The organism is Listeria immobilis (assembly GCF_014322845.1).
GTDB classification, from domain to species: Bacteria; Bacillota; Bacilli; order Lactobacillales; family Listeriaceae; genus Listeria; species Listeria immobilis.
Window position 1 is genome coordinate 288,358 of record NZ_JAASUA010000002.1, and the last position, 94,326, is coordinate 382,683.

At 35.3% G+C, this 94,326-nt stretch carries 102 protein-coding genes, 1 tRNA gene and 1 pseudogene (1 of these 104 only partly in view); 84 read left to right on the forward strand and 20 right to left on the reverse strand.

What is annotated here, in order from left to right; translation table 11 throughout:
• Positions 1–1,471 carry the 5' portion of a LapB repeat-containing protein gene (locus HCJ45_RS04280; protein ID WP_187124154.1) on the reverse strand. Its footprint begins 350 nt before the window's first position, so 1,471 of the gene's 1,821 nt are visible here — the first part of the coding sequence; the start codon lies at positions 1,469–1,471; its stop codon lies off the left edge, out of view.
• A gap of 191 nt (positions 1,472–1,662) precedes the next feature.
• Positions 1,663–2,289 (reverse strand): FMN-dependent NADH-azoreductase, encoded by a 627-nt coding sequence (locus HCJ45_RS04285; RefSeq protein ID WP_187124155.1) that lies wholly within the window; start codon positions 2,287–2,289, stop codon positions 1,663–1,665.
• A 224-nt stretch (positions 2,290–2,513) separates the two neighbouring features.
• Here HCJ45_RS04285 and HCJ45_RS04290 point away from each other — a divergent pair, with 224 nt between their 5' ends.
• Both HCJ45_RS04290 and HCJ45_RS04295 read left to right on the forward strand, forming a co-directional pair.
• Entirely contained in the window at positions 2,514–2,909 is a 396-nt protein-coding gene (locus HCJ45_RS04290; protein WP_187124156.1) for a MarR family winged helix-turn-helix transcriptional regulator, read from the forward strand.
• Position 2,910: 1 nt separating this feature from the next.
• Positions 2,911–3,852: an NADP-dependent oxidoreductase gene (locus HCJ45_RS04295; RefSeq protein WP_185344724.1), complete on the forward strand. Its 942-nt coding sequence runs from the start codon at positions 2,911–2,913 to the stop codon at positions 3,850–3,852.
• 144 nt (positions 3,853–3,996) lie between these two features.
• Here the strand turns inward: HCJ45_RS04295 and HCJ45_RS04300 are convergent, their stop codons facing one another.
• Positions 3,997–4,503: a DUF5067 domain-containing protein gene (locus tag HCJ45_RS04300; RefSeq protein WP_187124157.1), complete on the reverse strand. Its 507-nt coding sequence runs from the start codon at positions 4,501–4,503 to the stop codon at positions 3,997–3,999.
• Between the two features lie 79 nt (positions 4,504–4,582).
• Positions 4,583–5,698 carry a serine/threonine-protein kinase gene (locus HCJ45_RS04305; protein WP_187124158.1) on the reverse strand — a complete coding sequence of 372 codons (1,116 nt, stop codon included), beginning with the start codon at positions 5,696–5,698 and terminating at the stop codon, positions 4,583–4,585.
• A 108-nt stretch (positions 5,699–5,806) separates the two neighbouring features.
• Between HCJ45_RS04305 and HCJ45_RS04310 the strand changes: the two genes are divergently transcribed.
• From HCJ45_RS04310 to HCJ45_RS04320, 3 genes are all read left to right on the forward strand, one after another.
• Complete coding sequence (locus HCJ45_RS04310) at positions 5,807–6,262, forward strand: hypothetical protein (protein ID WP_185344730.1); 456 nt, start codon at positions 5,807–5,809, stop codon at positions 6,260–6,262.
• Positions 6,263–6,495: 233 nt separating this feature from the next.
• Positions 6,496–7,236 (forward strand): sulfite exporter TauE/SafE family protein, encoded by a 741-nt coding sequence (locus tag HCJ45_RS04315; protein WP_187124159.1) that lies wholly within the window; start codon positions 6,496–6,498, stop codon positions 7,234–7,236.
• A 61-nt stretch (positions 7,237–7,297) separates the two neighbouring features.
• Positions 7,298–7,561 carry a DUF3116 family protein gene (locus tag HCJ45_RS04320; protein ID WP_187124160.1) on the forward strand — a complete coding sequence of 88 codons (264 nt, stop codon included), beginning with the start codon at positions 7,298–7,300 and terminating at the stop codon, positions 7,559–7,561.
• A gap of 43 nt (positions 7,562–7,604) precedes the next feature.
• On the opposite strand, the gene HCJ45_RS04325 is transcribed toward HCJ45_RS04320, so the two are convergent.
• The 3 genes from HCJ45_RS04325 to HCJ45_RS04335 form a co-directional block, all read right to left on the reverse strand.
• Positions 7,605–8,048, reverse strand: coding sequence for a GNAT family N-acetyltransferase (locus HCJ45_RS04325; RefSeq protein ID WP_187124208.1), 444 nt, complete (start codon positions 8,046–8,048; stop codon positions 7,605–7,607).
• 138 nt (positions 8,049–8,186) lie between these two features.
• Positions 8,187–8,888 carry an SGNH/GDSL hydrolase family protein gene (locus HCJ45_RS04330; protein WP_187124161.1) on the reverse strand — a complete coding sequence of 234 codons (702 nt, stop codon included), beginning with the start codon at positions 8,886–8,888 and terminating at the stop codon, positions 8,187–8,189.
• 89 nt (positions 8,889–8,977) lie between these two features.
• Positions 8,978–10,651, reverse strand: coding sequence for a DUF6044 family protein (locus HCJ45_RS04335; protein WP_187124162.1), 1,674 nt, complete (start codon positions 10,649–10,651; stop codon positions 8,978–8,980).
• Positions 10,652–11,309: 658 nt separating this feature from the next.
• On the opposite strand from HCJ45_RS04335, the gene HCJ45_RS04340 reads away from it, so the two are divergent.
• The 18 genes from HCJ45_RS04340 (at position 11,310) to HCJ45_RS04425 (ending at position 33,797) form a co-directional block, all read left to right on the forward strand.
• Positions 11,310–11,957, forward strand: a complete 648-nt coding sequence (locus HCJ45_RS04340) for a Crp/Fnr family transcriptional regulator (RefSeq protein ID WP_187124163.1) — start codon at positions 11,310–11,312, stop codon at positions 11,955–11,957.
• A gap of 117 nt (positions 11,958–12,074) precedes the next feature.
• Positions 12,075–17,945, forward strand: a complete 5,871-nt coding sequence (locus tag HCJ45_RS04345; RefSeq protein WP_187124164.1) for an ATP phosphoribosyltransferase regulatory subunit — start codon at positions 12,075–12,077, stop codon at positions 17,943–17,945.
• Positions 17,942–20,350 carry a hypothetical protein gene (locus HCJ45_RS04350; protein WP_187124165.1) on the forward strand — a complete coding sequence of 803 codons (2,409 nt, stop codon included), beginning with the start codon at positions 17,942–17,944 and terminating at the stop codon, positions 20,348–20,350. The genes HCJ45_RS04345 and HCJ45_RS04350 overlap by 4 nt, the downstream gene beginning before the upstream one ends.
• Positions 20,351–20,407: 57 nt before the next feature.
• On the forward strand, positions 20,408–20,650 hold the full coding sequence (locus HCJ45_RS04355) for an ATP synthase subunit c family protein (protein ID WP_003721714.1): 243 nt from the start codon (positions 20,408–20,410) through the stop codon (positions 20,648–20,650).
• Between the two features lie 11 nt (positions 20,651–20,661).
• On the forward strand, positions 20,662–21,693 hold the full coding sequence (locus HCJ45_RS04360) for a F0F1 ATP synthase subunit delta (RefSeq protein WP_187124166.1): 1,032 nt from the start codon (positions 20,662–20,664) through the stop codon (positions 21,691–21,693).
• Positions 21,690–23,186 (forward strand): F0F1 ATP synthase subunit alpha, encoded by a 1,497-nt coding sequence (locus HCJ45_RS04365; protein ID WP_187124167.1) that lies wholly within the window; start codon positions 21,690–21,692, stop codon positions 23,184–23,186. Before HCJ45_RS04360 ends, HCJ45_RS04365 begins: the two co-directional genes overlap by 4 nt.
• Positions 23,183–24,052, forward strand: a complete 870-nt coding sequence (locus tag HCJ45_RS04370; protein ID WP_187124168.1) for a F0F1 ATP synthase subunit gamma — start codon at positions 23,183–23,185, stop codon at positions 24,050–24,052. The genes HCJ45_RS04365 and HCJ45_RS04370 overlap by 4 nt, the downstream gene beginning before the upstream one ends.
• Positions 24,053–25,423 (forward strand): F0F1 ATP synthase subunit beta, encoded by a 1,371-nt coding sequence (atpD, locus tag HCJ45_RS04375; protein WP_187124169.1) that lies wholly within the window; start codon positions 24,053–24,055, stop codon positions 25,421–25,423.
• Between the two features lie 12 nt (positions 25,424–25,435).
• Positions 25,436–25,768, forward strand: coding sequence for a F0F1 ATP synthase subunit epsilon (locus HCJ45_RS04380; protein ID WP_185344755.1), 333 nt, complete (start codon positions 25,436–25,438; stop codon positions 25,766–25,768).
• Positions 25,749–26,309, forward strand: coding sequence for a hypothetical protein (locus HCJ45_RS04385; RefSeq protein ID WP_187124170.1), 561 nt, complete (start codon positions 25,749–25,751; stop codon positions 26,307–26,309). The genes HCJ45_RS04380 and HCJ45_RS04385 overlap by 20 nt, the downstream gene beginning before the upstream one ends.
• 373 nt (positions 26,310–26,682) lie before the next feature.
• Complete coding sequence (locus HCJ45_RS04390; RefSeq protein ID WP_187124171.1) at positions 26,683–28,713, forward strand: BglG family transcription antiterminator; 2,031 nt, start codon at positions 26,683–26,685, stop codon at positions 28,711–28,713.
• Between the two features lies 1 nt (position 28,714).
• Positions 28,715–29,167 carry a PTS sugar transporter subunit IIA gene (locus HCJ45_RS04395; RefSeq protein ID WP_187124172.1) on the forward strand — a complete coding sequence of 151 codons (453 nt, stop codon included), beginning with the start codon at positions 28,715–28,717 and terminating at the stop codon, positions 29,165–29,167.
• Positions 29,168–30,229 carry a PTS fructose transporter subunit EIIC gene (locus tag HCJ45_RS04400; protein ID WP_187124173.1) on the forward strand — a complete coding sequence of 354 codons (1,062 nt, stop codon included), beginning with the start codon at positions 29,168–29,170 and terminating at the stop codon, positions 30,227–30,229.
• 15 nt (positions 30,230–30,244) lie between these two features.
• Complete coding sequence (locus HCJ45_RS04405; RefSeq protein ID WP_003718767.1) at positions 30,245–30,553, forward strand: PTS fructose-like transporter subunit IIB; 309 nt, start codon at positions 30,245–30,247, stop codon at positions 30,551–30,553.
• 26 nt (positions 30,554–30,579) lie between these two features.
• Positions 30,580–31,848, forward strand: coding sequence for a class II D-tagatose-bisphosphate aldolase non-catalytic subunit (locus tag HCJ45_RS04410; RefSeq protein ID WP_185380535.1), 1,269 nt, complete (start codon positions 30,580–30,582; stop codon positions 31,846–31,848).
• A 93-nt stretch (positions 31,849–31,941) separates the two neighbouring features.
• The gene (locus tag HCJ45_RS04415; RefSeq protein WP_187124174.1) at positions 31,942–32,646 is read left to right on the forward strand and encodes an HAD family hydrolase; all 705 of its coding nucleotides are present in this window, start codon (positions 31,942–31,944) and stop codon (positions 32,644–32,646) included.
• 113 nt (positions 32,647–32,759) lie between these two features.
• Positions 32,760–33,176 (forward strand): Rrf2 family transcriptional regulator, encoded by a 417-nt coding sequence (locus HCJ45_RS04420; RefSeq protein ID WP_111143625.1) that lies wholly within the window; start codon positions 32,760–32,762, stop codon positions 33,174–33,176.
• A 12-nt stretch (positions 33,177–33,188) separates the two neighbouring features.
• A complete protein-coding gene (locus tag HCJ45_RS04425) occupies positions 33,189–33,797 on the forward strand; it encodes a class I SAM-dependent methyltransferase (RefSeq protein ID WP_187124175.1) in 609 nt (202 codons plus the stop codon).
• 68 nt (positions 33,798–33,865) lie between these two features.
• Here the strand turns inward: HCJ45_RS04425 and HCJ45_RS04430 are convergent, their stop codons facing one another.
• The 3 genes from HCJ45_RS04430 to HCJ45_RS04440 form a co-directional block, all read right to left on the reverse strand.
• Positions 33,866–34,378, reverse strand: a complete 513-nt coding sequence (locus HCJ45_RS04430; protein ID WP_187124176.1) for a GNAT family N-acetyltransferase — start codon at positions 34,376–34,378, stop codon at positions 33,866–33,868.
• A gap of 17 nt (positions 34,379–34,395) precedes the next feature.
• The gene (locus HCJ45_RS04435; RefSeq protein WP_187124177.1) at positions 34,396–34,848 is read right to left on the reverse strand and encodes a MarR family winged helix-turn-helix transcriptional regulator; all 453 of its coding nucleotides are present in this window, start codon (positions 34,846–34,848) and stop codon (positions 34,396–34,398) included.
• Positions 34,849–35,152: 304 nt separating this feature from the next.
• On the reverse strand, positions 35,153–37,285 hold the full coding sequence (locus HCJ45_RS04440; RefSeq protein ID WP_187124178.1) for an MMPL family transporter: 2,133 nt from the start codon (positions 37,283–37,285) through the stop codon (positions 35,153–35,155).
• A gap of 133 nt (positions 37,286–37,418) precedes the next feature.
• Between HCJ45_RS04440 and HCJ45_RS04445 the strand changes: the two genes are divergently transcribed.
• Positions 37,419–37,964 carry a TetR/AcrR family transcriptional regulator gene (locus HCJ45_RS04445; protein WP_003718775.1) on the forward strand — a complete coding sequence of 182 codons (546 nt, stop codon included), beginning with the start codon at positions 37,419–37,421 and terminating at the stop codon, positions 37,962–37,964.
• Between the two features lie 324 nt (positions 37,965–38,288).
• A complete protein-coding gene (locus HCJ45_RS04450) occupies positions 38,289–38,648 on the forward strand; it encodes a DUF3592 domain-containing protein (RefSeq protein ID WP_187124179.1) in 360 nt (119 codons plus the stop codon).
• A gap of 454 nt (positions 38,649–39,102) precedes the next feature.
• Here HCJ45_RS04450 and HCJ45_RS04455 read toward each other — a convergent pair whose 3' ends face one another.
• From HCJ45_RS04455 to HCJ45_RS04470, 4 genes are read right to left on the reverse strand one after another with little or no spacing between them, the layout of a single operon-like run.
• On the reverse strand, positions 39,103–40,254 hold the full coding sequence (locus HCJ45_RS04455; protein WP_012951296.1) for a tyrosine-type recombinase/integrase: 1,152 nt from the start codon (positions 40,252–40,254) through the stop codon (positions 39,103–39,105).
• 21 nt (positions 40,255–40,275) lie between these two features.
• Complete coding sequence (locus HCJ45_RS04460) at positions 40,276–40,989, reverse strand: PX domain-containing protein (RefSeq protein ID WP_031668898.1); 714 nt, start codon at positions 40,987–40,989, stop codon at positions 40,276–40,278.
• Positions 40,990–41,043: 54 nt separating this feature from the next.
• A complete protein-coding gene (locus HCJ45_RS04465; RefSeq protein WP_031668899.1) occupies positions 41,044–41,544 on the reverse strand; it encodes an ImmA/IrrE family metallo-endopeptidase in 501 nt (166 codons plus the stop codon).
• Positions 41,545–41,556: 12 nt separating this feature from the next.
• Positions 41,557–41,883, reverse strand: coding sequence for a helix-turn-helix domain-containing protein (locus tag HCJ45_RS04470; protein ID WP_012951299.1), 327 nt, complete (start codon positions 41,881–41,883; stop codon positions 41,557–41,559).
• A 174-nt stretch (positions 41,884–42,057) separates the two neighbouring features.
• On the opposite strand from HCJ45_RS04470, the gene HCJ45_RS04475 reads away from it, so the two are divergent.
• The 42 genes from HCJ45_RS04475 to HCJ45_RS15075 all read left to right on the forward strand — a co-directional run bounded on the left by HCJ45_RS04475 (position 42,058) and on the right by HCJ45_RS15075 (position 73,271).
• Positions 42,058–42,249: a helix-turn-helix transcriptional regulator gene (locus HCJ45_RS04475; RefSeq protein ID WP_068996407.1), complete on the forward strand. Its 192-nt coding sequence runs from the start codon at positions 42,058–42,060 to the stop codon at positions 42,247–42,249.
• Positions 42,250–42,346: 97 nt separating this feature from the next.
• Complete coding sequence (locus tag HCJ45_RS04480; protein ID WP_012951301.1) at positions 42,347–42,673, forward strand: DUF771 domain-containing protein; 327 nt, start codon at positions 42,347–42,349, stop codon at positions 42,671–42,673.
• Between the two features lie 172 nt (positions 42,674–42,845).
• Positions 42,846–43,760, forward strand: a complete 915-nt coding sequence (locus tag HCJ45_RS04485; RefSeq protein ID WP_068996408.1) for a conserved phage C-terminal domain-containing protein — start codon at positions 42,846–42,848, stop codon at positions 43,758–43,760.
• A gap of 1 nt (position 43,761) precedes the next feature.
• Positions 43,762–44,118, forward strand: a complete 357-nt coding sequence (locus tag HCJ45_RS04490; protein WP_031668902.1) for a MerR family transcriptional regulator — start codon at positions 43,762–43,764, stop codon at positions 44,116–44,118.
• On the forward strand, positions 44,115–44,531 hold the full coding sequence (locus HCJ45_RS04495; RefSeq protein WP_070773510.1) for a hypothetical protein: 417 nt from the start codon (positions 44,115–44,117) through the stop codon (positions 44,529–44,531). Before HCJ45_RS04490 ends, HCJ45_RS04495 begins: the two co-directional genes overlap by 4 nt.
• Positions 44,528–44,704 carry a hypothetical protein gene (locus HCJ45_RS04500; RefSeq protein WP_023552249.1) on the forward strand — a complete coding sequence of 59 codons (177 nt, stop codon included), beginning with the start codon at positions 44,528–44,530 and terminating at the stop codon, positions 44,702–44,704. Before HCJ45_RS04495 ends, HCJ45_RS04500 begins: the two co-directional genes overlap by 4 nt.
• Positions 44,705–44,791: 87 nt before the next feature.
• Positions 44,792–45,010: a hypothetical protein gene (locus tag HCJ45_RS04505; RefSeq protein WP_068996410.1), complete on the forward strand. Its 219-nt coding sequence runs from the start codon at positions 44,792–44,794 to the stop codon at positions 45,008–45,010.
• Complete coding sequence (locus HCJ45_RS04510; RefSeq protein ID WP_068996411.1) at positions 45,007–45,216, forward strand: DUF7167 family protein; 210 nt, start codon at positions 45,007–45,009, stop codon at positions 45,214–45,216. The genes HCJ45_RS04505 and HCJ45_RS04510 overlap by 4 nt, the downstream gene beginning before the upstream one ends.
• Positions 45,213–45,596 carry a hypothetical protein gene (locus HCJ45_RS04515; protein ID WP_068996412.1) on the forward strand — a complete coding sequence of 128 codons (384 nt, stop codon included), beginning with the start codon at positions 45,213–45,215 and terminating at the stop codon, positions 45,594–45,596. Before HCJ45_RS04510 ends, HCJ45_RS04515 begins: the two co-directional genes overlap by 4 nt.
• Before the next feature lie 21 nt (positions 45,597–45,617).
• Positions 45,618–46,019 carry a hypothetical protein gene (locus HCJ45_RS04520; RefSeq protein WP_031659959.1) on the forward strand — a complete coding sequence of 134 codons (402 nt, stop codon included), beginning with the start codon at positions 45,618–45,620 and terminating at the stop codon, positions 46,017–46,019.
• A 70-nt stretch (positions 46,020–46,089) separates the two neighbouring features.
• Positions 46,090–46,338: a hypothetical protein gene (locus tag HCJ45_RS04525; RefSeq protein WP_003731822.1), complete on the forward strand. Its 249-nt coding sequence runs from the start codon at positions 46,090–46,092 to the stop codon at positions 46,336–46,338.
• Positions 46,331–46,558: an ASCH/PUA domain-containing protein gene (locus HCJ45_RS04530; RefSeq protein WP_003731823.1), complete on the forward strand. Its 228-nt coding sequence runs from the start codon at positions 46,331–46,333 to the stop codon at positions 46,556–46,558. The genes HCJ45_RS04525 and HCJ45_RS04530 overlap by 8 nt, the downstream gene beginning before the upstream one ends.
• A gap of 11 nt (positions 46,559–46,569) precedes the next feature.
• On the forward strand, positions 46,570–46,926 hold the full coding sequence (locus HCJ45_RS04535) for a DUF7352 domain-containing protein (RefSeq protein WP_003731824.1): 357 nt from the start codon (positions 46,570–46,572) through the stop codon (positions 46,924–46,926).
• Positions 46,926–47,405, forward strand: a complete 480-nt coding sequence (gene ssb, locus HCJ45_RS04540; RefSeq protein WP_031668909.1) for a single-stranded DNA-binding protein — start codon at positions 46,926–46,928, stop codon at positions 47,403–47,405. Before HCJ45_RS04535 ends, ssb begins: the two co-directional genes overlap by 1 nt.
• A gap of 81 nt (positions 47,406–47,486) precedes the next feature.
• Positions 47,487–47,663 carry a hypothetical protein gene (locus HCJ45_RS04545; RefSeq protein ID WP_223196704.1) on the forward strand — a complete coding sequence of 59 codons (177 nt, stop codon included), beginning with the start codon at positions 47,487–47,489 and terminating at the stop codon, positions 47,661–47,663.
• A 60-nt stretch (positions 47,664–47,723) separates the two neighbouring features.
• A complete protein-coding gene (locus HCJ45_RS04550) occupies positions 47,724–48,242 on the forward strand; it encodes a sigma factor-like helix-turn-helix DNA-binding protein (RefSeq protein WP_014930677.1) in 519 nt (172 codons plus the stop codon).
• A complete protein-coding gene (locus HCJ45_RS04555; protein ID WP_012951317.1) occupies positions 48,239–48,781 on the forward strand; it encodes a tyrosine-type recombinase/integrase in 543 nt (180 codons plus the stop codon). The genes HCJ45_RS04550 and HCJ45_RS04555 overlap by 4 nt, the downstream gene beginning before the upstream one ends.
• A gap of 17 nt (positions 48,782–48,798) precedes the next feature.
• A complete protein-coding gene (locus tag HCJ45_RS04560) occupies positions 48,799–49,137 on the forward strand; it encodes a hypothetical protein (RefSeq protein ID WP_039390020.1) in 339 nt (112 codons plus the stop codon).
• Positions 49,138–49,400: 263 nt separating this feature from the next.
• Entirely contained in the window at positions 49,401–49,727 is a 327-nt protein-coding gene (locus tag HCJ45_RS04565; protein WP_068996414.1) for a hypothetical protein, read from the forward strand.
• Entirely contained in the window at positions 49,724–50,086 is a 363-nt protein-coding gene (locus tag HCJ45_RS15115; protein ID WP_052199047.1) for an HNH endonuclease signature motif containing protein, read from the forward strand. The genes HCJ45_RS04565 and HCJ45_RS15115 overlap by 4 nt, the downstream gene beginning before the upstream one ends.
• A gap of 94 nt (positions 50,087–50,180) precedes the next feature.
• Positions 50,181–50,708 (forward strand): phage terminase small subunit P27 family, encoded by a 528-nt coding sequence (locus HCJ45_RS04575; protein WP_012951321.1) that lies wholly within the window; start codon positions 50,181–50,183, stop codon positions 50,706–50,708.
• Positions 50,701–52,428 carry a terminase large subunit gene (locus tag HCJ45_RS04580; protein ID WP_228504399.1) on the forward strand — a complete coding sequence of 576 codons (1,728 nt, stop codon included), beginning with the start codon at positions 50,701–50,703 and terminating at the stop codon, positions 52,426–52,428. The genes HCJ45_RS04575 and HCJ45_RS04580 overlap by 8 nt, the downstream gene beginning before the upstream one ends.
• Positions 52,429–52,434: 6 nt before the next feature.
• Complete coding sequence (locus HCJ45_RS04585) at positions 52,435–52,635, forward strand: DUF1056 family protein (RefSeq protein ID WP_023552290.1); 201 nt, start codon at positions 52,435–52,437, stop codon at positions 52,633–52,635.
• Positions 52,636–52,637: 2 nt separating this feature from the next.
• Positions 52,638–53,873: a phage portal protein gene (locus HCJ45_RS04590; protein WP_068996416.1), complete on the forward strand. Its 1,236-nt coding sequence runs from the start codon at positions 52,638–52,640 to the stop codon at positions 53,871–53,873.
• Positions 53,870–54,436 (forward strand): HK97 family phage prohead protease, encoded by a 567-nt coding sequence (locus HCJ45_RS04595; RefSeq protein ID WP_049955709.1) that lies wholly within the window; start codon positions 53,870–53,872, stop codon positions 54,434–54,436. Before HCJ45_RS04590 ends, HCJ45_RS04595 begins: the two co-directional genes overlap by 4 nt.
• 64 nt (positions 54,437–54,500) lie before the next feature.
• The gene (locus HCJ45_RS04600) at positions 54,501–55,670 is read left to right on the forward strand and encodes a phage major capsid protein (protein ID WP_068996417.1); all 1,170 of its coding nucleotides are present in this window, start codon (positions 54,501–54,503) and stop codon (positions 55,668–55,670) included.
• A gap of 48 nt (positions 55,671–55,718) precedes the next feature.
• Positions 55,719–56,057, forward strand: a complete 339-nt coding sequence (locus HCJ45_RS04605; RefSeq protein WP_012951326.1) for a head-tail connector protein — start codon at positions 55,719–55,721, stop codon at positions 56,055–56,057.
• The gene (locus HCJ45_RS04610) at positions 56,027–56,347 is read left to right on the forward strand and encodes a phage head closure protein (protein ID WP_031669990.1); all 321 of its coding nucleotides are present in this window, start codon (positions 56,027–56,029) and stop codon (positions 56,345–56,347) included. The genes HCJ45_RS04605 and HCJ45_RS04610 overlap by 31 nt, the downstream gene beginning before the upstream one ends.
• Positions 56,341–56,706, forward strand: coding sequence for an HK97-gp10 family putative phage morphogenesis protein (locus HCJ45_RS04615; protein WP_068996418.1), 366 nt, complete (start codon positions 56,341–56,343; stop codon positions 56,704–56,706). Before HCJ45_RS04610 ends, HCJ45_RS04615 begins: the two co-directional genes overlap by 7 nt.
• Before the next feature lie 2 nt (positions 56,707–56,708).
• A complete protein-coding gene (locus HCJ45_RS04620; RefSeq protein ID WP_068996419.1) occupies positions 56,709–57,107 on the forward strand; it encodes a hypothetical protein in 399 nt (132 codons plus the stop codon).
• Positions 57,108–57,127: 20 nt separating this feature from the next.
• Positions 57,128–57,703 (forward strand): major tail protein, encoded by a 576-nt coding sequence (locus tag HCJ45_RS04625; RefSeq protein WP_068996420.1) that lies wholly within the window; start codon positions 57,128–57,130, stop codon positions 57,701–57,703.
• An 89-nt stretch (positions 57,704–57,792) separates the two neighbouring features.
• Positions 57,793–58,140: a phage tail assembly chaperone G gene (gene gpG / locus HCJ45_RS04630; RefSeq protein WP_068996421.1), complete on the forward strand. Its 348-nt coding sequence runs from the start codon at positions 57,793–57,795 to the stop codon at positions 58,138–58,140.
• Between the two features lie 196 nt (positions 58,141–58,336).
• Positions 58,337–62,536 (forward strand): phage tail tape measure protein, encoded by a 4,200-nt coding sequence (locus HCJ45_RS04635; protein WP_068996422.1) that lies wholly within the window; start codon positions 58,337–58,339, stop codon positions 62,534–62,536.
• Positions 62,529–64,772 carry a distal tail protein Dit gene (locus HCJ45_RS04640; protein ID WP_068996423.1) on the forward strand — a complete coding sequence of 748 codons (2,244 nt, stop codon included), beginning with the start codon at positions 62,529–62,531 and terminating at the stop codon, positions 64,770–64,772. Before HCJ45_RS04635 ends, HCJ45_RS04640 begins: the two co-directional genes overlap by 8 nt.
• Positions 64,769–67,069 carry a phage tail spike protein gene (locus HCJ45_RS04645; RefSeq protein ID WP_233492646.1) on the forward strand — a complete coding sequence of 767 codons (2,301 nt, stop codon included), beginning with the start codon at positions 64,769–64,771 and terminating at the stop codon, positions 67,067–67,069. The genes HCJ45_RS04640 and HCJ45_RS04645 overlap by 4 nt, the downstream gene beginning before the upstream one ends.
• Complete coding sequence (locus tag HCJ45_RS04650; RefSeq protein ID WP_077951459.1) at positions 67,062–68,123, forward strand: hypothetical protein; 1,062 nt, start codon at positions 67,062–67,064, stop codon at positions 68,121–68,123. The genes HCJ45_RS04645 and HCJ45_RS04650 overlap by 8 nt, the downstream gene beginning before the upstream one ends.
• 38 nt (positions 68,124–68,161) lie before the next feature.
• On the forward strand, positions 68,162–68,527 hold the full coding sequence (locus HCJ45_RS04655; RefSeq protein ID WP_003722523.1) for a Gp23 family protein: 366 nt from the start codon (positions 68,162–68,164) through the stop codon (positions 68,525–68,527).
• Positions 68,528–68,539: 12 nt separating this feature from the next.
• Positions 68,540–68,818, forward strand: coding sequence for a holin (locus HCJ45_RS04660; protein WP_068996425.1), 279 nt, complete (start codon positions 68,540–68,542; stop codon positions 68,816–68,818).
• 3 nt (positions 68,819–68,821) lie between these two features.
• Positions 68,822–69,667: a DUF5776 domain-containing protein gene (locus HCJ45_RS04665; protein WP_068996426.1), complete on the forward strand. Its 846-nt coding sequence runs from the start codon at positions 68,822–68,824 to the stop codon at positions 69,665–69,667.
• Between the two features lie 271 nt (positions 69,668–69,938).
• Entirely contained in the window at positions 69,939–70,169 is a 231-nt protein-coding gene (locus HCJ45_RS04670; protein WP_039390104.1) for an SH3 domain-containing protein, read from the forward strand.
• 127 nt (positions 70,170–70,296) lie between these two features.
• Positions 70,297–72,237: an HsdM family class I SAM-dependent methyltransferase gene (locus HCJ45_RS04675; protein ID WP_061106462.1), complete on the forward strand. Its 1,941-nt coding sequence runs from the start codon at positions 70,297–70,299 to the stop codon at positions 72,235–72,237.
• Positions 72,234–73,271 carry a restriction endonuclease subunit S gene (locus tag HCJ45_RS15075; protein WP_223196504.1) on the forward strand — a complete coding sequence of 346 codons (1,038 nt, stop codon included), beginning with the start codon at positions 72,234–72,236 and terminating at the stop codon, positions 73,269–73,271. Before HCJ45_RS04675 ends, HCJ45_RS15075 begins: the two co-directional genes overlap by 4 nt.
• A 211-nt stretch (positions 73,272–73,482) precedes the next feature.
• Here HCJ45_RS15075 and HCJ45_RS04685 read toward each other — a convergent pair.
• Positions 73,483–73,572: transfer RNA gene (locus tag HCJ45_RS04685), tRNA-Ser, on the reverse strand.
• An 84-nt stretch (positions 73,573–73,656) separates the two neighbouring features.
• Here HCJ45_RS04685 and HCJ45_RS04690 point away from each other — a divergent pair.
• From HCJ45_RS04690 to HCJ45_RS04710, 5 genes are all read left to right on the forward strand, one after another.
• The gene (locus HCJ45_RS04690) at positions 73,657–74,190 is read left to right on the forward strand and encodes a DUF3267 domain-containing protein (RefSeq protein ID WP_187124180.1); all 534 of its coding nucleotides are present in this window, start codon (positions 73,657–73,659) and stop codon (positions 74,188–74,190) included.
• A 63-nt stretch (positions 74,191–74,253) separates the two neighbouring features.
• The gene (locus tag HCJ45_RS04695) at positions 74,254–75,171 is read left to right on the forward strand and encodes an aldo/keto reductase (RefSeq protein ID WP_185380547.1); all 918 of its coding nucleotides are present in this window, start codon (positions 74,254–74,256) and stop codon (positions 75,169–75,171) included.
• Between the two features lie 263 nt (positions 75,172–75,434).
• Positions 75,435–77,303, forward strand: coding sequence for a heavy metal translocating P-type ATPase (locus tag HCJ45_RS04700; RefSeq protein ID WP_187124181.1), 1,869 nt, complete (start codon positions 75,435–75,437; stop codon positions 77,301–77,303).
• A 108-nt stretch (positions 77,304–77,411) separates the two neighbouring features.
• Positions 77,412–78,140 (forward strand): DUF2238 domain-containing protein, encoded by a 729-nt coding sequence (locus tag HCJ45_RS04705; RefSeq protein WP_187124182.1) that lies wholly within the window; start codon positions 77,412–77,414, stop codon positions 78,138–78,140.
• A 147-nt stretch (positions 78,141–78,287) separates the two neighbouring features.
• Complete coding sequence (locus tag HCJ45_RS04710; protein WP_187124183.1) at positions 78,288–78,938, forward strand: transaldolase family protein; 651 nt, start codon at positions 78,288–78,290, stop codon at positions 78,936–78,938.
• A gap of 44 nt (positions 78,939–78,982) precedes the next feature.
• Here HCJ45_RS04710 and HCJ45_RS04715 read toward each other — a convergent pair whose 3' ends face one another.
• Positions 78,983–80,803: a sulfatase-like hydrolase/transferase gene (locus HCJ45_RS04715; RefSeq protein ID WP_187124184.1), complete on the reverse strand. Its 1,821-nt coding sequence runs from the start codon at positions 80,801–80,803 to the stop codon at positions 78,983–78,985.
• A gap of 234 nt (positions 80,804–81,037) precedes the next feature.
• Here HCJ45_RS04715 and bcaP point away from each other — a divergent pair, with 234 nt between their 5' ends.
• Both bcaP and HCJ45_RS04725 read left to right on the forward strand, forming a co-directional pair.
• Entirely contained in the window at positions 81,038–82,429 is a 1,392-nt protein-coding gene (gene bcaP / locus HCJ45_RS04720; RefSeq protein WP_187124185.1) for a branched-chain amino acid transporter BcaP, read from the forward strand.
• A gap of 87 nt (positions 82,430–82,516) precedes the next feature.
• Positions 82,517–83,356 carry a VOC family protein gene (locus HCJ45_RS04725; protein WP_187124186.1) on the forward strand — a complete coding sequence of 280 codons (840 nt, stop codon included), beginning with the start codon at positions 82,517–82,519 and terminating at the stop codon, positions 83,354–83,356.
• An 81-nt stretch (positions 83,357–83,437) separates the two neighbouring features.
• Here the strand turns inward: HCJ45_RS04725 and HCJ45_RS04730 are convergent, their stop codons facing one another.
• Entirely contained in the window at positions 83,438–83,722 is a 285-nt protein-coding gene (locus HCJ45_RS04730; RefSeq protein WP_187124187.1) for a hypothetical protein, read from the reverse strand.
• An 86-nt stretch (positions 83,723–83,808) separates the two neighbouring features.
• On the opposite strand from HCJ45_RS04730, the gene HCJ45_RS04735 reads away from it, so the two are divergent.
• Genes HCJ45_RS04735 through HCJ45_RS04750 form a run of 4 tightly spaced genes read left to right on the forward strand, consistent with a single transcriptional unit; the run spans position 83,809 to position 88,834 of the window.
• Positions 83,809–84,759, forward strand: a complete 951-nt coding sequence (locus HCJ45_RS04735; protein WP_185397510.1) for a magnesium transporter CorA family protein — start codon at positions 83,809–83,811, stop codon at positions 84,757–84,759.
• A 23-nt stretch (positions 84,760–84,782) separates the two neighbouring features.
• Entirely contained in the window at positions 84,783–85,424 is a 642-nt protein-coding gene (locus HCJ45_RS04740) for a GntR family transcriptional regulator (RefSeq protein WP_187124188.1), read from the forward strand.
• A gap of 24 nt (positions 85,425–85,448) precedes the next feature.
• On the forward strand, positions 85,449–88,139 hold the full coding sequence (locus tag HCJ45_RS04745) for a YhgE/Pip domain-containing protein (protein WP_187124189.1): 2,691 nt from the start codon (positions 85,449–85,451) through the stop codon (positions 88,137–88,139).
• 44 nt (positions 88,140–88,183) lie between these two features.
• Positions 88,184–88,834, forward strand: a complete 651-nt coding sequence (locus tag HCJ45_RS04750) for a GntR family transcriptional regulator (protein ID WP_187124190.1) — start codon at positions 88,184–88,186, stop codon at positions 88,832–88,834.
• 19 nt (positions 88,835–88,853) lie between these two features.
• Here HCJ45_RS04750 and HCJ45_RS04755 read toward each other — a convergent pair whose 3' ends face one another.
• Entirely contained in the window at positions 88,854–89,393 is a 540-nt protein-coding gene (locus HCJ45_RS04755; RefSeq protein ID WP_187124210.1) for a GNAT family N-acetyltransferase, read from the reverse strand.
• Entirely contained in the window at positions 89,380–90,270 is an 891-nt protein-coding gene (locus HCJ45_RS04760) for a DUF975 family protein (protein WP_187124209.1), read from the reverse strand. Before HCJ45_RS04760 ends, HCJ45_RS04755 begins: the two co-directional genes overlap by 14 nt.
• A gap of 185 nt (positions 90,271–90,455) precedes the next feature.
• On the opposite strand from HCJ45_RS04760, the gene HCJ45_RS04765 reads away from it, so the two are divergent.
• Together HCJ45_RS04765 and HCJ45_RS04770 are read left to right on the forward strand one after the other, a co-directional pair.
• On the forward strand, positions 90,456–90,665 hold the full coding sequence (locus HCJ45_RS04765; protein WP_187124191.1) for an Lmo0654 family protein: 210 nt from the start codon (positions 90,456–90,458) through the stop codon (positions 90,663–90,665).
• A 73-nt stretch (positions 90,666–90,738) separates the two neighbouring features.
• Entirely contained in the window at positions 90,739–91,446 is a 708-nt protein-coding gene (locus tag HCJ45_RS04770; protein WP_187124192.1) for a metallophosphoesterase, read from the forward strand.
• Between the two features lie 49 nt (positions 91,447–91,495).
• On the opposite strand, the gene HCJ45_RS04775 is transcribed toward HCJ45_RS04770, so the two are convergent.
• Complete coding sequence (locus HCJ45_RS04775; RefSeq protein WP_185344892.1) at positions 91,496–92,059, reverse strand: DUF420 domain-containing protein; 564 nt, start codon at positions 92,057–92,059, stop codon at positions 91,496–91,498.
• Positions 92,060–92,176: 117 nt separating this feature from the next.
• On the opposite strand from HCJ45_RS04775, the gene HCJ45_RS04780 reads away from it, so the two are divergent.
• The 4 genes and pseudogenes from HCJ45_RS04780 to HCJ45_RS04795 all read left to right on the forward strand — a co-directional run.
• Positions 92,177–92,593, forward strand: a complete 417-nt coding sequence (locus tag HCJ45_RS04780) for a hypothetical protein (RefSeq protein WP_187124193.1) — start codon at positions 92,177–92,179, stop codon at positions 92,591–92,593.
• A gap of 434 nt (positions 92,594–93,027) precedes the next feature.
• Positions 93,028–93,351 carry a hypothetical protein gene (locus tag HCJ45_RS04785; RefSeq protein WP_187124194.1) on the forward strand — a complete coding sequence of 108 codons (324 nt, stop codon included), beginning with the start codon at positions 93,028–93,030 and terminating at the stop codon, positions 93,349–93,351.
• A 28-nt stretch (positions 93,352–93,379) separates the two neighbouring features.
• On the forward strand, positions 93,380–93,784 hold the full coding sequence (locus HCJ45_RS04790) for a hypothetical protein (protein WP_187124195.1): 405 nt from the start codon (positions 93,380–93,382) through the stop codon (positions 93,782–93,784).
• A 220-nt stretch (positions 93,785–94,004) separates the two neighbouring features.
• Positions 94,005–94,106: pseudogene (locus tag HCJ45_RS04795) on the forward strand (helix-turn-helix domain-containing protein); the annotation flags it as partial.
• Between the last annotated feature and the right edge of the window lie 220 nt (positions 94,107–94,326).

The window sequence follows — 94,326 nt, forward strand, 5'->3', positions numbered from 1 at the left end:
CGCCATCAGCGCTAAATGCATGTAAAGTTACTTCATACGTACCAACTTTTGTTAAATCCACAACAGTGTCAAAATCACTAGTTATCACACTTCCATCACTCGTTTTAGCAGAAATATCATTTAAAAATTGTTCTGCTGTTTTGGTTGTATCAACAGTGTAAGTGATGGACTCATCTGCTGTGATGACGGGTTTAGCAAGAATTGTAACAGCTACAGTCGTTGGTGTTGCCTGTAAACCTGCACCATTCTCAGCATTAAGTGTAACCGTATATACACCAGGGCTATTAAAATCAACAACGCTATCAAAATCACTAGTAACAGGGGTGCCATCATCAGTCTCTGCATGAACATCTGTTAAAAATTGTTCCTCGGTAACACTAGTGCCTTCCGTATAGCTTATTGTTGGATCATTTGTAATCGTTAAAGAATGATCAATGTCAAAATAATGATCATATGTTCCAGCAGAAATATAGTAAGTATCAAAATTTGGAGGAGTAGCATAACTTCCACCTGGATTATTATAAGTAGCGTTATACTCCATCTTAGTAATAGAATCAAAATATTCTTTTGTAATGCCATTAACAGTTACACCAGTATTATCAATGCTTAAGCGAGTTCCTGGGATTTGCACTTCATTTAAAGTGAAATAAGTATTAGAACTACTTGTAGATGTCGAAAATGGAATTATATCACCATTGAAATTTATGGAACGTTCGGTCATCAATGTAAATGGAACAAAAAGAGTTTGATTTGCTTCATTATAATTTAATGCGGAACTTTTGATAGAACTATTGATTAAAACAGTTCGACCAACATTTTGTCCATAAGCATAAAGGTTTTTCAATTTTGGAAAAGTATCAATACCTCTAAAGTCATTTATACCACAAAATTGAACGTGTAAGGAATTTAAGTTTGGTAATGATTTAAGCGAAGAGATGTCCGTAATTGAGTAATTTTGATCTAAATTTAATGTAGTTAAATTAGGTAGGTTATTTATTTTAGTTAAGGCATCATTATCTAGGTTTGCTGGGCTAATATTTAAGCCTGCTAATTTTTGTAAGTTAGAAAGGTCTGGTATAGAGTCAGAAGTAACATTACTCCCAGCCAGATAGATATTCTCTACATTGGATAAATTAGCGATTAAAGAGAAATCGGTAACCAGCGTATTACTTAGGCGCAGCGTTCTTAAATTGTGCGCATAATCAATTCCTGTTATATCCGCCACATTTCCCCCGGTTATAGAAATATCTGTGATGGTATCCATTTGTGCTTCTGTAATGTCATTAGAACTAGGTTGACCTAAAAGTCCATTTAAATAACTTTTAAATGCAGGGTCGGGGATATTGACTACATCCTGGGCTGCTTGTACGTTAGCATTTTCTTCTGCAGAAACATTAATAGCTAATGGAGCAAAGAGAAGTAAGCCAACTAAAAGAGTGCATAAACCAATTTTCATTCTAAGCTTTATCATTAAATTGTTTTCCTCCTTTAAAAATGAATGCACTAATAGATATTAGCATATATTATCTCTTAACCATTCCTTTTTATGAGAATTATAAACAAATAAACGAGTAAATTGTGTCTAAAATGTTAACGATTAGGATTTTTTGTATAAAAAAATAAGAACCGCCAACGAATGTGTTCATTGACGGTTCTTATTTTCTAGAATTTTTGAGCTAATTCTGCGGCTTCTTTAGCTCCGGCAGAAATAATATCTTTTGCTTGATCAGGTTTTGCATTATGACCTTCCACGATAACCATTTCTGGTTCAGAGATGCCAAAGTGGGAAAGTACATTTTTTACATAATTGACAGACATTTCAAAGCTTTGCAATGGACCATCTGAATAAATACCACCACGTGCATTTAGCAAAGCGATTTTTTTGTCACCAACAAGGCCAATAGGACCATTTGCAGTATATTTAAATGTTTTTCCTGCTTGGTTTAAATAAAATAAGTAAGTTAAAAATTGAGCGGGAATACTGAAATTCCAAAGTGGGAAAGCCATAACGATTTTGTCAGCAGCTAAAAATTGGTCTAAGTATCCATTTGCAATATCAGCTAAGCGTTTTTCTTCAGCAGTAAGTGCTTCACCAGCAACTTCTTTATGTAACCCATTCATCATTGTTACATCATAATAAGGTAGATCAGCTTCAAATAAATCTAATTCAGTTACTTGATCGTCTGGGTGTGATTTTTTGTATTCCTTTAAGAAAATTTCATAAAGTGCCACGCTGACTGAGCGTTCGGCAGGTAAACCATTTGCTTTGATGAAAAGAACATTTGTCATTACAATCTTGCCTCCATTTAGTTAAGTATTCATTAAGTGTAGCGTAAATAGAAGGATAACAGCAAATAATATGCTTACAAAAAATTAGTTACTAGTATAAGCGAGCAAATTCTTTGTGGTTTAGATAATGAAGTGTATAATAGTTGATATATCATTTGACGTATCAACTATGGAGGTGAAAGATACTGAAACCATGTACAGAAAGATCTGAATTACTTTATCGAATGCACCTGTTATCCAAAGAAATTAGCCATGTCTTTGAAACGCAAACAAATAAAAGCTTCACCAAAGTAGAGATTTTATTTCACATTAAACAAACACCCGGACAGAGTCAAAATAAGTTAAAAGAAAGTTTATACATTGATTCGGCAAGTATTACAAGGCATTTAAAGCGTATGGAAGATGAAGGGCTAATTACCCGTGAAAAGAAAAAAGATAACAAACGCTATACGTATTTATTTTTAACCGCAAATGGAGAACTAGAATTGGCTTCTTTATTAGCAGAAAAAGAAAAATTTCAAAATGAGGCATTGGCAGGTTTTTCAGAAGAAGAAGTCGCTTTATGGTTAAAGTCGGTCACAAAAATGATGAATAATATAGAGAAAATGGAGGAGAAGTAAAATGAAAGCAGTAGTAATCGAAAATTATGGTGGTAAGGAAGTATTAAAAGAAAAAGAAGTAGCTATGCCTAAACCTGGTGAGAAACAAGTTATCATTAAAGAAAGCGCCACTTCGATTAATCCGATTGATTGGAAACTCCGGGAGGGTTACTTAAAACAGATGATGGACTGGGAATTCCCAATTATTTTAGGATGGGATGTAGCTGGTGTCATTTCAGAGGTAGGTGAAGGTGTGACAGATTGGCAAGTTGGTGATAAGGTGTTTGCTCGCCCAGAAACCACACGATTTGGAACATATGCAGAATATACTGCGGTAGATGATCATTTGCTAGCAAAACTTCCTAATGGTATTAGTTTTGAAGAAGCTGCATCAGTACCACTTGCTGGCTTAACTGCGTGGCAAGCACTATTTGACCATGCAAAACTTCAAAAAGGAGAAAAAGTGTTGATTCATGCTGGAGCTGGCGGTGTTGGAACATTTGCTATTCAACTGGCGAAACATGCTGGAGCAGAAGTAATAACAACTGCGAGTGCTAAAAATCATGAATTATTAAAATCACTTGGGGCAGATCAAGTGATTGATTATAAAGAAGTTAACTTTAAAGATATTCTTTCTGATATTGATGTTGTTTTTGACACTATGGGCGGACAAATCGAAACAGATAGTTATGATGTTCTAAAAGCAGACACTGGACGTTTAGTAAGTATAGTCGGCATTTCTAACGAGGAACGAGCGAAAGAGAAAAATATTACTGCTAGTGGTATTTGGCTTCAACCAAATGGTGAACAATTGAAAGAGTTAGCTAAGTTACTAGAAAATAAAACGATAAAAGCAATTATTGGAAAAACATTTCCATTCTCTGAAAAAGGTGTGTTTGACGCACACGCATTAAGCGAAACGCATCATGCAGTTGGAAAAATAGTTATTTCATTTGATAAATAAAATTTGCTAATAACGATTAGCTTATAAAACTATATAAACAAAAGTTGATCTGCTTCATTAAACTTAATAACGAAAAGGCAAATCATAATGGAGACAAGCTTAAAAAAATGGCCTATTAACAAAATTTGTTAGTAGGCCATTTTTTTAGTTTAGTTCAAATGATTTTTTCACAGTGTTTTTGCTGAAACTAATGAGTTCTTTAGCTTCAACATCTACTTTATTTTGCGTATCTTGTAAACTATATATGGAAGTTACTTCTAATGTTGCACCAGGTTGAACATCTTTATCAATGCCACCCATATCACCACTTGCTGATACGGTTGTTTCAAGCTGTGTTCCGTTTTGGAAAGCTTGTTGGTCAATTGCAATCATAAATGAAATATTTTCTTTGCTATTATTGGTAAATTTACTTTTTATTTCAATAGCATCTTTTCCTTCATAATCTTTGACAACAGTTGAACTAAGAATTTCAACTTTGTAATCGCCTAGAGTATTTGGGTCTGTTTTTTGTTTTGCTTTTTCTTTCGTTTCTGCTTTCGCTGTTTCTGTTTTTGCCTCATTGGAAGTATCCTCAGTTCCTCCACATGCTGTTAGTGTTAGAGCAAAAGTAAGAACCCCCATTAATAGTAAAGCGTGTTTCCATTTTTTCATTGTATTCTCTCCTTCTTGTTTTATCTGTTTCCATTAGACCATGTAATAAGAAGAAAAGTCCTATGCTATGGGCATAAGACTAGTAGAATAAATCGGTAAATACGCTAGAAATCATCATACAGATAAATAGGTAAACAATCAGGCCAAGTATTCTTTTTATGATAGAGGGCGATTTTAGCAATGGTAACTTTGTCCAAATTCCACATAAATTCGTTAAAAGAACAAATGCAGGAATAATTAAAAGGAAATTACCAAAAAAATTAACTGTGTGACTTATTTTAACACCTTCTGCTGGGGCGCTAAATAAACCAAATAATATAAATATATAACCAAATACGGCGATAACCGTTTTCCAAGTTCGTCCGGTTCTGAAACCAGGAATATGTCGATACCAAGGAAGAGAAGGTGGTTTAATTTCTTTTTTTGTAGTTTCAAAACTTGCAAAATCAGATAATTCGGAGGCAAAGGTAGGCCCAAGAGAATCATTTTTTATGGCTGTGCGAAATTCCTCCATCGTTTGGTACCGTTTATCTGGATCAAACGATGCTGCTTGGACGGAAATTTTTTCAAGTGAGGTAATATTTTCTTGATCAGGATGGGTATTTTTCCCGAGTAGTAGTTCTAACATCAAAACCCCAATACTATAAATATCTGACCGGGCATCAGTCTGCGAATAACCATATTGTTCAGGAGCCGCATAGCCAATGGTGCCAAGATTAACAGTATCCTGATTTTTACCAACTTCATAAACACGAGAAGCATCAAAATCAATTAATTTTAAAATACCATCATTTGAAATCATTATATTGGAAGGTTTAATATCGCGATGAATAATGTCGTTTGCATGCAGTTCGGACAGCGCGTTAGCTAGCATTAACATCAACCGAGTTACTTCATCGGGTGCAAATGTAGAATGTACTTTTATTAAATCGGCTAAATTATTCCCATTAATGTATTCTTCATAAACAATTAAGTTTTTGCCATTTGGAATCATTACTTCAATTTTAGGTAAAAAATTGCTAGATAAGTTTTTAAGTTGTTCAATAACAGAAGTGTAGCCAATTGGAAGTACTTTGCGAACAAACAATGCTCCAGATGAAATATTTCGTGTAAGTATCGCAGGATTTTCTTTATCATTTAGTTTATCTAATTCTTTATATTGTTCTTCTATAAAAGCAAGTGTCATTTCTCCCATTTAAGTTAAACCCCTTCTACACATTTATAGTAAAATTATAGCATGAAGCATAGTAGTCTGGTACTTATTCCGTGATATAATGAAAAAAAACAGTCGGAGGCATGCCTAATGGATGGGGAAAAAGAGACAAGTAAATTACTTCATGAATTAAAAAAAGCGACCAATTTACGCCAAGTACTAGATGAAAATGAGGGCGAATTTAAGTCAAATGAAATGGTTAGTTATTTGAAGGAATTACTAGCAGAAAAAAATTTAACAAAAGCAAGCGTTATTCGCGCAGCAAGACTACATGAAACATATGGCTATCAAATTTTTAGTGGAGTTAGAAGGCCATCACGGGATAGGACAATTGCTCTTTCTTTTGGATTTAAACTTTCAGGACTAGAAGCGAGTCGCTTACTAAAATATACCGAATATCCACCGCTATATGCAAAAAACCGCCGGGATGCGATTATTATTTTTGCTTTAGACCATGGATACTCCCTTGATCAAACAAATGATTCGCTATATGATTTAGAAGAAGCATTAATTGAAACCTATAAAGAAGAAAAACCCCTTCTTTAATGTTTGCCAGTCAAGTATACTGGAATTAAGCAGAGGGGTCTGCTGAATAAATAGCAATTTTTAGTAATTGGAAACAGAAGGCAGTACATATAAGGATGAGGAATTAAACTAATACTTCTAGAACCTACTCCAACTATAAAAAGTTAAAGGCAATAATTTATTGTCTTTTTTTAGTACTTTTTAATTAGTGGAAATATGATAAGCTAATATATAGAGAAAAGAGGTAATAGTAAATGGAGATAATAACATATTTTCTAATAGCTCTTAGTACTAGTGTTATTGGAAGTTTTTTAGGTATTGGTGGGGGCGTTATCCTTTTGCCAATCTTATTACTAATGGGAGTTTCTCAAGGTACAGCTGCTTTTAGTTCTGCTTTAACAGTATTTACAATGGCGATATTTACTTGTAGTATCTATTACAAACGTAAACAAGGAAATGTAGGCTTAGCGCTGAAAATCGCAATTACAAGTATTCCGACGACTTTTGTTGGCGCGATGGTAAATCAAATGCTTCCAGAAGTGGTTTATCGTTTTTTATATGGCGCTTTAATTGTTGCACTTTTGCTATTAATGGTGTGGAAAAAGAAGCGGCAAAGTGAACAACCACATTTCTTAAGTAAATATCGAATTATGCCGTATTTATTTGGGATAATTATTGGATTTTTAGCAGGTTTATTTGGAATTGGGGGCGGACCAATTGTTATTCCAATTTTACTTCTGATTTTTATGTTAAATCAAAAGACTGCTTCTGCTACCTCAAGTTATGTTACGCTACTTACTTCATTTGCGAGTATTGCTTCCTACGCAATAATTGGTGGAAGTGACTTTTCTATTGGAATTTATATGATACCAGGGGCAATTCTTGGGGCGATAATTGGGACACATTTAAATAAATTATTAGATGAAAAATGGATTGCTGTATTATTTAATCTATTATTAGTTGTGTTGTTTGCCTTGAACTTAATTAAGATTTAATCAATTTTAAGCGACAATGATTTTCGGGGAAATAAGAATGTTTTAAGCGGGAGTTGATACAATGGAACGACCAACTGAAGAGGTAATGTATCAAATTTTATCAAGAACCGAAGATGTAAATGCGACGATGGATCACTTAATGTATGATTTAATGGCGTTTTCAGGAACCAGACCCTTTACTAAAAATCAATTGCTTTTTGCCGTTTATTGGTTGGAAGAAAATGATTTTGTTTTTCGAAGTACAGAGGGTCAGACTACAAGATATTTTAGAACAACCAAAGGAAACGAGAAGTTAGCTGAAATAGAACAATCGAGTCTAAAATAAAACAGTTTGAAATCCAATTTCTATAGATTTCAAACTGCTTTTTTTAAAGGTATTTTGCCATTGTAATATCAGTGTTTTTAAAACCAACTTTGTTATATAAATGGATGGCGGTTTGATTATGTGCAAAGACATGTAGTTCTATTTTATCTATTTGCATTTCTTTAGCCAAAATGTCTAGAGCGGCTAAACTTTGTGTGCCGAAGCCTTGACCACGAAATTCTTTAAAAATAATGAAATCATAAATAAATGCCGTTTTTTGAGTAGCTGTTTCGTTTAAATGAAACCACAGATAACCAATTTTTTGCGAGGTGAAAATGCTGTAAAGATATTCATTAGGCGTTGTTATTCCATCAAAAAGTAATTTTTTAAAGGACTCTTCTGATTTTGTTAGCGCCTCTTTTTCAGACCAAGTACCAGCTTCAATTTTATCTTTGGCATAGTCTGAAATAGCGGATGCTAGAAAGTCTTGTAAATCTTCAGAAGTCATTTTTTGTAATTGTAAAATAAGCATACACTCCTTTTTTCTAAAGTATAACATGAAAGCTTTGTTATCTTTAATTTTAGACCATTTCATTAAAAACAGATACTACTTGCCTGTTATTCTAGGGTTAAGTAGTGTCTTTTACTATTTTTTATAGGAGCTCGCATATTGAATGAATTTGTGTGACATCTTGATATGACCTGCTTCGTTTGGATGGATACCGTCTGCACAGAGGAGGTCTTCATAATGAAATTCAGCAAGAAAAATATCACGAATATCAATAATATGGCTACCACTAGTTTTTGCAATTCTTGAGATGGCATTACTATAACGTTCTTGCCAACGATAAATCATTTGGACATCACCGCCTAAAAAGGAAAGAATATTTTCCTTATTTAGCCCATTTCGCGTAATAAACTGAAAATAACGTTTGGCATGAAGTGGTGGAAGTGTCATCAAAATTGGTTGGATTTCTAATTTTTTAAGCCTAGCAATCATTTCGTACAACTTTGCTTCAAATAAATCAAGGGGTGTACTCGGAATGTGCGCTAGATGTGGGTTTTCAGACACTTCTGCCCAGTTGAAATCACAATCATTCCCACCAAATTCAATGATAGCAATATCGTTACTAGCATCTTTAGCTAAATCTTTCTTTAAAATTTCGTTTCCTTTTATAATAGTTCGTCCCATGGTGGAATGATTTTGAAAAGTGACGCCTAATTTTTCAGATGCGCGTTTAATACAGTTGTTTTTAAGTAGCGTATAGCGATTTTTTTCAGGATTGAAAAGTACGCCTTTCAAAATACTGTCGCCCCAAATACCAACTGATTGGATTGCCTGTTTCATTTAAAATCACTCCTTTTACTCATCATACCACAAAAAACATGAGAGGTAGCTAGTTACACCTAGCGTCTTCCCATGTTTTTAGTAATTCCTTATATTGCTTTGTATAAATAAATTTTCCAATAAGACTGCTTATCACTAAAAGCTTTTTCGAATTTTAAGCCTTGTTGGCTCGCGTTATCAATAGGGACAGCGGATAAGACATACTCGCCACCAACTGCCTTAAAAGCGCTAGCGTTAAAAGTTAGGTTTTTAATGTGTTTTTTAGTGTGCTTTCCATAATCATAATTTTTTCCTAATTCTGCAGAAAATAGATAACAGCGATTTCCCCAATTATCATAATAATCTTTTAAAGTAAGACTCTTGTCTAACTCACCAGCAATTATTTTACGAAATGCACGTTTATAACTAAGTGGGTAAGAATTCACGTAGCCATCAACCGTGTAAAAACCATTTTCTTGTGAGATAGAAGGATGTAGTCCAATGCTTCCAACTCGGTAACTGGAGGATGGTTTGCCAATATATTCTTTAATTTCCTCCAATTGCTCTGTTGCATAAAATTGATTAATACTAGGATTGTCCCCAAAACGATAATATATTTCTGAATTATGAGCAAAAACAACGATGAGCTGTAAAATAATCGCCACATAAGCCAATTTCTTCCAACCAGACCCTTTTTTTATTAAGTAAACAATCGCAAGGGAAAAAAGACCATAAAATAAGAATGGTTGCAAAAAATGGAATCTAGAAAAGTTAAAAGTCCGCAGTATTTCAATATGCTCTTTTAAAATGTTCCAGCCATCAAACCACCAAAATCCATACCAAAACGATAAAAATAATGTAAAGATAAATATTAATAGAAAGTTTTTTTCTTTTGCCCATTCTTTTCGAATAAGAATAGAAGCTAATACTAGCAGAAGTATTGGTAAAATAACATATCCAACAAGCGCTTGATCATGTGTATGACCAACGACAAAATTTTTAAAACTTAGTCTGATGGAACTAAGTACATTTAAATGATATAACCCAAATTCACTTCTTGAGTCAGGTTCGGGGTGCAAGAACATGGTGTAAATAAAACGATAATTCACTATCAAATACACTAGTCCCATATAAATGATACTTAATAGAAAGCGGATATGAAGCTGTTTTTTCGTACAGAGATCATACAACCAAATGCAGCTCACCATCACTAAAAAGAAACAAAAACCTAAAATCAAACTGGAATAGAAAGGAAGTAGCGTCAAAATGAGGATATTCCAAATTCGCCTTTTATGATTTCTAATATTTAAAAAAGCCCATAAAGCAAGTGGCATACCAAGCGTACTTAGCATTCCTGATGGCCAATAGGGTGTTAGTGCAAATGCTAGTGATATAAAGTAAAGCGGCACGAGAAATTTTTCGTCTTTTATAAGATAATCTCTTGCCCATAAAAATAATCCTAAAAAAGCAAATACACGAGTAATTAATTGGCTTAGTGCAAATGCAGTAGGCGTACTAAAAAATAGGTAAAGCCAGTCAATACCAACAAATTCAGAATCAAAAGTATCTCTTGAAACACTACCACCCATTAGTTGGTCCATATTTGCCGTACCAACTTTTGCTGTATAGTCCCCACTATTTAGAAGCATTTTGTACCAGGTTACATTGGAATCCAAATTATCATGAATCCGAATATGACTATCACCTTTAAGTAAGAACAATGGCGCTACATAAATTACTAATAGTAGAATCGCTATAAAAAGCCATTTATGCCGTTTCCACATAGTTTTCCTCCTTGTATTTCATTATCTTCATTTAATTAAGAAAACCATTTGTTCATTATAACAAACAATTCTATCTTTTTTCATAATAAAAGTGTCTTATTATTAGAATAGCTTTTGGAGCAGGGAAATTTGTGTCTAAATGGTCACAATTATAAATAACTGAATTTTATAGATTTTCACTTAAAAACCCTGCTATGATGCTATATTATCAAAAAAACAATGTTAACTTAGCTTTATATACTACGATTTTTCGTATGAAAATAAGGAAATTTCGCGTGGTAATTTGCACTTGAAACTTTCATAAATCAGGTAATAAAAAGCATAATTTGAGTTAAATTTTACATATAAAAAGAACCTATTAACGTTTTTGAGTGGGATCAAATACCTATGAAAACGTTGCCATTATGCGAAAAAAGCCTTATAAAAGTCTATTTATCGAGGAGGCAGGTGGCAACGAGATTTTTTGTTATGTACTTAATCAATAAATACGTCAAAAAAACAATGATGTCAAAATTGTCACAAATTGCACCTTAAAATCGGAAGTTTTGCTTTTTATGGCGCTTATCATAGTTCTTCTAAGGTAGTAAGATACTAAAGTGTAGTCCAATAGCACAACGCAAAGAGATAAAACAGAAATTTAGAAGGGCTGATATTAATAATGAAGTATATTGAATTCTATGATTATGTGAAGAGGGATGCCATTATTTACACATATCTACTGAGTAATTTTTCTCACGTATTTAAAAAAATAAATGCATGGGAGAGCATTACAGTTGATCGTGATCATATTCTATTAATGAAGAAAGGCACTTTAATAGAAGAAAGTGCTGGTAAGAAAAAAGGAATCGCTCGCTGTTTCTTTCAAAAAAGCTTTATTTTTCCAACTCGGAATTCACTGGAGTTGAAGGCTTTAGAAACAACGGAAATTTGCCTTATACCTGCTGAAACAGTTTTCGGTAAATTAGAGAAAGAACAAATATTATCAGTATTTTTCTTGCAAATAGCAGAAAAAAACGAACAAGATTTAAAACGCCAAGAATTGCTAGGAACAGAAGCTTCCAGGAACAAAATTATTTCTACACTTAATTTCTTACTAGAAAATAGTTTAACCAATAAGAAAATGCCAGTTTTTTCTGACTGGCTTCATATAAATATTTTAGCAAAATTAGCAAACTGTTCAGTTCCTACAACATCATCAGTTGTAAACGAATTACACAATAAAGGAATACTAGACATTAAGTCATCACCCTGGAGACTGACAAGCAGGGAGAACAAGATTGATTATTTGGAAAAAGAAGCCTTATAATTTCAGATTAATTAATAGAAACAGTTTGCAAAGAAACGCAATACCGATAAGACACTTGAACGAAATGAGCCAAGCGTTTTGTTGGAAAAATAATCACGAAGAAGGTGGAGGAAGAACTTGAAAAAGAATATTTTAGTCATAAGCATTGTTACTTTACTTGCTATTAGCGCAATTGGTTCAGCCTTTTTTCTGATGAGAGACGATGCTTATGCCATTGAGATGGCAGGCTACACGTATAGTCCAGATGGAAAAACTGTTACCTTTTCAAATGAAGCTAAGTATAACGACACTTGGATTAATAATGAAAAAACAATTAGTGATGGCAAAGAAATGAAGCCAATCAATCTTTCACGGACATTGTTTTTAAAAGATGGAAAGATTCAATTCTTAGGAAAAAGTGTTGCAATAAAGAGTTCAACAGATTTAATAGAATTACCATCTAAAACATCAGTAATAGAAAATAAAAGTGTATATAATGCGAAAAATGATGATGATAAAGCCATTGCACAACTACCAAAAGGTACTGTTGTTAAACTTGCTGAAGGCCGATACATTATTTTAGATAATGCATACTTGAAAAATAGTAAAGGGCTTAATAAAAAATTACCCAAAAACGTCATTGTTTCCATTGACAAAAATAAAAAAGTCCAATTAATGGGAGATAAAACGCTGGAAGAAATAGCAAGTGATGATGCCTATATCGAAATGGAAAACAATCATTACCATTTTGAATTAGAAAAAGAATTACTCACTAGCCAAACTGATAATGAAAAAGATATTGATATCCGTTCCATCAAAGTTGAAATTGATGATGATGCAGATGCACGGAAATTAACGCCAGCAAAAACAGAAACAGAGAAAGCAACGACAGATAAAGAAGAAAAAGATGATACCGCATCAAAAACACAAGCAAATGAAAATAATAAGGAAACAAATAAAAATCAAGAACAAGGAACAAGTGACACAGAAGGCTCAAACACCACAGACGGTAATGGTGGAGCAAGTGGAGGAGAGTCTGGCAGTTCAGGCGCTGACGGAGACAAATCCGATACAAATGATAATAGAACTGATGGAGATAACTCAGGTGGAAACCAAGGCGATGTAGATCAGGCAAATGAAATTATCAAGAAATTAAACGAAACAGATGGCATGAATAGTTTCCAAGTGCCAATTGTAGATGTTAATTTGGCGGTTAAAGGCCAAACTGCTTCTGCCGAGTTAAAACTAACGGATACTTCGAATAGACTTAAATCATTGGAAGCAATCCTTTATGACAGCAATAATAATGTTGTGAAAAAAGTCCCGTTAGATTCGAAAAAAATAAATCAAAACTTCACTTTCAATAATTTGAAGTATGGTGAAAGTTATCAAGTAGTAGTTCAAGGAAGTTATTTATCAGCTAGCGATAAAACGCAAGAAACAATCTTCTTCCGTCAAACTGTAGAAGCAAAACCAGTTGTATTGAAACCAGAAGTAACAGAACGCGGTGAGGATTATTTAAAAGCTAAAATTACTGCGACAGAGCTTTATGGTAAAATTGATCAACTTGTTTTAAAAATCAAAGAAAATACTAGTAAAGTAACAACTTCTAAAACTATCACAGTAGATGCAGCTGCATTAACGAAGAATGGTCAAGTAGAAGTGACGTTTGATTCATTAAGTAGTAGTAAAGAATATATTATTGAAATGGACAAGCTGATTGTTGATGGTAAAGATGTAACAGACGAGAGCTGGTACTTCATTTCCTCCACATTAAAAGCAAAACCAACCATTGATGGCTTAAATCTTTCATATAGTACAGATAAAGGCGAATTTTTAGTTGAGCCAGTCAAATTAGTTGATACTGATAATGCAATAACAAGCATTCGCTATGTAGCTTATTTGGAAGACGATTACAAAGCCAATGGGGACAAAGCAAAAGAATATGCTTACTCAGTTGTAGATGCTAGTCAGAAAAACACTGCTGTAAAAGTTGGTCGAACAGTGGATATGAGCGATAATAATTATGTTTTTGTAGCTTATATTTCTGGAAACAACGGTCAGTATGATTACACATTTGCATCACCAGTTTCAAATAGTGTTATCGTTGGTAAAAAGACAAAACCAACTGTTCAATTCTCATTAAAAGAAGCGGAACAAGATAAATTATCCATCAACTATGAAGTCTTTGATGCAGATAACACGATTCTTTATGATAATTTAACTCACCCGACACTTAAGCTATACAAATCAGATGCACAAGGAATGTATAGTGGAAATCCTGTAGCGACAGTGGATCTTTTAAGTAAGGCCGATATTACAAATTTACTAGAATTTGAAGGGCTGGAAAGTGAAACCTATTACGTCGCTGTAATGACTGCTTCCTATAATTTAGATGATGGAGCAGGAATTATGGTTGATCAAATTATCGGACAATCAGGTGTTTTCCGAACTACAGAAGTTTCCAAAGTAAATGCGACCTTCACATTAGACTCGGTTGAAACTGATAAGGCACAAATTAATGTTAAATTATCTGATGCCGCTGTTAAATTAAATGAAGCTAAGTTAAATATTTATGAAAATAATACAAGTACACTTATTAAAACAATTGACCTACAAGGCGATTTTGAAGATTTAATGAGTAGTATTGGTAAGAGTTATTCCTTTGAAGACTTAAATATTAATAAAGAATATTTAGTGAAAATAGAAGATGGCTATGATAGTGGAATGAATAAAGTACCAGTAATTGGCCAGTTTGTATTTAAAACGAAAAAAGAAGCACCAGTAACGGATAAAGTTCTATTCGATTACCAGTCCGACCAAATGAAAGTAGGCGGATTAGCTGGAATTGAAGAATCAAGTTTGCCTATGTTGGATAAATATAATGCGACAAGCTCTATTGTGTATAGCATTTATAAAACAAGCGACTTAGATACTCCGCTAGTTGAGCAAGAAGTTTCTACAGCTGCTGATTTTGGCAAATATGTGTACTTTGATTTAACAAACAAACTACTTGGACGCGGTTATGACTATGTTATTAAAGCGGATGTAGTATGGAACGATAATTACGAAGAGCATCATATTGAAATCAGTTCTGAAACGATTCAAATCAAAAAAGAAAAACCAACAGTTGAATATGAAATTTTAAGTCGTTCTGCAAGCGAAGTTAAAATGAATGTCTACGTGAATGATGAAGAAGAGGCAATTGTTCCTGGCACATTAGAAATTGCTAGTACAACTGGAAGCAATAAGCCACTTCAAAGTGGGAAAAACACTGTAACATTACCACTTTCAAGCACTGGCACGACAACACTTGCAACAAAAGGTGATTACATTATTTCAAGTGGTAGTTCAGCAGTAACAGACACTTTCATGACAAAACAACTGAAAGCTATTAATACAACTGCTCCACAAGTAGGCGCTGGAATTGGAATGGATGCAACAGGACGAGAATTAGTTCTTACTCCTCAACCTGATGCAACAGCAAAAAGTACTGTAATGAGAACAAAATATAATTTACAAGATGCTTCCAGTACTGATCCGGATTATACAGTAACGAAATCTGGAGCTAACCAATTTAATGAACAAACACTTGCATTACCTTTTGGAAACATTTGGTTTGGTAATACGTATCAATTATCACTAGAAATGAAAATGAATTATATGGAAAACCAAATGGATAACGAAAACCTGGGCGATAATTATTATATGTCAATTGGAAATGGTGGATCTTTTGTTAGTTCCGCTAATGGAGTTATTTCAACAACAAATAGTATCAATGGCGCAGACGTTTTCTCCGTAACAAAAGGTAGCACTAATTCGCAAGGAGATATTTCTAATGTAACATTTAAAAATATCTGGACAGATAAGTATATGGCTTATCGTAATGGGATTTTAATTAGTAATAGTGAAACTGCTGATTCCTTTACTCTAGTCCGTCAAAGTGATGGAAGCTATGTTCCGGCTCTTAACGGGCGTTATGTAGACTTTTCTCTAGGACTAGTCAATGATGAAGCTTCTGGATCAAGAATAGATTTATACTCTACTCAAGAAAAAACAGAACAAGTTTCATCACCTCTTGCTACAAAAGACCTTGTAGAGCCAGATATTTCTGCTGAGAACATCGGTATCTTTGACAAACGAGTTAAGATTGATGTAATCGGTGAAGATAAAGACAACACAACAGTGAAAAAAGATAACAAAAATGAATTATATGTCAATGTTTATGAAACAGATGGCACAACAATTGCTGGTTCTGTCAGAATAGACGGATTGCCAACACGTGATATTTCTGTTGTAGGTCTTTCACCAAATACCAACTATATCGTTAAAGTAGAAGGTAAATACAATCTACTCGATGGAACTGGTGAAAAAGATAAAGTGTACTATACAGAAACAATTACGACAGAGAAGAGTGTTCCAAGTATGACTTCAACTTCATATCAATGGAGTCCTGCATATGGTAACCGAACAATCAAAGGTACGGTTAATTTCTTGGATGAAAGTAATGTATTAACGAACATTGAATATCGCATGTATGATGCTGCAACTATTTCGTCTAATTTATCTGATTTAGTGGCATTGGAACAAGAGTTGGCAACTAAAACTCCTGTAGCAACATTTGATGATTTAACTAAAACTCCAGAATTTGGCTTGTATAATACTTCTGGTGGACAAAATTATGTATCTGGTAAGTCTTATGTCATCGCTGCTTATATGAAAACTAGTTTAGCGAAGGCACCAAGCTTCTTGAGTGATGCAAAAACTATTTATATTTCTCCACCAAGTAATGTTTCTGCTCCAATTACACTAGAAAATGTTTCCGCAAGAGAAGCGACATTAAAATTCTCTTATAACGATCCGCAAAGCTATTTGGTAGGCGGCCCGAATAAGAGCTTCCAATATGTCTTGAGGAATACAAAAACTGGAACAGAAGTGAAGAAAGGCAACTTTACAGGGGGAAATACAGCTAGTTGGATAAATACATTTAGCGAATTAGACCCTGGAACTGGATATACGCTAACAATTAGCACGAAATACGATAATCTAGATGGCGGCGGAAGTAGAGCGTGGAACAATAGTTTCAATTTCACAACTGATGACGAATATGTTACTTCCAACTCACTTACAATCCAACTGGATGCAGCAACTAAAAGTATCAAGCTACAAGCAAAAGAAGTAAAACCAGGTTCTGCAACCATTCAAAATATCAAAATGGAATTCTATGAGTTGATTGATTATGGTGGTAATAATGAGAGAACACAACTAGTTGAAACAAAAAATATGACTTTACCAAGTGCTTATCCAGCAACAATTTCTCAAAACTTTAGTATAGCTGGTAAAAAGAAAGATCAAAGTTTCCTAGGAAAAATGGTTATCACTTATAAAACACCAACAAATGAAATCAAAACTTATGAAAAAACTTCCAACTTTATTACGTTACAACAAGATGTTTCGTTGTTATTAACATCCTTCAAGAGCGTTCGTGCGACAAGTGATACGCTAGACGTTGCGTTAGCAAATACAGACGAAAACAAAAATGAAACGTACACTTATGAATTGAAAGATGAAGATAACAAAGTGATTGATACAGAAAAAGTAGCTGCAAAAGATGCTTCCGAAGTGGTTTCGTTATCAATGGAGCCAACTAGCAACTATACTTTAACTGTTTTCGATCAAGATAAGAAACCAGTAGCCTTGTATCAAGGTACTAATGAAGAAAATAACGTAAAAGCAGATATTTCAAAAGACAGTTTTACACTGATGAGTAACAATACATCAGATGCTAAAACGGAAGTGACTATTTCTGTTGAGCCAAAAGAATTAACAGCTTGGGAAACCGTTCAGTCTTGGTTTGGTAAAGACTTTACAGAAACACAAACTGTTCAAAAAGAAGATTTAGATTCTGGCGTTAAGATTAAAGCAGATTATCACGACTCTGAAGTAACTGTAAAAGAAGCAGAATCAGGGAAAACATTTGGAGTGATTGAACTGGAGGAAAGTAAATGAAACCTACATGGAAAATAGGCATAATCGTTGCAGCTGTTCCGCTAATAATTATTGCTGTTGTCTTATGGGGTTCCTTTAAGGAGGCAAGATACAATCTTGTCTCCCTCCCTGATAATGGTGTGGTTTTAAATAACGAACAGGAAACATTGCAATTTCAAAAAGGAAACACATTGTATCGCAGTTGGAATGATGATCAGCTAATTGCTAAAAACAATGAAGAAGATACCCGAAATGAAATAATGGAAAGTACTATTCTCTATCTCGATAAAGATTCACTTATGTTTACAAAAAGTGTTCCAGTAATTGATACAGATGGTATAAGTAGTAAGCTCAAAGGAAGAGAAGTATATGAGCCGACTAATTCTTCATTTCAATACAAAAATTCAACAATTGCAGAAAACAGCGTAGTTAAATTAGCAAATCGACAATACTTTTTAAATGCAGATGCAACACTTTATCTGGGTGGGGAAAAAATTAAAGAAGTTTCCAAACCGTTACTGCTAATTGATAAAACAGGTAGTGTTACCATTTATGAAAATAAAAAGAAAAGTCGTTATTTAGGACATATGACCTTAAAAGTCAATGATGAAACAGTTCTAGATGCTAGTAATGAAACATATACCGTTGATAAACGTAAAATCGATCTTGCTAGTTTCGGTGGAACGGATAATGAAAAAACGGTTGTAAAAGAAGAGGAAGAAAAGAAAACTGTTGCTAAGAAAGAAGAAGAAAAAGAAGAAAAAGAATCAGAAAGTGGCAGTAATAAGTCATCTGAGCAGGCAAGCGGTGAACTAAATGCTACTAAAAAATACAGTAGTACACTAAAAGCTGGAAATGGCTCAAATGGAACTAAAGAAGGCGACGGAACAACTGATACTGATAGCAACTCAGGTAGTGGTTCTAACAATGATTCAAACAGCGGCTCTAATAATGATTCGAATGGTGCTTCAACTGGTGGTGCTACTGGTAATACAGACGGCAACGCAAATGGTAGTGCTAGCGGAAGTGGTTCAGGCGGAAACTTAGATGAAATTGATAACTATGATGAAGTGCTGAAAAAAATTGAAGAGCTAAATAAGAAACTAGAACGAAATATCCCTTCTCTACGAATTGGATATATTGCTCCAGGTGTTACAAGCGCCAAAGTTAGTTACACTTATGCCGATCCAAATAACACACTAATTGGTGTTACAAAAATCAGTGCTGTAGATGAAACTAGTGGCAAAACAGTAAACACACAATATGTATCAGCTGTAGATACAGAAGCTAATTTAACAGGACTTTCACCAAATGGAAAATATCATCTTGAGTTTACTTATCAATATGATTTAGGTACAGATAAAGGCATTCAAGAAGTGAAAATGCAAAGTGAGTCTTTCACAACGCAAACAGTCTCTGCCGTGTACCAAATGCAAAGTGTAACAAGTACAACAATGAAAATTAATGTTGCGCTAGATGCACAGATTGATGGAGTTAAACGCACACGAATTAAAGTAACAAAAGTAGACGGCGATAGCTTTTACATGGATGCAAGTACAAACCTTGTAAATGGCAGTGGGGAGCTTCTTAATATTACAGATTTAACCCCAAGTACTGCTTATCAGTTCCAAACAGTAATTGAAATGAAAAATGGTGAAACAATAAAACTGAACAGCTCAGAAAAATATTACACCATGCAGGCAACTGTTTTGAAAAGTTTACGAGCAACACAAACTCCGGAAAAAACATTACAAGTTAACTATAACTGGAGTTCAGCAGATTATACACTTAACAAAGCAACTGTAGAGTTAATTAATGAAGAAGACAATACAGAAGTGGATTATCAAATTGTTAATCAAGAGAAGGGCGATATTCGTTTGGTACCAGTTATTACAGATGAATCAGTCAACTTAGAGGCCAAACTAATTCTTGAAACAACAAATAATGAAACAAAAGAAAGTAAGATTTTTGAGTATCCTGTCAAAAAAGATGTTTCTTATAACAAAGGCGCTAATTTTACAATTTCTTTAACACCATTTCAAACAGAAGAAAGCAATCCGTCTGAAATAGAAACAACAGAAGAGTCAGAAGAAATTGAGCAAGATGTAGTGGACGACAATGCTGTCAAAAGTACTGATATGACAGCCAAAGTAGAGGATGTACTTGCACCTCAAAATGCAACTTATGATATGACATTCGCTATGCAGCGCGATGCAGGTGAAACTTATCAGTTAGCTTTTGAAAGAAGCACTGATGGAACAGATGATAGCTGGACAACTTGGAATCAGCAAGAAGTTACTGCCGATGAAACTGGACTGGTAAACTTCAAACAAACTATTTCCAAACTGGCTAAAGAAAGCTTTAAATATCGCATAGCTGTTTATGATAAAAATGGCGAGTTACAACTTTATGTATATCAAGATTAACAGATGAGGTACGCATCTATCGTATCGTAATTCTCATAAGAAGGTAGGAATTTAATAATGGATTTAGTAGTTGCATGTAGTGTAATAGGCGCAGCACTGGCAATTGGACTCGCCACTTTAGGAGCTGCGATTGGACAAGGAATTGCAGTTAGTAGAGCAACAGAAATTATCGGAAAAAACCCAAATGCTAAAAAAGAAGTTATGGGAGGTCTCTTCTTGGGACTCCTTATGATTGTCGCATTAATGCTTTTTGCATTAGCGATTGCGGTCATTTTGCTTTGGGTTAATCCGTTTATATGATGGGTGTAAACATGGAAAAAATAATAGAAGCAATTATCCTTTATGGTATTTTTGCGGTTGGTTTTTTATACCTGCTGCATTTTACCTTAAGAAAACTTGAAAATATCCTAACCAGTTTCTTTTACGAACTTAGTCAAGATAAGTCACTCGAAAAAGAAAGCCTTTTACGACGACTAAAACGTCAAAAGGTTGCCACGACACGAGAAGAACAGAAGAATCAGCAACTAGCAAGTGAAGCAGAGCAAAAAGAAATCATCTTTTTAGAAGAGATTGACCAATTAGTAGCAGAAAATAGGCAATATGAACAACAACTTCACATGTGGCAAAACGAACAGCCAAAACAAATTGTGGAGGTTCCAAGTGTTCCAACTACACCGAATGCCCCTAAAAAGGCGCTTAGCAGTTATATAGATGAAATTCTACAACAGGTTTTCATTGAATCAGAGGAAGATGAAGCAGCATTATTTACAGAAGCTATTCGTGAATTTGATGCCTTAATACGTGCAGAAAAAATCCGCTGTGCATTACCATACAAAGTAATATTACAGCTGTTTGAAATGTACTCTTCTGATCAATTGCATATGTTTACTGCTTCATTTAAGAAATTCAATGAGCGAGCAGGAAAACTTGCTGTTAAACAAATCTATCAAAGTAGTTATTTATCACCAGAACAAAAACTTAAAGTAATGCGTGAAGATGGAACTTTAGATGAATTAGATGCGGAATTTGTACAGTTTCTATTTTATATGTTAACGCACTTTTCATATCGTCAATCACGTACACTCTTTAAGAATTTCTTAGGTGTATATAACCTGCACTTTTACACTGGTCTAATTAGTATAACAATTGCCAGCAAGGAATCGGCTAACCACTTTGAAAAAATTTGGTATCCGACGCATGAAAATTATAAAATTGAGTACCGTGTGAAAAAAGAATTAATTGGTGGGGTTATTATCGATTATGGAACAAAATCTATTGATATGAGCTATCAGGAATTAATTAAACGCTCAACAGAAAAAATAGAAGCGGAAGTGAAATTTTGAAAACTATTCATTTTGATATGAAAAAATATGAAACGCCAGTGGACTTAGAATATTTAAAAGAACATGGCCGAGTAGAAAAACTTTCCGATGGAGTAATTTTCTCATCAGGTTTAGAAAATGCAGCGCTTCACCAAGCTGTATTAATTGACGGAAAGCATCGTGGCATTATTCTTGAATTAAATGAAGAATTTGTTGGAATTGGTTTGATTGACGAAACCAACGATATTTTAGAAGGCATGAATGTGTCTGTAACTGAAAACTTTATGGAAGTAGCTCTTTTTGAAGACATGGCTGGTCGTATTATCGATACAACCGGAAAAATGTTATACGAGGATAAAGGAGAACAACCAACAGGCAGTTACCCACTTTTTTGTGTAACACCGGCAATTATGACTATTGATAGCGTGACTCGTCCGCTTAATACTGGACTTGCAGCTATTGATTCCATTACTCCAATTGGTCGAGGTCAACGCCAACTAATCCTTGGTAATAGACAAACCGGAAAAACACAAATTGCTGTAGATACGATTATTAATCAGCATGATCAAAATGTACATTGTATTTATGTCGCAATTGGTCTAAAAGCAGCTTATATTGCTGAAGTTATTGAAACACTAAAACGTCATGGAGCAATGGAATATTCGACTGTTGTTGCTACTGCAGCTAGCGACTCGCTTACGTCCCAGTATTTAACACCATATGCTGGAATGGCTGTTGCAGAATCTTTACGTGATCAAGGTAAAGATGTATTGATTATTTTTGATGATTTAACAAAACATGCAGATGCATACCGAGCAATTAGTTTACTATTTAATCGGCCGCCGGGTAGAGAAGCTTATCCAGGGGACAGTTTCTATATTCACTCTAGTCTTCTTGAGAGAGCTGTTCAAATGAATGAAGAACATGGCGGGGGCTCGATTACAGCACTTCCTATGATTGAAACATTATCTGATGATGTAACAGCATACATTCCAACCAATGTTATCTCCATTACTGATGGTCAATTATTCTTAAAATCTGATTTATTTAACCGCGGTCAAAAGCCAGCTGTAGATGTCGGTGTTTCAGTTTCAAGGATTGGTGGAGATGCGCAACACCCAATTATCCGCAAACTTAGTAAAAACTTAACTTTAATTCTTTCGCAATATGAAGAATTAAAAGAATTACTTGATTTTGGGAATGCACTCGATGATGGTAGTATGAAAATGGTTACGGATGGTCGGATTTTAACAGAATTATTTAAACAAAATATCTTAAATCCGTTATCTGTAGCAGAGTTGGCAATGGTTTTATATGCTTTCCAAAATGGTTTCCTAACAAAAATCCAACCAGCAAAAATCCAAACTTATAAAGGACTATTGTTAGAAAAAGCGAATTCGAATGAAGCATTTAAACTATTTGCAAGTCAAATTGGTGATATTCATGAACTAGATGAGTCACATACTAAAATGCTCGAAAAAATTATTTCGGAAGCGGGGAGGGCTTTTAGTTGAGTAGCACAAACCAGGCTCAAAAAACCATTAAAGCACTGAACTCAACGCATAAAATCGTCCATGTCACGGAACTGGCAACGCTTGGAAAACTTCCTCAATTACGAGAAAAATCTGAAGCGGCTGTTAGTTATTATGAAACTATCTTGAAAAGTCTACGCTGGGTGCGAAAAACCATGCATAATGGTAATAATCAAGCTGTAGAAGAAAAAAACGTCACCGCTATTGCAGTCACTTCGGAACGTGGCCTTTGCGGTGCATACAATAGTGATGTGTTTTCAAAAATCGACCAACTCATTGAATCTCTTGGGGATCAAGTAACAATCAACTGGGTAGTTATTGGTGAACAAGGTCATCGTTACTTGACTAAACTTGGGCAAAATATTACTGCTTTTTTACAAGTTTCGCTCGAAAACATCGACTTAGAAACAACAACATCGATTACGGCTGATTTTATTGATCAAATTAACTCCAAGCAGATGGATGCATTATATGTTGTTTTCACAAAATATTTTAATGCGGTTCATTCAGAGGCGATGTGTGAAAAGATTTATCCTGACATTCCTGAAGAAGAAGGTATGCAACCAATTGAGGTTGATTATGTTCTTGATTATGAGGAAGAGGATGAACAAGTCGAGCAGCTTTTACTCGAAAACTATCTATGCGGCTTGCTTTATAGTATGTTTCGCTACTCGGTTGCCAGCGAATATTGTATGCGTCGAATCGCAATGAAGCAAGCAAAGGATAATATCCAAAAACAGCTTGAAGAAGCGATTTTCGATTCTAGAAAAAAAGCGTTGCAACAGAAAACCAGTGAACTACTAGATATCATTAGCGGTGCACAGACAATCAGGAAGGAAGAAGAATAAATGAAAAAAAACACAGGGACCATTATTAGTATTAGTGGTTTTGTTTTAAAAATAGAATTTAATGAAAGTGATTTACCTGAAATTGGTTATGCACTTGAATATCAGACACATCAAGGAAGTTATTTAGCAGAAGTAGTACAGCATACAGGTATCAATACAGTATCAGCCATTGCAATTGGTGAAGTAAGTGGACTAGCTAGAGGAACTGTTGTTGTTAACTTAGGTCGTCCGATTGAGGTGCCTGTTGGAGAGCAAGTTCTTGGTAGAATGCTGAATGTGTATGGAAAAGCTATTGATGGGAAACCTGAACCAGATACAGAAGTTAAATGGCCGATTTTCCGTAAACAGCCAAAACTTTCTGAGTTAGACACAAATAAAGAAATCTTATATACCGGAATTAAAGTCATTGATTTAATTTGTCCGATTTTAAAAGGCGGTAAAACAGGGCTATTTGGTGGAGCTGGTGTAGGTAAATCTGTCCTTATGCAAGAATTGATTAACAATATTGCTATGTTAGGTGGAAATGCCGTATTTACTGGTGTTGGTGAACGTGTTCGTGAAGGAATTGGCTTATATAAAGAACTAGAAGAAAGTGGCGTATTACCTCAAACAACCGTTGTACTTGGTCAAATGAACGAGTCACCTGGTGTTCGGATGCGTGTTGCTTTGACTGGTCTAACTATTGCTGAATATTTACGTGATGAAGAGAAAAAAGATGTCCTTCTATTCATTGATAACGTCTTTCGTTTTATTCAAGCTGGTTCTGAGGTATCTTCCTTGCAAGGTAAAATTCCGATAACTGGTGGATATCAATCTACACTTTCAAAAGAAGTAGGAGATTTTCAAGATCGCATCGCATCTACTAAAGACGGCTCCATTACTTCCATTCAATGTGTATTTTTACCTGCGGATGATATTGATGACCCTTCAGCGGTTGCTACATTTAGTCATTTGGATTCCACTATCGTATTAGAGCGTTCGATTGCAGCATTAGGAATTTTCCCAGCTGTTAACCCGCTTCAATCATCTTCACGTGCGCTTAATCCGAACTTTGTAGGCGAACGTCATTATCAATTAGCAGTACAAGTGAAATTCATTCTGCAACGCTATATGGAACTTCAAGAGATTATTAATGTCTTAGGTATCGCTGAGTTGAGTGATGAAGATAAAAAACTTGTAAATAGAGCAAGAAAAATTCGTAACTTCCTTTCACAACCATTCTACGTTTCTGAAAAATTCACAGGAACTGAAGGAACATTTGTTGAAATTGAAGATTTACTTGGTAGTATTGAACGTATTTTAAATGGCGATTATGATGAACGTTCAGAGCGGGACTTCTTGTTTATCGGATCCTACAAAGACTTGAAATAGGAGGAGAAGAAAATGAAACTTAAAATCGTCTCGCCTATGGGGCAATTTTTTGAAGGTGAAGTAGAAGGCTTTGTCATCAATACAAAAGAAGGACAACAAACAGTATTAGAAGAACATATCGATTTCCTAAGTTTCTTTGACTATAGCGAAATTGTTATTTTAGATGATGCTGCATCTGAACCAATTTTTGTTGCACTAGGTTATTTACATCTTGTTCAAAATGAAGCGAATATTATGGCTCAGTTTGCATCAAAAGATTCTAAACAAGCAGAACGAATTTTTAAGAGAATAAACAAGCGAAAACAAACAGAGAGCAGGGGATCGAATGGCGAGCGGATTTTTTGATACAATACTGCTGATTTGCGGCTTAATGCTTACTTTCTTTCTAATTCTACTCTTGATTCTTACTGTTATTCGTCATTATTTATCAAAAGAAGGTGTTGGACTAGAGCGAATTAAGCGCTATCAGTTATGGCACGATCGTTACAAGTTAGATGCAGAAGTGACAGCTTTTCTTATTATCATTAGTGCAACGTTTTTAGTTTGTTTACTAACGGTACAAATACCTGCAATTCCTTTTCAATATACTGCACTAATATTTTGGAGCAGTTGGTTATTCCTTCCAATTTCACTTTGGAAAAAAATGCGAGCACCGCAAAAAGTATCTAAAGAAATAGTACAAATTATTGGTGTTCTTTTAATTACAGGTATTTACTTTGCTGGTTTTTACGGAATGAGAGCTCTCTATATTTTATCTATAAATGTTACAGAGTATTCATGGGGTATCCAGTTTGGTGTAAGAATTTATCTAGTTGCCTTTAGTCTTTTAGTTGCTGGTTTTGCTTTATTCTTATGGCAACGTCTATACGTGAAGTTACTGAAATAAAAAAAGTGCCCGCCCAAAAAATGGGTGCTTTTTTTTAGCTTTAGATATACATTCATTAAAAATGATATACCAGTAACAAATTAAGTTACGTTTTTTGAGCAAAAAGGATTGCACAATATAATATAAAGGAACCAACCTTCATTGAGCGGGTTGGTTTTTTAGTATGTCAAAACGGCTAGTTGCTTTATTTAACAAAATGTATAATTAATATCGCGAACTATCAATTCAAAAGGAGTTTTATTAGACTTGTAGTTTTTGTAAAAATTTATTTCGAATTATGTAAATTGTGGAAGTGCTTACATGGCGGTAACATGATGTTAGGGGCAGGCCTTCTAAATCATTTTATCGCAACTAGTATAAAGGGGTGACCGAAATGTTAAGTGGCAGAATGATACTAATCATAAAGTATTTAGAAGGCAAAAGTGAGTCAAGTATTCGTGATATCAGTAAAAAGCTAGAAATATCTGAGCGAAAAATCCGATATGATATCGATAATATTAATGACGCACTAACGCTAAACCAATTAAAACCAATTTTAAAGGAGGGAAAAGGAAGATTAATTTTACCAGTTGATTTGGTCAAATTAGTACGGGAGGAAAACGAAGCGTATATATTTACCCCGCAAGAAAGAATTCATATTTTGCAGTACTTACTATTTTTCAATATTAAAAAAGTGAATTTAGAACATTTAAGCAAATGGATGGGTGTTTCGCGGACAACCATAAAAAAAGATTTATTGCTTTTGGAAGAAACTCTTCAAAAAATAAACCTTCAATTGGAGTATAAGCAAGGATACATTTTGAAAGGGAATGAAAGCGTTATTTTAAATGAGCGCGTTCGGATTTTACGTGAGTATATTGATTTGATTCAAAATGAAAATAACGAAACTAATCTTTATAGTAAGCGGATGTTGAGTGAGATAAAAATTTCATTAAAAGAAATTGATCTAAATGGAGTGAATAAATGGTCCAAGCAACTGCTAAAACAAATGGGTTGGGTCCTTAATGATGAATCATATTATTGGTACTTAGCAAATATTTTAGTTTTTTGCTGGTATATAAAAAATAATGTCGAAAATCCATTAAAAGACACTAAGTTAGTGCTTCCGATATTTAAGCCACAACTCATTCAAAGTATGGAAATGATTTTGGATTATAAGTTCACACAGGAACAGTTAAATATTTTAGTGGGTTTTGTGTTCTTCACGAATAAGTATGCAAGCTTAAATGAAGAGATGGACTTGATTACAACTGAAACATTAGTAAATTCACTTATAAATGCAATGAGCGAAGAACTAAATTTACCATTTCTAGAAGATGCTATTTTATACAAAGGTCTTTTAAATCATGTAGCGCCATTGATTGAGCGAGTGAGGAAGAATGTGCAAATTTATGAAGATACTTTTGATGTTATTCCAGCAGAATTTTTATATGTTTTTCATGCAACGAGTAAAGCGATTAAAACGATACCAATACTAGAAAAGGTTGAAAATGAAAATGAGATTTCCTTACTTTCAATTCACTTTTTAGCAAGTATTCAACGGAATCAACGAGAAGAAAAGCAGCAGGTATTACTAGTTTGTGGTCTAGGATACGGAGCAATCGCTATGATGAAAGATACGCTTAACAGTGAATATCAAATTGCGTTTGTTGCGACTATTCCAGAATATATGTTAAAAGATTTTACGTCTTGGGAAGCAGTAGATTTAGTTATTACAACTGCCAAAATGGATACGCCTTTGCCAAAACCAACTATCAAAGTAAATCCAGTTTTAAAAGAATGTGATTTTGTGGAATTGGAAAAGCAAGGTTTAAAAAAGAAAAACATTTTAACTAGTTATTTTGCTATTAATAAGCGACTTAGTTTTCTAGAAAGTTCTGTTAAGCAACAAGTAATCAGCGTAATCAAAGAAGAACTAGGTTACGGGCATGTGAGTATCCCAAATCGAAAACTAGGATTAAGTGACCTCATCGGAACAGATGCCATTCGGATTATCTCGGAAAAAGCAACTTGGCAAGAAATAATTCAGTCTGCTACGAAGTTACTCTCAGATAATCAGTTCGTTCATCCTGAATATGCAAATAATATCATTGAAATACAAGAGGAATTAGGCTTTTATTCAGTGAAAGATGAGGAATTTGCTTTATTTCATGGAAATGATAGTAGTTTAGTTCAAATGAACAGTATGGCACTGCTGATAAGTAAACAACCCATTATTTTTGGTACTAAACAAGCGAAAGTGGTTTTTATTCTTGCAAGTAAAGATAAAAAAGAGCAGATTCCAGCGATTATCACATTAACAAAAATGACCTATCAAACAGACTTTATTTCACAGTTAGAACAAGCGAAAACGCCTATCGAAGCAGACCAGATTATTAAAAAATATGAGGAGGAGGTTAGATAGTATGAGCATGAAAATCGATTTCTTGTCCATTTCTAATTTAGAAGTGAAAACGAAAGAAGAAGCCATTCTAGCATTAGTAGATGTGTTAGATCAAGCCAACTATTTGGGAAATAAAGAACTTTTTGAAAAAGATATCTTAGAAAGAGAAGCAACACTTTCGACATATATTGGGCATGAAATTGGCTTACCCCATGCCCAGAGTAGTGGTGTAGAGCGTCCTTGTGTAGTGATTGGAAAACTAAGTCAGCCAGTAAGATGGACGACAGAAGATGAATTCGTCCAGTTGGTTTTTTTAATTGCAGTTCCAGAAGAAAATGAAGGCAATTTACATTTAAAAGTGCTTTCCAAGTTAGCAAGATTATTAATGCATGATGATTTCCGAACGCAATTAAGTGAGCTTGACGATGCAGCAACAATGGCTTTACTAAATAAAAGTGTGAAGGAGAATAACTAAATGAGAACACTTAAATTTTTGCAGAAACATTTGATGACCGCCACTTCTTACATGATTCCATTTGTCGTAGCAGGGGGGATACTTTTCGCACTATCCGTTATGTTAAGCGGACAAGCAGCAGTACCAGATGCAGGTTGGCTTGCAAAATTAAATCAGATTGGTGCAGCTGGACTGGCACTTTTTGTTCCAATTTTAGGTGGTTACATAGCATTTAGTATGGCTGATAAACCAGGGCTTGCACCGGGGATGATTGGTGCATATTTAGCAAATGAAATTGGTGCAGGATTTATTGGCGGGATTGTTGCTGGTTTCCTGGCAGGTTTTGTAGTTAATCAGTTGAAAAGAATCAAATTATCGACTTCGATGAAAACATTAGGATCCATTTTTATTTATCCGCTTGTCGGCACATTGATTACCGGGGGAATAATAGTTTTCCTCATTGGCGAACCAATTTCTGGCTTTATGGATTGGATGACAAGTGCCTTAAATAGCTTATCAGGTGCGGCGAAGGTTCCACTTGGAGCACTGCTTGGAGCAATGATTTCCTTTGATATGGGTGGTCCAGTCAATAAAGTAGCAGCAACATTTGCGCAGACACAAGTAGATACGCTTCCCTACTTAATGGGTGGTGTTGGTGTAGCAATTTGTGTACCGCCACTAGGACTTGGAGTGGCAACATTACTTTTCCCTAAAAAATTTACTCGTGTAGAAAGAGACTCTGGTATTGCGGCTCTAATTATGGGAAGTGTGGGAATAACGGAAGGTGCCATCCCATTTGCAACAGCTGATCCGTTACGAGTTATTCCTTCCATAATGACCGGAGCGATTGTTGGGAATATATCGGCGTTCTTATTTGGTTGTTTGAATCATGCACCATGGGGAGGGCTCATTGTACTTCCGGTAGTAGAAAATCGGATTGGCTATGTCATTTCGATTGCCTTAGGTGCCGTTGTAACAGCTATTATGTTACGGATATTGAAAAAAGATGCAACGGAACTGGATGAGGCACTGGAAGAAGGTCAAGAAATTGATGATTTAGATATTAATTTTGAAGATATTTAGAAAGGATGATAATTAATGAAAATTGTAGCAGTAACATCTTGTCCAAGTGGAGTGGCGCATACGTATATGTCAGCAGAATCACTCGAACTTTCTGCAAAAAAAATGGGCGTTACTATCAAAGTAGAAACACAAGGCTCTTCAGGAATTGAAAATAAATTAACTGCTAAAGAAATCGAGGAAGCAGATTGCGTCATTATTACAAATGATGTGGAAATTAGAGAAAGTCAACGTTTTAAAGGTAAAAAAGTAGTGAAAATGAGCGTTTCCGATATTATTAAAAAATCTGACGCACTTATTAAAAAACTACAAACAATGTTTTCATAAAATTAAATTCTAGGAGGAACAAATAATTGAAATTACCTATTAAAAAAGCAGTCGAATCCCTTTTAAAATTACAAACAACCGGAGATAGCGCAACACTTATTGGCGTTGGTCCAATGTCACGAAATTTACTACAAGCTAGTTTTGAATTAGCGAAAGAAGATGACTATCCATTAATGTTTATTGCAAGTCGAAATCAAGTGGATGCAGATGAACTTGGTGGAGGTTATGTGAATGGTTGGAATCAATTTAGTTTTATTGAAGCCATTAAAGAAGTTGCGGATGAAGTAGACTTTGATGGATTGTACTATGTCTGTCGCGACCACGGAGGCCCTTGGCAACGTGATCAAGAACGAAATGAGCATTTACCTACAGAAAAGGCAATGGAGCTTGGTAAGCAGTCGTATGTAGCTGATATTGAGGCGGGATTCGATTTACTGATGATTGATCCAACGAAAGACCCGTTTGAAGTTGGTAAAGTAATCCCACTGGAAACGGTGTTAGAGCGCACAGTGGACTTAATTGCCTTTTGTGAAGCGGAACGGAAAAAGCGTAATCTCCCGGAAATTGGCTATGAAGTAGGAACAGAAGAGACAAACGGCGGGCTAACCTCTACGGAAACATATGAAAAATTTATTATTCAACTGAAAGAAGAACTTGAAAAACGTGATTTGCCATTACCAACTTTTATTGTTGGTCAAACGGGAACTTTAACACGGAAAACAGAGCAAGTTGGACATTTTAACTTTAAAAATGCGTATGATTTAGCACAAATGGCGAAGAAATATGGCGTTGGATTAAAAGAGCATAACGGTGACTATTTGGATGATGTGACGCTTCTCGAGCATATCCCATCTGAAATTACTGCAACGAATGTAGCGCCACAATATGGTACAGAAGAAACGAGAGCATACTTAAAACTAGTGGAATTGGAGCGGAGATTAGCAGAAAATGGCTTAATTAAAAACCCTTCAAATACACGTGAAGTCTTACTCGTACAATCTATTAAGAGTGAACGCTGGCGCAAGTGGATGCTAGATGGACAAAAAGATATTACCGTTAATGAAATTATGCAAGATGACGAACTATCACTGGAAATACTAGACATCGCAGGTCATTATACATTTAATGATGCCGCTGTTAAAAAAGAAATAAATACTTTATATGCTAATTTAGCAGCCAATAATATTGATGGTAAGCGTTTTGTAATTGACCATATCAAGCGCCCAATTCGCAGTTACTCTGAATGTTACAATCTAAAAGGCGCGACAACAAGAATTAAACAATTAGCTAAATAATACGAGAAGAGTCTGGGCTTTTTGCCTAGGCTCTTCCTCATATTGCGTTTTAATGGTAGAGTAAGAGAAGCGGCTATTTTGTAGGAGGGAAACATGATTAATCTGATTTTTGATATTGATGATACAGTATATGATCAATTAAAACCATTTGAAGATGCTTTTAAAACCGTTTTTGGTGATGAAAGCAAACTAGAAATCGAAAATTTATATATTAAAAGTCGTTTTTATAGCGATGAAGTGTACCACCGGGTTGTAGATGGGGAAATGCCAAAAGCAGAAATGCACATTTACCGAATTACGCAAGCATTAAATGATTTTGATTACCAAATTACCAAAAAACAAGCAGAAATGTTCCAACAGGTTTATGAAAATAATCAACGGAAAATCACGCTTTTACCAGGAATAAAAGAAGTTCTTACGTGGGGGAAAAGCAGGAATGCGATGATGGGGATTATTACGAATGGACCAAGCTTGCATCAACAGCATAAAATAAATGATTTATGTATAAATGACTGGATTCCAGCTGAAAACACTTTTATTTCTGGGAAAATTGGCTATGAAAAACCAGATAAACGTTTATTTGCGTTAGTAGAAGAGCAATTAGGAATGATTGGTTCAAAAACGTATTATATAGGAGATTCTTTTGAAAATGATGTAATTGGGGCAAAACAAGCAGGATGGAATGCAATTTGGCTTAATCGACGTAAGCATCTAACACCGAAAGACGCACTCTATCAACCCGAATATTCTGTTACAAACGAAGAACAATTACTTGCTTTATTACAAAAATTAACTTGATTTTTTATGAAAACTTCTTTCATTATTTGAAAGAGGTTTTTTCTTTTGATTGACAAATAAAACAAAAGGAGATATTATAGATACATTAAGTCTTTAATTAAGAAGGTGAGATAATGAAATACTCAAAAGCAACTAATTATGCGTTACATACGATGGTATACTTAGCTAATTTATCTGCTGAAAAGACGGTAGGTGTGAAAGAACTTGCTATCAAACAAAATGTATCACCAACCTACCTTTCAAAAGTGCTGACGATGCTCGTAAAAGCTAGTTTTATCGAGTCAATAACTGGAGTAAATGGCGGATATAAATTAGCAAAACCAGCAAATGACATCAGTTTTTTAGACGTTATTCAAGCGATTGAAGGGAAAACAGCTTTCTTTCATTGCGACCCTAAAAATCATGCCGAAAGTAAGCCACATTGTTTAATTGGAGAAGTCATGGACAATGCCGAGCAACAAATGGAAGCTTATTTAAGTGAACAAACTATTGGAAGTATTGTCGTAGAAATCGAAAAACATCATCATTAAAGGAGTGGGAAAATGAATCATCACCATAATCATCATCACAATCACCACGGAGAAGCTGGTTTTAAGCGAAAAGTCGATTATTTAGACCGTCCGGAACGCAAGGAAGTTTTGTCTCCGGAAGCATTTATCCAAGCAATGCCAGTGGATAAAGCAGACACTATACTGGATTTAGGTGCAGGAACAGGTTTTTTAACAATTCCAGCTGCAAAATTAGTGGATAATACTGTTTTTGCTTTAGACTTGGATCCACAAATGTTAGCACTTATTCAGCAAAAAGCAGCAATCGAAAATTTAACAAATGTGGATGTTTTAGAAGCGAGTATGGAGGAAATTCCGTTAGAAACCGGGACAATAAATATTGCACTCGCATCACTCGTACTCCATGAGGTAAGTTCGTTAAGCAAAGTTTTAAATGAAGTGAGTCGAGTGGTAAAAGCGGGCGGTTACTTCGCTTGTTTAGAATTCGATACAATAGGAACTGAATTAAAAGGTCCTCCAATGGAAATCCAGATTACAGCTAATAAGTTGGAACAGGCACTAGCTGATGCTGGCTTTGAAGTCGTAAAAAATTGGAACCTTCCAGAAGGCATGTATGTAACTATCGCCAAGAAAAAGAGATAATTGCTGGCGAGGTAAACAGGGAAAGATTGATTTAAGACAATTGTTTTAAATCAATCTTCTTTATTAGTTTATTTTTCTAAACCTTTACTCATAATAATGTCTATTTGACGATCATCCCCCATGTAAAAAGCATGTTTCCCCTCTGCGCTAAAACCCAATTTTTCATAAAATTGAATAGCGTTTTTATTTTGTTCCCAGACACCTAACCATATTTTTTCTACATGTGTTTCTTTTGCGATTTTTAAAGCTTGGGTAAATAATTCCTTTCCTAATCCCTTTTTTTGATATGCTTTTAATAGATAGATGCGTTCTATTTCAATAGTTTTGCCTAGTATTTCTTCTGTTTGAGCTTCTTTTAGATTTAATTTTAAATATCCGGCGATTGCTTCTTGGTCATAAATAAAGTAAAAATAGGAATGCGGATTATCTAATTCTTTGCGCAATTTTTCTAAGGTAAAAGTTGATTTTAAGTAGGTATCAATATTTTCTGGTTTATTTTGTGCTCTAAATGTTTCATCAAATGTTTTATAGCTTATTTCTAATAATGGTTCTAAATCCGTTATTGTGCATAAACGTATCATTATTTTTCCTCCAACAATTAATAATTTCTTTTATTTCCTTTTTTTACATATAGCCAGTCATCAGCAATGTTATCTTTTACTTTTTTAAGTGCTAGTGAGAGCGCATTTATTTCTGACTCATTAAACCCTTTTAAGGCAATTGAATTGGAATGTTCATTTTCGCGAATAATTAGGGGATATAACTCCTGTCCATATTCGGTTGGAAATAGTAATTTATTTTTTTTATTGTTTTTATCAGCTTTTTTTATAATAAGTCCGTTTTTTTCTAAATTTTTAATGGCTCTAGAAGCAGTTGCCCGATCGATTTTTAGAATATCAACTAATTTTTCTTGAATAATACCAGGATTTTCACAAATTCTAACTAAATAAACAAATTGCCCTTTAGATAGATTTAATTCTTTAAATTCTATATTGCTAATCGAGTCCAGCGCGCGAGCAATAACCCCTATATCTCTTAAAATATCTTTCATTGCGAGCCTCCTTTTTATTGCGTTTGCAACAAAAAGAGTATAACACATTAGGGAAGTGAAAGGAAGTAGCTATAATAAAATGACGCTTTAGAGGTAAATAAAGTTAATTTGCCAAAAGGATAATCCTACTTAAAATACGCCCCTAAAGTCCAAGTGGAAGATACTGACTTTAGGGGCGTAGATATAATGAAAATATATTTAGTTAATTAAATCGAGTGCTTTTTTTAAACTTCTCACTGTTTATTGTTTAGTAATCTATAACTATAGTTACTGTAAGCGGGATGTTTATAGGCTTTTTAGTACTCTATTCTTTATCTTTTAAATGATGTCCTTCAATATCGAGTGAAGGGAGAATTTTATCTAGCCATTTTGGCATATACCATGTAGCTTTTCCAAAGAGTTTGGAGATGGCTGGAATGATTGTTAGACGGACGATAAATGCATCAAACAATACACCAAAGCCAAGTGCGATACCAATAGATTTAATCATAGGATCTGGCGCAAAAACGAAACTGATGAAAACAGAGAACATGATTAACGCTGCGGCAATAATAACTGGACCACTTTCTCGTAAACCAGTTTTGATGGAGTGGGTATTGTCTTTCGTTAGGGTGTATTCTTCATGAACACGTGACATTAGGAATACCTCATAATCCATCGCTAGTCCAAATAAAATTCCAGTTGCGATAACAGGCAGGAAGGCGAGAACTGGTCCGGTTGTGCTGATACCGAATAAATTACTAAATACTCCTTCTTGCATGATTAAAGTTGTGAAGCCAAGTGTTGCCGTTAGAGAAAGTACAAAGCCAAGAACGGCAGTCAAAGGAATCAGTAGTGAACGGAACACAACTGTCAATAAAATAAATGCCAACACAACGATAACACTTGCGAAAACTGGAATTGCATCGTTTAGTTTTTGTGACATATCTATATTAATTACGCTTTGACCGGTTACTTCTAAATTAATATTATATTTACTGTCTGTAGTTTTTGCGTAGCTTCTGAGATCGTGAACGAGTTGCGTTGTTTTATTATTTGTAGGCCCAGTCTTTGGAATAACGCTAATTAGTGCGTAGTTACCAGATTCACTAGGCATTGGCGGTGTGACGATTGCTACATCTTTTATATCAGATATATGATTAGCAACTTCCGTTAAATGAGCCGCACTATCATCCGCTCTAATATCTGCTAAAATAACTAATGGTCCATTAAAGCCTTCACCAAATTTATCAGATAAAATATCATATGCTTTTTTCTCTGTGGAATCTTTTGGTTTAGACCCATTATCAGGAATTCCAAGTTCCATTGAACCAAATGGTATGCTTAGTCCACCAAGTAAAACAACTGCAAGTAAAAATGCGATAAGTGGCTTTCCAACAACGAATTTCGTCCAACTATTTTCATCTTTTTTATTCTTTTTATCTTTTTGTGGCTTGATTTTATTATGAAAGATGCCGATGAATGCTGGTATTAGAACTAATGCAGAAAGAACAGCAAATAATACGCTGAGTGCTGAGGCAAGTCCCATAACAGTTAAGAAGTCAATACCAACAAGTGATAAACCACAAACAGCAATAATAACGGTAATTCCTGCAAATATTACTGCACTTCCAGCTGTTCCGGTTGCAAGACCGACAGCTTTTATGTGATTTTTTTCTGTACGGATGATTTGACGATACTTAAATAGAATAAATAACGCGTAATCAATAGCAACTGCGAGACCAATCATAACAGCTAGTGTGAGTGTAACATTTGGCATTTCAAAATAGTTGGAAATAATGGCGATAATACCAATACTCGTACCTAGACTGAGAATAGCAGTGATAATCGGCAATCCAGCGGCGATAACTGATCCAAAAGCAATAATTAGAATGACAAGGGCTACGACGATACCAATTGCTTCTGATGAACCGCCAATATCCATTGGTGTAATCATAACGTTTCCAGTCAATTCTGTTTGCAAGTTTTTATTATCCATATCTTGAAGCGAATCTTTGACTTTGTTTATGGATTCTTCATTGACAGCTAAAGCATTGACGCTGTAGCTAATATCAGCAAAAGCAGTTGTCATATCTGGGCTGATTGTTTTTGCTTCATAAGGATTTGCAATAGCATCTATCTTAGGATCATTTTTCTCGATTTCAGTTAATACCTCTGTGATTGCTGCTTGGGATTCCGGCGTTAAGATGCCTTGCTTCTGTTTGCTTTTGAAAACAACACGAATGCTCCCTTTTTGACTATCTTGTTTAAACTCTTCCTCGATTTTATTTGATGTATCAAGTGATTTTAGGCCATTCATTTTGATATCGTCCGTAAAATTAACACCTTTGATTGCTAATACCGTGACGATAATTCCTAAAATAATAAACCAAGAGAAAATGGTTTTCCATTTATGTTTAGCGAATGTTTGTCCTAGTTTGTAAAGTAAATTTGCCAATTAGTTGTTTCCTCCTCCAATTCAAGCTATTATATTTATAAGCATACAGTGTATATTACATGAGTATAAGCGGAAAAGTAAGCACCAGATTGTATATAGTGTATAGTTAAGCGACATTTTAGGGGATGTGTAGATGAATCAAACAGATTTGCGTGTACAAAAAACAAAAAAAGCGCTTTACACAACGCTTTTAGAATTACTTAAAACAGAAAAATTTTCAAGTGTTACTGTAAATAGTATTTGTAAACAAGCCTTAATTCATCGAACCACTTTTTATAAACATTTTTTGGATAAATATGATTTATTATTATATGTTTTGCATGAGCAGTTTCAAGACTATTTTGCATTAGATATTAAAGCACGTATTAAACATCCATTTCAGTCAGGTTTTGACACAATTTATCAAAATGTAGAGCTTATTTTAGAAAAACAAAAGGATGATGAATTTTTCTTAAAAACAATGGCCACTTTTTTCTTTACGGAGTTTCAGAAAGATATAGAGGCAAACATGGATAAGTTAAAATTGTCCGATGAAATCCCAGCTGAGTTATTTACTTATATTTATGCTGCTAATTTGGGCGCAATTATGTATTGGTCTCAACAAATGCCAACACCAGCAGATTGGGCGCATATGGATAAACTTTTTAACGCTATTTTAGCAGTGGAGATTGATTGGTAGAGGTATATATATAAAGTATTATGATCTCTCTTGCACATATTTTGACTGTTTTAAGTTTTTATAGGTGCCCAATTTATAAGAATAAAATGTTACTATAAAAGGTATATAAGTGAGTTTCCTAGCAGAATTCAACCATGTTAGAAGCGTGTAGAGAATTGGAGTAATGAAAATGAGACAAATTCCATATTTATCGAGTAACTAATTATTTTGTATATGGGCAATCTATTTACGCTTCCAAAAGGTTTCATTTAGTACTTTTAATAATCTTTTTTATCTTCAAAAAATAAGAACAGGTGAAAATGAACAATAGAAGGAGTGGCTTACTTGATTATTACCTTATCGATTATTGTTGGGATAGTTATTGTCATTTTTATCGCGTTATACCTTATTATTGCGACTGCAGTGAAAAAAGCGAGCAATACAAACTGGGAGGAGACTAACGCTCTCGTCGTTGCTAGCAGATTCACTAGCCGAACATTAGGAAATGAAATATCACGTGCACAAGGCGAGACCGACCGTAGAGTAGAGCTAACAGTAAGGTTCAAATTACGAGATGGAAGTGAGTTTGAAGAGAAAAGATGGGTAACTATAAAGACTAAACATAGCTCATGGTTATATGAAAACAAAGTAGTTACAATCATGTACGATACAAGCAATCCAAAACGGTTTAAAATTAAAGAATAAGCAAAATACAGCTATTAACAGAAAATCATACAACTATTGCTAAAATAAATCGTATATTGATAAACTCGTTTGCTCTTTTTTATGAAAAATATATCAAGCCAAAATCGCTGGCACTGTCATGTTTACTAGAGATAAAACGTGATAAAGATAATAGTACTAAGCGAAAAGTTGAATGAAATCGAAAAAATTATTCTTAGTATTGCACTTGACATAGAATCATTCAATATCATACTGTCGTCACAAATTCGTAGTGAAAATTCTCTAAAATATGTTGAATTAAATAGAAAAAATCATCTTTTATAAGCCGGATTTGTAGAACCGTTTTATAAAAGATGATTTTTTTTTAACGAATTGATAAAACGGAGAAACGGTTATACAAACACTATACTTGAAACGTTTGATATCAAAGCGTTTAAAGCTGTTCACTCTTTGGCTGTGGCAAAACCGTGGCAAATTATTTAACTTCTTTTATTCCGTAAACGCTTGATATTATATTATCTACATGTCTAGATTCTTGTTGTTCCATTTCGTCAATTATATGACTGTATGTTTGTAATGTAGTTGTAATTGAATTATGCCCCAAGCGCTTCGAGAGGTATTTAATATTAACGTTCTTAAACAATAATAAAGATGCGTGCGTGTGTCTTAAAGCGTGACTTGTAATCGAAGGAGTAATGCCGCTTTTTTCGCAGAATTTTTTTAAAGTCTTATTAACGGCATTGTTACTAACTACTTGAAAAGAATCGAAACTGCAAAAAACTAGATTGTGTTTGTTTCGAATGTTTTTCTTCAACTCGAATTTAGTTTGCTCTAATTTTATTTCTCGTAGTAGTTCAATTGTCTTTTCATCAATTGTAATAGATCTCTTGCTAGAAAAGTTTTTCGTGTCACTAAAGAACTTAGTATATTTATAATCCCACGTTTTATTTATGATGACACTTTTCTTTTCGAAGTCAACACAATCCCAAGTTAATCCTAACGCTTCGGAAAATCGACACCCGGTAGCTATTTGAAAGAAGATGATATTCCTTGATGTATATTCAACTTTGTGTGTATTCATCAAATTTTTAGTCAGGATAATTAATTGTTTTTCAGTTAAGAATTTCTCGCTTTCTTTTTGAGTTGGGGCGTTTCCTATCGCCCGAACGCGATACGTGGGATCTTTATATATTACCCCTTCTTGAACAGCGTCTTTTATACAAGCGCGCATATAAGTATGTTTCTTTTTAACCGTTGCAGTTGCTCTCTCTTCGCCGTATTTATTTAAAACTTCTTGATACTTTTTTCTTGTTAAATTTTTTAACTTTATTCCATCGAAATTTGCTTTAACAAAGTTTAGCGTGCTATTTATGTCAACGTCGTTTTCGATGCTCAATTTACCTTTTTTATAGATTTTAAACCATTCCTCGAAATAATCAGTGAATAAAGTTTCTCCTTCATCTAAATGAAATCCTTTGCTTAATTTGTTCTTTATTGCGCTTTCGGCAAGTTGAGCTTCCTTTTTAGTTCTATATTTTTTGTCGCTATTTATACGCCCGTATTTTCCGTTTTCTTTTTTAAAACTTATGCGGTATGACCAGTAATTTTCGCGTTTATAAACAGCCATTGAGGCACCTACTTTCAATCTTTATTTAGGATAAATCATTACGCTAGTGATAGTATCACCCATATAGTCCAAGTTTGATACATTGTAGATAATGTTATCCACTGTTTTTTTTGCATCCTCTTTTTCATCTACTGCGTTCTTGATGAAATCTATAGTATCAGTTCCATCAATTGCTTTATTTAATATAACGTTTGTTGCAGCAACTGATAAAATGAAATTTTGATAATCTGTAAAAGATGAAATTGAAGCGTCGGAATTATTTTCTGAATAAGAAAGGCGTATGCTCATAATATTTTTTCCATCTAAAGAAACCGAAAAACCGTCCTGCTGATTTTTTGCTGAATCAATGCTTGGAATTTTGGTGTTTAATCCAGGATATTGTTCGCTTAGTTCATTGAATTGTTTTTCAAAATCATAGTATGCGATTAATTTATTTTTTTTAGGAACTTTTACTTTTGTAGTTGTCTTTTTATCATCTTTTTCAGATGTTACTTGATAAGTGGTGTCCGACAACATGCGAGGAACAACTAGAACAAAGTCACCTTCGCTATTTACGATATCGCTTTTTTCTCCAGATTCGTCTATCAGCGTTACTTTTGCTCCTGGATCAGTCTTACCGTTTACATTAATTACAAATTCGTCTTTTTGTTTTTCTTTGATTGAAAGTTCAGGTTCTCCGCATCCGAAGAGAAATACATTTAAAATAAGCACAAAGCCCAGAATCATCTTTTTCATTTAAGTTCCACCTTTTCCAAGAACGCTAGTTCTGTTTGTTGTTAAAAATAAAAATCATCCATACTGCAACTTCGGCAAAGAAGAACTTTGTAATAAATAATTGCGTATAGATAACATTCGATTGCTAATAATATCGCTTGTTGTCGTAGGGAATAGTTCGAGCAAATCTTGCTCGATGTAATTAGAAGTGAAATCTATAAAATTTAACATGTGATAAGGAATTGATATGTACATTAAACTACGATTTGCATTTTTTTCTTGATTTTCAATAGCTTTTAAATTCATTAATTGTTGATTGCCGCAATGTGTAATAATGTGTACTAGCTCGTGATGCAATTTTTCAATAAATTGTTCCCTTGACAACTGTTGCGCTAAAACAATACCGCCATAATCAGCCAAAGACATAGAGAAATCGCCTTTTACTATAAACAAATTGAGTTTAATTAATAAGCTTTCAATTTCTAGATCGCTAGGCAATAAAACGTTTTGTGCTATTAAATAATCTGATAAATACTTTTCTGCCACGCTAGGTTGGTAAAAATCTAGAATATTCAAATACTCATCCCCTTAAAGTTCTTTTTCAATTTCTTCGAGCTCTTGTCTTTGTTTTTTTATGAGAGCAATGTAATTATTGACCTTCTTTAAATCATCTTCCGTTAATCCTCGTAGATCATCAAAAGCTAAATTTTGAGGGATAGCCTCTTCTCTGCCAAGTAAAAAGTCCGTAGAAACATTAAAAATATCAGCGATGCGTTTTAATGTATCGGTGTCCGGAAACTGATTTCCATTTTCGTATTTTGAGATAGACACTTTACTTATGTTTAGTTTGGAACCTAAGTCAGCTTGTGTCATACCTCTATTTATTCTTAATGTTTTTAAAATTTTTCCAAACAAAATTGCCACTCCTTTGCGTTTCAATAATAAGTTATATTTTAATGATAAGTTAACGGTTAGTTAATTTCAAGGAATTAAAATAAAGTTAACCAAAAAGGGATTTTATATCTTGACAGTTAACTAATGGTTATCTATAATAAGGATAACCAATAGTTAACTAGAGGTGGTGAATGAATGATAACAAAATTAAAAGAATTAAGAATTGAGAACAACTTAACTTACGTAGATGTGGCTACGAAAGTAGGTATATCAAAAGAGTACTACTGGATGATAGAGAACGGAGAACGAGATGGTTATACTTATAACACCGCTAAAAAAATCGCATCGGTTTTTGATAAAAATCCTGATGATATTTTTTTACGCTGATGTTAATTAAAAAGAAACATTTTTACTGCTTATTTTAGAAATAAATAAGTGTAATCAGATCCTCGAAATACGAATAGAATCGAAAGGAGGTTAAGAAATGGTGACACAAGAGTTAAGTGTAACGATACCAATTCCAGAATCGCATGTAATTATTACTAAAACAGAATACGAAGAGTTGCTAAAACAAGAAATTGTTGGAAAGTATTGGGATTTAAAAGCATTGGAAAATAAAATTGGAAGAAAACGGGACTGGATAGAAGAAAAAATCCTCTACAAACCTAGTTTTAGAAGTATGTTAGACGTTGACGAAAATCCAGACGGTTTCGTGAAATATCCGTCGGCTGAAAATCGCAAATGGTCATTTCTTGCTAGCAAGATGAACGATTTTCTTGAAAATAATTTCCCGGAAATTATGAGGGGGTGATGGAATTGATCTTTGAAATAACGCTATTAGTTTTTGCGTTAGGCTCTGCAATAGCAACGTTTGCCGGAGCGCAAAAAAATAGCCCTACGCGTCAACGTAGGACCGATAAATAATAAATTGTAAGTCAATTATAACTTAAAAAAGCACGACGAGCAAGGAGGGCTTATTACGCATGTCTGGAATCAACAACAACAATCTATTGATAAATGATTATCCTCTTCAAGTGTTGCCAACGTTAGCAAGAGAAATCGGCTTAAACGAAGCAATTGTTTTGCAACAAATTCACTATTGGTTAAACAAGAAACAAAATTTGCACGATGGTAGGTATTGGACGTATAGAAGTATTCAAAAGTGGCAAGAAGAAAATTTTTCTTTTTGGAGCTTAAACACAGTAAAGCGCACATTTACTTCTTTGAGAGAAAAAAAGTTGCTTTTAACTGCTAATTATAACAAAAAGAAGTTTGACAAAACCGTCTGGTATTCCATTGATTACGACGCGTTGGAAGCAATGAGCCAACGATTAGCCCAAAATGAGCCAACGATTAGCCCAAAAAGAGCTAATGCATTAGCTCAAAATGAGCCAGACAATACCTTAGACTTACCAGAGACTCCTAAAGAGAATAAAAAGAATACTGTCGAGGAACTCGACGATACATCCATTTTTAAAAATGTTATTGATTTCTTAAATGAAAACGCAGAAACGAATTACAGGCACACTACGCAAGTTACTCAAACATTGATAAGAGCTAGGCTGAAAGATGGATTCACTTTTGAAGACTTTAAAAAAGTAATCATCATCAAATGCAAAGACTGGAAAAACGATAGTGCGATGAGTCGATATTTGAGGCCCGGAACTTTGTTCGGAATTAAATTCGAAGGTTATTTAAATCAAAAAACGGTTTCTGGAAATCAAAAGAAGCCTTGGGAAAAAGAACCGAAAAAAGAAGAGCTTCCGCCGTGGTTTGATAAAGACCAGAACGGAGCTGATGGAAAAGTATATACAGAGGACGAGAAAGCGCAGATCGCGCAAAAACTTGAAGAAGCACAAGCAAAATACGAAGAAGATCGACGGAAAAGAGGTTTGTAAAATGAAAGAATCTGATATGGATAAAGTGCGAAAAATGAACGTTGCAGAAATCAGGCAATTGCAAAACGAAGTGATAGCAAATATCGAAACTAATTACGACAATCTTTCGAGAGATGAACGAAAGGAATTGCAAAATGATTTAAAATTTTTAGAAGGCATTAGAGATTCTAAAAAAGGAATCACGGCGGCAAGTAAACTCCTAGCTTTTACAGTAGAGGAATATAAAGAACTAGCAAAGTCAAATTCGGATAAAAGTATTGCAGACGAACTCGGTGTTTGTCGTTCAACGTTCGCGGACTGGAAAAGAAAAAAGAATTTAGTTCCGTGGAACAATAATGTTAAGGGGAGAAACATATGATAATAGCAAATAATCGATTAAAAAAAGTGATAGATAAAATAGATTTTGCGGCAAAGAATAACAGAATGATGTTGACTGACAAGCTCGATGCAGAAACGCTCGCGACTATTTACGCTGAAATAGAAGCGAGAAATTCAAAAATAAAACGACTCGAAAAAATGGCAGGTATCACAGAGTCAGAAGCGGATTTAATTCAAATCCCCAACAAAAATACAGATTTTGTACATTGCAACGTAGGCGCGTTTGGGTTCGATAAAGGGCAACAATACGAAGTTGTGAAAGTTAACAAAAAGCGTGGGACTTTCATACTTCTAGACAATAACGGAAAGAAGGAAGAGTTTAGCTTTTTGGCAATTATCAACGAAAGTTTTTCTGTTTCTAAAAAACGAAATGATAAGGGGGTTTCTTCATGAGAAAAAACGAACAAGACTTATTAAATCAGTTGAGCAAAAGAAGAATCGGGATTCAACATCAGATAGCTTCGCTTTTACATACTGAAAAATGCAGTTTGAAAGAAGCGTTAGCGATGACGGATAAAGAAATTGAATCAGCATATAACGAAATGCGTATGCTATTAGAGAGTTAGGAAAGGGGGTTTAAAAATGAATAATGAAAAAATAATAAGAAAAGTAAAGCTACTGTTTTGCTTGGCGAAGTGGGGGGAGCTAGGATAGTGGAGTTTCTTAAAATACTTGAACTATTCGGCGGTATTGGACTTATTACAGTTACAGAAAAAGGAGAATTGAATTACATTATTAAAGCGAAAAGGAAACATGTAAATATGGGGACTAAAGCAACCTTATTGGAAAGCATGACACGCTCGCTTAACAGAGAAGTGAAGAAGTTCTATGAAAAAAATCCTTACTGGGTAACAGAAGAGGTGGCGGAATGAACGACAAAAAAGTAAGATTCTACGTTTCTACTGGTATGCACGGATCACTTGAAACAGAAACATTTCTTTTGAAAGCAGACTTGAATATTGAGTTCGATATATTAACAACTGAACAATTAGAAAAAGAGATTACAGTGGCTTACGACGACTGGCTAGGCAGTAATATTGACTCTGGTTGGCTGATTGAGAAAGAGGTGGCGGAATGAGTATTTTAGCATCTATAGGGATATTAGCTGTAGCAAGTCTCTTTACTTTAATCTTAATCTTTATTTTTGATAGGTATAAAAACAAAAGAGCCTTGAGGGATTTGCGAATCGGAGACGAGATAAAAGACAAGGGAGGAATAATCCCAGTCTATGGCGTTGTTGTGCAGATATACAGCACGAGTCAAGAAGTAGTTCTGCTATGTTTAAGCGGAGGGCACTTATTTAGAACTGTAAAACCGGGGGATTTTATTAAAACAGGTTTTCACTTCACTGTGACCGAATTAAACGAACATCGTTCTGACTACAGTAAGAAACTATATAAAGAAGCTGACGAATTGTTAAACAGTTACACAGCTTTTAATAGCAAACACAACAACTAAAGAGAGGAGCTGAAAAGAAGAATGACTAGCACAATAAAAATATCTGAAAAAGATAAAGTGTTTCAGATTGCGACGAAAAGCGGCTGGGTTGTGAAGGTGGGAATGCAAGTGACGATAGATGGTATAGACTTTGCAATTTATCCGGAAGGGACATTAACCCAAGTATTCTTGCACGTTAATGAAATGTCCAGTGGAGCTTCATTGTTTAATATTCCAAACAATCTCATAGACTTTCTAGATTTAAATACTCGCGATAAAGCAATCGAATATTATAAAGATAATGTGATTCCTTTAATCCAGAAAAAAATTAAAGCAAATGGATTAGATAAATTTAGAAAAGAAGTTGAAAAAGCGAAAAAATATATGGTTGAAACTCACGGAGAGCGACCGGAAATTAAAGATTTTGAGGGGGAAGGTAAATGATGAACTATTACAGCATCGAAAAAGGTACAAAAGCATATGAGTATTTAGACAAGCTCCAACGCATCACGACATGACGAAAGAAGAGTTAGAAGATTTATTAATCACTCAAAGATCATTAGATATAAATCTTGTAACGTTAGAACAATGGCTAGCCGTTTATGAAGTAGATTTCAATTTGGCTATTGAACAACTCGGTTCAGCATGTTCGACTTTTGAGGAAACAAAAGAATGGCTGGTGGAAGTAGGTTATCAACATGCAGACGTGTTTATGGAGAAAATAGCTTATAGCTGGGACGAGTGGGAGGAAGACGATGACTAAAACGCACGAATTAAAAATAGCACCAGAATTTTTTGCAGCTGTGACGGAAGGACGGAAAACGTTCGAAATTCGAAAAAATGACCGTGACTTCCAGGTAGGAGATACTTTGATTCTACGCGAATGGGATGACATGGATACAGGTCTTTACACCGTTGTTGAAGTAGTTTACATGACAGATTATGAGCAAAAAGACGGGTTTGTCGTCTTAGGGATTGTATAGGAGGAAATGAGATGAAATTAAAAATTTATAAATATCCTTTAGCAATAAAAGACTCTCAAGTAATTACACTGCCAGCGGAGAGCACAGTTCTTTCGATAAAAAATCAACATGAAGTGCCTGTTTTATATGCAGCGGTCAACACTGCTTGCGAAATCGAAGGCTATGTAAATATCGAGTGCCGTGGTACTGGTCAAACTTTAAACGGAAAAGAAGTTGCGGAAATTACAGAGACATTATTGTTTCAAAACGGAAATTTAGTGTTACATTTCTTTGCACAAAAATTTCCACAAGTTGTACATCCGTTTAGGGGTAACGCGCAAAAAGAAATCAACAATATGGCGAATGTGTTGAAGGAGGAAAGCAAATAATGATGAATCGTGTAGTACTTGTAGGACGATTAACAAAAGACCCTGATTTACGTTACACTCCAGCGGGCGCGGCTGTTGCGACTTTTACATTAGCTGTAAATCGCCCATTTAAAAATGCACAAGGAGAACAAGAAGCCGATTTCATTAATTGTGTTGTTTGGCGAAAACCAGCAGAAAACGTTGCTAATTTCTTGAAGAAAGGAAGCATGGCGGGCGTTGATGGTCGAATACAGACTCGAAATTATGAGGACAACGACGGTAAACGCGTTTTTGTTACGGAAGTAGTTGCTGAATCAGTTCAATTCTTAGAGCCTAAAAACAACCCAGGGAGAGCTACAACGAATGATTATCAAAGCAAAGCTAATTATTCAAACAACACTCAAACAAGCTCATATGAATCGGGTGCGAGCCAGAAAGGCGGTGCGTTTGTTAGTGATAGCAAGCCAATCGATATTTCAGATGATGATTTGCCGTTTTAAGTGAAAATGAACGATGAAAATGGATGAATACGTAAAAATTAAATTAGATACTTATAACAAAATAACATGGGAGTGACAAAAATGTGGGATTTGTATGTAAGAAAAGAAACCTCGTTTTGCTATAAAAATTCATATAAAACAAAAAAAGAGGCAGAACAAGAGGCAGAAAAACTATTTGCGGATGGCGCTTGTAATCATTGTTATATTACAAATTTCAAAGCAAAAGAGCACGCTTATATTTCTAAAAATGACAACTAAATATAGTGAAAGAAAAGCTATATCGTCGTTGATATAGCTTTTTTGTTAGGAGGGCGCACGTTGGGATTAGATGATTTAATTTTCGAGTATAAGGTTTCCTTGCAGCATGCAAATAGAAAAAAGGCAGAATGCGAGAATATAGCAGATAAAAAGATTTGGGGAGAAATAACAACCAGTTTAGAAAATAGCATAGCTTATATGCAAACGGGTGTTTCGCCTTGGGATTTCAAGTTGGGTGAAAAAGCAAATACACAAAGTAGAACAATCTATGCTGATTCATATTTATTAGATTATCTTAATTATAAAAATCCGCAGACGTGTGCCGAAAAGGAGCTGGGGGAATTTGAAACGAAAATGATAAGCAGTTTGTTGCGCAAACTCACGAAACAAGAAAAAGAATGTTATTTGTTAAATAAGCAATGTATGTGTAGCTACAGTGATATTGCAGAGTATTTAAACATTACAATTAAAAGCGTAGAAAATTCAATTAGAAGAGCGAAGCATAAAATTGATGTGCAAAAAGAAAAAAGTTTATTAGTTAATGTGTATTTGAACGGCGAAAACGAGGTGCATAAATGAATACAGTAGAACCGATTCGAGACCGCGACACGATCACGGAAATAAAACGATACTTGATTGTAAAGAGCAGTAGAGATTACATTTTATTCTTCTTAGGCATAAATGTCGGATTGAGAATAGGCGACCTTTTAAAACTAAAAGTAAAAGATGTTCGTGGTGGCCATATATCTATGCGAGAACAAAAAACGAATAAAAATAAAAAAATACTTATTCCACGCGATGTAAAAAAAGCACTGGAATTGTACACATTAGATTTAGAGGACGAAGACTTTTTATTCCAAAGTCGCAAAGGTGTAAATAAGCCTATCACACGCGAAACCGCATATCGGGTTTTGAAAGAGCTAGAGCCGATATTCAAGCTTGATCGCGTAGGAACGCATACGCTGCGAAAAACCTTCGGATATCACTTTTATAAACAATTTAATGACGTTGTCGCTTTGCAAAAAATATTCAATCACAAGGACCAAAAAGAAACACTGCTTTATATCGGTATACAGCAGGACGAACTAGATAAAAAAATGGCTAAATTTAATTTGTAGGAAAAGGAGCGCTAAAAATGAAAAACTATAAACACGAAAACGTTGGACCTTTAAAGAGATGGTTTAAAAAGAAAACATCTAATTTGAATAAGAAAGTAAATCCGGAAGAATATGTTATAGAAAAGGAAGTGGTTATAAATACAAAATTAGCAGAAACAATCCGAATAGGGAGCGAGTTTTGCGTGCCGTTAGATATGCGCCAACATAAATATCCTATTGAATTAGTGAAAAAGAATCTCATTGAAATGTTGCTGGAACAAGCAAAAGAACATGTTCACTTCTACAGTGCTACAGAAACAAATGAAGGCGATCTGATTTATAGGGCAGAAGTTTCGTTTATTGAAAAACAAAAGTAATATTTTTTAAATGAATACACATTCAAACCGACAACATGACATTCGAAATTAAGAACGCTGAAAAAAGTTGTGACTCAAAGGGTTACGAAGATATTTTAAAACACACACAATATAAGATATGTGACATTCGAGCCGTTTTTTTAGAGGGCAATGCGCACTATATATGTAAGGGTAGTTAACAACCCTTTGACTTGAAGAAGTAAAGTGCCTCCTGCTTTACTTCTTTTTTAAAATTAGGAGGAAAACAAGGAGGAGGAAACGAAATGAATTTAGAACCAACGAAATACGAATCGTTAGAAGGCGAAGCAATAAAGATGATGCTATCTCAAAACAAATTAAACGAAGAAGGACTTGCGCTTCGTTTATATCTGATTACCGTGATAGAAACATTTAAAGCAATGAATAAGAAAATCAAAACAAATTATAATACTCACATGATTAGGAACCTGGAACAATTAGCTAGTGATTATGACAAGGCACTGAGCGCCCACGGGCTTATCAGTGACAAACAATTTACAGCAATGAAGAAAGCACAGTTGGATGTTGCGAATAAAACTTTATATCCAGCGCAAACGAAAAAGAAAAAATGAACGGATCTAAAAAAAGAATAATCGAAAACGGAAAATCGAAGCTGGTCCCGGTCGGATACGTTTCTAATCAAAGAAAAGCTTTTGAAAAAGAACGAGCTAGAACAGAGAGCGAACGAACTAAATTTTATAAAAGTAGAACGTGGCAGAAATGTAGATACCATCAGCTGCTTAAAGAACCTCTTTGCGAAAGATGTTTAAGCGATGGGGTCATCACACAAGCGGTCATAGTGCATCACATTATAGATACTTATACGTCTATAGGTTGGGATAAAAGAATGGATCCGGAAAATTTGGAAAGCATTTGTTTTTCTTGTCACAATAAAGAAACTTTTCAAAAGAAGGACCCCCCACCCGAATGACCGGGCCTATGTTTTAAAGTTTGTAGAACGTTGGGCTGTTAAACGTGACCAAAGTTCCCTTTTTGAAATATTTTGGAGGAGGTGATTTTTCAAATTGGCAGGAAGAAAGAAAAAACTAACAGCAGTTAACAAAAAACACTTGACAAAAGAAGAAAAAGAAGAGCGTGAAAACGTTGAAAATAAAGCAACAGACGGATTTGGAGAATTGCAAGAAACACCACCGAAGTATTTCAATAACTTAGCAAGAAATGAATATCGTCGTGTTGTAAAAGAAATAAAAAAGCTTCCGATTCGGGGATTAGATAGAGGGGTTTTGGAACAATATTGTGTTTGGTATTCAGTTTGGCGTGAAGCTTATGATAAGTATAAAAAAAATGGAATTTATATGACGCGCTCTTATTTAAACAAAAACCAGGAAGTTAAATACTATACGGATTATTCCAGGAAAAATCCGGCGGTTGGTATGATGGCGGACGCATCGGCAAAAATTATCCAAAGCGCTTCAAGTCTAGGTTTAACAGTAGATTCCAGAATGAAAATTGTTACGCCGGAGGAGAAACAAGAATCTTCTATCTTTGATATGTTCGCAGATGATGACGAAGAAGATGAAGACGATGACTAATTTTAGTGAAATTGAAGATAAGTACAAAGATGATGCGTATTTATATTGTCGATTGATTTTAGATAAAAAAATACTCGCATCTAATGCAGTAATTGCGGCATGTGAAAGGCATTTAAACGATTTATTGGAAATAAAAGAGCAATCGTTTAAATATTCCTACCGTCCCAAAAGAGCCCAAAATGCAATCAAGTTCATGGAAGTTCTTCCGGATCCAAAAACTGGCAAAACTTTTCCTTTAGCGATGTTTCAAAAATTTATTGTTGGAAATATCCACGGCTGGTATAAAAAAGGTAAGAAAAATGTGCGACGGTTTAAAACCGCACTGGTCATGATGGCCCGAAAAAACGGAAAATCTATTTTAATCGCAGGCTTAATGTTATATGAATTCTTGTTCTTTAAGAATCCGCAGATGAGCCGACAAATGTTTTGTGCTGGAAATGATAAAAAACAAGCTTCCCTTGTTTTTAAAATGGTTGCGAAGTTCTTACGAGCTTTGAGTTTGCAGGACAAACAAGTGAGAAAAGCGACAAAAAAAGTGCGCGAAGAAATACGGAACTTAATAGACGACTCGTTCATTATTCCGCTCTCAAGGGACACGAGTAGTTTGGACGGGTTCGAACCGCAGTTTACTTCAATGGATGAAGCGCACGAATATACAGACGATGAAATTTTTGAATTGATCGAATCTGGACAAGGTCAACTAGAGTCGCCATTGACTTTCATTATCTCTACTGCAGGTTTTAAATTGAACGGATGGTTATATACAACGATGTACCCTTACGCTAAAAGTATTTTGGCCGGGAACGTGATTGATGACGAAATGTTTGTTTTTATTGCAGAACAAGATTTTGCAGACGAATGGCAAGACGAAACGACCTGGATAAAATCAAATCCGATTTTAGAAATTAAGGCAAAATACGAAGACAACATGGAGTATTTGCGCAAACGGATTAAAACAGGAATAGAACAAAATAAAATTTTTCGCCGTTTAGTTAAAAATTTTAATTACTGGATGCAAGCTAGCGAAGAATCTTACATGGACGCCAAGGACTGGAAAGCAGCAGGGGCCAGCGATGCAGATATTTACGGCAAAGACGTATATATTGGTGTTGATTTGTCAAAAGGCGGAGATATTTCGGCGCTTGGTTTTGTTTTCCCGTTTGAAGATAAAAAATTTCATGTGGATGCGCATTCGTTTATTGGCACGCGCGGCGGATTAGATTTAAAAATAGATCGTGATAAGATTGATTACCGTCTGATGGTTAAAAAAGGTGTTGCGACTCTAACAGATTTAGAGTCTGGAATCATTAACTATGCGCAAATGATTGATTATATTGAACGTTACGTACAAGCATACAACTTAAACGTTCGCGCAATTTGTTACGATTCTTATAATATATCTCTTTTTCTCGCAGAACTAGAAAAAAGAGGTTTGGATTACGAATTAATCGAAGTTCGACAAGGCGTTAAAACATTATCAGACCCTACAAAAGAATTTAAGCTCGGGGTTATTGATAAGCGCATTACACACAGCAATAATGCTTTGCTTGATATTGCAGTAAATAACGCTATCTTAAAATATACAAATGATGCTTGTCAGATTAACAAAGAACGAAATCGCGAAAAAATAGATCCAATCGTTGCTGTTGTGGATGGATTTACGGAAGCTATGTACTACGAGCCGGACAGTAAAGAACTTTATTTCGATGTATGGGGGTGAGGTAACTTGGTTAAAAAATTAAATAGAATTTTGCTAGCTTTTTTGGTTTGGATTGCTGATAACAGTCACTCGCTACTATTGCTTGCTGGAATGTCGCTACTAGTGTATGCGGCGTTTTTATTTACATTCAAAACTGGAATAATTAGCGCTGGCATTATGTTGATAGTTATAAGCTTGCTTAGCGCCCCAAAAAAGGGGGGTGATTAAAAATGTTTTTTAAAAAAAGAAGTGAAGTTCGAGAAAAGACGGAAGTGGATACAGATACGCTAAACGTGCTTTTGTCAGAGGCTTACGGAGGAAACGTTTCGTGGTCAGGTGTTGGAGCTTTGCGTAATAGCGATATTTACACTGCAGTTAAAACAATTTCGTCGGATGTTGCAAGTTCTCCTTTTGAAATCGTTGTGAATGGAATAAAAGAAAAAGATAGTAATTTAAACTATTTGCTTAACAAACGACCTAACCAACAAATGAATCCGTGGCATTTTAAATTTGTCATTACAGCAAATATGCTATTAAACGGTAAATCTTTTGTAGAAATAAAACGTGCGAAATACGGAGTCCCAGCAGAGTTGCTTTTTCACCGAAATAGCACCGTTACTTTTACACAAAAAAAAGATGCTATCGTTTACACAATTGTCCAAAGTGATGGAAAAACGAAAACAATTCCGGCGAAAAATATGCTTCATTTCCGGATTTTTACGCTCGATGGCTTTAACGCATACAGTCCACTTCACACATTAGCAAAAGAAATCTCCATCCAGGAAGGCTCTAAAAGTGCGCTGGATTCGTTTTTTAAACGTGGTGCAATGGTTGGGGGAATCGTGAAGCTAGATAAAGCGTTAAAAAGCACAGAAGAATTAACGGACAAACGAAAAGAATTTTCAAAAGCTTATGGCGGTGCGATGAAAGCGGGCGGCGTACTAGCTTTAGATAGCACGATGGACTTCAAACAACTAGAAATACCTACCGAAATTCTTAAATTTCTTAACGGATATACGTTCTCTACTGCCCAAGTAGCGAAAAGTTTCGGCCTTCCTTTGGAAAAACTAGGCATTGAAACAACGAATACGTCGCAATCACAAGCGAATGCAGACTACTTAAAATCAACGCTTTATCCTATTTTTTCGTGTTTTAGCACAGAAATTGAATTCAAAATGATTGACTATCCTTTTAATCAATTTACTGAAGTAAGTTTTAACGTGGACCGGCTTCTTGAAATGGATCCGGAAACAAAAGCGAAAGTTGTTAAAGAATTGGTGCAAGGAACTCTCTTGACACCAAATGAGGGCCGCGCGAGATTCGGAGCGCCTCCGGTTGAAGGCGGCAATGAATTACTTGCTAGTTTAAATTATACGGAGCTAAGTGGTTTAAAAGAATATCAGAAAAACAGAAGCGAGAGAGGTTATAAAACCCGTTCTGCAGGCGAAGGGGGTGAGGATGAATGAATGAAATGGAAACACGATCGCTCGAAAGTGTAGAGAGTAAAGAAGAGAATTCTATCGCTGGCTATGCACTTAAATATAACTCATTAAGTGAAGACTTAGGCGGCTATAAAGAAATCATTTCCCCGAACGCGCTAAACGGTGTGGATCTATCAGATGTTAGAGCGTTAATTAATCACGACCGGAATCAATGTATCGGTCGAACAAAAGCCGGAACATTAATGCTAAAAAACGATTCTACTGGTCTTGGATTTGTGTGTACATTGCCTGGAACCTCTTTTGCGCGCGATTTAAAAGAAAACATCAAAGCGGGCAATATAAGTCAATGTAGTTTTAAATTTAGAACGACAGAAAACGGTGTTTCTTGGAAACGAAGTAAAGACGGTGACTACATTCGAACTATTGAACAATTTTCAGAAATCGAAGAAATATCAATCGTTACTATCCCGGCATATGAAGACACAAACGTCGCAGTAGCTACAAGAGAATTAGCTAATGAAAAAGATTATCAAAAGCGTTTAGCAATTGTTAAGGTACAACTTGATTTAGACGAATTAACCATTTAAAAAATACTTGTCCAAAAGGCAAGTGTTTTTTTGTTGGAATAAACGAAAGAAAAGGAGAATGAAAATGTTTAAAGATAAAATTGAAAAATTGGAAAAAGAGCTAAAAACCACAAGAGAAAGTTTTAACACAAAAATTACAGAAGCACGCGAGAAGGCGGAGTCTGGAGATGTTGATGCGGCCGAAAAATTAAAAAAAGAAATTGACACTTTGAAAGAAACGTTAAAAGCTAAACAAAAAGAATTAGATACATTACTTGGTCTTAGTGAACTAGAAACAATTCCGGATCCGTTGGAAAAACGTGAAGGTGAAGAAGATAACGGAGAGCGATCAAAGGGCAATCACAATATTTTAGATAATACAAATAAAGTCGATGCGTTCGAAAGATACATCCGAAGTAAAGGGGCTGAAACAAGAGATTTAACAACAACTAACACCGGCGTTATTGTTCCGGTCGATATTACAAACTCAGTTAAAGAATTAAAACAACAAGAATTAGATTTATCAAAATACGCGACAGTTGAAAATGTAAATACGAAGACAGGAAAGTTCCCAATTGCAAAACGAATTTCAGCTACATTAGCTACTAAAGAGGAATTAGCAGAAATCGCTAAGATTGATGAACAGATGTTCATCGAGGTGGAATGGGACGTTCAAACTCGAAGCGGACAAATCGTTCTATCCGAAGAACTTATCGAAGACTCCGCTATTGACGTGAAAGCATATATCAAAAAACAACTAGCTCGCATGGTTTTAAACACAAAAAATTACAACATCATCAAAGTGCTTTCTTCGATGACAACTGTTGCGGGGACAGGAGCAGATGATATTAAAAAAGCTATAAACGTGACTTTAGATCCAGCGCTAAATAAAATGTTCATCGTGAATCAAGACGCTTTTAACTGGTTAGACACATTGAAAGACTCGGAAGGGCGTTATTTATTACAGCCTGATCTGACCGCGCCTAGTGGTAAATCATTATTTTCATTACCCGTCGAAGTCGTTTCTAACAGTCTATTAGCTTCTAAAGGAACGCAGACAAATCCAAAATATCCTGTTATCGTTGGAGATATTGAGGAATCTGTAGCTGTATTTAATCGTTCGGAAATTACAGTTGAATGGGAAAAGTTCGACCGATATAGTCAAGGATTAGCCGTTAATGTTCGTAACGACTTCAAAAAAATTGATCCGGACGCTGCGTGCTATCTTGAAATTACTCCACCAACCGCGGGTTAATTGAAAAGAGGGCTTAACGGCTCTCTTTTTTAGAAAGAAGGTGAGTGTTTGACAAACGAACACAAGACAAGAATAGACCTAGCAACTGCGAAAGAACACTTGAAGTTAGAACATGACGAAGACGATAGCATCATTCAAAATATTTACTTGCCTGCCGCGGAACAAGAGATTGTTGGTGCGGTTACACTTGAGTATGAATCGCCTTTTTTTGATGATAACGCTGTATTTAAAATAGCGACGTTGTTGCTACTAAGCTCGAACTACGAAAATAGAAAAGCTACGTCGTTGCAAAAACAAAACGAAGTACCGTTTGCTTTAATTTCTTACATTCAACGCCTGCGAGGTGATTATAAAAAATGGACTTTGAAGAACTCACAGATAGAATAACATTCAGACAAAAAAAGAATAAAAAGAATAACTACGGAGAATCAAGAGAAGTTAAAGAATCGGTTGGGTCTTGCTGGGCTGGTGTTAGAAGAGCAACTATAAAAGAGTTTTCAGACACCGAAGGCCGCGCAAACACAATAACGTTCATCATCCGGAAAAAACAGCGGTTTAATATTGATTCTACGCAAGTGATTTTTTACGAAGGAAACGACTTCGAAATCATTGAATTGCCTCCAACTGCACAAGCAGACGACTTTAAGCTTATTAAAGCGAGGTGGGTGGAATGGTAAAAGGTTTGGAGGAAATGCAAGCAAATATTCAAAAAATGATTCTCGAAAATAAACAAGAAGCAAAAAAAGCTGTCAATCAAGTAGCGGTAGAAACAAAAGAACTTTTGCAAAGCAATATCCCAGTCAGCGATGAAGCAGGAAAACATTTAAAAGATGATGTTACACTGTCGGGATTTAAAATGCTTTCTGGCGGAAGCGTTGAAAAAGATATTCTTTACAAAAAAGAAGGGTGGCGCGCGCGTTTTCCCAACAACGGAACAGCGAAGCAATCGGCACAGAATTTTGAAGAAAAAACTTTGAATGTGATGTCAAGAAAAGCATTACGCATTTATGCCGAAGCGTTGAGAAGGGGGTTGTAATTATGCTACCGGTCAAGCGAGCATATGACGCTCTTATTCAAAATGAAGCATTAAATGAATCAATTAACAACATTCGCGGAAAAGCGTTAGAAGAACAAACTATCTACATGCTTGTTCTTCCGGAGACTTTTCAAAATAAAAAAAATGCTCCTGTTATCCGGATTGAGTCTGTAAATAATTACAGCTCTTTTTATTTTGACGACAAAGCAAATGCAGAGTCAGCAGAGATTCAAATATCGACAATGACGAACAGCATACAACATCTTGAAATTTTAATTCCGTTGATCGATGAAGCGATGCGTTTAAACGGATTTGAGCAGTACGCTGACGACACTTACATCGAGCCGGATTTTAAATTTAATTATAACGCACGACAGTATAAAGGTGTTTTCAAAAAATAATAATGAGAGAAGGAAAAAAAATGGTAAAAATTGGTTTAGATAAAGCGCAATACGCTAAATTAGACGAAAAGGATAAAGCGAGCGAGGTTAAATCGTTGCCAGGGCTAACGACTGCAAAATTAGAGTTGGAAATGGAAAACGAAAATTTTTATGCAGATGACACCATTTTCGCAATTCTTGAATCGGGAATCACAAAGCTTGGGCTAGAATACGGTTTAGCTGATATTTCTTCCGATGCAAAAAAAGATCTTCTTGGTATTGCAGTCGAAAAAGGCATGGAATTATTCAAGAAAGACATTTCTGCGCCTTATATTGCTACTTCTTTCCGTTCTCGTTTAGATTCTGGGAAATATGTATGGTTTGGCTTGGTGAAGGGGAAATTTGCGCCGTCCGGATTGGATTTAACAACGAAAGAAGATAAAGCAACGGCGCAAACAGAAACGATTTCTGCTTCTTTTGTAGCTCGTGAGGCTGATGGTAACATGTTGGTTATTGCAAGAGAAGATAATGAAGATTTTGTGTTAGGCGATTTTTATAAAATGGTGTATGGAATCGATCCAACCGAAGCGGTTACCCCTCCGAAGAACGGAGAATAAATTAAATATTAGAGAAAAGAAGTTTTTTGGCCAAGGCTGAAAAACTTCTTTTCATGTGTGAATAAATAAAAAACGGAGGATTTTTAATTATGGAAATTAGATTAATGAAGGAAAATGAAAAACAAGGAGTTCTTTATAAAAAGAATAAGACGACAATGTTCGACGCAATGCTTGGCATGGAATACAACATCAGACAAGTGGAACGTTTCGCAGGAAAAGATGAAATGGAACTTACAAATACGCATGAGGGAATTATGCTGCAGATGGAAGGTACGAAAGACGCAGCTAAATTTTTAGTGACGGTTTTTGACAATCAATTTTCAGTTGATGATGTGCTGAAAGGAATTACACGAGAGGACTTTGCTACTGTGGTGAATGGAGTTCTTTTCGAAGTGATGGGCGGCAATACTGACGAAACAAAAAAGGAACAGAAATAACGATTGAAAAAGCCTTAGAAAATTTTAAATCGTTATTTAAAAGTCTGTTAGATGCTGGTTATAAACTACATGAGTTAAAAGCGATGACGCTAGACGATGTAGAGTTTTTAATCGAAATAACGAAGCAAGAAGAAGAAAAAATCGTAGCAATAGACAAGGCTTTCCCAGGTCTATTTTAAAAAAGGAGTTGAATTAATTGGCTGAAAAATTTGGTGATTTGATAGCTACCGCAAGCTTGGATATCAACCCTTTTCAAACCTCCGCACGAACGCTTGAAAGGCAAGGAAAGGCCTTGGGAAAAAATTTAAAAGCTACGGAAGCAATGTTTAAAAATACCGGAAAATCAATTGAAGGTTTAAAAGCAAAACAGCAAGTGTTAGGCAAGCAGTTGCAAGTTTCTAGCGAATTAGTAAGAAAGAATACGGAAAAATATAACGCTTTAAAAGATGCAACTGGCGACGTTAACGCCGCGACGGATGAACAAAAAAGGAAACTTCTTGCAGCGGAACAAGCAATGCACAAATCTGTTGCCGAAGCGGAAAGTTTACGCGGAAAATATAATGCACTAAGTAAAGAAATCGCATTAAATTCTAGCAAACTGGTCCAGTCGGGGATTAAAATGCAGGCCTTAGGCACTAAAATGCAAAATGTCGGCAAGGGTATTAGTTCAGTCGGCATGGGAATTACTACGAAATTCGCTTTACCGCTTGCTGCTGGAATTGGGCTTTCAGTCAAAGCAGCATCCGATTTCGAAAGCGCGTTTGCAGGCGTAAAAAAAACGGTTGACGAAGTCGTCAATCAAAACGGTGAAGTCACTTATTCTTACGACAAACTTGCTGCTGGAATTCGGCAGATGTCTAAAGAAATGCCTGCGAGCACAACAGAAATAAGCGCTGTTGCCGAAGCGGCTGGACAACTGGGAATTCAAACGCCAGCCATACTGGACTTTACTAAAACGATGGTGAACTTGGGTGTCGCAACGAACATGTCAAGTGAAGAAGCAGCGACAGCTTTAGCTCGATTTGCGAATATCGTACAAATGAAACAAAGCGATTTCGACCGTTTAGGCGCGACTATCGTTAGCCTAGGAAATAACTTCGCTACAACAGAAAAAGAAATTACCGATATGGGCCTCCGCTTGGCCGGACAAGGCAAACAAGTAAATATGAGTGAAGCGGACATTATGGGCTTGGCAGCGGCGATGAGTAGTGTCGGCATTGAAGCGGAGGCTGGCGGTACAGCAATGTCCATGGTCATGAAGAAAATTAACAACGCCGTGTACTCCGGAAAAGGCTCTTTAAAAGGGTTTGCGGATCTAGCGGGTATGTCAGCGAAACAATTCCAAAAAGCTTGGAAAGATGATGCAGCAGGCGCGCTGGATGACGTGGTCCATGGTTTGCAAAAAAACAGTAAAGAAGGAAAAAATTTAACAGCTATTTTAAACGATCTAGGGATTAAAGGGATTCGTGAATCTGATACTATGCTTCGATTATCCGGTAATGCGGATATTCTTACAGATGCGCTAGGTAATTCGAAAACTGCGTGGAAAGAAAACAGCGCATTGACCGACGAGGCTTCTAAACGATATGAAACATTTGAATCGCAATTAAAGATATTTAAAAATCAAATAAACGATATAGCTATTGACCTTGGCGGCCCGTTCATGAAAGCATTGAATGCTGGTCTTCAAGCTTCTAAGCCTTTTCTAAATAGTATCAAAGAAATGTCTAAAGCGTTTGCGGATGCAACACCAGAGACACAAAAGCTAGTTTTAAAATTAGCCGCAACTGCGCTGGCGTTTGGGCCTGTGACGATTGGTGTTGGCAAATTTGTTAGTGCGGGCGGAACGCTTATAAAAGCTACTGGGTCAATGGTGCAAGGCTTAGGCAATTTTGCAGTAAAAGCTAAACTAGCAAAAACAGGCACTGATGCCCTTGCTATTGGAACTGTTAACGCTGGAAAAGGAGCGAAAGTTGCATCAGTGGCAACGCGCGGTTTTGGTGCTTCGCTTGGAGCCACATTGGTCACTATGGGGCCATGGGTATTGGCGATTGGGGCAATTGGTTTAGCTGCTTACGGATTATACAAAGTCTTCGGTGACAACAATGCACGAAAATGGGGCGCAGATATAGGCGACGCGGCAGACAAATCGCTTAGCAAAGTGTCCCAATTTTCAGCAGAAGGCACCGTCGCAATGGAATCTTTTTCTACGGATATGTCAGGGAATGCTAAAATTGTAAAAACTGCATTTCAGGGCATGGCTGACGAGGTCAAAAAATCCGTTGATGATTCTATCAAAGCGTTAGAAGAGTCTTATAATAATCTCCCGGAAGAAGTAAAAACAATGTACAAAAAAACGCTTGATGAGGCAAAAAAAGACGGTGAAGAAAAGAAAAAGTTGGCTCAAACGCAAGCGGACTCAGCTATGAAGATTGTAGAAAATGCAGCTAAAAATGAACGTGATTTAACAGAGACTGAAAACAAGCGTCTTATTTCACTAGAAAAGAACCTTTTAAGTGAAAATGTAGAAGCGCTTAAACTGTCTAGCGACGAAGAGAAAAAAGTTAAAGCGGCTCTTTATCAAGATATTGAAAAAATGGATAGGAGTCAGCGTGTGAAAAGCGCGAATGCTCTATCTAAGTCGATGTCAGAACAGAAAAAAGCCTACGAAGAACAAAAAGAAAATGCAAAAGCGCTTTATGCGGAAGACGGTAATACTGAACGATACATGAGTACGCTAGATATTTTAGAGACGAAAAATAAAGCTGTTACGGAATCTATCGCGGTTCGTTGGGTAGAACTTGAAAGAGCCAGCGGAATTTCGGAGAGTGCAATAGAGGATGGACTTAAAAATTTCGGATTGTCGCTAGAAGATATAGAGCGTATTTCTAACGAGACAACTAAAAATACAGCTGACAATTTGGGGTTATTAGCAGATGAATCTTCTGATGCTAATGTCGCATGGAATGATTTAATACTAGACGATAAAACCGGGGAAGTAACAACAAATATTAATGATGTGATTTCGAAAGCTATGTCATCTGAAAAAGAATGGAAAAATCTACAATTCATTATAAAAGAAGCAGATTTAAATTCAAACGCAAAAGCAACTATACTCGATGCTGTAGCGCAATCCGGAAAATGGAATCAATTAAGCTTTGAAGAAAAAGAGATATTGATTGAATCAGATAGCACTCGCCAAATCGTTTTAGCACTTGAAGATAACAAAAAATGGAATAATTTAGACTATGAAGTAAAAAAAGCCATTTTGGAATCAAATACGCCGCAGAAGCTTGACGAGGTTTTAAAAAATTATGAATTATGGGATGAAATTCCATGGGACAGCAGCAAAAAAGAAGCTTTTTTAGAGACTAATGTAGACAACACAATGCAAGACGTAAAAAAGGGCTTTGCTGAGTGGGACAAGGCTATTCCAGGGCAAAAAAATTTGATAGTAGATAACAATGATGTATTGAATAAAATACTACAAAGTGAAACAGTTCTGGTGCAGTACAATAATCAAACAGTAGATTTAAAAGACTTATTTGCAAACAATAGCGATGTACTCAATAAAGTGAAGAAGGGTAACGACGTTATCGTTGAATACAACGGCAGAAAAATTAACTTAAAAGAACTTTATGCAAATAACCGAGATTTGTTTAATAAAGTAACAAGTGGTAAAAAAGTGTTATATGACTACAACGGTGTTCCTGTAAATCTAAAGTGGTTGAAAATGGAGACAAATGCCGGATCCGTCGCCTCTCAAGTGCAATCCGCAATAAATAATTGGCAAGAAATGTTAAATATGAGAAATAAAAAAATAATTGAAATCGCCTACAAGACAAACGGCAAAGCGCCATCTGGACCGCAAGGGCTAGCTACTGGTACAAATTTTCATAAAGGAGGATTAGCAGTAGTTAATGACGCACGTGGCGCTAATTATCAAGAATTAATCACTTTGCCAAACGGAAAAACTTTTTTACCATACGGCAGAAACGTAATGTTGAATTTAGCAAGAGGGACGAAAGTGTTGCGAGGTGATAAAACAGCTAAAATTTTGAATAAAGTACCTAAGTTTGCAAGTGGCACGACACGAGATTTGGTAAGTAAATCAAAAGCTGTCAACATAGCAAGTGCTATTAATTCTGCGACAGAGAACGCATCTTTAAGCAAAAAACAAACAGGAGTTAGCGATGAACAAAAGAGTAACAAAGTGTTGCTTTCTCAATTAAAAGAATTAGTAGAGCAGCTCATTGTCGTAGTTCAAAAACCAGTAATGCTCGGAACTGTTGAGTGCATGGTTTCGGAAGGCGTGTTATTCAAAACTATCGCAAGATTTGAAAAACAAAAGAATAGCGTTCAATCAAGAGGGATTAGAGGGGATTTAAATGTATAATAATTCAATTAACGAATTCGGATTTTCTTTTGCAGGCTCTCATTCGAGCTTATATAATTTGAAGATTATTGATATTCGACGCGTTGTCATACCTCCTAGTTCGGAAATAGTTCAGAATATTGAAGGGATGGACGGAGCGGTATATCAAGGAAACAACATCGGACAAAGACCATTCGAAATTGATGTAAAACTAGTTTCAAACACACACGAATCGCGCTTAGCAGATTTGCACGATATTTCTGACTGGTTGTGGTCGGATAAAGATAACGAATACTCTCTTATTTTTGACGACGAACCAGATTTGGAATGGTTTGCGCACGTGTCTAATATTAGTGAGGTTAATCGAACGAAAGCGAACGGCTTCTTTACCATCGCGTTTAATTGTTCTGATGTTTTGGGTTATATGGAAAAAGAAACGGTGCAAGTAGCTGTTAATCCATTTATTATTACACCGCGAGGAACTAGAAGAAGCAATCCTATCATTTCTATGATTCCATACGCAAATACGCGGAAGATAGCCGTGGTGCAGGACGAAGAAGACAGATGGGCATATTTAGGCGAAGATGTAGATCCGGAGACGGGGAACATCGGTGTAGATAAGTCTCCATTGGTTTATCAAGATGAATGCAACACACTTGCGCCATGGACAACATTATCATCTAGCAATATTCCGTTCGCTTTAGAAAATGGTTTTATTTATAATGACGCAAAAATGATTTCGAACCATACAGAGTTTCGAATTGGTTCAAAAAATGGAGCACAGTTTTGGGGCGGAAACGGAACTACGACAGAAAATTGGCATGGTGCGGCAGTTATGAAAATGATGGATGCTGAACTAGATAATTGGTCAGTTAAATTCGTCTGTCACAATTATACGTATTATCCACGAGCGAAAGGAAAGGTCGAGCTTTACCTCTTAGACAAAAACAAAAGTAAAATCGGAGTAATGACGCTTAAAAAAAATTCAGTGAAGTCAAGTGAGTTAATTTTAGAAGTGAAATTATTTTCTGGCTCTAAAAATACATTCGTTTACAGTGGCACGGGACCGACAAAAAAAGGAAAAACAGTTACTAAAACGGTCAGAGTAAAGCTGGGCGGAAAAATGGTAAAAGTGAAAGTGAAGGGGACAAACAAAACAAAAACAGAACAAGCGTGGAGCGATGTTAAAATAGCCGAAAGCACAACAACTTCAATGTTTAGCAATTTTTATGGTGAAATAATTCTGGAAAAACGAGGAAACAAGTTTACTTTGTTGGTAAATAAATATAACAAATCTCGTTCGCAGGATCCAAAGTTTACACCAATCCGCATTACTAAAACGTTAAATGATTACAAAGGGCTGTCGCTGTCCGGCGTTGCCTATTACAATGCAAAAATGGATATTTACGAAGATAATCCAAAACACGCAAAAGGATATTCGCAACAGGGTATGTCGATGTCTTTTTTAAGAGTCAATAAACTTTTTGAAAATACGCCGTCTGGGGTTGATTATGTAGCAAATTCGCGAGATGAAGTAAAATTTAACGCAGAAGACAAACACGTGTACATCAACGGTACAATACAACAAAAAAATTGGGCGATCGGAGGAGAGTTGCCAACTTTCGACGGCGGGCATGAAACGACACTAGCTTTTTCTCATTCTCCCTACGAGCAAATTTATGATGGAGCTAGTCACAATTTAATTCGTAACAGCACCTGGAAAGAAGGCAAAAAGTTTTGGACAAACGGCGATGCAAATGGCAATCCCTATCGAATTTCTAACCCAGAAGCCGACAAACCAGATAGTTCGATATTTAGTATTATGGCACATACTAATGCCGCTGCTCAAAACGCGTCGGATTTAATTTTTGTAGAAAAAGGAAAAGACTATTTGGTCTCTTGTGATGTGAGATTGACGAAAAACGATAAGTCTTCTGACATCTTTTTTTGCGTGCGAACGTTTCCGGATGAAGAGTATACAAATGCCGCAGCTGTTGCGACAAGTACGTTTTATATCCGTAAGTCTGATTACCCGAATTGGACAATCAATCAATGGTATAGACTTACATTTAGTTTTACAGCAGACGATAATTGGGTGCGCATCATTCCGTATAATTCAGATGTTATAAATGGAACAAGAGTGGATTATCGAGAAGTGAAAATGACCGATAATTTGACAGATATAATCTGGTCGCCTGCTCCCATCGAAACAGAATGTGCAGAGATTTATATAGAATATCGTCCGACGAGAGGGTGAATTGGTTGTATTTAATTTTAGATAATAGATTGCAGCAAGTCGGTGTTTTAGATAACGATAGACCGGCTTCTTGTAAATTTTATGATGATGTTGTTGTAACGCAATTAGCAGACGAATCCGGCAAAGTATGGTCAGATAATCTCACTATTTCAGCGAGTTACGGCTATCACGAAACGGATTATATAGTCGCTGGCAATCACATTTTAAAGCAAAAACGAAATGGAAAGTATTATATTTATCGCATTATTGAAGTGAGAGAGACTACCGCTGGGCAAACATTTGCAAAAACGGCCACTTGCGAAAATTTATTAATTTCTGATCTGAATCACACTGTATTAGATAACAAAAATTTGATTAACGCAACATCAGAGCAAATTTTCGAATATGCCCTTCAAAATTCTGGTTGGATTATTTCAGACAATGAATTTGCAGGCGATACTAAAAGTATTGACTTTACTGGTAGGAAAGAAGGTAGGGAGGCTTTCAGCGAAGCGGTCTCTCTATTTAACGTTGAAATAGATGCTTATGTAGAATTATCGGCAGGACAAATTACGAAGTGTGTTGATATAAAAAGAAAAATAGGCGATAACAATGGCGTTCGTATTGAATATGAAAAAAACGTTGTTGGCATGAGTCGCATCGAAAACGAAGAATCGTTTTATACCGCTTTAATCGTCGAAGGTGGCACACCAAGCGGAAAAGGTTCGCCAATTACTATAGCGAGCGTGAACGGCGGCAAAGATTATATTGTTAACGAAAATGCGAATGATCAATTTAACGACGGAAAAGAATATCGATTCGGCAAAGTGCAAAATGAAAAGATTTTCAACGCATCCGGATTACTTACTTGGGGAAAAGAGCAGTTAGAAAAAGCTAGTCGCCCTCTTTTTAATTACGAAATTGATATATCGCTTTTTAACGAAGATATTCAAATCGGCGACACTGTCCGTATTATCAACTTAGACATGTCGCCGGCACTAACCGTTATCGCTAGAATAATTTCTGTCACAGAGTCCGAAGCAAATCCGTCTGAAAACAAAGTGGTGGCCGGAGAATTTGTCACTGTGAAATCGGTGAAACCTTCTGATGTGTCTGCGCTCGAAGCGCTGATTTTTGAAACGCAGCGGGATATTGAAGAATCAAAAACATATAAAATCGAACTCGCTGGTGCTAATGTCATTAAATCTAGTCAACTGGAAACGCAAATCATCGCAAGAGTTTTTTCTGGAAAAGATAATATAACATCTAGCATAGCGCCAGCAAATTTCGTGTGGTCATTGTTCGATAAAGATGGGAATCATGTCGAATCGTGGGAAAGAGAATGGGCTGGAAAAGGCAATATGGTAACTATTCCAGCGTCGTTAATGGCTGGCGCGAGCATTTCTTGCACTGTTGTTGATGACGCGAGCGAGGTAATGCTTGTATCTGCGAAAGAAGAAGATGCCATATTACTTGCTGAATTAGGAGCTGGAACGGGCATTACGAACGTTATGCAATGCGCTGGAGTTGACTACGAGAGAGGCCACATTTACTGGACACAAGCGAGCAATTACGCAGGATATACAGAGTCGTTTATTTTGACTAGAACTGACTTGCGAGGAGTTTATATTGACTCCGTTCGATGTTTAGAAGGAGGACATGGGACAACGATAGGATTGGAATGGTCAGAACTTGAAAGCGAAATGTATATATGGACGCATTGGTTTACAGATGCTAAACACACTGCGAATGCAATAGTTAGATTTAAATATGTCGGGACTTCAACGCCAGCGCTGCTCACTTACGAAAAAACAGACTATAAATTAAATACTGGCACGACTTATTACAGAGTAACATATGATACTAAAAATAACTATGTTGTCCTTAGCGACGGCGGCGCCAATTTGGGGATTTCTATTTGTAATGTCAGCGATGTTTTGAAAGGGAAAATAACGCCGCTTTATCGCTGCTCTGGAAAAGAAATGGGTTTTAATATCGCGACAATGACATTACAAAGTACATGCGCGGCATTTCCTTATGCTTATTTAAGTTATGGCACTGGGATAACTGGCACTGATAGAAATACAGTTATATGTTACGACATGATAAACAAAGAAGTGATATATAAACTTGCTTTTACATTCGACAAGGGAACCATCGTTCCGACAGGTTCTGTGGCGGAAATGGAAGGCGCTTTTATATATTTTGACGGGAACGGAGTGCGAAATTTAAGTTGTAATTTCGGATTTGGTGAGCCGGGAAAGCGAGTAAATAGGATTTACAGAATAAGGGAGAAGGAGGTATTAGTTAGTGAGTAAAAATGTGTTAGGCACAGGATATTTAAGTTTGCAAGTGTTGAGCGATGGGATAACCACATCGGCAGCGCCCCCAGAAAATCCATCGGTTGGAACAGGTTGGCTGGATGCCAATTATTCTCCGGCGGTTTATAAATTTTGGAATGGAGTGGTTTGGGAAGTCGGGACAATCGACATCGCAGAAGCGGACCCAAAAGCTAGCGAGAAAATAGAGGAAGCTTTGGAAGAGGCGCGAAAAAAAAGTAAGACTATTTACTCGGAAACGCCGCCCGAAACGCCTAGCGAAGGCGATACTTGGTATTCATTGAATGCCGCTGGAAATGTGGGAGCTGTTAAGATTTGGAAGGAAGGGGAGTGGGTAGACAAAAAGTTCGATTTAACCGCATTAAGCATCGAAGAATTGCACGCAATTTCTATCTTTGGCGGAGTTATAAGTGGATCAGAGTTTTTGCACACGGTAAATCATCGAGATGAAGACGGAAATTTGTATTCTGGTGCCGTGAGAATGAATGACGATGGATTTACCTCTTCCACTTATCTACCAACGGGGTTGGGTTCTACTGTTTTGGAAAGCGTTATAAATACACTAGGCGGCTATAAAATAGCTCAAAAACTAATTGATGATAAAGGAGAAGGGGTTGCAAAAGATGCAATGCTAACAGCATCATCGTTGATTTTCAGTGAATCGGGAAATATTAAGCTTTCTATTGATGCAGATTCGTTTTATAAAACAAGCTGGAAAGATTTACCGCTTAACGCAGGATATTCTACAGCCGAATTTAATACACCTCAATATATGATTTTATGCATTTTTGGAATTAGAATTGTGTTTTTCCGTGGTCAAGTTCAAAAATCAACCGCATGGGCATCAGCTAATGCTTTTGCTTCTGTGCCTCTTGAGATACAGACAACAAGAACGGCGATGGCTTACGCGGCAACGAGCAAATCGACTGGTGGTCGAGTACATGCGTCTTCCGCCAATGCAATGAGTTTTATGCCCGTCGACACTAGCGTTACTTATTTTGCGTTAAATCAATTATTTTATGTTTTAGATTAAAGCCGAGCAAGGCTTATTTTTTATGGGGGATGATGAAAATGTATGATGGGCTAACAAAAGTTTTTGATTATGCTTTAGCGAAAGAAATGTTCTTCGCGGCGCTCTTTGTAGCGCTTTTTATAATCTTACTAATTATCACAAAAAGAATTTGGGATGATTCAAAAATTGTAAGAATAGAAATGAAAGAAGAACGCGAAAAAGTGGAGGAAGAACGGGAGAAGCGTAATAAGGAATCGAAAGAAGAGAGAGATAAATTTATAAGTACGATGAACGAACAACAGAGGCTAATGGATAGACAAAATGACATGATGAAACAGCAACAACAATCAATTGACAGTCTATCAAAATCAGTCGGTAAGTTAGCACATAAAGTAGATTTACTAGAACACAAAATAACGAAGTAAAGGATGATAGAAATGGAGTTTGGAAAAGAGTTACTAGTTTACATGACATTTTTAGTAGTTGTAACACCTGTGTTTGTTCAGGCGATTAAGAAGACGGAGTTAGTCCCGTCTAAGTGGCTTCCAACTGTGAGCATTCTTATCGGAGCTATCCTGGGCGCATTAGCAACGTTTTTAGATGGCTCTGGATCGCTTGCGACGATGATTTGGGCAGGTGCTTTAGCAGGAGCTGGCGGTACTGGATTATTTGAACAATTTACTAATCGAAGCAAAAAATATGGAGAGGATGAATAAAAAATGACAAGTTATTATCATAGTAGAAGTTTAGCGAATGTAAATAAGTTAGCAGACAATACAAAAGCGGCAGCTAGAAAATTGCTAGATTGGTCTGAAAGCAACGGGATTGAAGTATTAATCTACGAAACAATTAGAACGAAAGAACAACAAGCCGCAAATGTTAACAGCGGAGCGAGTCAAACAATGCGCTCTTATCATTTAATAGGACAAGCACTAGATTTCGTTATGGCGAAAGGTAACACGGTTGATTGGGGCGCTTATCGTTCAGACAAAGGCAAGAAATTTGTGGCAAAGGCCAAATCTTTAGGCTTTGAATGGGGTGGTGATTGGTCTGGATTTGTAGACAATCCACACCTTCAATTTAATTATAAAGGTTATGGAACTGATACTTTTGGAAAAGGAGCTAGTACTAGTAATTCTTCTAAACCAAGTGCAAACACAAACACGAACAGTCTAGGATTAGTAGATTATATGAATCTAAATAAACTGGATTCAAGCTTTGCGAATCGTAAAAAACTAGCGACAAGTTACGGAATTAAAAATTACAGTGGAACAGCAACGCAGAATACAACATTATTAGCGAAATTAAAAGCAGGAAAACCACACACACCAGCAAGCAAAAACACATACTACACAGAAAATCCTAAAAAAATCAAAACACTAGTACAATGTGATCTATACAATTCAGTAGACTTTACGGAGAAGCATAAAACAGGCGGAACATATCCGGCAGGCACTATCTTCACGATTACAGGAATGGCTAAAACAAAGGGCGGGACACCTCGCTTGAAGACGAAGAGCGGTTACTATCTCACTGCTAACACGAAGTTTGTTAAAAAGATTTAGTTTGTTGCCCTCGCTTTTTGCGGGGTTTTTTTGTTTTATAAACAAGATACTATTAGTTTGAAGTTTAATAATTGCCCTTTTATATAAAAAGGCAATTTAAATTTGATAAAAAGGTTGAAAAACTAAGCTTGCATACATTTTAGGTGCAGGCTCTTATGGCCCTTTTGGGTATTTAAGTTTCTCTAATTGGTGTAATAGAGAGAAGTATTGTAAATATTTTCTTCTGGATCATCAAAGGAAATTCAAGTTCAGATTACGTGAAAAAGTACGTTTGTCAAATTATGGAGAAATTAAAGACAACCAAACGGTAGAGGTAAAACTTGAAGCTTCTGCCAAAGCTGCCAAAAAATCTACACGCAAGAAAGGCAATAAGGTAAAGTATGATGGTTATGTGGATCGCGATGGTTTTATTTGGATTGGGATTCATACAAAATACGGCACTCGATACTATGTAAAGGCTCGTAATTCAAAAACAGGCAAGGCACTAGGAACGTTTAAATAACCAAAAAGCCCACTCTCGGTTGAGGGTGGGATAATTGTAGTTGTAAATGTACAGCTAGTAGTATAAAATCTATTAGAGACAAAGACTGTTAGTACAATAGAAAACGTTCTTTGTAGGAGGTTTGAAAATGAATGAAAAAACAGTAACGGATCAATGGGTCAGAAGGGAAATTGAGAAGCTAAACATTCCTTATGAAGAGCAAACTTCTAGTAATCCAGAAATCCGAAAAGCTCTAAAAGGGGCAAGTAAGCAAAATGGTAAGGGTGTAGGTAAACCAGAATTCATCTTTTTTTCAAATGGAAGATTAATTATTATTGAAGATAAGCTTGATTCTAGTCGATTAATTAAACCAGATCAAGGTGAAATAGATTTAACTTATCCGTCTACCAATTTATATGCTGTAAATGGTGCGGTTCATTATGCGAAACATATCGTAGAAAAAACAATACTTTTTGACGAAGTGATAGCAATTGGTATTTCTGGTAATAGAGAAATACAACCAATATTTGTTTACAAAAAGGAAAATAAGATTAGTATAAAAAAACTGAACAAATTACATAACCTATCAAGTTTTGCTCCTGATAAAATAGACGAATGGTATAGAGTTAATATTTTAGGCGAATTAACAAAAGAACAAAAAGAAATAATTGAATTGCAGGCTATCGCAAGTGAAATTCATGAAGATTTAAGGAACTATGGATCACTAGAAGGAGAAAATAAAGCAACCGTTGTGTCTGCTATATTGCTGGCCTTGCAAGACGATACGCAGGATTTATCAAAATCTTTAAAAGGAAGAACGGAAATTGAAAGTAGAGATGGCGATTTAATTTTAAGCGCTATAAATCGGTACCTCCAAAGAGTTAGACCAATTAGTAATGCAGAGCGCTGGAACGAGAAAATTAGCATTTTGAAAAACAAGTTTTCTTTTATTAAGACGAATCCATATCTTAACTCTGAAAATGCTTATTTAGGATGTACACCACTAAAATATTTCTTGATAAAACTAAAAGATAAAATTTTAGATCACTTTGATAAAAATACAGAATTTGATATATTGGGTCATTTTTATGGGGAATTTGTGAAATATGGTGGAAGCGATGGAAACCCCTTAGGAATAGTACTTACCCCTAGACACATAACGTCACTAATGGCAGAATTAATTGATATACGACCAAATGATAAAGTGTTAGACCCTGCATGTGGATCCGGGGCATTTCTAATTTCTGCAATGAATCGAATGCTTAATAATGCTGTAAGTGAAGAACAAAAAAATAGTATCAAGCAAAATCAACTTTTTGGAATAGAATTACAAGAAAAGTTATTTACTGTTGCGACAACTAATATGATTCTTCGCGGAGATGGAAAAAGTAATTTACAGCTTGCAGATATGTTTACGAAGTCTGGTAAAGAGATGCAAGATAAAGGAATTAATAAAATACTTTTTAATCCGCCTTACAGTCAGGCAAAGACTAAAGAACTAAGTCATCTAAGCGAGTTGAGCTTCATAAATCATGCGTTAGATATGTTGGTTGAAGAAGGGAAATTAGCGGTTATTGTACCTCAATCAACCATGATTGGTAAAACCAAAAAAGATAAAGAGTTTAAAAAAGAAATATTAAATAAGCATACCTTAGAATATGTCATTACACTAAATAAAAATACGTTTTATGGCATAGGAGTTAATCCATGTATAGCTGTATTTACAGCTCAAATTCCTCATCCTGAACGCAAACACGTGAGATTTTTTAATTTTGAAGATGACGGTTATGTTTTAAAGAAACACCTTGGACTTACTCCAGACGGAACTCTCCCAGAGGAAAAACGAAGATACTTATTAGATAATATCAAAGGTGATATTTATGATATGCAAAATGAATTTGTCATAAAATCAACAATAACTGCTGAAGATGAATGGTTGCACAGCTATTTTTACTTTAATGATAGTATTCCTGAACCAGAGGAGTTTGCTAGAACTGTACAGGACTATTTAGCTTTTAAATTTGATCAAACGATCCACGGAAGAGGCTATTTATTTGAGGATAATGAGGATGACATCTCAAAAAAATAGATCCCACTCTACCAAGCTTAGATAAGGTAGAGTGGGGAGAATTTAATACTCATGAAATTTTTGATATTCAAAATTCTAAACCTTATCACAAAAATGATTTGACTGAAAGTCAAAAAAGAGGAATTCCATACGTGACTAGGACATCTAGAAACAATGGATTAGAATGTCTAGTTCTACCAGATGATAATTTTTTTAGCTGTCCTAAAAATGTTGTTACATTTGGTGCAGAGTCCGTTTGTTTTTTTTCACAACCATATGAATTCATTACTGGTAATAAAATGTATTATTGCATTAGAAAAAATAGCACTGACTTGTCTATTGAACAATGCCTATTCTTACAAGTAGCATTTACAAGTTCTTTAGAAGGGACCGAATACGGATATGGGATAGGCTTGACTGGAACAAGATTATCTAAACGTAAAATCTATTTACCTCTATCAGATGACAAAATACCTAACTGGAAATATATGGAACAATATATTATAAATATAATGGCTGAAATCAGAGTCCCTAAGATAATACCAGTTGGCAACAGCGAAATTAATATAACACAAAAAAAATATAAATCATTTGCGATAGGAAATTTATTTAAAATAAAAAGAGGTAATTCTGGAGCAAAGAATACGCTCAAGCCAGGAAAGACACTTTTAATAGCTGCTCGAAAAATTCAAAATGGATTTGATAGTTTTGTAGAAAAGAGGAATTCTTCAACGGTGTTTTCAAATGCAATAGCTATTAATAATAATGGTGATGGAGGAGCTGGAATCGCTCATTATCATCCTTACGAATTTGTAGCAACCCAAGATGTTACGGTGTTAATTTCAAAAAATGAAATAGGGAAATTAAGTAAATTATATATTGCGCAAGCGATTACAAATCAAAGAAAAAATATGAGTTTTGGTTTCGGAAATAAATTAAATTCTAAAAAATTAGAAAAACTTCAAATCATGCTCCCTGTCACTGATGAAGGAACACCAGATTGGCAATTCATGGAAGACTATATTCGTTCTATTCCAAATTCTCATTTAATCTAACCCACCATTCGGTGGGCTTTTTTTATGCAAAAAAACACGCTAATACTATAGCGTAATAGTTTTTGTGTTTCAGCAAATTCGTGGCAAATTCGTGGCAAAACTTTTCTAAAACAATCTGAACTAAACAAAAATAAAAAAAGTTATCTGTTGCTAGAATGGCATTAAACAACCATTTAGAAACAGATAACCTTAGTTAAACAAAAACAAAAAACGGAGAAACGGGGATTCGAACCCCGGCGCGGCATACACCGCCTAACAGATTTCGAGTCTGTCCCCTTCAGCCGGACTTGGGTATTTCTCCTTTGTGACATAGAATGCCGACAAGAAGTATTGTATAATAAAATTAGCTAAAATACCAGTGTTTTTATAAAAAGGAGGAGTATACTTGGAAAGAAAATTAGAAGAGGAAGTAAATTTGCTTGAAAATAAAAAGTTAATTATAAATATGAATATTGCTGCGATTATTATTGTACTTGTGTTAACTGTTTTGGGAATTGTTTTTTCAGGTGGTTATGTGATTTCGAATGGATTTGAGGGTATTATTTGGCTTTTTTTAGGTTATTTTGTATCACTCATCATCCATGAAGCAGTACACGGGATTTTCTTTAAAGCGTTTCAACCATCAGGAAAAGTGAAATTCGGCTTTAAAAAGGGAATGGCATATGCGACAAGTCCAGGTTCATTTTATACGAAACCACAATTCTTTATTATTTCGATTGCTCCATTTGTGGTGCTTACAGGTTTGTTTTTGCTCCTTCGTTTTCTTGGTGTGAACGAAGCAGTTGTGTATTTAATATTTGCGCTACATACATCAGGATGTGTTGGTGATTTCTACTATTGTATTTTACTACTCAACAAACCAGCTGGAATAGTTGTAGAAGATACTGAAAAAGGGATTAATTTTTATTCGGAAGGTTAAGTTTGGTAACGATTTCAACAAAGTGGTAAAATAAGGATATACTTTTAGGAAGAGGTGCTTAATTTGAAACGAATAACAATTGGTAATAGTGCTTTAACAGCTTCTGAAGTTGCGCTAGGTTGTATGCGAATGGCTGATTTGAGCAAAACGGACGCGAATAAGGTGATTAATACAGCACTTGAAAATGGAATTGATTTTTTTGATCACGCAGATATTTATGGTGGCGGTAAATCAGAAGAAGTTTTTGCAAATGCGATTGATATGAATGCGACAGTTCGTGAAAAAATGATTCTTCAATCAAAATGTGGTATTCGTCAAGGATTCTTTGATTTTTCTAAAGAGCACATCATTTCCTCTGTGGAAGGTAGCTTAAAGCGCCTGAAAACAGATTACTTAGATACATTACTACTTCATCGCCCAGATACACTTTTTGAGCCAGAGGAAGTAGCTGCAGCTTTTACAGAATTAGAAAAAAGTGGTAAAGTTCGGCATTTTGGTGTAAGTAATCAAAATCCAGGACAAATTGAATTGCTAAAAAAATATGTGGAACAAGATTTAATTGCGAACCAACTACAATTTAGCATTATGCATACGGGAATGATTGATAGCGGGTTGAATGTAAATATGACCATTAACCCATCGATTGATCGTGATGGCGGTATCTTGGAATATAGCCGTTTGAACAACATGACAATCCAAGCTTGGTCTCCATTCCAATATGGCTTTTTTGAAGGGGTATTTTTAGATAATGATAAATTCCCTGAATTAAACCGTGTTATTGATAAAATTGCAGCAGAAAAAGGTGTAACAAACTCAGCAATTGCGGTTGCTTGGATTCAACGTCATCCAGCGAAATTCCAAACAGTTGTAGGAACTATGAATCCGGGACGCATTACAGATATTGCCAAAGCTTCTGATATAACACTTAGTCGTGAGGAATGGTACGAAATTTATCGTGCGGCAGGAAATCAACTACCATAATTGAAAATGACACTTGGGCGCTTTGCCCAAGTGTTTTTTTATGAAATGGAATGATAGTGAAATTCATTATCAATTAGATAAATATATTATCAATTACGTTGAAAGTATCTTTAGCAAGTGCTATAATATTAAGTGTAATAGAACTTTTATATATTTTTAAATTATAATAATTATTGTTTAATCTGTTTTTCGCAGTTGCGAAAGCAGATTTTTGTGTTTTTTAGGGTGTTAATAATGATTATCATTTAGAGAGGGTGAGTTTAATGAGAAATTGGATGAAGCGAAATTGGCAATTTGTGACAACTGGTATTAGTGGAATATTGATTTTGCTGGGATGGATGTTTGGTTCGGAACTTGGCGACTTTTGGACAGCGGTAATTTTTCTGAGTTCCTTTATTATTGGTGGTTTTGAACAAGCCAAAGAAGGTATTAAGGCGACACTTAAAACAAAAAAATTAAATGTGGAACTATTGATGGTTTTAGCAGCTATTGGCGCTTCAATTATTGGTTACTGGTTAGAAGGAGCTATCCTTATTTTTATTTTTTCCATTAGTGGTGCTTTAGAAACTTATACGACGAACAAAAGTAAACGTGAAATCACGAAATTAATGGCTTTTCAACCAGAACGTGCTTTTCGAATACTTTCAAATGGTGATTTAGAGGAAGTGGCAGCAAAAGATTTACATTTAGAAGATATGGTGCTCGTCCGCCCTGGTGAAAGTGTACCAATAGATGGGCAAATTATTCGAGGTTCTACCACTTTAAATGAAGCGGCAATTAATGGAGAATCTGTTCCAGCAGCAAAATCAGAAGGAGCAGAGGTATTTGGTGGAACGGTTAATGTAAGTAGTACAATTTCTATAAAAGTGACACAAACGTTTGATAATACAATTTTTAGTAAAATAATTCGTTTAGTAGAAACCGCACAAAGTGAACCTTCCAAAACTGCTCGCTTTATTGAACGTTTTGAAGATACGTATGTAAAAGCAGTATTACTATTTGTGTTGATTATGCTATTTTTACCTCATTATGCGCTCGGTTGGTCATGGATGGAAACTTTTTATCGTGCGATGGTCTTATTAACAGTAGCTTCTCCCTGTGCGTTAGTAGCATCTGTAACACCAGCAACATTAGCGGCAATATCTAATGGTGCAAGACATGGAATTTTATTTAAAGGTGGCGTGCATTTGGAAAATCTACGAGGAATTAAAGCTGTTGCCTTTGATAAAACTGGGACACTTACAAATGGAACACCACAACTTACAGATCGTATATTTGCAGAAAAAGTAGACCAACAACAGATTATTAATGTAGTTACGGCAATGGAACGCCAATCTTTACATCCATTAGCAGCGGCTCTTAGTTATGCTTTAGAATCAGAAACCACTGAAAAAATCACAACTATTGAAATAACAGATGTTCCTGGATGGGGCGTAACAGCAATGTATCAAGGAAAAAACTGGAAAATTGGAAAAGCTGATTTTATTGGAAAGATACCATCAGAAAAATTTTCAAAAACGGCATTTGAAGCATTAGCAAATGAGGGGAAAACGGTTGTTTATGTGGCATGTGAAGCAGACGTGGTAGCGATGTTTGCGCTGAAAGATACTTGCCGTCCTGAAGCAGTTCGTACAATTAAGGCGCTTCAAGCTAAAGGGATTAAAACAATTATGGTAACAGGGGACAATGAACAAACAGGTGCAGCAATTCAAGCTGAACTTGGAATGGATAAAGTAATTTCTGGTTGTTTGCCGGAAACAAAGGTAGATGTGTTAAAAGGGTTATCAGAGGAGTATGGCAGTGTAGCAATGGTAGGGGATGGCATTAATGATGCTCCTGCTCTAGCCCATGCAGCAGTTGGGATTGCAATGGGAGAGGGGACAGATATAGCAATGGAAACGGCGGATGTTGTTTTAATGAAAAACGACTTAGAAAAAATTCCATACGCCTATACACTCTCGGAAAAGCTATACAGAATTACCTGGCAAAATATTTGTTTTGCGATTGCAGTTATCTTAATGTTAATTACAGCGAATGTTTTCCAATTAATTAATTTGCCGTTTGGAGTTATTGGACATGAAGGAAGTACTATTTTAGTAATTTTAAATGGATTACGTCTGCTTAAAGGTTAATTAAACAACAATCAATAGTTGACTGCTTATCTATTCCTAGTCTAAGATAGATAAGCAGTTTCTTTTTGATTAAAACAGGGTATTACAAGATAGATTGGAGATGAGAGCATGAAGAGAATTAATTGGACACAATGGATAGCACTTTTTGTTTTTGCATCAATGGGAGTTTCGGTTATTTTTACTACATATGAAGTTTTTACGGCGCCAATTAAGCAACCAGCAACTGGGCCGAGCGTAACTTTACGAGGAGACTATCTGTTTTTATTATTTGAAATATTGCTAGGAATTCTTATTTTACTATTACCATCTATTATTTCACGACGCTTTAAATTTGAAATACCAGGACTTGTTTATATTTTATTTATCGTTTTTCTATATGGTTCGATTTATCTTGGAACTGTTCAAAAATTCTATTCAAATGTGCCGCACTGGGATAAAATTTTGCATACATTTAGTGGTGCAATGCTCGGCGCCATTGGTTTCTCATTTGTGAGTTTATTAAATTCCAATAGTAAAGTTGTAATGAAGTTAAAGCCGGGTTTTATTGCAGTTTTTGCTTTTTGTTTTGCAGTGACAATGGGAGCATTTTGGGAAGTGTATGAGTATACCTTTGATGGCATAATGGATTTAAATATGCAAAGGTATAATTTATCTAATGGAACACCGCTGACTGGAAGAGCCGTCCTTCAAGACACAATGAGCGATATTATTGTCGATATTGTTGGGGCACTTATCATTGTGATTATCGGCTATTTCGCTTTAAAAAAAGGTCGACCATGGATGGAACATTTTGAATTTAAACGAAAAAATTGGAAAAAAGCACCGAAAAATAAATAATGAAATTTGATTCGTTCTTATGAGCGAATCTTTTTTTATAATTAGATGCACAAAATTGCTAACAACTTTGGGACTGGGAAACGGTTGACGGCTACTTAAAACTTTTCTAAACTGATATTAAGAGGCAAATTTTAAAGGAGTGAGGAAATGTTTTTAGACACAGGAAATTTAGAGGAAATAAAGAAAGCGCTTCAATTTTCGTTTTTTGAAGGTGTCACCACCAATCCAACTATTTTGCTAAAAGAAAAACAGCTAAGAACAATACATATTGCGCAAATTCCCGCAAAAATAGTATTCGTCCAAGCAGCGGGATTAACAGAAGAAGAAATTTGGGAAGATGTTTTACGGATTCAAAAAATGGATCCAGCTGAAGGAACTAAAATTGGTTTAAAAATACCCGCTCATGAAGCCGGCATTAAAGTGATTATGAAAGTTCGCGCTCAGTTTCCACAAGCTATTATTCTAGCAACTGCGATTTTTTCATCAGAGCAAGGATATGTTGCAGCACTTGCAGGGGCTGATTATCTAGCGCCTTACTACAATCGTATGGAGGTAAGTGGGTTAGATGCAGCCAAAACAATAGAAGAATTGCGTTATATTTTAGATTTACAAAACTTGCAAACAGTGAAAATAATGGGAGCAAGTTTTAAAAATAGTCGGCAAATTATGCAAGCCCTGGCAAGTGGAGCGGATACGGTAACAATTGGTTATGATTTGTTCTTACAAATGATGAATAAACCACTTGCTCTTGAAAGCATTAAGAAATTTAACGAGCATAACGACGCCTTACCTAAATAATAAAAAGGAAGTATCCGTGTTTTTATGGATACTTCCTTTTTTAGTTATTTATCTTCATCACGTAATGGCAAATTGTTTACATAACTATCTGAGTACTGCAAGAGTTTCCGACTAGCATCAAATTTTTTCTTTACTTCAGTGGATAATTCTATGTTAGTTCCATCGTAATTAGTTGCTGCACCAGTTTCAAAGCTTTCATCCGGTTTGTACATATATGAGTCTGTAAAGTAACTTCCTTCTGGCATTGTGTAACGTTCAGGAACATAATTATTAGGGGTGTTTAAAATATCATCACCAAACATAATTTGGTTACCAGTATTAATGCCTAGTAAATTCATCACAGTTGGCATAATGTCTACCTCACCACCAACAGTCTTGATTTCTCCGGGATTTTCCATTCCAGGATAATGTAGAAAGAAAGGAATACGGTAATCATCAGCTGGATCGGCTTTTAGCTCAGTGGAACGATTAACGTATTTTTTTTGCTCTTCAGGAAGTTGATCGGTTTTGATAATATGATGATCTCCATAAAAAACAACAACTGAATCGTCCCAAATGCCACTATCTTTCAATTTCTGAATAAAAGCACCAAGTTGTTTGTCTGCATAATGCACCGCTTCAAAATAATTACCAAGCTCCGTATCTTTTAAATCGCTAGGTAAATCAATTTCCTGCTTGTCTTCCGGAATTTCAAATGGCATATGACTACTTACACTTACTAATTGGGCATAAAATTTTTGGTTGTCTTTATACTGCTTTTCTAAAATAGGAAAGGCTTTATTATAAAGCACTTCATCACTTGGCGAAAAGCCAATAACGTCTTCATCCCCAAAGAATTTTCTATCGTAAAATTTATCAAAACCTACAGCTGGATAAAATTCATCACGATTGTAGAAACTAGCATCATTTGTATGGAATGTTTCCGTTGCATAATCATTTTTGCCTAACAAACGAGGCATTGATGGTATTATTCTGTCGCCGTATGTTTGTGTATTAGTGTAATATCCGCTTGGGAATGTGGATGTATAAACAGACCATTCAGCATCTGCTGTATTTGATTTTGAAACTGTTTGGAAAAATTTATTGGAATACATGGTTTCCTTTTCTAAGCTGTCTAATGTTGGTGTGATGGATTGGCCATTGATTTCGATATTTGTTAAATTACGTTGAAGAGATTCTAGTTGGACGATAATGAGATTTTTATCTTTGGCTACACCGAAATAATCGGGGTTTTCTACTAGTTTAACACCTTTAATATCGCGAACATTTTGTGCTGTAATATCAGCTGCTTTTACATGATCAGAACCAGTAAGAGCAGTACTAATATTAAAAGTAAAAATCCCCATTCGTTTAGCTCGTTTGGAGTCGCTAATGATATTTTGTTGCATCATATAATAAGTAAACCCACTAAGAATCAGTAAAATACTAATAAATGATACGCCATATACACGGCTAGTTATTCGGAATGAAGGGAAGGTATGGCCTTTTTTAATACTTAAATAAAGGATTATTGGAAGTAAGACAATATCAAGAATATACAACCAGTCTGTTCCGCTTAAAAGGCTTGTAGCGCTTGTTTTTACTACGCCAACTTCACCAATAAGGGAGAAACTATGATAAGTTGGGATTTCATTATAAAAACGAGCATATAAAACGCAAACGAGCATTAAAATCCCGACAAATAATGACATTCCTGCATACCAATAAATGTGCGAACGAATCGGAGCAAATAAATGTATCAGACCAAGAAGTACTACAATGAAAAGTAAGTCTATCCCGAGTGCCAAAAAATTTGGGTCTTTAAAAATTTGAAAATAGGCAAAGGTAAACTTACCAACAATTAATAAAAAATAAAATAAAATCACATGAATTCCTCTTTCTAGCATGCTTTGTGGTAAATACGCACAAATCCATTCTTTCTAATTTTAGCTTATGCAAGCGCACAGTGCAAATCATGAAAGAGTATTTAGATATATTTAGGTATTAGGTTCTATTTTATTACAGAATCTTTATTTTTTGTATCTTTCTTCACAAATCTATTGACCTTTAAAGCGTAAAAGTATACTATGTGGAAAGACTGTAAAAAGGTAGGAGAAATTATGAATTACTTATTTAGAAAAAAACCCTTAAATGATTTACTGCATAATAAAAGTGATAGTAAACATTTAAAGCAAACACTTGGACCATTTGATTTAACATTGCTCGGAGTTGGAGCGATTGTTGGGACAGGTATATTTATTTTACCAGGGACAGTAGCTGCAAAAAGTGCGGGCCCTGCCATTATCTTTTCATTTATCATTGCTGCAATTGTTTGTGCGATTGCTGCAATGTGTTATTCGGAATTTGCATCTAGTGTACCTGTTGCTGGTAGTGCTTATACGTATGGCTATGTAGTTTTTGGTGAATTGATTGGCTGGTTACTGGGGTGGGCGCTAATACTAGAATATGGACTTGCTGTAGCTTCTGTTGCAAGTGGTTGGTCCTCTTATTTAAACGCACTACTTTCAGGATTCCATCTTTCAATTCCAAAAATAGTTTCAGGTCCATTTAATCCAGCAGCAGGAACATTTATTAATTTACCTGCAATTATTATTGTAATGGTTATTGGTTTTTTACTAACATTAGGCATAAAAGAGTCAACCCGAGTTAATACAATTATGGTGGCAATTAAAGTTGGCGTAATTTTATTATTTTTAGTTGTAGGTGTATTTTATGTTAAGCCAGATAATTGGCAGCCATTTATGCCGTTTGGAATGAGCGGTGTAATGAATGGAGCGGCATTAGTATTTTTTGCCTATTTAGGTTTTGATGCCGTATCGTCAGCTGCCGAGGAAGTGAAAAATCCGCAACGAACGATGCCAATTGGAATTATTGGTTCCTTACTAATTTGTACCATTTTATATATTGCTGTATCTGCGGTTTTAACAGGAATAGTTCCTTATACAGAATTAAATGTAACCGATCCAGTAGCCTATGCTTTACAAGTAATTCATCAAGATTGGGTGGCGGGAATAGTCTCGCTTGGAGCAGTTGTTGGTATGATTACAGTAATTTTGGTGATGAGTTACGGAGCAACAAGATTAATCTATGCAATGGGACGTGACGGTTTACTCCCAAAAGTATTAGCTGAAATTAATGAAAAACATCAAACTCCAGTTAAAAATACCTGGATATTCGCAGTAATTGTAGCGATTATTAGCGGATTAGTGCCGCTTGATAAATTAGCAGAACTCGTAAATATCGGAACATTGCTTGCTTTTATGATGGTATCAATTGGAATTATCTTCTTACGTAAAAATAAATCAATTCAGCAAAGTGGGTTTAAAGTACCGTTTTATCCTGTATTACCAATTGTATCCTTCTTACTATGTGCATTTTTAATTAGTCGTTTATCCGTGCATACTTGGATTCTTTGTAGTATCTGGTTTGTTATTGGCTTAGTTGTCTATTTTAGTTATGGTAGAAAACATAGTGAATTATCAGGAAAGTAACTTACTTACTTTTCGTAAGTCGTTTTATTGGAAAAGGAATGTTTCTTGTGTTGTAATGGAGATATTACAATAAAAGGAGCGTTTTATATGGAGAAAATAAATGAGATGATGCGGCTTGGTGAAGTAGTATTGAATGTAGGTCATTTAGAGGAGATGACGGGTTTTTATCAGGAAGTTATTGGTTTAAAAGTGCTTGAACAGAATGAACAAGTAGTTCGGCTTGGCGTAAGTGGAACAAATGAGGCACTACTTGTTTTACGCAAAATAGAGAATGCGGTAGTTCCAGAAGTTCCTCGGATTGGTTTATATCACACAGCATTTCTTTTACCAACTAGAGAAAGCTTGGCAAATGTATTGGCACATTTAATTAATTCGGGCTATCCAATTGATGGGGCTGGCGATCATGCTTTTAGTGAGGCGCTCTATTTACATGATATTGAAGGGAATGGCATTGAAATTTATGCTGATCGAAATAAGCAGGATTGGATGCGTGATGCACAAGGTAATTTGCCAATGGTAACGGAGGAAGTAGATGTCGATGGTTTACTACAGATAGTTTCTGAAAAAAGATTTACTGGGATGCCAGCGGGTACTAAAATTGGTCATGTACATTTACAAGTTGCTAATGTTGATGAGGCGGAAAATTTTTATCGCAGTGCACTTGGAATGAACTTAACAACAGCCATTCCATCAGCTCGTTTTTTTGCGGCAGGGGATTATCATCATCATATTGGAACTAATATGTGGGCTGGTCAAAATATACAAAGTTTGCGAAACCAAGAAGTTGGGCTTGCTTGGTTTACGATAGTAACATCAAATAAAGAAGCCATTACCAAGCAATTAGAAGCGCAAGGGTATCAAGTAAGCCGTTTTGAACATACTATCTCTGTTATAGATTCAAATGGGATTATGATTCATTTTAAATAAAAAAAAACTGTTTAAGCGAAATGTGCGCTTAAACAGTTTTTTGATGCGATAATAAGGGAAAGGTACAGTTAGTTATTATTTTTAATGTCTTCGTTGCATCGTTTTTTTAAGAAGCCAGTTGCTTGACTGGAAAATTGTTTGGAGAATTAGGAAGATGCCAATCCCAAGATTTAAGTAAGAAAGAGCTATAGCGGCATTGTCCGGAAATGCGCTTTGTACAGCAATAAAAGTTATAAAGAAACCGCTGTTTGCACAAAATGCTATCCAAAACCAAGATAAACCACTAAGTTTACTTACTACAAAAGAAAGACCAGACACAATTGCAGCTAAAGCAAGTCCCGTTATTATCATCGACATAAATTCCATTTTTATCGCTCCTTTGTCACAAATGAATTATTATTAATAATAATGTAACATAAATGAAATATATTGTAAAGAGAGGAGACTTATAGATGATTGAATTTTTTAAAACAACGAATGAAAAAATGGAACAACTTTCCGCTATAGAAGAAGGTTGCTGGATTAAAGTAACAAATCCGTCCGAAGATGAGATTGGGCGTTTAAGTAAAGAAATGGACGTTCCGAAGCCATACATATTAGATGCACTTGATTCAGAAGAGCGCTCTAGAATAGAATTAAAACGAGCCGAACAAGATATAAGACATTCATTAGTAATTGTGGATTGCCCTTATGAATCGGAGGATGAGTTGGGCTATGCAATGTATGAAACACTCCCAATTGGTATTGTTTTAACAACAAATCATCTTGTCACCATTTCCTTACGAGACTTACCAATTTTGCAGGATATCCGTTCAATGAAGTTGGAGCTTTATGATACAACCAACCATAAGCAATTTTTGTTAAAATTATTATATGCTGTATCCTATTATTACCTCAAATATTTAAATCAAATCATTAAACAAACAAATAATTTAGAACTACAGATTAAAAAATCAATGAAAAACGAACAGTTATATGCATTTATGGCCGTTCAAAAAAGTTTGGTTTTTTTTGCAACAGCACTGCAATCCAATAAAGCAATCCTAGATAAAATGGAAGATGTAGAACATTTTATGCAACAAGAGGAGAATCATGATTTACTAAGAGATGTCATTATCGAAAATAAACAAGCAATTGCAATGACAGATACATATACTCAAATTATTAGCGGAATGTCAGATGTGTTTTCCTCGGTGATTTCTAATAATCTAAATATAGTTATGAAATTTTTAACTTCTTTTACGATTATTTTATCGCTACCTACCATTGTGGCAAGCATTTACGGGATGAATATTAAATTACCTTTTATGAATAATGAACATGCTTTTGCATTGATTTTACTATTTACGTTATTTATTACGACGGGAGTAACAGTAATTTTTTGGCGAAGAAAATACTTTTAAACATAGAAAACGGGGGAACAACTATGGAAAAACAAACATATGAAAGACTTGCATATTATACTATCAAAGAAAAAATTCTCAGTGGGAAGCTACATGTCGGACAACATATTTCAGAAGCAGGTATTGCAAAAGAACTATCTATTAGTCGGACACCTGTTAGAAAAGCAATTGCTATTTTGGTTTCAGAAGAGTTGATAGAGTATGAGCTTAATCGTGGTGCGATTGTAATTGAAAGTAGCATGAGCGCTGGTCGATTTATTGAATTACTAGAAATGGGAGAAATTCTTATCATTCAAACAATCGAAAAATGTAAAAATAAAAACTTGACCTATAAACCGGAAAAAGGCGACGCAATACTAAATGAAATGAGACAAATTGGTAAAGAAGATGATGGTGATATGTATTTAACATTACTCAGCAAATGGTTACTCCAATTTGTGTCACAATTAGCAAATATTTATGCAGAAGATATGGTTCGAAAAATGAAACGCGATTTTTTTAATAAAGCGCAAAAAGATATTAAGATGATTCCTGTCCTTTTAGAAGAAGAGACGCTAGAGTGCATTGATCAATTGTCCAATTTTATGGTGGCAAAAGAGCACGAAAAAGCAAAAGAAGTAGTGAATAAACTAATGAATTTATATATTATTCGTACTTTTAGATAGATTTTATAAATAGGGGGGCTTTTGATGCGGAAAGTATATGAAATTTTTATTTTAGACTGGCGCCGCTTATTTAAAGCGCCTTTAGCATTGTTATTAGTAATAGCATTGATTATTTTACCGTCATTATATGCATGGTTTAATATTGAAGCACTGTGGGATCCTTATTCTAATACTTCTGGAATAAAGGTAGCAGTTTCAATTGATGACGAGGGGGCAGAAGTAGATGTCCCAGGTCAAAAGCCAGAACAAATTAATGTCGGAAATCAACTGAAAGAAACACTTGAAAAAAATGATAAATTAGGTTGGACCTTTGTAAGTGAAAAGGAAGCAGAAAAAGGTGTAAAAAGCGGGAAGTACTATGCAGCAATACATATTCCAAAAGATTTTTCTGCAGATATGGTCTCAGTTGTAAGTGATAATGTTAAAAAGCCGACAATTGATTACTCTGTTAATGAAAAAATTAATGCCATCGCACCAAAAATGACAGAAAGTGGAGCGACGACCATTGTAAACCAAATTAGTTCAGAATTTGTTGGAACTGTTAGTAAAGCTGTTTTAGAAGAGTTTAATCAAGCCGGAATTGACCTCGAAAATGAGTTGCCGACAATTCGACATTTAAAAACAAAAGTATTTCAAGTACAAGATTCTTTGCCAGAAATAAAAAAAATGGGAGCAGAAGCAGTCAAAATCGAAGCCAAACTTCCAGAATTAAAAGCCAAAGCGAATCAGGTTGTAGAGTTAAATAAAAAAATTCCAGAACTTAATCAAGCAACTGAAAATGTATTATTAGTCGAGCAACAATTGCCGAAAATCGATCAACTCGGAGCGGATATTTTAGTTCTTCAGCAGAAAATCCCGGAAATAAAACAAATCGCATCCTCCGTAAAAGAGGTAGATGAAAACTTTGGAACAATTAAAAAATCAGTGAACGATGCGGTAGATGAGTCAGGAAAAGCACTTGATGTAATTAACGGAGCAATGGAAGCTATACCTACTGTCCAAAATATTGCTCAAAATAGTAATGGATACGTGAATAAAGTATCCGATTTTGCTAATGAAATCAATCATTCATTTGATACTTTAGCGCCTGCAATAAAGCAAAATCTAACTTTAATGAAGCAAATGGCAGATAATGTTTATCAAATAACGGAAGCAATCAAAAATGGCTCTATTAGTACAGATCAAGCAATGACAGAGTTAAATAAAATGGAACAAGATATAGATTCATTACAACAAATGATTACCCAACAAACAGCAACATTAGAAAGTTTAAATGAAACTTTGCCGAACAAACCATTTACTGATTTGATTACAAACCTTAAAACCATTAACTCCGATTTAACTACACAAAAAGAAACGATTACAAAAGTTCGCACACAGCTCGAAAATGGCGAACAACCATCTAAGGAACTATTGAACACACTGAATACACAAGCGAAAACTATTAGCGAGAAATTGCAACAAATTTTAAATAGCTATGATGCAGAAATTGTTCCAAAAGTTAAAACCGGTCTCAATCAAATTCAAGGTGACTTAGCAGATAGTCAAAAATTGCTTCAAAACCTACAAGCGAAAATTCCAGAAATTAGCCAGGTATTACAAGACTCTAAAAAAACACTTCAAACTGGTCAAACTTATTTAAAAGAATTCCAGTCACGCATACCAGAAATTCAAAAAACGTTAGATGAAACAACGGAAGTGATTGATACTAAACTTAATACAATAATTGCAGGTATTAACGAAGCAGCTACTTTTTATCAAAATGATTATCCAAATGTAAAAGCAAATATTAAAAAAGCGGCTGATTTTATTCGAAATGATTTGCCAGGATTGGAAAAAGAAATCGACCAAGCTTCCAATCTTATTCAAGAAAAAATGCCGGAATTTGAAAAAGCGATTACGATTGCAGCTAATTTATCCCGTGAAGAATTACCAGAATTTGAAACCGCGATTAACAAAGCTGCAAATAAGATAACCGATTTTGATAAAAATTATGATTTGCAAAATATTATTAAAATGCTCCGAAATGATGCGGATAAGGATAGTTCTTTCATAGCGAATCCTGTTAATTTAAAGGAAACTAGTTACTATCCAATTCCTAATTATGGTTCGGCGAGCTCTCCTTTTTATACTGCACTTTGTTTATGGGTTGGAGCTTTGCTACTTATCTCCTTGCTTCGAGTTGATGTAGAAGTACCAGCAGGAATATTTAGTCATTATCATCGTTATTTTGGTCGATTGCTTACTTTCCTATCAATTGGACTTATGCAAGCTTTAATCGTTACGCTAGGTAATATTTTCTTACTTGATGTTTCTATTGCTGAACCATTGCTACATGTACTCTTTAGCATGTTCATTAGTGTTGTCTTTATGACGATTGTGTATACGTTAGTGTCGTTATTCAATAATGTCGGAAAAGGAATTGCGATTATTCTCTTAGTTTTACAAATATCGGGAGCAGGCGGGAACTTTCCGATTCAAGTTTCACCACCATTTTTCCAAGCGATTTATCCTTATTTACCATTTACTTATGCGGTAAGTTTAATTCGAGAAAGTGTGGGTGGGCTTTATATGCCAACTGTTTGGATAGATATGGCTGTTCTTAGCGGTTTTGCCATTTTATTCATCGGATTTGGTGTATTGCTGAAAAAACCACTCGATAAAATTATTCCAAAACTATCCAAAAAGGCAAAACAAAGCAAGTTAATTCATTAAAAATAGTTTTATGATATAATTACGAGCAACGAGGGGGCCTACAAATGGTAGCAAACAAATATAAAACACTCGAAAAGATGGTTTATGACCGACTTTTAATAAAAATTAAAAATGGAGAATTGACTCCTAATCAACATTTGGCAGAAGAAAAGCTGGCTGCTGAATTTGGTGTAAGTCGCTCTCCGTTTCGAAAAACGATTGCAACACTTGCTGCTCAAGGGATTGTTACTTATCATGAAAATAGCGGCGCAGTCTTAAATGATGTTTTAATTGACTCTAAACGATATGTACAATTAATGGAAACGATTAGTATTTTAGTAGATGCAGCTATTGTGAAGGTGGCGCATTTTGGCTTGATTATGGATTTGGAAAAGCTCAATGAACGTCTTCAAGAGATGGAACGCTATTCCTATTTAACGGATTTAGAAAATTATTTTGATGCACATCATCGTTTTATTCTTGGTTTAATTAGTTTTGCTGATAATCCATATCAAATCACTATCGCAAAACAAATTTTCTTTCAAATTATCTCTTTTTCTGATGGAATTCATATTTTTAAATCAGTCGAGATACGTGAATGGACAAATAAAAAAAGCAGTGAAATATACGAACAACTCGTAAAGGAAGATTTAGAAACAGCAAGAAAAACAATCAAAGCCATGTTTGCTGAGTTAATAATTCAAGCATACCGATAAAAAAACTTCCACCTATCTATTAGTTAGATAAGTGGAAGTTTTTTTGGTATAAATTAAATCCATTTTGTTTTCCTATAAATTGAAAATTATAGCTGCGATACATTTGATTAAGTCTCTCATTTGTTTCAATACAATCCAAACGAACTAACGAAATATGACTCGATATAGCAAGCTTTTCGGACCAATTAATCATTTGCTTACTCAAAGAAATACCACTAAACTCTCGGGAAACCATGATGCGATGCAGATAAAAAGCAGTTTCATCAGCTAATTCTCCCCATAATTCTGAATCCCAATCGCTAGGTGTTTGGCGAATAATCATGACACCAGCAAGTAAACCTTCATATGTTTCAAAAAGAGCTACTTCACCAAGTTCAATGCGCTCTTCTATATGATGGACATCATGGCCTTCTAAAATATCATTCCACTGGCTAGAACCCGATTCTTTTAGCCAGCGAGCAGTATTTAACATCAATTCATTTATTTTTAAGCGATCATTTGGCAAAGCAAAGCGGACTAGAAAATCCAGTCCGCCAGCAGAAATGTTATTTTGGTTCATTTTCATCTTTTGGAGCTTCGGGTTCTTTGGTTGTTTCAGGTCCAAAACCTTCTGGATGAGTATCGTCAGCAAATGGATCTTCTTCGGATTTTGCGAATGGATCCACCACTTCTTCTTCCACAATCACGGTTTCGTCTGTGTAAGTTGCTTCGTTTGCTGCATATAAATCATCATAAAATACAGCTACAGAAGTGATAAAATATGGATACACATATAGCGAAATTCCTAAAGAGATTACCCAAGAAGCTAAGATAAGTACGAGACCACCAAATGTAGCTCCGGCAGCAAGTGCATTAATAATTTCAGTAGGATCAGTTGTATTATAAGAGATAGAAGCCATACCGCCAGCAATAATAATACCGCCAACAATCCCAACCGCAATTGGAATTAAATACCAAAGTAAAAAGGTAAGAGAAAGCCCAAATAGTCTACCTTTATGTCCATTCATCATATGGCGGCTTTCTGTGATTGCATCTAAAGCGGAGATATTTGGATTATCTCGTAAAATAAAGAATGTTTGTGAATAGGAATAAGCTTTAATAATACCTGGTACAATTAAAAGTAAACTCCATAAAAATGTAAAGATACAGATTAGCAAGTAAGCCAAGAAAGTACGCCCAAATTCTTTAAAACCACTAAACATGTAGGCAACATCAGGTAGTTCCTTCCTACTAATTGCTAGGTATACCCAAGAAACCCCAACGTATAAAGGTCCTGTAAGTAAAATTAACGCAATCCAACCAATAAATGGAATCCAACCTAATATGCCACTCGCAATAGTTTCAAGCAACCAAGCAAGGACAAATATTCCAATGGCAATTCCCCAGTTGCCACGAAGCGACTCTTTAGCTGTCTGTTTTACTTGTGAAATAGTCATCATAATGAAAACTCCTTTTTAAATTTATTTTAAGTATAATAGCAAAAATACCTATTACTAAAATAGCATACTTCTTAGGAGTAATACAGTATTTTGAAGTGTTTCATTTTTTTTATTAAAATAGGTGTAAGTTGCTTCTTTTTGGGGAAAAGGTTAGATGGTATGATTAATTTGGAGGTGGCGAAATGGCCAAAGAGAACTTAAGAGAACTAGAAGATCGGTTAATTGATTTACGACGAGAATATCAAGAAGTACTTAGTGAAACAAAAGATTTTGAAGACCCACAACTCCAAAATGGACCGATTAATGCTGCAGAAGTAAGATTAAGTGCATTACGTCACGAAATTTCGGAAGTGGAGAAAAAAATTAAAAAAGTAGAAGGTAGTACCAAATAGGGAAATAGCGTCCTTTTGCTAATAAGAATTAGCGAAAGGATATTTCTTTTTATGTGAATTTGGAGGAATGAATATGAAGCCAATTTTTGCAGTAGGGGATGTACACGGAGAAATTACATTATTAGATGAGCTTTTAGAGAACTGGGATGAGCAGCGTGAACGACTCTTGTTTGTTGGAGATTTAATTGATCGCGGCGAAAATCCAGCAGCAGTTCTTCGGCGAGTAAAAGAGCTAGTGGATAATTCAGAAGCGATTGTTTTAAAAGGCAATCATGAACAAATGTTACTGGATTGGTTAGAAAATCCCTCTGAGAAAATGCACTACTATTTGAGTCAAGGTGGTATGGAAACAATTCAATCCCTTATTTCTGATTCGCTTGATAAAAAAACAACACCAGAAGGACTAGCGGAAAGAATTAAATTGGAGTCTTCGGAGCTCATTGAATTTATCCAAAACTTACCTCTTTATTATGAAGAAGGGAAGTATGTTTTTGTCCATGCAGGCGTAGATTTTTCTAAAGAAGATTGGCATGATACAGAACAACGAGATTTTTACTGGATTCGAGAACCATTTTTATTTGGAGAAAATAAGACGGGGCAAGTATTTATTTTTGGACATACCCCAGTACAAAATTTACATAAAGATGGAAGCGCAGGTATCTGGGTTTCTAGCGATAAAACAAGGCTTGATATCGATGGTGGGGCTGTTTTTGGCGGCGAACTTCATGGAGTTGTTGTAGAAGAAAAAGTCATCACCAAAAGTTTTACTGTGAAAAAATAAGCGTTCAAAATGCTTCTTTCTTTTGAGAAGCATTTGAACGCTTATTTTTTTAATAATATGGTGCCATGAAAAGATAGACTAAAACTCCGGTTAAACTCACATATAACCAAATTGGCATCGTCCAACGAACAATTTTTTTATGTTTAGTGACTTGCATTGTCCAGCCCCAAACAAGTGCGAATAGCGCGAGTGGAACAACAATAGCAGCTAAGAAACTATGTGTAATTAAGATAAAGAAGTAAATCGGACGGATAATGCCAGTTCCACCAAAAGTAGATGTTTCGGCGGATAAGTAATGGAACGTTAAGTAAGATACTAAGAAGAGCAATGTGGATGTAAATGCTGCAAGAATAAACCCACGATGCATATTAATATTTTTCTTTTTTATAATCGCCCAAAGTGCAATAATTAAAAATACAAAGGTAAAACTATTAAAGATGGCATTCATTCTTGGGAAAATCGTAATATCAAAATGCACGGCTCCCTGATAGCCAATCGGTGAAAAGAAGAGTAGTAAAATCACCACAACCGCAATAAAAGAAATAATCATTATCGGCCAAAAATAGTTTTTTTCTGATGTCGGTTTTGTAAGTTTTTCTTTATTTTGTTCCATGAAAAAAATAGCCCCCTAAATAAAAAATTGCTGTACACATTCATTATACATGACGAACATATCGGATGCGAAAAATTGAACTTTTTAAGGTATAATGATGGGGAAAGGGTGTTTCTAATGGCAATAATTGCGCGAGAATTAACGAAAGCAGAAGAATCGGAAATCATTCGTTTGAAAGAAGAGGGCGAAATTATGCTCCAAACGGACGGTACTCCAGAAGAGCGTGTTCAGAAAATTGTAGATTACTTGAAAAATACCTCGCCAGATCCTGAGTTAGCAGAAGAGCAAGGTTATATGTTGGGTTCTTTATACGGTGAGGCTGCGCGAGAAAAATATGGATGGAAATGGTTATTTGTTTCCGAAAATGATTTGGAAGGTTATGCGATTACATCGAAGGAACACGGCTACACTTTTATGGTACATGATTATTTTATGCAAGTAATCGTGGGAAATAAACCAGATAATAGTAAAATGTTGTTTGAGTTAATGCCGGATATGACAGGGAACAAGAATGATTTTCGGATGATAGGGTGAAAAAGCCAGCCATAATAGCCAGCTTATCATTTATAAAAGTTAAGTGCAGCTATTTAAAAATGAATCACTCCTAAAAACAAACAATGAGGGGACAATTGTTTCCCTTTTTACGTAAAATGGTTCACAAAATGCTCACAAACGGCTCCTAACAAAACGGCAATCAGAAATAAAGCTATTTTAACAGAAAAAGGAAACGCGCCCAAAGCTACTAAAGACCCACAAATAAAGAAAGCAGGCAAGCTAAAAACCAAAACCAATAAGTTGCATCTACCAGACCAACTCAGCGAAATGTCCCGTAGAATCCGTCAAAATATCGAAGCGAGCCAAAAAGCAAGAGAAGCCTCCAATTTGAAAGAATATCTAAAAAAAGAAAGGCTGTTTTAGAAAAGATTAAGAAAGCTAGTGGAACTGATAAGCTGTTAAAAGAAGGTTTATTGGATGAGCTTTCAAAAAGTGGTGCAAAGTATAATCCAGATGATGTGGTTATGGTGACAAAGAATACTGAAAAAGATTTATTATGGTTAGAATATGGAAATAATAAAGCTGGACTGAATCATATTGAAGTTCGTCATGCAAACGATTTTTCTAAAAGAGGTATTAATAATATTTCAGAATTTATCTATGATATGCTAAAGAATAAGCCAATCAGTATTGTAGAATCTTCAAGAGGATTGAATGCGACTTACTTAGTAAATGGTAAAAAATATCTGATTGCGTATGGAAAGAATGGATTTATTGTTTCTGTATATCCAATTTAAATTTATATAGAAAGAGAAGTGAATGATTATGTTTGAAGTAACTGCTATTGATGAACGAATAATGGATAGAGATATTTATTTAAGGAATGTTGTTACTGAAAAAGAGGAAGAATGTTTTGATAACTCAATAGGTTATAGTGATGACAATAACTTTATGTTTATGAAAATTGGCTCAAAGTACGAGTGTAAATTTTTATTAATTGGTGATCAGACAAAAGAAGAAAATAAGGAAGCATGCAAATTGTTTTTTACAGAAGATGGGTTAATGAAAATTGGTAAATGCCAATTTTTAAAAGTTTATTTAGGTAACGAAGAATATTATATTCTGGCAGATAAAATATTGTTTAATAATGAAGATAGATATATTTTATTTGATTTCTTTCGAAAAGATTTATTAGAAGTGGATGGGCATATTTCCCCAATGTATATATAGTATCTAGATTTTGAAAAGAAGAATTAATTTAAATTAAATAAAAAGGCATCATATCATGAAATTGATAAATTAATTTTTGAAGTGAATGAAAGAACAAGTTGTTAAATAGGCTTGTTCTTTAGTTTAAAGCTTAAAGCAAAAAATATTTTTAAGTTTTTGATGGACTAAATGCCCCCTATCGTATCATAAAATTATAGGGTTCTTGACAAGTACACTTGGCGGTTATAGTAACATAGAAAAAGGAACAGTAAAACTTTCACACCAAAATGCAGTTATTTTAAGCGAAATTTTAATGTGCGATTTAAAATGTTTTTACGAATGAAATAGAGAAAGGGACATAAGAGATTAAGATAATATCCTTTACGACACGGTTAATACTGGCTATATGGTTGACAAGAAGTAGCACCGATTATTAGTGTGTGGATGATAAGAAAATTCCATAACATATTTAGTTTTCTTGCTCCGTGTTTTTCCTAGTGTTTCCATTTGTGAATGATATAATAAGAACAGGAGAATGGACTCCTAATAAAAGAAGAGAGGAT

Bases quoted from the DNA above. Each gene is read 5' to 3' on its own strand.
- HCJ45_RS04295 (WP_185344724.1), top strand. From the start codon at position 2,911: ATGAAAGCAGTAGTAATCGAAAATTATGGTGGTAAGGAAGTATTAAAA.
- HCJ45_RS04310 (WP_185344730.1), top strand. From the start codon at position 5,807: ATGGATGGGGAAAAAGAGACAAGTAAATTACTTCATGAATTAAAAAAA.
- HCJ45_RS04725 (WP_187124186.1), top strand. From the start codon at position 82,517: ATGGAGAAAATAAATGAGATGATGCGGCTTGGTGAAGTAGTATTGAAT.
- HCJ45_RS15115 (WP_052199047.1), top strand. From the start codon at position 49,724: ATGAACGGATCTAAAAAAAGAATAATCGAAAACGGAAAATCGAAGCTG.
- HCJ45_RS04350 (WP_187124165.1), top strand. From the start codon at position 17,942: ATGAAACCTACATGGAAAATAGGCATAATCGTTGCAGCTGTTCCGCTA.
- HCJ45_RS04615 (WP_068996418.1), top strand. From the start codon at position 56,341: ATGGTAAAAGGTTTGGAGGAAATGCAAGCAAATATTCAAAAAATGATT.
- HCJ45_RS04510 (WP_068996411.1), top strand. From the start codon at position 45,007: ATGAACGACAAAAAAGTAAGATTCTACGTTTCTACTGGTATGCACGGA.
- HCJ45_RS04285 (WP_187124155.1), bottom strand. From the start codon at position 2,289: ATGACAAATGTTCTTTTCATCAAAGCAAATGGTTTACCTGCCGAACGC.
- HCJ45_RS04400 (WP_187124173.1), top strand. From the start codon at position 29,168: ATGAGAACACTTAAATTTTTGCAGAAACATTTGATGACCGCCACTTCT.
- HCJ45_RS04675 (WP_061106462.1), top strand. From the start codon at position 70,297: ATGAATGAAAAAACAGTAACGGATCAATGGGTCAGAAGGGAAATTGAG.
- HCJ45_RS04775 (WP_185344892.1), bottom strand. From the start codon at position 92,059: ATGGAACAAAATAAAGAAAAACTTACAAAACCGACATCAGAAAAAAAC.
- HCJ45_RS04730 (WP_187124187.1), bottom strand. From the start codon at position 83,722: ATGGAATTTATGTCGATGATAATAACGGGACTTGCTTTAGCTGCAATT.
- HCJ45_RS04515 (WP_068996412.1), top strand. From the start codon at position 45,213: ATGAGTATTTTAGCATCTATAGGGATATTAGCTGTAGCAAGTCTCTTT.
- HCJ45_RS04380 (WP_185344755.1), top strand. From the start codon at position 25,436: ATGAAACTTAAAATCGTCTCGCCTATGGGGCAATTTTTTGAAGGTGAA.
- HCJ45_RS04600 (WP_068996417.1), top strand. From the start codon at position 54,501: ATGTTTAAAGATAAAATTGAAAAATTGGAAAAAGAGCTAAAAACCACA.
- atpD (WP_187124169.1), top strand. From the start codon at position 24,053: ATGAAAAAAAACACAGGGACCATTATTAGTATTAGTGGTTTTGTTTTA.
- HCJ45_RS04620 (WP_068996419.1), top strand. From the start codon at position 56,709: ATGCTACCGGTCAAGCGAGCATATGACGCTCTTATTCAAAATGAAGCA.
- HCJ45_RS04520 (WP_031659959.1), top strand. From the start codon at position 45,618: ATGACTAGCACAATAAAAATATCTGAAAAAGATAAAGTGTTTCAGATT.
- HCJ45_RS04755 (WP_187124210.1), bottom strand. From the start codon at position 89,393: ATGAACCAAAATAACATTTCTGCTGGCGGACTGGATTTTCTAGTCCGC.
- HCJ45_RS04475 (WP_068996407.1), top strand. From the start codon at position 42,058: ATGATAACAAAATTAAAAGAATTAAGAATTGAGAACAACTTAACTTAC.
- HCJ45_RS04565 (WP_068996414.1), top strand. From the start codon at position 49,401: ATGAATTTAGAACCAACGAAATACGAATCGTTAGAAGGCGAAGCAATA.
- HCJ45_RS04455 (WP_012951296.1), bottom strand. From the start codon at position 40,254: ATGGCTGTTTATAAACGCGAAAATTACTGGTCATACCGCATAAGTTTT.
- HCJ45_RS04480 (WP_012951301.1), top strand. From the start codon at position 42,347: ATGGTGACACAAGAGTTAAGTGTAACGATACCAATTCCAGAATCGCAT.
- HCJ45_RS04405 (WP_003718767.1), top strand. From the start codon at position 30,245: ATGAAAATTGTAGCAGTAACATCTTGTCCAAGTGGAGTGGCGCATACG.
- HCJ45_RS04435 (WP_187124177.1), bottom strand. From the start codon at position 34,848: ATGAAAGATATTTTAAGAGATATAGGGGTTATTGCTCGCGCGCTGGAC.
- HCJ45_RS04340 (WP_187124163.1), top strand. From the start codon at position 11,310: ATGAAGTATATTGAATTCTATGATTATGTGAAGAGGGATGCCATTATT.
- HCJ45_RS04530 (WP_003731823.1), top strand. From the start codon at position 46,331: ATGACTAAAACGCACGAATTAAAAATAGCACCAGAATTTTTTGCAGCT.
- HCJ45_RS04735 (WP_185397510.1), top strand. From the start codon at position 83,809: ATGATTGAATTTTTTAAAACAACGAATGAAAAAATGGAACAACTTTCC.
- HCJ45_RS04390 (WP_187124171.1), top strand. From the start codon at position 26,683: ATGTTAAGTGGCAGAATGATACTAATCATAAAGTATTTAGAAGGCAAA.
- gpG (WP_068996421.1), top strand. From the start codon at position 57,793: ATGGAAATTAGATTAATGAAGGAAAATGAAAAACAAGGAGTTCTTTAT.
- HCJ45_RS04640 (WP_068996423.1), top strand. From the start codon at position 62,529: ATGTATAATAATTCAATTAACGAATTCGGATTTTCTTTTGCAGGCTCT.
- HCJ45_RS04415 (WP_187124174.1), top strand. From the start codon at position 31,942: ATGATTAATCTGATTTTTGATATTGATGATACAGTATATGATCAATTA.
- HCJ45_RS04625 (WP_068996420.1), top strand. From the start codon at position 57,128: ATGGTAAAAATTGGTTTAGATAAAGCGCAATACGCTAAATTAGACGAA.
- HCJ45_RS04315 (WP_187124159.1), top strand. From the start codon at position 6,496: ATGGAGATAATAACATATTTTCTAATAGCTCTTAGTACTAGTGTTATT.
- HCJ45_RS04395 (WP_187124172.1), top strand. From the start codon at position 28,715: ATGAGCATGAAAATCGATTTCTTGTCCATTTCTAATTTAGAAGTGAAA.
- HCJ45_RS04560 (WP_039390020.1), top strand. From the start codon at position 48,799: ATGAAAAACTATAAACACGAAAACGTTGGACCTTTAAAGAGATGGTTT.
- HCJ45_RS04420 (WP_111143625.1), top strand. From the start codon at position 32,760: ATGAAATACTCAAAAGCAACTAATTATGCGTTACATACGATGGTATAC.
- HCJ45_RS04610 (WP_031669990.1), top strand. From the start codon at position 56,027: ATGGACTTTGAAGAACTCACAGATAGAATAACATTCAGACAAAAAAAG.
- HCJ45_RS04360 (WP_187124166.1), top strand. From the start codon at position 20,662: ATGGAAAAAATAATAGAAGCAATTATCCTTTATGGTATTTTTGCGGTT.
- HCJ45_RS04750 (WP_187124190.1), top strand. From the start codon at position 88,184: ATGGTAGCAAACAAATATAAAACACTCGAAAAGATGGTTTATGACCGA.
- HCJ45_RS04710 (WP_187124183.1), top strand. From the start codon at position 78,288: ATGTTTTTAGACACAGGAAATTTAGAGGAAATAAAGAAAGCGCTTCAA.
- HCJ45_RS04290 (WP_187124156.1), top strand. From the start codon at position 2,514: ATGCACCTGTTATCCAAAGAAATTAGCCATGTCTTTGAAACGCAAACA.
- HCJ45_RS04320 (WP_187124160.1), top strand. From the start codon at position 7,298: ATGGAACGACCAACTGAAGAGGTAATGTATCAAATTTTATCAAGAACC.
- HCJ45_RS04430 (WP_187124176.1), bottom strand. From the start codon at position 34,378: ATGATACGTTTATGCACAATAACGGATTTAGAACCATTATTAGAAATA.
- HCJ45_RS04460 (WP_031668898.1), bottom strand. From the start codon at position 40,989: ATGAAAAAGATGATTCTGGGCTTTGTGCTTATTTTAAATGTATTTCTC.
- HCJ45_RS04330 (WP_187124161.1), bottom strand. From the start codon at position 8,888: ATGAAACAGGCAATCCAATCAGTTGGTATTTGGGGCGACAGTATTTTG.
- HCJ45_RS04490 (WP_031668902.1), top strand. From the start codon at position 43,762: ATGAAAGAATCTGATATGGATAAAGTGCGAAAAATGAACGTTGCAGAA.
- HCJ45_RS04445 (WP_003718775.1), top strand. From the start codon at position 37,419: ATGAATCAAACAGATTTGCGTGTACAAAAAACAAAAAAAGCGCTTTAC.
- HCJ45_RS04485 (WP_068996408.1), top strand. From the start codon at position 42,846: ATGTCTGGAATCAACAACAACAATCTATTGATAAATGATTATCCTCTT.
- HCJ45_RS04385 (WP_187124170.1), top strand. From the start codon at position 25,749: ATGGCGAGCGGATTTTTTGATACAATACTGCTGATTTGCGGCTTAATG.
- ssb (WP_031668909.1), top strand. From the start codon at position 46,926: ATGATGAATCGTGTAGTACTTGTAGGACGATTAACAAAAGACCCTGAT.
- HCJ45_RS04765 (WP_187124191.1), top strand. From the start codon at position 90,456: ATGGCCAAAGAGAACTTAAGAGAACTAGAAGATCGGTTAATTGATTTA.
- HCJ45_RS04705 (WP_187124182.1), top strand. From the start codon at position 77,412: ATGAAGAGAATTAATTGGACACAATGGATAGCACTTTTTGTTTTTGCA.
- HCJ45_RS04580 (WP_228504399.1), top strand. From the start codon at position 50,701: ATGACTAATTTTAGTGAAATTGAAGATAAGTACAAAGATGATGCGTAT.
- HCJ45_RS04525 (WP_003731822.1), top strand. From the start codon at position 46,090: ATGACGAAAGAAGAGTTAGAAGATTTATTAATCACTCAAAGATCATTA.
- HCJ45_RS04495 (WP_070773510.1), top strand. From the start codon at position 44,115: ATGATAATAGCAAATAATCGATTAAAAAAAGTGATAGATAAAATAGAT.
- HCJ45_RS04425 (WP_187124175.1), top strand. From the start codon at position 33,189: ATGAATCATCACCATAATCATCATCACAATCACCACGGAGAAGCTGGT.
- HCJ45_RS04655 (WP_003722523.1), top strand. From the start codon at position 68,162: ATGTATGATGGGCTAACAAAAGTTTTTGATTATGCTTTAGCGAAAGAA.
- HCJ45_RS04700 (WP_187124181.1), top strand. From the start codon at position 75,435: ATGAGAAATTGGATGAAGCGAAATTGGCAATTTGTGACAACTGGTATT.
- HCJ45_RS04535 (WP_003731824.1), top strand. From the start codon at position 46,570: ATGAAATTAAAAATTTATAAATATCCTTTAGCAATAAAAGACTCTCAA.
- HCJ45_RS04590 (WP_068996416.1), top strand. From the start codon at position 52,638: ATGTTTTTTAAAAAAAGAAGTGAAGTTCGAGAAAAGACGGAAGTGGAT.
- HCJ45_RS04780 (WP_187124193.1), top strand. From the start codon at position 92,177: ATGGCAATAATTGCGCGAGAATTAACGAAAGCAGAAGAATCGGAAATC.
- HCJ45_RS04740 (WP_187124188.1), top strand. From the start codon at position 84,783: ATGGAAAAACAAACATATGAAAGACTTGCATATTATACTATCAAAGAA.
- HCJ45_RS04790 (WP_187124195.1), top strand. From the start codon at position 93,380: ATGTTTGAAGTAACTGCTATTGATGAACGAATAATGGATAGAGATATT.
- HCJ45_RS04355 (WP_003721714.1), top strand. From the start codon at position 20,408: ATGGATTTAGTAGTTGCATGTAGTGTAATAGGCGCAGCACTGGCAATT.
- bcaP (WP_187124185.1), top strand. From the start codon at position 81,038: ATGAATTACTTATTTAGAAAAAAACCCTTAAATGATTTACTGCATAAT.
- HCJ45_RS04665 (WP_068996426.1), top strand. From the start codon at position 68,822: ATGACAAGTTATTATCATAGTAGAAGTTTAGCGAATGTAAATAAGTTA.
- HCJ45_RS04555 (WP_012951317.1), top strand. From the start codon at position 48,239: ATGAATACAGTAGAACCGATTCGAGACCGCGACACGATCACGGAAATA.
- HCJ45_RS04325 (WP_187124208.1), bottom strand. From the start codon at position 8,048: ATGACTTCTGAAGATTTACAAGACTTTCTAGCATCCGCTATTTCAGAC.
- HCJ45_RS04760 (WP_187124209.1), bottom strand. From the start codon at position 90,270: ATGACTATTTCACAAGTAAAACAGACAGCTAAAGAGTCGCTTCGTGGC.
- HCJ45_RS04745 (WP_187124189.1), top strand. From the start codon at position 85,449: ATGCGGAAAGTATATGAAATTTTTATTTTAGACTGGCGCCGCTTATTT.
- HCJ45_RS04660 (WP_068996425.1), top strand. From the start codon at position 68,540: ATGGAGTTTGGAAAAGAGTTACTAGTTTACATGACATTTTTAGTAGTT.
- HCJ45_RS04305 (WP_187124158.1), bottom strand. From the start codon at position 5,698: ATGGGAGAAATGACACTTGCTTTTATAGAAGAACAATATAAAGAATTA.
- HCJ45_RS04335 (WP_187124162.1), bottom strand. From the start codon at position 10,651: ATGTGGAAACGGCATAAATGGCTTTTTATAGCGATTCTACTATTAGTA.
- HCJ45_RS04595 (WP_049955709.1), top strand. From the start codon at position 53,870: ATGAATGAAATGGAAACACGATCGCTCGAAAGTGTAGAGAGTAAAGAA.
- HCJ45_RS04300 (WP_187124157.1), bottom strand. From the start codon at position 4,503: ATGAAAAAATGGAAACACGCTTTACTATTAATGGGGGTTCTTACTTTT.
- HCJ45_RS04770 (WP_187124192.1), top strand. From the start codon at position 90,739: ATGAAGCCAATTTTTGCAGTAGGGGATGTACACGGAGAAATTACATTA.
- HCJ45_RS04500 (WP_023552249.1), top strand. From the start codon at position 44,528: ATGAGAAAAAACGAACAAGACTTATTAAATCAGTTGAGCAAAAGAAGA.
- HCJ45_RS04545 (WP_223196704.1), top strand. From the start codon at position 47,487: ATGTGGGATTTGTATGTAAGAAAAGAAACCTCGTTTTGCTATAAAAAT.